At 63.6% G+C, this 111517-nt stretch carries 106 protein-coding genes and 1 tRNA gene (2 of these 107 only partly in view); 57 read left to right on the top strand and 50 right to left on the bottom strand.

The window, feature by feature from the left end; translation table 11 throughout:
• Both ftsZ and lpxC read left to right on the top strand, forming a co-directional pair.
• Positions 1-404, top strand: partial view of a cell division protein FtsZ gene (ftsZ, locus tag E8F20_RS22600; RefSeq protein ID WP_028628443.1) — the 3' portion only. Its footprint begins 784 nt before the window's first position; only the last 404 of its 1188 coding nucleotides appear in the window; its start codon lies off the left edge, out of view; it ends in the stop codon at positions 402-404.
• A 112-nt stretch (positions 405-516) separates the two neighbouring features.
• Positions 517-1428 (top strand): UDP-3-O-acyl-N-acetylglucosamine deacetylase, encoded by a 912-nt coding sequence (lpxC, locus tag E8F20_RS22605; RefSeq protein WP_028628442.1) that lies wholly within the window; start codon positions 517-519, stop codon positions 1426-1428.
• Between the two features lie 71 nt (positions 1429-1499).
• Here the strand turns inward: lpxC and E8F20_RS22610 are convergent, their stop codons facing one another.
• Complete coding sequence (locus E8F20_RS22610) at positions 1500-1961, bottom strand: DciA family protein (RefSeq protein WP_280285742.1); 462 nt, start codon at positions 1959-1961, stop codon at positions 1500-1502.
• Between the two features lie 283 nt (positions 1962-2244).
• On the opposite strand from E8F20_RS22610, the gene secA reads away from it, so the two are divergent.
• The 4 genes from secA to E8F20_RS22630 all read left to right on the top strand — a co-directional run bounded on the left by secA (position 2245) and on the right by E8F20_RS22630 (position 8078).
• Entirely contained in the window at positions 2245-4986 is a 2742-nt protein-coding gene (gene secA, locus E8F20_RS22615; protein WP_280285743.1) for a preprotein translocase subunit SecA, read from the top strand.
• 120 nt (positions 4987-5106) lie between these two features.
• Positions 5107-6324, top strand: a complete 1218-nt coding sequence (gene argJ / locus E8F20_RS22620; protein ID WP_280285744.1) for a bifunctional glutamate N-acetyltransferase/amino-acid acetyltransferase ArgJ — start codon at positions 5107-5109, stop codon at positions 6322-6324.
• A gap of 174 nt (positions 6325-6498) precedes the next feature.
• Positions 6499-7137: a glutathione S-transferase family protein gene (locus E8F20_RS22625; RefSeq protein WP_280285745.1), complete on the top strand. Its 639-nt coding sequence runs from the start codon at positions 6499-6501 to the stop codon at positions 7135-7137.
• Positions 7134-8078: a Nudix family hydrolase gene (locus E8F20_RS22630; protein ID WP_280285746.1), complete on the top strand. Its 945-nt coding sequence runs from the start codon at positions 7134-7136 to the stop codon at positions 8076-8078. The genes E8F20_RS22625 and E8F20_RS22630 overlap by 4 nt, the downstream gene beginning before the upstream one ends.
• Positions 8079-8185: 107 nt before the next feature.
• On the opposite strand, the gene E8F20_RS22635 is transcribed toward E8F20_RS22630, so the two are convergent.
• Genes E8F20_RS22635 through E8F20_RS22650 form a run of 4 tightly spaced genes read right to left on the bottom strand, consistent with a single transcriptional unit; the run spans position 8186 to position 12698 of the window.
• Entirely contained in the window at positions 8186-8761 is a 576-nt protein-coding gene (locus E8F20_RS22635; RefSeq protein ID WP_280285747.1) for a cob(I)yrinic acid a,c-diamide adenosyltransferase, read from the bottom strand.
• A 1-nt stretch (position 8762) separates the two neighbouring features.
• On the bottom strand, positions 8763-10781 hold the full coding sequence (locus tag E8F20_RS22640; protein WP_280285748.1) for a HAMP domain-containing sensor histidine kinase: 2019 nt from the start codon (positions 10779-10781) through the stop codon (positions 8763-8765).
• 46 nt (positions 10782-10827) lie between these two features.
• Positions 10828-11739, bottom strand: a complete 912-nt coding sequence (locus E8F20_RS22645) for a putative 2-dehydropantoate 2-reductase (protein ID WP_280285749.1) — start codon at positions 11737-11739, stop codon at positions 10828-10830.
• On the bottom strand, positions 11736-12698 hold the full coding sequence (locus tag E8F20_RS22650) for a response regulator (RefSeq protein ID WP_280285750.1): 963 nt from the start codon (positions 12696-12698) through the stop codon (positions 11736-11738). Before E8F20_RS22650 ends, E8F20_RS22645 begins: the two co-directional genes overlap by 4 nt.
• A 225-nt stretch (positions 12699-12923) precedes the next feature.
• Here E8F20_RS22650 and E8F20_RS22655 point away from each other — a divergent pair, with 225 nt between their 5' ends.
• A complete protein-coding gene (locus tag E8F20_RS22655; RefSeq protein WP_028628432.1) occupies positions 12924-13403 on the top strand; it encodes a YajQ family cyclic di-GMP-binding protein in 480 nt (159 codons plus the stop codon).
• A 116-nt stretch (positions 13404-13519) separates the two neighbouring features.
• The gene (locus tag E8F20_RS22660) at positions 13520-14347 is read left to right on the top strand and encodes a mechanosensitive ion channel domain-containing protein (protein ID WP_280285751.1); all 828 of its coding nucleotides are present in this window, start codon (positions 13520-13522) and stop codon (positions 14345-14347) included.
• 61 nt (positions 14348-14408) lie between these two features.
• On the opposite strand, the gene E8F20_RS22665 is transcribed toward E8F20_RS22660, so the two are convergent.
• Together E8F20_RS22665 and E8F20_RS22670 are read right to left on the bottom strand one after the other, a co-directional pair.
• Complete coding sequence (locus E8F20_RS22665) at positions 14409-16148, bottom strand: AmpG family muropeptide MFS transporter (RefSeq protein WP_028628430.1); 1740 nt, start codon at positions 16146-16148, stop codon at positions 14409-14411.
• Between the two features lie 87 nt (positions 16149-16235).
• Positions 16236-16622 (bottom strand): MGMT family protein, encoded by a 387-nt coding sequence (locus E8F20_RS22670; RefSeq protein WP_280285752.1) that lies wholly within the window; start codon positions 16620-16622, stop codon positions 16236-16238.
• On the opposite strand from E8F20_RS22670, the gene E8F20_RS22675 reads away from it, so the two are divergent.
• The 5 genes from E8F20_RS22675 (at position 16621) to E8F20_RS22695 (ending at position 21755) form a co-directional block, all read left to right on the top strand.
• Positions 16621-17619, top strand: a complete 999-nt coding sequence (locus tag E8F20_RS22675) for a DUF481 domain-containing protein (protein WP_280285753.1) — start codon at positions 16621-16623, stop codon at positions 17617-17619. The genes E8F20_RS22670 and E8F20_RS22675 overlap by 2 nt on opposite strands.
• Before the next feature lie 129 nt (positions 17620-17748).
• Positions 17749-18753: a DUF481 domain-containing protein gene (locus tag E8F20_RS22680; RefSeq protein ID WP_280285754.1), complete on the top strand. Its 1005-nt coding sequence runs from the start codon at positions 17749-17751 to the stop codon at positions 18751-18753.
• Between the two features lie 198 nt (positions 18754-18951).
• Positions 18952-19908 carry an ornithine cyclodeaminase family protein gene (locus E8F20_RS22685; RefSeq protein ID WP_280285755.1) on the top strand — a complete coding sequence of 319 codons (957 nt, stop codon included), beginning with the start codon at positions 18952-18954 and terminating at the stop codon, positions 19906-19908.
• Positions 19909-19918: 10 nt separating this feature from the next.
• Complete coding sequence (locus tag E8F20_RS22690) at positions 19919-21043, top strand: FAD-binding oxidoreductase (RefSeq protein WP_280285756.1); 1125 nt, start codon at positions 19919-19921, stop codon at positions 21041-21043.
• Between the two features lie 79 nt (positions 21044-21122).
• A complete protein-coding gene (locus E8F20_RS22695) occupies positions 21123-21755 on the top strand; it encodes a transcriptional regulator (RefSeq protein ID WP_280285757.1) in 633 nt (210 codons plus the stop codon).
• 64 nt (positions 21756-21819) lie between these two features.
• Here the strand turns inward: E8F20_RS22695 and E8F20_RS22700 are convergent, their stop codons facing one another.
• Positions 21820-22767, bottom strand: a complete 948-nt coding sequence (locus E8F20_RS22700; RefSeq protein ID WP_280285758.1) for a helix-turn-helix domain-containing protein — start codon at positions 22765-22767, stop codon at positions 21820-21822.
• A gap of 116 nt (positions 22768-22883) precedes the next feature.
• On the opposite strand from E8F20_RS22700, the gene E8F20_RS22705 reads away from it, so the two are divergent.
• The 3 genes from E8F20_RS22705 (at position 22884) to E8F20_RS22715 (ending at position 24726) form a co-directional block, all read left to right on the top strand.
• Positions 22884-23369, top strand: a complete 486-nt coding sequence (locus tag E8F20_RS22705; RefSeq protein WP_280285759.1) for a nuclear transport factor 2 family protein — start codon at positions 22884-22886, stop codon at positions 23367-23369.
• 48 nt (positions 23370-23417) lie between these two features.
• A complete protein-coding gene (locus E8F20_RS22710; protein ID WP_280285760.1) occupies positions 23418-23705 on the top strand; it encodes a GIY-YIG nuclease family protein in 288 nt (95 codons plus the stop codon).
• An 85-nt stretch (positions 23706-23790) separates the two neighbouring features.
• Complete coding sequence (locus E8F20_RS22715; protein ID WP_280285761.1) at positions 23791-24726, top strand: glutathione S-transferase family protein; 936 nt, start codon at positions 23791-23793, stop codon at positions 24724-24726.
• 53 nt (positions 24727-24779) lie between these two features.
• Here the strand turns inward: E8F20_RS22715 and yejK are convergent, their stop codons facing one another.
• Both yejK and E8F20_RS22725 read right to left on the bottom strand, forming a co-directional pair.
• Positions 24780-25787 carry a nucleoid-associated protein YejK gene (gene yejK / locus E8F20_RS22720; RefSeq protein WP_280285762.1) on the bottom strand — a complete coding sequence of 336 codons (1008 nt, stop codon included), beginning with the start codon at positions 25785-25787 and terminating at the stop codon, positions 24780-24782.
• Positions 25788-25849: 62 nt separating this feature from the next.
• Positions 25850-27184: a TAXI family TRAP transporter solute-binding subunit gene (locus E8F20_RS22725; protein WP_280285763.1), complete on the bottom strand. Its 1335-nt coding sequence runs from the start codon at positions 27182-27184 to the stop codon at positions 25850-25852.
• Between the two features lie 111 nt (positions 27185-27295).
• Here E8F20_RS22725 and sbcD point away from each other — a divergent pair, with 111 nt between their 5' ends.
• Both sbcD and E8F20_RS22735 read left to right on the top strand, forming a co-directional pair.
• Positions 27296-28516 (top strand): exonuclease subunit SbcD, encoded by a 1221-nt coding sequence (sbcD, locus tag E8F20_RS22730; protein ID WP_280285764.1) that lies wholly within the window; start codon positions 27296-27298, stop codon positions 28514-28516.
• The gene (locus tag E8F20_RS22735) at positions 28513-31938 is read left to right on the top strand and encodes an AAA family ATPase (RefSeq protein WP_280285765.1); all 3426 of its coding nucleotides are present in this window, start codon (positions 28513-28515) and stop codon (positions 31936-31938) included. The genes sbcD and E8F20_RS22735 overlap by 4 nt, the downstream gene beginning before the upstream one ends.
• A gap of 111 nt (positions 31939-32049) precedes the next feature.
• Here E8F20_RS22735 and rlmF read toward each other — a convergent pair whose 3' ends face one another.
• The 8 genes from rlmF to E8F20_RS22775 form a co-directional block, all read right to left on the bottom strand.
• Positions 32050-33042: a 23S rRNA (adenine(1618)-N(6))-methyltransferase RlmF gene (gene rlmF / locus E8F20_RS22740; RefSeq protein ID WP_280285766.1), complete on the bottom strand. Its 993-nt coding sequence runs from the start codon at positions 33040-33042 to the stop codon at positions 32050-32052.
• Positions 33043-33098: 56 nt separating this feature from the next.
• Positions 33099-33659, bottom strand: coding sequence for a VTT domain-containing protein (locus tag E8F20_RS22745; protein ID WP_280285767.1), 561 nt, complete (start codon positions 33657-33659; stop codon positions 33099-33101).
• Positions 33660-33695: 36 nt separating this feature from the next.
• A complete protein-coding gene (locus tag E8F20_RS22750) occupies positions 33696-35525 on the bottom strand; it encodes an SLC13 family permease (RefSeq protein ID WP_280285768.1) in 1830 nt (609 codons plus the stop codon).
• 41 nt (positions 35526-35566) lie between these two features.
• Positions 35567-35863, bottom strand: coding sequence for a winged helix-turn-helix domain-containing protein (locus tag E8F20_RS22755; protein WP_280285769.1), 297 nt, complete (start codon positions 35861-35863; stop codon positions 35567-35569).
• A 63-nt stretch (positions 35864-35926) separates the two neighbouring features.
• Entirely contained in the window at positions 35927-38776 is a 2850-nt protein-coding gene (locus E8F20_RS22760) for a valine--tRNA ligase (RefSeq protein ID WP_280285770.1), read from the bottom strand.
• 120 nt (positions 38777-38896) lie between these two features.
• Entirely contained in the window at positions 38897-39370 is a 474-nt protein-coding gene (locus E8F20_RS22765) for a DNA polymerase III subunit chi (protein ID WP_280285771.1), read from the bottom strand.
• Positions 39371-39380: 10 nt separating this feature from the next.
• Positions 39381-39797, bottom strand: a complete 417-nt coding sequence (locus E8F20_RS22770; protein WP_137821305.1) for a DNA polymerase III subunit chi — start codon at positions 39795-39797, stop codon at positions 39381-39383.
• A complete protein-coding gene (locus E8F20_RS22775; RefSeq protein WP_280285772.1) occupies positions 39794-41281 on the bottom strand; it encodes a leucyl aminopeptidase in 1488 nt (495 codons plus the stop codon). The genes E8F20_RS22770 and E8F20_RS22775 overlap by 4 nt, the downstream gene beginning before the upstream one ends.
• 142 nt (positions 41282-41423) lie before the next feature.
• Here E8F20_RS22775 and lptF point away from each other — a divergent pair, with 142 nt between their 5' ends.
• The gene (gene lptF, locus E8F20_RS22780; RefSeq protein ID WP_280285773.1) at positions 41424-42545 is read left to right on the top strand and encodes an LPS export ABC transporter permease LptF; all 1122 of its coding nucleotides are present in this window, start codon (positions 41424-41426) and stop codon (positions 42543-42545) included.
• Positions 42538-43599 carry an LPS export ABC transporter permease LptG gene (lptG, locus tag E8F20_RS22785; protein ID WP_280285774.1) on the top strand — a complete coding sequence of 354 codons (1062 nt, stop codon included), beginning with the start codon at positions 42538-42540 and terminating at the stop codon, positions 43597-43599. Before lptF ends, lptG begins: the two co-directional genes overlap by 8 nt.
• A 60-nt stretch (positions 43600-43659) precedes the next feature.
• Here lptG and E8F20_RS22790 read toward each other — a convergent pair whose 3' ends face one another.
• The gene (locus tag E8F20_RS22790) at positions 43660-44418 is read right to left on the bottom strand and encodes an SDR family oxidoreductase (protein WP_280285775.1); all 759 of its coding nucleotides are present in this window, start codon (positions 44416-44418) and stop codon (positions 43660-43662) included.
• A gap of 104 nt (positions 44419-44522) precedes the next feature.
• Between E8F20_RS22790 and E8F20_RS22795 the strand changes: the two genes are divergently transcribed.
• From E8F20_RS22795 to E8F20_RS22835, 9 genes are all read left to right on the top strand, one after another.
• On the top strand, positions 44523-45254 hold the full coding sequence (locus tag E8F20_RS22795; protein WP_280285776.1) for a HugZ family protein: 732 nt from the start codon (positions 44523-44525) through the stop codon (positions 45252-45254).
• Positions 45255-45320: 66 nt separating this feature from the next.
• Complete coding sequence (locus E8F20_RS22800) at positions 45321-45773, top strand: FxsA family protein (RefSeq protein WP_280285777.1); 453 nt, start codon at positions 45321-45323, stop codon at positions 45771-45773.
• Positions 45774-45968: 195 nt separating this feature from the next.
• On the top strand, positions 45969-46262 hold the full coding sequence (locus tag E8F20_RS22805) for a co-chaperone GroES (RefSeq protein WP_028628402.1): 294 nt from the start codon (positions 45969-45971) through the stop codon (positions 46260-46262).
• Positions 46263-46310: 48 nt separating this feature from the next.
• Positions 46311-47951, top strand: coding sequence for a chaperonin GroEL (groL, locus tag E8F20_RS22810; RefSeq protein WP_280285778.1), 1641 nt, complete (start codon positions 46311-46313; stop codon positions 47949-47951).
• Positions 47952-48144: 193 nt separating this feature from the next.
• Entirely contained in the window at positions 48145-48828 is a 684-nt protein-coding gene (locus E8F20_RS22815; protein ID WP_280285779.1) for a response regulator transcription factor, read from the top strand.
• Positions 48818-50107, top strand: a complete 1290-nt coding sequence (locus tag E8F20_RS22820) for a HAMP domain-containing sensor histidine kinase (RefSeq protein WP_280285780.1) — start codon at positions 48818-48820, stop codon at positions 50105-50107. Before E8F20_RS22815 ends, E8F20_RS22820 begins: the two co-directional genes overlap by 11 nt.
• Before the next feature lie 80 nt (positions 50108-50187).
• On the top strand, positions 50188-50883 hold the full coding sequence (locus tag E8F20_RS22825) for a class I SAM-dependent methyltransferase (protein ID WP_280285781.1): 696 nt from the start codon (positions 50188-50190) through the stop codon (positions 50881-50883).
• Positions 50873-51574: a lipopolysaccharide kinase InaA family protein gene (locus E8F20_RS22830; protein WP_280285782.1), complete on the top strand. Its 702-nt coding sequence runs from the start codon at positions 50873-50875 to the stop codon at positions 51572-51574. Before E8F20_RS22825 ends, E8F20_RS22830 begins: the two co-directional genes overlap by 11 nt.
• On the top strand, positions 51571-51795 hold the full coding sequence (locus E8F20_RS22835; RefSeq protein WP_280285783.1) for a hypothetical protein: 225 nt from the start codon (positions 51571-51573) through the stop codon (positions 51793-51795). Before E8F20_RS22830 ends, E8F20_RS22835 begins: the two co-directional genes overlap by 4 nt.
• 58 nt (positions 51796-51853) lie before the next feature.
• Here E8F20_RS22835 and E8F20_RS22840 read toward each other — a convergent pair whose 3' ends face one another.
• From E8F20_RS22840 to E8F20_RS22870, 7 genes are all read right to left on the bottom strand, one after another.
• Positions 51854-54907, bottom strand: coding sequence for a multidrug efflux RND transporter permease subunit (locus E8F20_RS22840; RefSeq protein WP_137821299.1), 3054 nt, complete (start codon positions 54905-54907; stop codon positions 51854-51856).
• A 26-nt stretch (positions 54908-54933) separates the two neighbouring features.
• Entirely contained in the window at positions 54934-56085 is a 1152-nt protein-coding gene (locus E8F20_RS22845) for an efflux RND transporter periplasmic adaptor subunit (protein WP_280285785.1), read from the bottom strand.
• A gap of 243 nt (positions 56086-56328) precedes the next feature.
• Complete coding sequence (locus E8F20_RS22850) at positions 56329-57960, bottom strand: methyl-accepting chemotaxis protein (protein WP_280285786.1); 1632 nt, start codon at positions 57958-57960, stop codon at positions 56329-56331.
• Positions 57961-58242: 282 nt separating this feature from the next.
• Positions 58243-59337 (bottom strand): DUF1513 domain-containing protein, encoded by a 1095-nt coding sequence (locus E8F20_RS22855; protein WP_280285787.1) that lies wholly within the window; start codon positions 59335-59337, stop codon positions 58243-58245.
• Position 59338: 1 nt separating this feature from the next.
• Entirely contained in the window at positions 59339-60403 is a 1065-nt protein-coding gene (locus E8F20_RS22860) for an imelysin family protein (protein WP_280285788.1), read from the bottom strand.
• Positions 60404-60413: 10 nt separating this feature from the next.
• Positions 60414-61841, bottom strand: coding sequence for a di-heme oxidoredictase family protein (locus E8F20_RS22865; RefSeq protein WP_280285789.1), 1428 nt, complete (start codon positions 61839-61841; stop codon positions 60414-60416).
• Positions 61842-62134: 293 nt separating this feature from the next.
• A complete protein-coding gene (locus E8F20_RS22870; protein ID WP_280285790.1) occupies positions 62135-63469 on the bottom strand; it encodes an imelysin family protein in 1335 nt (444 codons plus the stop codon).
• Positions 63470-63670: 201 nt separating this feature from the next.
• Here E8F20_RS22870 and E8F20_RS22875 point away from each other — a divergent pair, with 201 nt between their 5' ends.
• Positions 63671-64243: a LemA family protein gene (locus E8F20_RS22875; RefSeq protein ID WP_280285791.1), complete on the top strand. Its 573-nt coding sequence runs from the start codon at positions 63671-63673 to the stop codon at positions 64241-64243.
• Position 64244: 1 nt separating this feature from the next.
• Positions 64245-65150: a GIDE domain-containing protein gene (locus tag E8F20_RS22880; RefSeq protein ID WP_280285792.1), complete on the top strand. Its 906-nt coding sequence runs from the start codon at positions 64245-64247 to the stop codon at positions 65148-65150.
• Positions 65151-65255: 105 nt separating this feature from the next.
• Here E8F20_RS22880 and E8F20_RS22885 read toward each other — a convergent pair whose 3' ends face one another.
• The 4 genes from E8F20_RS22885 to E8F20_RS22900 form a co-directional block, all read right to left on the bottom strand.
• Positions 65256-67322, bottom strand: a complete 2067-nt coding sequence (locus tag E8F20_RS22885; protein WP_280285793.1) for a GGDEF domain-containing phosphodiesterase — start codon at positions 67320-67322, stop codon at positions 65256-65258.
• A gap of 287 nt (positions 67323-67609) precedes the next feature.
• Complete coding sequence (gene sodB, locus E8F20_RS22890) at positions 67610-68191, bottom strand: superoxide dismutase [Fe] (RefSeq protein WP_028628711.1); 582 nt, start codon at positions 68189-68191, stop codon at positions 67610-67612.
• Between the two features lie 205 nt (positions 68192-68396).
• Entirely contained in the window at positions 68397-68999 is a 603-nt protein-coding gene (locus E8F20_RS22895; RefSeq protein ID WP_028628710.1) for a LysE/ArgO family amino acid transporter, read from the bottom strand.
• Between the two features lie 5 nt (positions 69000-69004).
• Complete coding sequence (locus E8F20_RS22900) at positions 69005-69412, bottom strand: ACT domain-containing protein (protein WP_280285794.1); 408 nt, start codon at positions 69410-69412, stop codon at positions 69005-69007.
• Between the two features lie 100 nt (positions 69413-69512).
• Here E8F20_RS22900 and E8F20_RS22905 point away from each other — a divergent pair, with 100 nt between their 5' ends.
• Positions 69513-70409, top strand: coding sequence for a LysR family transcriptional regulator ArgP (locus E8F20_RS22905; RefSeq protein ID WP_280285795.1), 897 nt, complete (start codon positions 69513-69515; stop codon positions 70407-70409).
• 37 nt (positions 70410-70446) lie between these two features.
• Here the strand turns inward: E8F20_RS22905 and E8F20_RS22910 are convergent, their stop codons facing one another.
• A complete protein-coding gene (locus E8F20_RS22910; protein WP_280285796.1) occupies positions 70447-71505 on the bottom strand; it encodes a saccharopine dehydrogenase NADP-binding domain-containing protein in 1059 nt (352 codons plus the stop codon).
• Between the two features lie 176 nt (positions 71506-71681).
• On the opposite strand from E8F20_RS22910, the gene E8F20_RS22915 reads away from it, so the two are divergent.
• The gene (locus E8F20_RS22915) at positions 71682-72671 is read left to right on the top strand and encodes an NAD-dependent epimerase/dehydratase family protein (RefSeq protein WP_280285797.1); all 990 of its coding nucleotides are present in this window, start codon (positions 71682-71684) and stop codon (positions 72669-72671) included.
• Here E8F20_RS22915 and E8F20_RS22920 read toward each other — a convergent pair.
• On the bottom strand, positions 72668-72931 hold the full coding sequence (locus E8F20_RS22920) for a hypothetical protein (RefSeq protein ID WP_280285798.1): 264 nt from the start codon (positions 72929-72931) through the stop codon (positions 72668-72670). The two genes, E8F20_RS22915 and E8F20_RS22920, sit on opposite strands and share 4 nt — an antisense overlap.
• A 306-nt stretch (positions 72932-73237) precedes the next feature.
• Here E8F20_RS22920 and E8F20_RS22925 point away from each other — a divergent pair, with 306 nt between their 5' ends.
• On the top strand, positions 73238-74089 hold the full coding sequence (locus E8F20_RS22925) for an ATPase (protein WP_280285799.1): 852 nt from the start codon (positions 73238-73240) through the stop codon (positions 74087-74089).
• Positions 74090-74251: 162 nt separating this feature from the next.
• On the opposite strand, the gene E8F20_RS22930 is transcribed toward E8F20_RS22925, so the two are convergent.
• The 9 genes from E8F20_RS22930 to E8F20_RS22970 form a co-directional block, all read right to left on the bottom strand.
• Complete coding sequence (locus E8F20_RS22930) at positions 74252-75559, bottom strand: OprD family outer membrane porin (protein ID WP_280285800.1); 1308 nt, start codon at positions 75557-75559, stop codon at positions 74252-74254.
• A gap of 188 nt (positions 75560-75747) precedes the next feature.
• The gene (locus tag E8F20_RS22935; protein ID WP_028628702.1) at positions 75748-76527 is read right to left on the bottom strand and encodes an IclR family transcriptional regulator; all 780 of its coding nucleotides are present in this window, start codon (positions 76525-76527) and stop codon (positions 75748-75750) included.
• Between the two features lie 79 nt (positions 76528-76606).
• Positions 76607-78088 carry an amidase gene (locus E8F20_RS22940; protein ID WP_280285801.1) on the bottom strand — a complete coding sequence of 494 codons (1482 nt, stop codon included), beginning with the start codon at positions 78086-78088 and terminating at the stop codon, positions 76607-76609.
• Positions 78089-79414 (bottom strand): citrate-proton symporter, encoded by a 1326-nt coding sequence (locus tag E8F20_RS22945; RefSeq protein ID WP_280285802.1) that lies wholly within the window; start codon positions 79412-79414, stop codon positions 78089-78091.
• A 27-nt stretch (positions 79415-79441) separates the two neighbouring features.
• Positions 79442-80653: a M20 aminoacylase family protein gene (locus E8F20_RS22950; protein WP_280285804.1), complete on the bottom strand. Its 1212-nt coding sequence runs from the start codon at positions 80651-80653 to the stop codon at positions 79442-79444.
• Positions 80654-80907: 254 nt separating this feature from the next.
• The gene (locus E8F20_RS22955; protein WP_280285806.1) at positions 80908-81240 is read right to left on the bottom strand and encodes an amidase; all 333 of its coding nucleotides are present in this window, start codon (positions 81238-81240) and stop codon (positions 80908-80910) included.
• A complete protein-coding gene (locus E8F20_RS22960; protein WP_280285807.1) occupies positions 81237-82349 on the bottom strand; it encodes a serine hydrolase in 1113 nt (370 codons plus the stop codon). The genes E8F20_RS22955 and E8F20_RS22960 overlap by 4 nt, the downstream gene beginning before the upstream one ends.
• 108 nt (positions 82350-82457) lie before the next feature.
• On the bottom strand, positions 82458-83243 hold the full coding sequence (locus E8F20_RS22965) for an MBL fold metallo-hydrolase (protein ID WP_280285808.1): 786 nt from the start codon (positions 83241-83243) through the stop codon (positions 82458-82460).
• A gap of 131 nt (positions 83244-83374) precedes the next feature.
• The gene (locus E8F20_RS22970; protein ID WP_280285809.1) at positions 83375-84259 is read right to left on the bottom strand and encodes an acyl-CoA dehydrogenase family protein; all 885 of its coding nucleotides are present in this window, start codon (positions 84257-84259) and stop codon (positions 83375-83377) included.
• A gap of 137 nt (positions 84260-84396) precedes the next feature.
• Here E8F20_RS22970 and olsB point away from each other — a divergent pair, with 137 nt between their 5' ends.
• Both olsB and E8F20_RS22980 read left to right on the top strand, forming a co-directional pair.
• Positions 84397-85167, top strand: a complete 771-nt coding sequence (gene olsB / locus E8F20_RS22975) for an L-ornithine N(alpha)-acyltransferase (protein ID WP_028628694.1) — start codon at positions 84397-84399, stop codon at positions 85165-85167.
• A gap of 8 nt (positions 85168-85175) precedes the next feature.
• Positions 85176-85949 carry a lysophospholipid acyltransferase family protein gene (locus tag E8F20_RS22980; protein ID WP_280285810.1) on the top strand — a complete coding sequence of 258 codons (774 nt, stop codon included), beginning with the start codon at positions 85176-85178 and terminating at the stop codon, positions 85947-85949.
• Positions 85950-85956: 7 nt separating this feature from the next.
• Here the strand turns inward: E8F20_RS22980 and E8F20_RS22985 are convergent, their stop codons facing one another.
• Both E8F20_RS22985 and E8F20_RS22990 read right to left on the bottom strand, forming a co-directional pair.
• The gene (locus E8F20_RS22985) at positions 85957-86838 is read right to left on the bottom strand and encodes a universal stress protein (RefSeq protein ID WP_280285811.1); all 882 of its coding nucleotides are present in this window, start codon (positions 86836-86838) and stop codon (positions 85957-85959) included.
• Between the two features lie 68 nt (positions 86839-86906).
• Complete coding sequence (locus E8F20_RS22990; protein WP_280285812.1) at positions 86907-87488, bottom strand: ACP phosphodiesterase; 582 nt, start codon at positions 87486-87488, stop codon at positions 86907-86909.
• 123 nt (positions 87489-87611) lie between these two features.
• Between E8F20_RS22990 and E8F20_RS22995 the strand changes: the two genes are divergently transcribed.
• The 8 genes from E8F20_RS22995 to E8F20_RS23030 all read left to right on the top strand — a co-directional run bounded on the left by E8F20_RS22995 (position 87612) and on the right by E8F20_RS23030 (position 94027).
• Positions 87612-87923, top strand: a complete 312-nt coding sequence (locus tag E8F20_RS22995) for a helix-turn-helix transcriptional regulator (RefSeq protein ID WP_028628690.1) — start codon at positions 87612-87614, stop codon at positions 87921-87923.
• 44 nt (positions 87924-87967) lie between these two features.
• Positions 87968-89131 carry an MFS transporter gene (locus tag E8F20_RS23000; protein ID WP_280285813.1) on the top strand — a complete coding sequence of 388 codons (1164 nt, stop codon included), beginning with the start codon at positions 87968-87970 and terminating at the stop codon, positions 89129-89131.
• A 15-nt stretch (positions 89132-89146) separates the two neighbouring features.
• Positions 89147-90196, top strand: a complete 1050-nt coding sequence (locus E8F20_RS23005; protein ID WP_280285814.1) for an alkene reductase — start codon at positions 89147-89149, stop codon at positions 90194-90196.
• Between the two features lie 324 nt (positions 90197-90520).
• On the top strand, positions 90521-91102 hold the full coding sequence (locus tag E8F20_RS23010; protein WP_280285815.1) for a YceI family protein: 582 nt from the start codon (positions 90521-90523) through the stop codon (positions 91100-91102).
• A complete protein-coding gene (locus tag E8F20_RS23015) occupies positions 91099-92256 on the top strand; it encodes a phosphatidylserine/phosphatidylglycerophosphate/cardiolipin synthase family protein (protein ID WP_280285946.1) in 1158 nt (385 codons plus the stop codon). Before E8F20_RS23010 ends, E8F20_RS23015 begins: the two co-directional genes overlap by 4 nt.
• Before the next feature lie 90 nt (positions 92257-92346).
• Positions 92347-92958 carry a DUF2846 domain-containing protein gene (locus tag E8F20_RS23020; protein WP_280285816.1) on the top strand — a complete coding sequence of 204 codons (612 nt, stop codon included), beginning with the start codon at positions 92347-92349 and terminating at the stop codon, positions 92956-92958.
• A 110-nt stretch (positions 92959-93068) separates the two neighbouring features.
• Positions 93069-93650, top strand: a complete 582-nt coding sequence (locus E8F20_RS23025; RefSeq protein ID WP_280285817.1) for a DJ-1/PfpI family protein — start codon at positions 93069-93071, stop codon at positions 93648-93650.
• Between the two features lie 74 nt (positions 93651-93724).
• Positions 93725-94027 carry a ribbon-helix-helix domain-containing protein gene (locus tag E8F20_RS23030; RefSeq protein ID WP_280285818.1) on the top strand — a complete coding sequence of 101 codons (303 nt, stop codon included), beginning with the start codon at positions 93725-93727 and terminating at the stop codon, positions 94025-94027.
• Positions 94028-94031: 4 nt separating this feature from the next.
• On the opposite strand, the gene E8F20_RS23035 is transcribed toward E8F20_RS23030, so the two are convergent.
• On the bottom strand, positions 94032-94430 hold the full coding sequence (locus E8F20_RS23035; protein WP_280285819.1) for a nuclear transport factor 2 family protein: 399 nt from the start codon (positions 94428-94430) through the stop codon (positions 94032-94034).
• 113 nt (positions 94431-94543) lie between these two features.
• Here E8F20_RS23035 and E8F20_RS23040 point away from each other — a divergent pair, with 113 nt between their 5' ends.
• Both E8F20_RS23040 and E8F20_RS23045 read left to right on the top strand, forming a co-directional pair.
• Positions 94544-95134, top strand: a complete 591-nt coding sequence (locus E8F20_RS23040; protein ID WP_280285820.1) for a GNAT family N-acetyltransferase — start codon at positions 94544-94546, stop codon at positions 95132-95134.
• Positions 95131-96009: a carbon-nitrogen hydrolase family protein gene (locus E8F20_RS23045; RefSeq protein WP_280285821.1), complete on the top strand. Its 879-nt coding sequence runs from the start codon at positions 95131-95133 to the stop codon at positions 96007-96009. The genes E8F20_RS23040 and E8F20_RS23045 overlap by 4 nt, the downstream gene beginning before the upstream one ends.
• 152 nt (positions 96010-96161) lie before the next feature.
• On the opposite strand, the gene E8F20_RS23050 is transcribed toward E8F20_RS23045, so the two are convergent.
• Complete coding sequence (locus tag E8F20_RS23050) at positions 96162-97685, bottom strand: fumarate hydratase (RefSeq protein ID WP_028628679.1); 1524 nt, start codon at positions 97683-97685, stop codon at positions 96162-96164.
• A gap of 216 nt (positions 97686-97901) precedes the next feature.
• Between E8F20_RS23050 and E8F20_RS23055 the strand changes: the two genes are divergently transcribed.
• From E8F20_RS23055 to E8F20_RS23065, 3 genes are read left to right on the top strand one after another with little or no spacing between them, the layout of a single operon-like run.
• Positions 97902-99029 carry a GGDEF domain-containing protein gene (locus tag E8F20_RS23055; protein WP_280285822.1) on the top strand — a complete coding sequence of 376 codons (1128 nt, stop codon included), beginning with the start codon at positions 97902-97904 and terminating at the stop codon, positions 99027-99029.
• Positions 99022-99963: an iron-sulfur-binding ferredoxin reductase gene (locus E8F20_RS23060; protein ID WP_280285823.1), complete on the top strand. Its 942-nt coding sequence runs from the start codon at positions 99022-99024 to the stop codon at positions 99961-99963. The genes E8F20_RS23055 and E8F20_RS23060 overlap by 8 nt, the downstream gene beginning before the upstream one ends.
• A gap of 29 nt (positions 99964-99992) precedes the next feature.
• Positions 99993-100766 (top strand): enoyl-CoA hydratase, encoded by a 774-nt coding sequence (locus tag E8F20_RS23065; RefSeq protein ID WP_280285824.1) that lies wholly within the window; start codon positions 99993-99995, stop codon positions 100764-100766.
• Positions 100767-100917: 151 nt separating this feature from the next.
• Here the strand turns inward: E8F20_RS23065 and pyk are convergent, their stop codons facing one another.
• Both pyk and E8F20_RS23075 read right to left on the bottom strand, forming a co-directional pair.
• Positions 100918-102369 carry a pyruvate kinase gene (gene pyk / locus E8F20_RS23070; protein WP_028628675.1) on the bottom strand — a complete coding sequence of 484 codons (1452 nt, stop codon included), beginning with the start codon at positions 102367-102369 and terminating at the stop codon, positions 100918-100920.
• Between the two features lie 110 nt (positions 102370-102479).
• Entirely contained in the window at positions 102480-103283 is an 804-nt protein-coding gene (locus tag E8F20_RS23075) for a tetratricopeptide repeat protein (protein WP_280285825.1), read from the bottom strand.
• 169 nt (positions 103284-103452) lie between these two features.
• Here E8F20_RS23075 and E8F20_RS23080 point away from each other — a divergent pair, with 169 nt between their 5' ends.
• The 3 genes from E8F20_RS23080 (at position 103453) to E8F20_RS23090 (ending at position 104745) form a co-directional block, all read left to right on the top strand.
• Positions 103453-103818, top strand: a complete 366-nt coding sequence (locus E8F20_RS23080; RefSeq protein WP_280285826.1) for a tetratricopeptide repeat protein — start codon at positions 103453-103455, stop codon at positions 103816-103818.
• 84 nt (positions 103819-103902) lie between these two features.
• The gene (locus tag E8F20_RS23085; RefSeq protein WP_280285827.1) at positions 103903-104325 is read left to right on the top strand and encodes a DUF4124 domain-containing protein; all 423 of its coding nucleotides are present in this window, start codon (positions 103903-103905) and stop codon (positions 104323-104325) included.
• A gap of 60 nt (positions 104326-104385) precedes the next feature.
• Positions 104386-104745 carry a PilZ domain-containing protein gene (locus E8F20_RS23090; protein WP_028628671.1) on the top strand — a complete coding sequence of 120 codons (360 nt, stop codon included), beginning with the start codon at positions 104386-104388 and terminating at the stop codon, positions 104743-104745.
• A 100-nt stretch (positions 104746-104845) separates the two neighbouring features.
• Here E8F20_RS23090 and E8F20_RS23095 read toward each other — a convergent pair whose 3' ends face one another.
• From E8F20_RS23095 to E8F20_RS23105, 3 genes are all read right to left on the bottom strand, one after another.
• Entirely contained in the window at positions 104846-105340 is a 495-nt protein-coding gene (locus E8F20_RS23095; RefSeq protein ID WP_280285828.1) for an RDD family protein, read from the bottom strand.
• A gap of 105 nt (positions 105341-105445) precedes the next feature.
• The gene (locus E8F20_RS23100) at positions 105446-105658 is read right to left on the bottom strand and encodes a cold-shock protein (RefSeq protein WP_016491057.1); all 213 of its coding nucleotides are present in this window, start codon (positions 105656-105658) and stop codon (positions 105446-105448) included.
• A 301-nt stretch (positions 105659-105959) separates the two neighbouring features.
• Positions 105960-106045 (bottom strand) — tRNA-Leu (locus E8F20_RS23105).
• Between the two features lie 109 nt (positions 106046-106154).
• Between E8F20_RS23105 and queA the strand changes: the two genes are divergently transcribed.
• From queA to secF, 5 genes are all read left to right on the top strand, one after another.
• Positions 106155-107204 (top strand): tRNA preQ1(34) S-adenosylmethionine ribosyltransferase-isomerase QueA, encoded by a 1050-nt coding sequence (gene queA / locus E8F20_RS23110; protein WP_280285829.1) that lies wholly within the window; start codon positions 106155-106157, stop codon positions 107202-107204.
• A gap of 14 nt (positions 107205-107218) precedes the next feature.
• Positions 107219-108334, top strand: a complete 1116-nt coding sequence (gene tgt / locus E8F20_RS23115) for a tRNA guanosine(34) transglycosylase Tgt (RefSeq protein WP_280285947.1) — start codon at positions 107219-107221, stop codon at positions 108332-108334.
• Positions 108335-108391: 57 nt separating this feature from the next.
• Complete coding sequence (yajC, locus tag E8F20_RS23120; protein ID WP_028628667.1) at positions 108392-108733, top strand: preprotein translocase subunit YajC; 342 nt, start codon at positions 108392-108394, stop codon at positions 108731-108733.
• Positions 108734-108796: 63 nt separating this feature from the next.
• Entirely contained in the window at positions 108797-110659 is a 1863-nt protein-coding gene (gene secD, locus E8F20_RS23125; RefSeq protein ID WP_280285830.1) for a protein translocase subunit SecD, read from the top strand.
• Between the two features lie 8 nt (positions 110660-110667).
• A protein-coding gene (secF, locus tag E8F20_RS23130) for a protein translocase subunit SecF (protein ID WP_137821274.1) crosses the window boundary here: on the top strand, positions 110668-111517 show its 5' portion. The gene runs 65 nt beyond the window's last position; only the first 850 of its 915 coding nucleotides appear in the window; its start codon is at positions 110668-110670; its stop codon lies beyond the right edge, outside the window.

The following is a 111517-nucleotide window of genomic DNA, read 5'->3' on the forward strand; positions in this document are numbered from 1 at the left end:
TGGTGAACATCACCGCAGGTCCGGACCTGTCTCTGGGCGAGTACTCCGACGTGGGTAACATCATCGAACAGTTCGCTTCCGAGCACGCCACCGTCAAGGTGGGCACCGTGATCGATCCGGACATGCGCGACGAACTGCACGTAACTGTAGTGGCCACTGGCCTGGGCGCGCGCATCGAGAAGCCGGTCAAGGTAGTCGACAACACCGTGCAGGCAGCCACTGTGGCCACCGCCACTGTAGCCACCCGTCCGGAGCAGCCGTCTGTCAATTATCGCGACCTGGATCGCCCGACCGTGATGCGCAATCAGGCTCACGCCGGCGCGGCCACCGCGGCCAAGCTCAACACTCAGGATGACCTGGATTACCTGGACATCCCTGCGTTCCTGCGTCGCCAGGCTGATTGATGATTTGTATCAGGAGCATTAGGGTGATTGGTGTTCAGCAAAGGGCGGTTCTGCTATTATCGCCGCCCATTGTTGAAAACAGTTCGCAACTTGCGCACAAGCGGCCAATGCCATGATCAGACAACGCACTCTCAAGAACATTATCCGTGCCACTGGCGTGGGGCTGCATTCCGGGGAAAAGGTCTACCTGACCCTCAAGCCTGCGCCAGTCGACACCGGTATAGTGTTTCGCCGTACCGACCTCGACCCCGTAGTGGATATCCCTGCACGCGCCGAGAATGTCGGTGAGACCACCATGTCGACCACACTGATCAACGGTGAGGTCAAGGTGGACACCGTGGAGCACCTGCTTTCGGCCATGGCAGGCCTGGGCATCGACAACGCCTACGTCGAACTCTCCGCGTCGGAAGTGCCGATCATGGACGGCAGCGCTGGTCCCTTCGTCTTCCTGATTCAATCCGCCGGCCTGCAGGAGCAGGATGCGCCGAAGAAGTTCATCCGTATCCTGCGCGAAGTGACCGTGGAGGAGGGCGACAAGCGCGCCACCTTCGTGCCCTTCGACGGTTTCAAGGTGAGCTTCGAGATCGATTTCGATCACCCGGTATTCCGCAATCGTACCCAGAGTGCGAGCGTGGATTTTTCCAGCACCTCGTTCGTCAAGGAGGTCAGCCGCGCGCGGACCTTCGGCTTCATGCGCGACATCGAGTTCCTGCGTTCACAGAACCTGGCACTCGGCGGCAGCGTGGAGAACGCCATCGTGGTTGATGAGAACCAGGTGCTCAACGAAGACGGCCTGCGTTACGAGGACGAGTTCGTCAAGCACAAGATTCTCGATGCGATCGGTGACCTCTATCTGCTCGGCAACAGCCTGATCGGCGAATTCCGTGGCTTCAAGTCGGGCCACGCGCTGAACAACCGTTTGCTGCGCCAGCTCATCGAGCAGAAGGATGCCTGGGAAGTGGTGACCTTCGAGGATGCCAGGACTGCACCTATCTCCTACATGCGACCGGTAGCAGCCGTTTAAGCAATACCCTCTTTCCTGACTTCAAAGGCCACCCTCGGGTGGCCTTTTTTTGTTCGGGTTTCGCTCATTGCTCAGTCTTGTGCTTGTGGTTTGCCGTGGCGCGCCAGGCGCTCCAGTGCTTCTCGCAACCGAGGATCACTGACAGTGTCCGCCGTGGCTTGCAGGCTTTCCGCCGCTGTGGAAGACAGGCGGCCCTCGGTCACTGGCGGACTGTGCGGGGTGTAGCTCGGCTGGACCTTGAAGACGATCCGCTCCAGTCCGGCGAATGCGTCGAACCCCTTGAGCTGCCGCAGCAGGCGGGCCTGCTGATAGCGCAACCTTGTGGCCCAATGGCCATCGGTGACGACCAGCAGCAGCCGACCCTCGCGCCACGAGGCGACATGGCAGTGTTCGCGGGCGGCGGGTTGCAGCTGGCTGGCGAGAAGCTGCTGCAGCTGGTCGATACGCTGCGCCTCATTGAACAGCGCCTTCAATGGCTTCTCCTCGCGCAGAAGCGCGGCGGGGGAGCGGGCGGGCAAAGGACGAAACGCCATGGTGAGTGCTTGAATGAGGGCAGGGCAGCCCATATTAACAGAGGGTACCCGTCACCACGGTGCGCGCGCGTCGTTCGATTGCTCGGACGGTCGATTTGCTGGCGTGTTCGTGGCAAGGCGCCATGGCCGGGGGCTGTGGACGCCGTCCTACGGAGACCGGGAAGTGCTCCCGCTTTCCTCGACAAGGAATCCGGGTAGAATGCCCCCTTCGCAAGCAGCCATGGCGGCTGCGCGGGCGACTCCAGGCCGCCCTCCATCCTAATGTGTGGAAGAACCTCTCTATATGTTTGCGCCCTTGTTGAAGAAACTCTTTGGAAGCAAGAACGAACGCGAAGTGAAGCGCATGGCCAGGGCAGTGCAGGCTATCAACGCGTTCGAAGAGCAGATGGTGGCACTGTCCGATGAGCAGCTGCGTGCCAAGACCGAAGAGTTCAAGGCGCGCCTGGGTAAAGGCGAAAACCTCGACCAGTTGCTGCCCGAGGCCTTCGCCGTGGCGCGTGAGGCCGGTAAGCGCGTCATGGGCATGCGCCACTTCGACGTCCAGCTGATTGGCGGGATGACCCTGCACGAGGGCAAGATCGCCGAGATGCGTACCGGTGAGGGCAAGACCCTTGTAGGTACCTTGGCGGTCTACCTCAACGCGCTGTCCGGCAAGGGCGTGCATGTGGTTACCGTGAACGACTACCTGGCCCGTCGCGACGCCAACTGGATGCGTCCCCTGTATGAATTCCTCGGCCTGTCCGTTGGCATCGTCACGCCCTTCCAGCCGCCGGAGGAAAAGCGTGCCGCCTACGCTGCCGACATCACCTATGGCACCAACAACGAGTTTGGTTTCGACTACCTGCGCGACAACATGGCGTTCAGCCTGGACGACAAGTTCCAGCGCGAACTGAACTTTTCCGTGATCGACGAAGTGGACTCCATCCTCATCGACGAGGCGCGGACCCCGTTGATCATCTCCGGCCAGGCCGAAGACAGCTCCAAGCTCTACATCCAGATCAACAAGCTGATCCCGCGACTCAAGCAGCACATCGAAGAGGTGGAAGGCCAGGTCACTCAGGAAGGCCACTACTCGGTCGATGAGAAAACCCGCCAGGTCGAACTCAATGAGATGGGTCACCAGTTCATCGAGGAAATGCTCACCCAGGCCGGCTTGCTGGCTGAGGGCGAGAGCCTTTACTCGGCGCACAACCTCAGCTTGCTGACCCATGTTTATGCGGCGTTGCGTGCCCACACGCTCTTCCACCGCAACGTCGAATACATCGTGCAGAACGAACAGGTGCTGCTGATCGACGAGCACACCGGCCGTACCATGCCGGGCCGTCGTCTCTCCGAAGGCCTGCACCAGGCCATCGAGGCCAAGGAAAACCTGCCGATCCAGGCGGAGAGCCAGACCCTGGCTTCCACCACCTTCCAGAACTATTTCCGCCTCTACAAGAAGCTGTCCGGCATGACCGGTACCGCTGACACCGAAGCCTTCGAGTTCCGCCAGATCTACGGTCTGGACGTGGTGGTCATTCCCACCCACCGTCCCGTTGCCCGTAAGGACTTCAACGACCTGGTCTATCTGACCCAGGAAGAGAAGTTCTCCGCCATCATCACCGACATCAAGGAATGCCAGGCAAATGGCCGCCCGGTGTTGGTGGGTACTGCATCGATCGAGAGCTCGGAGTACGTCTCCCAGCTGTTGACCAAGGCTGGTATCGAGCACAAGGTGCTCAACGCCAAGTACCACGAGAAAGAAGCCGAGATCATTGCTCAGGCCGGACGCCCAGGCGCCGTGACCATTGCCACCAACATGGCCGGCCGTGGTACCGACATCCTCCTCGGCGGCAACTGGGAAGCCGAAGTGGCCGTTCTGGACGCTCCGACGGACGAGCAGATTGCACAGATCAAGGCCGAATGGCAGAAGCGTCACCAGCAAGTGATCGAGTCTGGCGGCCTGCACGTTGTCGCTTCCGAGCGTCACGAATCCCGCCGGATCGATAACCAGTTGCGTGGTCGTGCCGGTCGCCAGGGTGACCCGGGTTCCAGCCGCTTCTATCTGTCCCTGGAAGACAACCTGATGCGCATCTTCGCCTCTGACCGGGTGAAGAACTTCATGAAGGCGCTGGGCATGCAATCCGGTGAAGCCATCGAGCACCGCATGGTGACCAATGCCATCGAGAAGGCCCAGCGCAAGGTAGAAGGCCGCAACTTCGATATTCGTAAACAGCTTCTCGAATACGACGACGTGGCCAACGAGCAGCGCAAGGTGATTTACCACATGCGCAACACGCTGCTGGCCTCCGATGACATCGGCGACACCATCGCCGAGTTCCGCGAAGAAGTACTGAGCAGCACCGTCGATGCCCATATCCCGCCGCAGTCCATGCCGGAGCAGTGGGACATCGCTGGCCTGGAAGCAGCGCTGTACAGTGATTTTGGTCTGAAGTTGCCGATCCAGCAGTGGCTGGATGAAGACGACAAGCTGTACGAAGAGACCCTTCGCGAGAAGCTCATGGCGGAGCTCCTGGCTGCCTACAAGGAGAAGGAAGACCTCGCCGGCGCCGAAGCCCTGCGTGCTTTCGAGAAACAGATGCTGTTGCGTGTGCTGGACGACCTGTGGAAGGACCACCTGTCCACCATGGATCACCTGCGCCACGGTATCCACCTGCGTGGCTATGCCCAGAAGAACCCGAAGCAGGAGTACAAGCGCGAGTCCTTCACGCTGTTCCGGGACTTGCTGGACTCCATCAAGCGCGACACCATTCGTGTCCTCTCCCATGTCCAGGTGCGTCGCGAGGACCCGGCCGAAGAAGAGGCGCGCCTGCGCCGCGAGGCCGAGGAAATGGCTCGTCGCATGCAGTTCCAGCATGCCGCCGCACCTGGCCTGGAGGAGCCCGAGATGACCGAGGAGCAAGGTGACGTCGCCGTCGCTACTGCCGTCGCTCCGGTGCGGGCTGAGCAAAAGGTGGGCCGTAATGAGCCTTGCCCTTGCGGCTCCGGCAAGAAGTACAAGCACTGCCACGGTCAGATCAGCTAAGGCCTTGCCGTAGTAGTTCCCACGCCGCGACCGGCTCTGCCGCTCGCGGCGTTTTTCCTGATACCCCAGGCCGGCAGCACCGCCCGCAGTCGGCCGCCTGATGACAAAGGAGCGCTTCCCATGGCTGTTGGTCTTGGCCCTCTGCCTACCCTGCACCCGGTACCCGGTTTCGAACTCGGCATTGCCTCTGCTGGCATCAAGCGCCCTGGGCGCAAGGACGTAGTCGTGATGCGCTGCGCCGAAGGCTCTACCATCGCCGGCGTTACCACCACCAATGCCTTCTGCGCCGCCCCCGTGCTGATCACGCGCGAGCGCCTGGAAGGAGACGTGCGCTACTTGCTGACCAACACGGGCAACGCCAACGCCGGCACTGGCCCGGATGGACTGGCTCGCGCCCGCCGTGCCTGCGCCAAGCTGGCTGACCTGGCGGGTGTGGCTGAGGACGCCGTGCTGCCATTCTCCACGGGCGTGATCGGCGAGCCACTGCCGGTCGAAAAGATCGAAGCAGCCCTGGCGGCTGCCCTGGCTGACCTGAAGGTGGACAACTGGGCCCAGGCTGCCGAAGGGATCATGACCACCGACACCCAACCCAAGGGTGCTAGCCGTCAGTTCCAGCACGACGGGGTGACCATCACCATCACTGGTATCAGCAAGGGTGCCGGCATGATCCGTCCGAACATGGCCACCATGCTCGGCTACATCGCGACCGACGCCAAGGTCGCCCGTGACGTGCTGCACGCCTTGGTGCGCGATGCGGCGAACAAGTCTTTCAATCGCATCACCATCGACGGCGATACCTCTACCAACGACTGCTGCATGCTGATCGCCACCGGCCAGGCCGCCCTGCCGGAGATCACGGCGGCCAGCGGCGAGCTGTTCGCCAAGCTCAAACAAGCCGTGTTCGACGTATTCATGGAGATTGCCCAGGCCATCGTGCGTGACGGCGAAGGCGCCACCAAGTTCGTCACCGTGCAGGTCAACGGCGGCGGCAATCACCAGGAGTGCCTGGACGTGGCTTATGCAGTGGCCCATTCGCCGCTGATCAAGACTGCGCTGTTTGCATCCGATCCCAACTGGGGCCGCATCCTGGCTGCCGTGGGGTATGCCGGCGTGCCGAACCTGGACGTGAGCAAGATCGACGTGTTCCTTGGCGAGGTGTGCATCGCCAGCCAGGGCGGTCGTGCCGCCACCTATACCGAAGCACAAGGCGCGGCGGTGATGGCCCGCGAGGAAATCACCATCCGTATCGAGCTCGGTCGTGGTGATTGCAGCGAGACCATCTGGACCACCGACCTGTCCCACGAGTACGTGAAGATCAACGCCGAGTACCGTACCTAAGCTCCCATTCAGGATCGGCTGCGTTTCAGCGCAGAAGCTATTGAACCGGTTCCCTCGGGCTTGGCCTGGCATTCCCGATTTTCATCCCCCGATGAAAATCGGGAATTTGCCATGGGCACAGGCAGCTTCCATGATCCAGCGAAACCCTGAGGAACTGGAAGGAAGGAGCTAGGCATGTCCCTGACACTGGTAATAGGCAACAAGAACTACTCGTCCTGGTCGTTGCGCGCGTGGTTGGCCATGGAACTGACCGGCTCGCCCTACGATGAAGTGCGCGTCCCGCTCTACCAGGCAGATAGCCGCAAGCGCCTGCTGACCTACTCGCCCACCGCCAAGGTACCGGTGCTGCAGTCCGAAGATGGCACCATCTGGGATTCCCTGGCCATCGCCGAGTACCTCGCCGAGCGCTTCCCCGAGGCGCATCTCTGGCCCTTCGGCCAGGCGGCCCGTGCCATGGCCCGCGCGGTCTGTGCTGAGATGCACAGTGGTTTCGTCCCCTTGCGCAGCCACATGCCCATGGACATGAAGCGCAATCAGCCGTTGGCCGAGGTACCAGAAGTGGTCGCCGAGGACATTCGTCGCGTCTGCGCCATCTGGGCTGAATGCCGCTCGCGCTTCGGTCAGGACGGCCCCTACCTGTTCGGTCATGCCAGCATCGCCGACGCCTTTTACGCGCCGGTGGCCAGCCGCCTGCGCAGCTATGCCGTGGAGCTGCCGACCGAAGCCGCGGCCTATGTCGACACCATCTACCGGTGGCCTGCCTTCCAGCGCTGGTATCAGGCCGCCTTGCAGGAAACGGAGATCATCGAATGAAACGAGTGCATGTGGCGGCCGCTGTGATTCGCGGCGCCGATGGCCGGGTGCTGATCGCCAGGCGCCCGGACGACAAGCACCAGGGCGGTCTCTGGGAGTTCCCCGGAGGCAAGGTTGAGGAGGGCGAGGCTGTGCAGGCAGCGCTCTCCCGTGAGCTGGAGGAGGAACTGGGCATTCGCGTCAGTGCCTCCCGGCCACTGATCCAGGTTCACCACGACTACCCGGACAAACACGTGCTGCTGGATGTCTGGGAAGTCAGCGCCTTCTCCGGAGAACCCCACGGCGCTGAAGGCCAGCCCCTGGCGTGGGCCTCTCCCCGTGAGCTCGGGGATTTCGAGTTCCCGGCCGCCAACAAACCCATCGTGGCTGCTGCGCGTCTACCGGAGCGCTATCTCATTACCCCGGACGACATCGAGCCCCAGGTGCTGCTGGCTGGACTCCGGACTGCCCTGGCCGACGGTGTGCGCCTGGTCCAGCTGCGAGCCCCGAAGATGTTCGATGCCCAGTACCGCGACCTGGCCATCGATGTGCAGGGTCTTTGCGCCGGCAAGGCGCAGCTGATGCTCAAGGGCCCGCTGGAGTGGCTGGGCGACTTTCCCGCAGCCGGTTGGCACCTGACTGCCGAGCAGTTGCGCAAGTACGCGCCCAATGGCCGGCCGTTTCCCCGTGAGCGTTGGCTGGCGGCGTCCTGCCACAGCGTCGAAGAGTTGCAGTTGGCCGCGGCCATGGACGTGGATTTCGTCACCCTTTCGCCGGTCCAGGCGACCCAGACCCACCCCGACGCCCTGCCGCTGGGCTGGGAGCGCGCGGAAGAACTGCTGCGCAGCTTCAACCAGCCGGCCTTCCTGCTGGGGGGCGTTGGCGCTCGGGACCTGGAGCGCGCCTGGCAGATCGGCGCACAGGGCGTGGCGGGAATTCGGGCATTCTGGCCGGAATCGTAAGTTGGGCCGGACTCAGTGAAACCCGACCAGGGGATGGCTGACGCGTCGGGTTTCGCTTGGCTCAACGCCAAGCTTGGGTCGGTCTTCGACCGGCTTGGCTCTTGACGTCATGGCTTGCTGGCCGCCTGCCACAGCACTTCGTCCACCCCTTGCCGCCGGGCAATCTGGCGGGCAGCGACGAAGAGCAGGTCGGAAAGTCGGTTGAGGTAGGCCAGCAGCTCCTCGCGCAGTGGTTCTTCGCCGTTCAGGGTTTGCGTGCGGCGTTCGGCGCTGCGGGCGAAGCTGCGGCAGACATGGGCCTGGGCCACCAGGCGTGAGCCACCGGGGAGAATGAAGTTCTTCAGCGGCCCCAGCTCATCGTTCCAGTGGTCGATGGTGGCTTCCAGCCGTTCGATCTCTTGCTTGTGCAGAACTTGGTACTCCGGCATCGCCAGTTCGCCACCAAGGTCGAACAAGCGGTGCTGACAGGGCGCCAGTGCGTCAACTACCTCGCCCAGCCCAGGCCAGCGCTCCAGGCACTCGGCCAGCTCAGCCAGCAACAGGCCGAGCTGGCTGTTCAGGGTGTCCACTTCGCCAATGGCCTCGATCCGTGGGTGGTCCTTGGGGACGCGAAGACCTCCGGACAGGCCGGTTTCGCCCTTGTCGCCGGTGCGTGTGTAAATCTTGGAAAGGCGGTTGCCCATCTCAGGCTCCTGCGTCTGTGGCGCTGGAAGTGAGCGGCAGGCGCAGGGTGAAACAGGTGCCTTGACCGGGTTTGGACTGCACTTCCATCTGGCCTTTGTGATTGTTGGTAATGATGAAGTAGGAAACCGACAGCCCCAGCCCCGTGCCCTGGCCGACTTCCTTGGTGGTGAAGAAGGGCTCGAAGATGCGCTTGCGGACATTCTCGGGGATACCCATGCCGGTGTCTTCCACCTGGATTTCTGCCCAGGGCGGACTCAGGCGGGTGCGTAAGGTGATGCGGCCTTCCTCGTCGTCCTCGCGCAGGTGAATCGCCTGGGCGGCGTTCTTCAACAGGTTGAGCAACACCTGCTCCAACTCGTTGGCGGTGCCAGGCACCGGCCCCAGCTTCGGGTCGAATTCACGGACGATCCTGAGGCCTTTGAAGTCGAAGCCTTCGGTCAGGTCGAAGTCGTTGCTGGCGATTTCCAGCGCCTGGTCGATCAGCACGGGTAGCTGGCAGGGCGCCAGCTGGCGATTGCTGCGCCGGCTGAAGGCAAGCATGTGGGTCACGATCTTCGCCGCTCGGGCGCCGGCCTGATGGATGTCGTCCAGCAGCCTGGGGACCTCGCGGGCTTCCAGATACTGGTTGACGGATTCCAGACTGATGCCGTTGATGGCGGCCTGTTCCTGGTTGCGGTCGAGTTCCGGGGAAATGCGCCGGCGGATGTTCTGAACATTGTGCAGGATGGCGCCCAGGGGGTTGTTTATCTCGTGGGCCATGCCAGCGGCCAGGCCACCCACCGAGAGCATCTTTTCCGACTGCACCATCAGCTCTTCCATCGACAGGCGCTGAGTAATGTCGTCGATGCGGATCACCACGCCGCGCCCAGTGCCGCCCATCAGCGGGTAGAACGTCAGGGCGTAGTGGTGAACGTTCTCGTCTACCAGCCAGCTTACCCGTTCCACTTTTTCCACCTTGTGCTTCTCGGCGGTCAGGCGGATCTGAGGTAGGAACGGCTTGAGTGAAGGGAAGGCGAGGAATACGGGCTGGTTCAGTGCATCGTCCATGGGGGTGCCGGATAGGGCGCTGGCCTCCTGGTTCCACTGGGTGACGTAGAGCTGTTCGTCCAGGGCGATAAGCGCCGAAGGCATGGAGTCGATGATGCTGTTGAGGTAGTTCTGGAAACCGGTCAGCTTCTTCTCGATCTTGCTGCGCACCTGCACTTCCAGCTCCAGCTTGCGGTTGGAGTGGCGGGTTTCCTCGGCCAGTTCATGGGCCTGGTCGAAGGCGGCCTGGGCGTCGTCGCGGGCCCTTTTGAGTTGCTGTTCGCGGGCTTCGATACGGCTAAGCATGGTGTTGAAGGCGTCAGCCAGGCTGCCGATCTCGTCACGATTGCCACGCGGCGCGCGCAGGGCATAGTTCTCTTCGCGGGTTACTTGACGCGACAGTTCCTCCAGGCGGCGAATGGGGCGGGTGACCATCCGCCGGATCTGCCGTGCGACCAGCAGCCAGAGCAGTACGCTGCAGGCGAGGATCGCCAGGCTTGCGGTCAGGGTGCCGGTGTAAAACACGCCGGGCAATTCGCTGGAGGCCACCAGCAACAGGTGGCCGGGGGGCTTTCCGGGTATCGGCAGCTCTGCGAGGTGGCTGGTGCGGAACTCGCGCAGGCGCCACGTGGGAATGTCACTGGCCTTCAGCGGCAGGTCGAGTTGCGCACCGCGCTGGAGCTGGGCCAGCAGGCGGCCGTCACTGTCGTACAGGGCGGCAGCACGCAGTGGTGTGTAACCGTCCAGGCGCTGCAGCATCTGCTTGGCGTTCTCTTCCGAGGACAGCGCCTCGGGGCCGACGGCTGACGTGGCGAAGAGGCGGCCAAGGGTTTCCAGGCCTTGGGGCGCGACGCTTTCCTGGGAGATCCAATAGGCGGCGCTGATGAAGGCCAGATTGGCAATGAGCAGGACGGTGGCGAGCAGAACCAACAGGGCGGCGAGCAATTTGCGGCCGACCGACAAGTTATCGAGGCGCTGACGCAGGCTGGTCAAGGGGGCAAGTATCCGCGGCTGGGCTGAGGGGCAGGTTAGCGCGGGCTCAGGTGACGGGCAATCCGCGCTGCTGCAGATGGGTCTTGAGGCGGGTGTGCAGCCTGTCCAGGTGCGGCAGGCTCAGCCGGTGGCGAGTGGCGGTAGCGCAGGCGTGGCCGAGCAGGTAGCTGATTTCGGTGCGGCGGCCGTGGGCGACATCCTGGTACATGGAGGAGTAGTTGGCCGCGGTGGCCTGGATCACCCGCAGCACTTCTTCGTGCAGCCCATCAGCGGCATCCGGCTGGCCACAGCGTTGCAGCAACTCGGCCAACTCGACGCAGAGCACGCTGACCTCTGCGGGGTGCTCGAGCAGGCCGCCATTGCGGCAGTCGTACAGCACGGTCAGGGGGTTGATGGCGCAGTTCAGCGCCAGCTTGCGCCATAGACGCGAGAGGATGTCCGGCGTCCAGCCATAAGGGACACTGGCTTGTTCCAGTTCGTTCAGCCAGATGGGCGCGGCGGGTTGTAGCGGGTCACCGAGCCAGGTGAATCCATGGCCGGCGAATACTACGCGCCAGTCCCCGTCGCGAAAGGCGCCTTCTGTGCTGGAGGCAAGCACACAGCGCGTATGGGGCAGGCGCAGGGCAACGGCGTCCTGGCTGCCCAGGCCGTTCTGCAGCAGGATCAGTTCGGCGCCAGGAGACAAGTGGGGCAACAGGGGCTGGACCGCAGCCTCGGCGTCGTAGGCCTTGCAGGCTACGAGCAGGCGGCTGATGGGGCTGGCGGTGCTGGGCAGTTCCGCGGGAATGGCGTACTGCCGTGCCTGGTCCTGCTCCACCAGGGTCAGGCCGCCGGCTGCTTCGTATGCCCTGAGGCGGGCGCGATCGCGAAGGATCAGACGCACCGGCAATCCAGCTCGCGCCAGGCGGGTGGCCCAGAGGCTGCCCAGGCTACCGGCGCCCAGGATGTGCCAGGTCATGGCTGTGGCAGGCGCAGGGCGGTGACGCGACCGCTGGCGTGGGCCTCGGGCAGCATGGCGCTGGCCTTGTCCAGCAACTCCTCGACATCCAGCGGTAATGCCTTGGTGTCCAGACCGACCAGGGCGATGCCGGCCTTGAGGGTAATGAAGCCTTCGCTGGTCTTGAAGGCTTTCAGGTTCAGACCTTCATGCAGACGGCGGAAGCTGCTCGGCGAACACTCATGGAGGTCGTCGAGCAGGGTAATCAGACCGAAGTGGTTATCGTCCAGGCGGGTCAGCACATCCAGCGGGCGTACCAGTTGCTGCAGGCGGCGGGCGACACCGTGCAACAGCTCGTTGTAGAAGCTGTCGCCGTACTGCACGCGCAGCTTCGGCGCGTCCAGCAGGCCGATCAGCAGGTAGCACAGGGCGCCACCACGGGACTCCACCTGGCGCAGGCTGTCGGTCAATTTCTGCCGCAGGTAGCGCGGGTTGCCCAGTCCGGTGAGGGAGTCCACCAGGTTGCGCTGTTCCAGGCTGGCGATGTTCTGGGTGAGCAGGCGGTTTTCCTGCAGCAGGCGCTGAAGGGTGTTGCACAGGCGGTCGGCCGCGTAGATGCGCGGAACCAGTTGCTCGCTCATGGCCGCCTTGCTGACGAAGTCGTCCACCCCGCGGTCGAAGGCTTCGCCCAGGACGTTCTCACCTTCCTTGCCGGTAAGCAGGATGATGTAGCTGTAGTGGTCGGTCATCTCATCCAGCTGGCGCACGCGTGCGGTCAGTTCCAGACCGTCGATCTCGGGCATCAGCCAGTCGGCGAGGATAACGTTGGCGGGCTTGTCTTCCAGCAGTTTCAGCGCTTCGCTGGCGCTGCTGGCGAATCGCAGATCCTGGTAACCGGCCTGGCTCAGGGTGCGGCCGATCATGGCGCTGGAGAACTTGGCATCGTCCACCACCAGGATACTGAGATGAGGGTTGGGCATGTGGCAGGCTCGCAAGGAGGGTGGGATAGCAGGATGTGGCGTTATGATATCAAGCCTCATTCAGGTTGCCTTGTCGCCCCACCGTTCTGCCGGTTTCGGACTGCTGAGGGATGGCTTCCAGAAGGCGACGTGTCGCTCGGTTATAATGGATCCGCATTTTTTACCGTCAAGCCAGGCGCTTTCATATCCGTGATGCAGATCGCGCCGTCTATCTGGAGGAATCCCATGCCCTCGTTCGACGTGGTGTCCGAACTGGACAAGCACGAAGTCACCAACGCCGTCGACAACGCCATCAAGGAACTCGATCGCCGCTACGATCTGCGCGGCAAGGGTAGTTTCGAGTTCAAGGAACTGACCGTCACCCTGACGGCCGATGCCGATTTCCAACTGGAGCAGATGCTGGAAATCCTCAAGCTGGCGCTGGTCAAGCGCAAGATCGACGTCCAGTGCCTGGAGGTGAAGGACTCCTACGCCTCCGGCAAGGTCGTGAAGCAGGAAGCCGTGCTGCGCGAAGGTATCGACAAGGAATTGGCGAAAAAGATCGTTGCGCACATCAAGGAAAGCAAACTCAAGGTCCAGGCCGCCATCCAGGGCGAACAGGTGCGCGTCACCGGCAAGAAGCGCGATGATCTCCAGGAAGCCATCGCTGCCCTGCGCGCCAAGGAATTCGGCATGCCCCTGCAATTCAACAACTTCCGCGACTGAGCGGAACCTTCGCGACCGATCTGCGTCGCAAACCAAGAGTCGTTTGAACCTTCGCTGCCATGGCTTGTCCATGGCGGCCTGGTTTTGCATTACTGAAAAAGCGCAGGAGAATGCTCGTGGAGATGAACGTCGACCAGTTGGTCAAAGTATCCGAAGCCTGGTTACCCATAGCGCTGGAGTACAGCGGCAAGCTGACCCTGGCCCTCATCACCCTGTTACTGGGCTGGTGGCTGGTCAACCTGCTGACCGGCAAGGTTGGCAACATGATGCAGAACCGCCGGGTCGATCGCACTTTGCAAGGGTTCATCGGCAGCCTGGCCAACATCATCCTGAAGGTGCTGTTGCTGGTCAGCGTGGCCTCGATGATCGGCATTTCGACCACATCCTTCGTCGCCGCCATCGGTGCTGCGGGCCTTGCCATTGGCCTGGCCCTGCAGGGCAGCCTGGCGAACTTCGCCGGCGGCGTGCTGATCCTGCTGTTCCGTCCGTTCAAGGTCGGTGACTGGATCGAAGGGCAAGGCGTGGCCGGGACGGTGGACAGCATCCAGATCTTCCACACCACCCTGAAAACCGGTGATAACAAGGTGGTGATCGTGCCCAACGGCAGCCTGTCCAACGGCAACATCACCAACTTCTCGCGAGAAAAGACCCGCCGGGTGGATATCAACATCGGCATTGACTACGACTGCGACATCAAGCGTGCGCGCCAGGTGCTGCTGGATATCGCTCGTGATTCTCGCGTCCTCAGGCACCCCGAGCCGGTGGTATTCGTTACCGGGCTGGGCGAAAGCGCCATCAACGTCTCTCTGCGGGTCTGGGTCGCGACAGAAGACTACTGGGCCGTGAATTTCGATTTCATCGAACGTGCCAAGGAGAAAATGGACGAAGCGGGTATCAGCATTCCGTTCCCCCAGCGGGTCGTGAAGCTCGTGCAAAGCGCATGACCAGGACGCGCCCATGAAAAAGGCCGGCAATCTTGTCGGCCTTTTTCATGGCTCGCGCAAATCAGGGCTGTTCGGGGGAACCGGGCGTCGCGGAGGCATTGGAAGAACCGTTTTCCTTCGGCTGCTGGCGGTTGCGGCCCCATTGGATCGCGATCAGCACCAGGGTGGGTATACCCAGCAGGGCCGTGAGTAGGAAGAAGTTGTGGTAGCCGACGCTCTCCACCATCACCCCTGAGTAGCCGCCGATCAGGCGCGGCAACAGCAGCATGATGGAGCTGAGCAGTGCGTACTGGGTGGCCGAGAACTTCAGGTTGGTCAGGCTTGAGAGGTAGGCGACGAACGCCGAGGTGGCCAGCCCTGCGCTGAAGTTGTCGCAGGAGATGGTCAGGATCAGCATGTTCAGGTGCGCGCCCATATCGCTCAGGGCTACGAACATCAGGTTGGTGGCCGCCGAGCTGATGCCGCCGATGAAGAGGATCGGCAGGATGCCGAAACGCACGATGAGTAAACCGCCGGCGCCTGCGCCGAGCAGGGTCATGACCAGGCCGAACAGCTTGCTGACGCTGGCAATCTGCTCTTTGGTGAAGCCCTGGTCGATGTAGAAGACGTTGGCCATCACGCCCATGACGGTATCCGACATCCGGTAAGTGGCGATCAGGCCGAGCAGCAGCAATGCTTGCCAGCGGTAGCGCTGGACGAACTCGCTGATCGGCGTGAGCACTGGCGCCATCAGCAGGCGGCCGGCGGCGGAGAAGCAGGCCAGGGTGATCAGCAGGAACAGCGTGCCACGCGGCCAGGCGCCGGACGAGAACGCCTTCACCGCGGCAGCGATGGTCACCAGGATCACGATCAGCACGATGATCGACACCGCCTGGTGCACGAAGTCGAAGTTGGGCATCACCTTGCCTCGCGCTGCCACCAGCAATTGGCGGCGCTGCTGGCTGAGCAGTTCGCGCACCGGCAGGATCTGGCGCATGCCCCAGGGTGACAGGCAGGTGATCAGGAAGATTGCGTAGAGCGCCGCGCGCGGCCAGGCGCGATCGAGCAGGCCGGTGATCATCGCCGGCAGGGAGATCAGCATCACCAGCAGGATCAGCACCGATGACAGCTGGTGCTTGAGCTTGAAGCGCGAGGTCGTGCTCTGCGGCGGCAGGTCCACCGGCGGCTCGCGCATCCACAGGCTGGTGATCAGTCCGGGCAGCATCAGCAGGGCGAACAGCAGGTAGGTACCGGCCCAGGCGCCATACTCATAGACCTTGGCGGTGGAGCCGAACCACTCGGCGAAGTAGAGCGCGCCGGCGGTCGCCAGCAGCGCGGAGACGCGATAGCCGGTCATGTAGCTGGCGGCCAGGGCGGCCTGGCGGCTGTCTTCGGCGATTTCCAGGCGGTAGGCATCGATGGCGATGTCCTGGGTCGCCGAGGCGAAAGCCACCAAAACCGCCAAAGCGATCAGCCAGGTGAGGTTGGTCTGCGGATCGCACAGCGCCATACCCACCAGCCCCAGGCCCACAAGCGCCTGGGACAGCACCAGCCAGGAACGGCGGCGACCGAGGCGGCCCAACAGTGGCAGGCGCCATTGATCGAGCAGCGGCGACCAGATCCACTTGAAGGCGTAGGCCAGGCCAATCAGGCTGGCGAAGCCGATGGTTTCTCGGGATACGCCAGCTTCGCGAAGCCAGACAGAGAGGGTGGAGAACACCAGCATGTAAGGCAGGCCGGCGGCGAAGCCCAGCAGCAACAGCGAAAGGGTGGCCGGCGAGGCATAGGCGGCGATGGCGTCGCGCCAGGAACGATGGGGCATTAGCGGTGCAATCCGAAAAGCGTGGTGCTGGGCATTGGGTTGCTCATGGCATGCAGGAAAGAGGCGGGCAATAGGGCAGGGCGCACTCTAACCCTTGGGTGGCATGGGATGCCAGCCGTGCCGACGCATGTCCACCCGATCGTTCTGGATACTGACCCCTTCAGCCCGCAAACGTGCCCGTTGCTCGTTGCCGGACGGTGTTCCAATGGCCAGGCTGAAGCGTCCGCCGGCCCCCAGGACGCGGTGCCAGGGCAGCTGGGTGCCGGTGGGCAACTGGCTCAGGGTTCGCCCGACCCAGCGCGCGGCGCGGCCAAGCCCCGCGAGCTCGGCCAACTGGCCGTAAGTCACCACCTTGCCCTCCGGCACTTGCGCCAGGGTGAGGTAAAGCGCCTCGCGGCGGATGTCCACGCTTGCCGTTGGCAAGTCCGTCCATGCATGCTCTGGCGCCTCTTCCTTCTTCTGCTTACCGACCATGCTGCTCCGTAGCCTGAGTGCTCTGATTCTGTGTCTGGCCTGCTCGCCCCTTTGGGCGGACACCGTCTGGTTGAACAACGGTGATCGCCTGACAGGCGAAATTATCGTGCTGGATGGCGGCAAACTGGCATTGAAGACCCAATACGCCGGCCAGGTGCTGATCGACTGGAAGGATATCGACACCCTTCGTTCGGAGAAACCGCTGCTGATCAAGCGACAGGGGCTCGACAGCCAGCATAGCCGCAGCCTTGAAGCGGCGGGCAAGGGCATGGTGCTGTTGGTGAACGGCGAAAGCGAGAGGGTGCCTTTGGCCAGTATCCGCCAGATGGTGCCGCCGCGACCCGTTCTCAAGGACCGTGTCTGGGAGGGCAATCTCGACGCAAAGCTGGACATGGAACGCAACGAGGACAGCAAGGACGAGTGGAAGCTCAAGGGCGACACCCGCGTCGAGCACGGCCGCTGGCGTCATGTGCTGAGTGGCCAGTTCGAGAAGGAAACCAAGAACGGCGAGCGTACCGAGGACAACTGGGAAATCGAGTACGACCTCGACCGTTTCCTGACCCAGCACTGGTTCGTACGTGGCAGCTATGACCAGGACAACGACGACTTCCAGTTCTTCAATCGCCAGCGCGCCTACGGCGTTGGCCCCGGCTACCGCTTCTGGGACAACGAACTGGGCCGCTTCGACCTGATTGCCCAGCTCACGCGCTTCCAGCTGGAAAGCGACGCTGGCGATCTGGACTTCAATGCCTATTCATTCGAGTGGGACTTCAAGCGGCTGATCTGGGGGACTCGCTTCGAACTCTATTCCAAGGCCCAGCTCCAGGTGCCGCATATGGAGGAGATCGATTATGTGCTCGACAGCGAATTCGGCCTGCGCTATCGGCTCAATGACTGGGCGAGATTGTCGTTGCTCTACGAACTTGACCAGGTGAGGGGCCTGGGCGACACGTCGTCGGACCGGCACTACCTGATTGGCGTCGGCATCGGCTGGTAGGGCTCAAACCGGTCACGTCCATCGATTTTCTGGAACTCGGCGGGCGCAGGTCGGTCAGTCCTTGCTCTGCCGTCGGTCATAAGGATAATGCCCGGCTTTTTTTGAGACCCCGAGCAAAGAAGCCGCTTTATGTTGTCCAGAACCCTGCTTTGCGTGGCGCTCGCCGCCGCATCCTCCGCCGTTTTCGCTGACACCGTCTGGTTGAAGAACGGCGACCGTCTTACCGGCACCATTCGCGTCTTCGACGGCGGCAAGCTGGTCCTCGAAACCGACTACGGCGGCACTATCCCGTTGGACTGGAAGAAGGTCGCCACGCTGGAAAGCGACCGTGAGCTGCTGATCAAGCAAGGCGACATCGACGGCGAACGGGCCAAGTCCCTGCAGCGTGCCGATGAAGGCAAGGTCATCCTGGCCAACGGCGAAGCGCCCAAGGAAGTAGAGTTGGCCAGCATCGAGCAGATCATGAAGCCCAAGCCCCTGGTTGAGGACCTGACCTGGACGGGCAACGTCGATCTGTCCCTGGATTACAAACGTGCGGAGAAGGACACCGACGACTACGACGTCGACTTCAACACCAAGGCCCGCCACGGCCGCTGGCGGCACAACGCCTCCGGCGAGTACAACCGTGAGTTCACCGACGACGTGAAGACCACGGACAACTGGGAAACCGAGTACGCCCTCGATCGCTTCATCACCGAGAAGTTCTTCTGGCAGGGTCGTGGCGAATACAAGCGCGACAAGATCGAAGAACTCGAGCGCCAGCGCACCCTGGGTACCGGCCCCGGTTACCAGTTCTGGGACGACGAACTGGGCGCGTTCTCCCTGGCCGGCCTGGTCAACCGCAGCGACTATCAGTTCTCCAATGGCGAGAAGGAGGACTTCTACTCCCTGAGTACCAAGTGGGACTACAACCGCTACCTGGTGGGCAAGACGGTAGAGCTCTTCACCACCGGTGAAATCGGCCGCCCCCTGGACAATACCGCCGACTATTCCCTGGATGCCGAAGTGGGCCTGCGTTACAAGCTGACCGACTGGGCCTCACTCAACATGAAGGCGGAGAAGGACCAGGTCAGCGGCGCCGACGGTGAAATCGACGAAACCCGCTACACCGTCGGATTCGGTGTCGGCTGGTAAAGGCGGCTCCACCAGCACCTGCGGGAGCGAATTGGCTCGCGTGCAATTTCGCTCCCGCGCGGTGTCCTCTCTCCAGGCGCTGGATTGCTTACACGCACGCGCCATTCTCGTACATCCGGGTCGTCGTCCCCTTGCTGGTATAAACTTAAAAGTCCAATATGGACAAATTGTTTATGTCTACTTTTCGGGAGCGTCCCCATGTCCAGCACCCCGCCCCTCGTCCTCCAGCAAGCTGAAACGCGCCACCTGCTCCAGCAGGTGGATGTGCATCAGGCGATGCGCCACATGTTCCTCGACCTCGCCGCTGGTGAAGCCGTGCAGCCTGAGCAGCAACTGGTGGAGTTCCCCAATGCGACCGGCGACTTCATCAATTACCTGGGCGTGCTGGCCAAGGACGGGGTCTATGGGGTCAAGACCTCGCCCTACATCAAGAAGCCCGATGGTGCCCTGGTCACCGCCTGGACTTTGCTGATGTCCATGGACAGCGGCCAGCCCTTGCTGCTCTGCGATGCCGGCGAGCTGACCACCGCGCGCACCGCCGCGACCACAGCGGTGGCGGTCGAATCCCTCGCGCCTGAGCAGGCACGCCGGCTGGCGGTGATCGGCAGCGGCCCCGTGGCCCGCGCCCACCTGCACTATGTGAAGGGGCTGCGCGACTGGCAGCGCATCGCGGTCTTCTCGCCGTCCCTGGCGGAAGAAGCGGATACCCAGGCGCAATGGCGCGCCCAGGACTCGCGCGTGGAAATCAGTGCCAACCTGGAAGACGCCGTGGCCGACGCCGACGTGGTGATGCTCTGCACCTCGTCCGCCGGTCCGGTGCTGGATCCTCGCCGCCTGGCCAAGCCGGCTCTGGTCACCTCTATCAGCACCAATGCCCCGCGTGCCCATGAAGTGCCACCGGAAACCCTGGGCGAGATGGAGGTCTATTGCGACTACCGCGCCACCACTCCGGGTTCTGCCGGGGAGATGCTGCTGGCGGCCGAGCGTCACGGCTGGAGCCGCGAGGCCATCCGTGGCGACCTGCCGGAGCTGGTCAGTGGCAAGGCACCGCGTCCGGACTACCGCCGCCCGGTATTCTTCCGCTCCATTGGTCTGGGCCTGGAAGACATGGCTCTGGCCAACGCCCTCTATCGTCTGCAACGCCAAGGCCAGTGAGGTGAACCCGATGACCCAGGTTGACTACATCATCATCGGCGCCGGTATCGCCGGCGCCTCCACCGGTTTCTGGCTGTCGCGCCATGGTCGCGTGCTGGTGCTGGAGCGCGAGGAACATGCGGGCTATCACTCCACCGGCCGTTCCGCCGCGCTCTATACCGTCGCTTATGGCACGCCCCAGGTGCGAGCCCTGACGGCTGCCAGTCGAGCCTTCTTCGATGCACCGCCCGAGGGCTTCAGCGAACATCCACTGCTGACGCCGCGCGGCGAGATGGTGGTGGATTTCACCGGGGATGCCGAGGAGCTGCAGCGCCAGTTCGACAGCGCACTGGAAAATGTCCCCGACATGCAGATGCTGACAGCGGACCAGGCCTGTGCCTTGGTGCCCGTGCTGCGCCGCGACAAGGTGCAAGGCGCCATGCTTGACCCCAGCGCTGCCGATATCGACACGGACGCCCTGCATCAGGGCTACCTGCGTGGCATTCGTCGCAACGGGGGTGAGGTGCGGCACAGCTGTGAAGTGACCGGCGTTCGTCGTGATGGTGAGCAGTGGCTGGTAGAGACTTCCCTGGGCAGCGTCCAGGCGCCCGTCCTGGTCAACGCCGCTGGCGCCTGGTGCGACCAGCTCGCGCAACTTGCCGACGTTCCACCGCTGGGCTTGCAGCCCAAGCGCCGCGCCGCGTTCATCTTCTCTCCACCGGAAGGCGTGGATGCCCACAAGTGGCCAGCCCTGGTGAGCCTGGACGAGTCCTTCTACTTCAAGCCCGACGCCGGGATGCTGCTGGGCTCGCCGGCCAACGCCGACCCGGTGGACCCCCACGACGTGCAGCCGGAAGAGCTGGACATTGCCCTCGGCATCTACCAGATCGAGGAACACACCAGCATGACCATCCGCCGCCCCGCGCGGGTCTGGGCGGGCTTGCGTTCCTTCTTCCCCGATGGTGACCTGGTGTCCGGCTACGACCGGCACACGCCGGGCTTCTATTGGGTAGCAGGGCAGGGCGGTTACGGCATCCAGACCTCCGCCGCCATGGGCGAGGCCAGCGCCTGCCTGATCCTGCGCCAGCCACTGCCGGAGCACCTGACGCAATTCGGCCTGACCGAAGCCATGCTGTCGCCCGCGCGGCTGGGGTGACGACGCGGGCGCTTTGCGCCACACTCGCTGCGCCGGGCCCCGCGCCCGGCGCCGATCTTTCCGCTCCAGGAGCCGCTCCATGACCCCCCGCCCAGATCTTGTCCTGGATAACTACCGAGCTGTTGCCGACGCCATTGCCACGTTGTTCTTTCCCCATGCCGAGGTGGTGCTGCACGACCTGCGTACGCAGAAGATCGACTACATCGCCAACAACATCTCCAAGCGCTGCGTGGGTGACGATGCCGCTCTGGAGGACATGCTCAGCGAGGACGTGGACGAGCGGACCATAGGCCCCTACGAGAAGCTCAACTGGGACGGCCAGAAGATCCGCTCCGTGAGCACCGTGCTGCGCGACGCCCAAGGCGCGCCGGTCGCCGTGCTCTGCATCAACCTGAACATCTCCATGTTCGAGGCGGCCAAGGCGGCCCTCGACCTGTTCCTCTCCTCCAGCAAGCTCATCCCCCAGCCCGATGCGCTGTTTCGCGATGACTGGCAAGAGCGCATCAACACCTTCCTGCACAACTGGCTGCGCCAGCGCCAACTTGGCCTCAACCTGCTGACCCGCGAGCACAAGCGCGAGCTGGTCCTGGCCCTGCATGCCGAAGGTGCCTTCAAGGGCAAGAGCGCCGCCAACTACGTGGCCAATGTCCTCAACATGGGGCGCGCCACGGTCTACAAGCACCTCAAGGAATTGAAGGAAGAGTCGGTCTAGCCCAGTGCTTCCTGTAAGGGCGAGTTCATTCGCCAAGCGGGCCGACGGTCTGCCAGTCCGTGCGTCACACCCGCAGCCGCCGCCTGAAGGCCCCCGGCGTTTCCCCGCATAGCTGCTTGAACAACTTGGCGAAGGTCGCCCTGTCGGCGTAGCCCACCTGAGCCGCTACCTGTTCCAGGGAGCGCGCCGGGTTGCGCATGGCCGTCTGTGCAGCGCTGATGCGCAGGCGCTGCATGTAGGCACTCGGGGTGAGGCCCGTGGCGGCCTTGAAGCGCCGCAACAGGGTGCGGCTCGAGCAGTGGGCGCGTTGCGCCAGGGCGTCAAGATCAAGAGGCTCGGACAGGTTGCGTTGCAACCAGAGCAGCAAGGGGCCGATCTGTGGGTCGTCGCTGCCGGCGGTCGGCAGCAACGGGGCGAAACGTGATTGGCGTCCGCGTTCCCTATCGAACACCATGGCGCCGGCTACCCGTTGCGCGAGCCAGTCGCCTCCATGCCAACCGATCAGGTGCAGGCAGAGGTCCAGTCCGGCCTGGGCGCCGCCCGAACAGAACAGGTTGCCGTCTTCGGTCAGCAAAGCGTCCGGTTCCAGGCGCACCTGTGGATAACGTTTGCGGAACGCTGGCGCCAGTGCCCAGTGAGTCGTAGCGCGGCGGCCGTCGAGCCGTCCCGAAGCGGCCAGCAGAAAGGCGCTGCTGCAGAGGCTGGCGAGTTGCTGCGTATCTGGCCGCGCGGCCAGCCAGGGCAGCAGTTCGTGGTTGGCGGCCAGCGTCTTCTCCACCGCGGGGCCGGTGGCGGTCAGCAGCACCAGGTCAGCCGACTCCGCCAGGGCCAGGTCACCGTCAACCCGCACCTCGGCCATGCCGATATCCACAGGTCGGCCGTCGCGACTGAAACGCTGCACCTGGAATAGGGGTTCCCCAGCCAACTGGTTCGCCAGGCGAAAGGCATCATCGGCAGTGGCCAGGCTGGAGCAGACAGTCTGCGGGCAAACGAAAAGGGCGACGCGGATCATCGGGCGAGCTCGCGATGGGGTTGGCGATTATTGACACAAAGTTGGCGATGGCGCCAATCGCCGTCTGGCCCATCCGGGTCAATACTTCAATGCATATCCGCCTACCGGAGTTGCCCATGGCTCACCCCAATGCCGAACTCATCACCCGCTTCTATCAGGCCTTTCAGCAGCTCGACGCCGAGACCATGGCGGCCTGCTACAGCCCCGATGTGCACTTCAGCGATCCTGTGTTCACTGACCTGAACGGCCAGGAGGCCGCTGATATGTGGCGCATGCTCGCCAGCCGCGCCCAGCAGTTCAGCCTCACCTTCGACAGCGTCGAGGCCGACGACCTCAGCGGTCGTGCCAACTGGGTGGCCACTTACCTGTTCAGCCAGACCGGGCGCATGGTGGAGAACCGTATCCAGGCCCGCTTCCTTTTCTCCGATGGCAAGATCATCGAACACCACGACAACTTCGACCTCTGGCGCTGGGCTCGCCAGGCTCTGGGCGCCAAGGGGACGCTGCTGGGCTGGTTGCCGCCGGTACAGAACGCCATCCGCAAGCAGGCCGCGCGGGGGCTGGCTGCCTACCGTACGGGGGCGCTGAAGGACTTGTCTTGAGGTGGTATGGCATTGCCTAATGCGGCGGCCTTCCAACAGGACCCCGCAATGCCCGAACACGTCGAAGCCGTCCCTGCTGCCAAGCCCTGGTTCGTCTACCTGGTACGTGCCGAAAACGGCGCCCTTTACTGCGGCATCAGCGACGACCCGCAGCGGCGTTTCGCCCAGCATCAGAGCGGCAAAGGCGCGCGCTTCTTCCATTCCAGCCCCGCGCAGGCCCTGGTGTTCGTCGAGGCCTGCGCCGACAAGGGCGAAGCCCTGCGTCGCGAGCGCGCCATCAAGCAGTTGCGCAAGGCGGCCAAGGAGCGCCTGGTAACACTCCATCCAGCAGGCTGATGCCGTCCCATCAGGCGCAGGGCATGGGCCACCCCGGTTGCGCCGGGTAAGCTGCGTTATCCACAGACCTGACGCGGAGACCGTCATGCACGAGCTGATCCTGCACCACTACCCGACTTCACCCTTCGCCGAGAAGGCCCGTCTGATGCTGGGCTTCAAGCAGCTGTCCTGGCGTTCGGTGATGATCCCGCCGGTGATGCCCAAGCCTGACCTCACCGCCCTCACCGGTGGCTATCGCAAGACACCGGTCCTGCAAGTGGGTGCCGATATTTACTGCGACACCGCGCTGATTGCACGCCGTCTGGATGCGGAGAAGGCGACGCCGGCGTTCTTCCCGGAAGGGCAGGAGCTCATCGTTGCCAGCTTCGCGCAGTGGGTGGATTCGGTGGTGTTCCAGCACGCCGTTTCCCTGGTGTTCCAGCCAGAGTCGGCGGCGCTGCGCTTCGGCAAGCTGCCGCCCGAAGCGGTGAAGGCCTTCATGGCTGACCGTGCCGGACTGTTCAGTGGCGGCAGCCTGACGCGCCTTCCCCTTGAGCAGGCCAAGCACAACTGGCCGGCGATCATGGCCCGTGCCGAACAGCAGCTTTCCCGCAGCGAGGGCGACTACCTGTTTGGCGAACCGTCCATCGCCGACTTCTCCCTGGCGCACTGCCTGTGGTTCCTCAAGGGCACTCCGGTGACTGCCCCGCTGGTGGACGATTACCCGGAGGTGGCTGCCTGGTTGGGGCGCGTGCTGGGCTTCGGCCATGGATCTGCGGGCGAAATGCTGTCGAGCGAGGCTGTGGAAATCGCCCGTAACGCCGAACCGACGGCCCTCCCGGTTGAAGACTTCTTCGACCCCAACGGTTTCGCAGCCGGCCAGAAGGTACTGGTGGCCGCCACCGATTACGGCGTCGATCCGGTGGAAGGCGAGCTGATGTTCGTGGGCCGCGAGGAAATCATTCTGCGCCGCCGGGACGAACGCGCCGGTGTCGTGCATGTGCACTTCCCGCGCCTGGGGTTCCGCATCGAAGCCCGTTGAGCCGGGGCGAACCGCTTTTCTGTAGGGGCGGATGAGTTCGCCCCTACAGGGATTCAGTCCTTGCGCCGTTTCAGCTGATCTTTGAGCTGCGTCGGCAACTGCCGGATGATCAGCATGTCACGGCCTTCGTCGTACTCGATCTTCGAACCCAGCAAGTGCGCTTCGAAGCTGATCGACAGGCCTTCGGCGCGACCGGTGAAGCGCTGGAACTGGCTCAAGGTGCGCTTGTCCGGCGGGATTTCCGGGGACAGGCCATAGTCCTTGTTGCGGATGTGCTCGTAGAAGGCGCGCGGACGGTCTTCGTCGATCAGGCCGGAAAGCTCGTCCAGGGTGATCGGCTCGCCCATCTTTGCCTGCGTCGTGGCGTAGTCGACCAGGGTTTTGGTCTTCTCGCGGGCCTGCTCTTCTGCAAGGTCCTCGCTTTCCACGAAATCGCTGAAGGCCTTGAGCAGGGTGCGGGTTTCGCTCGGCGGGTCGACGCCTTCCTGGCAGCCGATGAAGTCGCGGAAGTAATCCGAGACCTTCTTGCCGTTCTTGCCCTTGATGAAGGAGATGTACTGCTTCGACTGCTGGTTGTTCTTCCACTCGGATATGTTGATGCGCGCAGCCAGGTGCAACTGGCCCAGGTCCAGGTGCTTGGCCGGTGCCACTTCCAGCGAGTCGGTCACCGCCACGCCTTCGCTGTGGTGCAACAGGGCGATGGCCAGGTAGTCGGTCATGCCTTGCTGGTAGTGGGCGAACAGCACATGGCCGCCGGTGGAGAGATTGGACTCTTCCATCAGCTTCTGCAGGTGCTCGACCGCCTGGCGGCTGAAGGCAGTGAAATCGCGCGTTCCTTCCTGGTACTCCTTCAGCCAGCCGCTGAAGGGGTAGGCACCGGATTCCTCGTGGAAGAAGCCCCACGCCTTGCCTTGCTTGGCGTTGTAGCTCTCGTTGAGATCGGCCAGGAGGTTTTCCATCGCCTGGGATTCGCCCAGTTCGCTATCCCGGGCATGCAGCACGGCGGCGCTGCCGTCGGGCTTCTTGTCGATGAAGTGAACGATGCAGTGGCGGATGGGCATGGATCTTCGCTCTCAGGGGCACGTCCGGCGCGAGGAAGCGCCGGCAGTAAAAGTGCGCCAGTTTACCCGACCTGATCCACGTCTGCCTGCCGACTCTGCACGGCCTGCAGCCGTGCGATCACGTAGCGCAGGTGCACATGCAGGTCGTAGAGCTCATTGGAGTAGGACAGCGGCACTTCCACCTTGGCCAGGCGCTGCTCCAGCGTTTCCAGGTGCTCGATTTCGGCGGCGAGCTGTTCCGGCGGGGTGCCGCTGTCCAGTTTGCGGTCGATCTCGCGCAGGTACTTGTACCAACGGTAGATACGTGCGCGGATGCGCCAGCGGTAGATGGGGCCTACGGCCTTGGTCAGCGGGATCATGATCACCAGCAGCGGGATCAGCAGGATGATGTAGCGGTCGGCCAGGGAAGCGATGCGGAACGGTAGGTAGCGCTGCAGGATCGGCAGACCCTTCTCGTAGTAGTAATCCGCCTCGCTCAGGCTGGAGAGGGTTTGCGGTTTGGCGCTGGGGTAGGTGCCGGGCGGGTCCAGCAGGGTGCCGTTCTTCATTACCTCGCGGGCGGCTTCGAGAATCAGCGGCGTGAGCGAGGGATGGAACTCGTCATTGGCCACGAGGGTGGCGACCGGCGCCAGGGTGCGCATATCCCGCGAAGGGCTGTTGCTGGCCAGGTTGAGCAGGCCTTCGCCTACTTCCAACCTGGTCAGGTAGGGCAGGCGCGCGCGATAGGCTGCACTGCGGCGCAGGCTCACCAGATCCAGCTCGGGACTGGCGGCCAGGCGCTGCACAACGGCGCTTTCCGCCGGGCCGAGGAAGAAACCGGCGTCCAGTTCGCCGCCCAGCAGGGCGCTGGCCGCCGGGCTGCCGCTGATGGACTGCCACTGCGACGGGTAGCCTTCCGGGCTGATCTGGTTGGCGGCGAGGAGCGCATCGCTGACCGAGCGGGTGCCGCTGTTCGGTGCGCCGATGGCCACCCGCAGCTGCAGCAGGTCGGCCATGCTGTCGATCTCCAGCCCCTTGCGTTTGAACAGCCAGAGCGGCTCCTGGTACATCACGCCGAGGCCATGCAGGTGTTCGCGTTCCTTCGCGCTCAGGGTTCGTTCCTGGCCACTCTGCACCAGGGCGATTTCCACCTCGCCGCTCCGCAGTTTGGCCAGGTTGTCCAGCGAGCCGGTGCTGCGCACCAGCTCCAGCTCGAAGCCCTGTTTGGCCAGTTCTTCCTTGAGCTTCTCGCCGAAAGCGTTGTAACCGCCCGCGGGGCTGCCCGTGGCCAGCCGCGCATGCATGGGTGGCGGCGGCGCGACGAAGTAGAAGAGGGCGCCCACCAGGGCCGCCATCACCGGGATCAGCCAGAGGTTGGCCAGGAGCATGATCTTGATGTCGCGAAGGATGCGGTGCATGGAAGTCCTTGTCTGCAGCGAATGCTGGGAAGGATAGCGGCTCTGCGGTTGCCAGGCCGCGAAGGAAATGACAGGGTGGCCGGCAGTTCCGTTCCGTCACAGTGATTCCCGATGCGCATCCTCCACACGTCCGACTGGCACCTGGGCCAGCACTTCATGGGCAAGACCCGGCAAGCCGAGCACCAGGCTTTTTGCCAGTGGCTGATCGAACAGGTGCGCGAGCGCCAGGTGGATGCCGTGCTGATCGCCGGGGATGTGTTCGACACCGGCGCGCCGCCCAGCTATGCCCGCGAACAGTACAACCAGTTCATCGTCGAACTGCGCGACGCTGGCGCTAGCCTGGTGGTGCTCGGCGGTAATCACGACTCGGTAGCCATGCTCAGCGAAAGCCGCACCCTGCTGGCGCAGTTGGGTACCCGGGTGGTGCCGGCCGCAGGCGTTGATCTCGATCAGCAACTGCTGGTGCTGAAACGCCGCTCCGGCGAACCAGGGGCGATTCTCTGTGCCATTCCCTTCATCCGTCCGCGCGACGTGCTGCAGAGTCAGGCCGGGCAGAGCGCGGCGGACAAGCAACTGTCGCTGCAGCAGGCGATCCAGGACCACTACCAGCAGCTCTTTTTCCTGGCCCAGCAGCGTCGTACCGAGCTGGGCGGCGGCCTGCCTATCATCGCCACCGGCCACCTGACCACCGTGGGCGCCAGCGCCAGCGAGTCGGTGCGGGAAATCTACGTCGGCTCCCTGGAAGCCTTCCCTACCAGCGCCTTCCCGGCGGTGGACTACATCGCCCTCGGACATATCCACAGGCCGCAGAAGGTCGGCGGCCTGGAGCACATCCGCTATTGCGGCTCGCCCATCCCGCTGGCCTTCGACGAGGCCTCCCAGCAGAAGGAGGTGCTGTTGGTGGAGATGGACAGCATCGGGCTGCACAAGGTCGAGGCCCTGCAGGTACCACGTTTCCAGGCCCTGCATTCCCTGCGTGGCTCCCTGGCGGAACTGCCTGCGCAGCTGGCCGAGGTGGCACGTGAAGGCTCCCCGGATCGGCCGGTCTGGGTGGAAGTATTGGTGAACACGGACGACTACCTCAACGACCTGCAGGCGCGTTTGCTTGCGCTCTGTGAAGGCTTGCCCGTGGAGGTGCTGCGCATCCGCCGCGAGCGCGGCACAGCCCTGTCCGGCCTGCAGCGAGAAGCGCGGGAAACCCTCGATGAGTTCAATCCGGAAGAGGTCTTCCACAAGCGCCTGGCGACTGAAGAACTGGACGACACCCTGCGCAGCAATCTGTTGGGAATGCACCGGGAGGTGATGGCCGATCTGCGGGAGGGACAGGCATGAAAATCCTCAGCCTGCGCTTGAAGAACCTCAACTCGCTGAAGGGCGAGTGGAAGATCGACTTCACCGGTGAACCCTTCGCCGGCAACGGCCTGTTCGCCATTACCGGCCCCACCGGCGCCGGCAAGACCACGCTGCTCGATGCCATCTGCCTGGCCCTTTACCACCGCACGCCGCGCATGGGCACGGTGTCGGCCAGCATCAATGAGCTGATGACCCGACACACCGCTGACTGTCTGGCCGAGGTGGAATTCGAGGTGAAGGGCGTGGCTTACCGCGCCTTCTGGAGCCAGCGCCGCGCTCGCGACAAGGCCGATGGCGGTCTGCAGCCGCCCAAAGTCGAGTTGGCGCGGGTGCAGGACGGGGACATCCTTACCGACAAGATCAACGACAAGCTCAAGCTGACCGAGAGCCTGACCGGTCTCGATTTCGAGCGTTTCACCAAATCCATGCTGCTGGCCCAGGGCGGTTTTGCCGCCTTTCTCGAAGCCAATGCCAACCAGCGTGCGGAGCTGCTTGAAGAGCTGACCGGCACTGAAATCTACGGGCGCATTTCCCAGCGGGTTTTCGAGCGGACCCGTGAGGTGAGGGCAGGGCTGGACCAGTTGCGCGCCCGTGCTGAGGGCGTGGAGCTACTGAGCGATGAGCGTCGCGCTGCTCTGCAGCAGGAGGCAGAAACCCTTGCGAACGAAGCGCAGCATTTGCAGGCCCACCAGGTGGATCTGCAACGTCAGCGACAGTGGCACGATGAACTGGACAAAGCACTGACCCGCCAACAGGCTGCCGAGCAGCAGGGTCGTGTCGCCCGGGCTGCATTGGAACAGGCTCAGCCACAACTGGCACGGCTGGCCGCCAGTGAACCGGCCAACCGGCTGTTGCCGTTACACCGTGACTGGCAGCGGGCCCAGCAGCACTTGAATCAGGGCGAAAGCGAGTTGCGAGTGACTCGCCATGAACTGCAGGCGCTGGCCGAACGCATCCTCGACCAGCTCTGGCAGGGGGCTCAATTCGGCGAACAATGGGTACAGGCGCGCCAGGGCGCGCTCGAGGCGCTCCAGGCTGAGCGTGAGTCCCTGGAGAAGCGACTGTCCGAGCAGCCCCAGCGAGCGCGTCTGGGCGAGCATCTGGGCGCCTGGCGGGCTGAGCTTGGCGCGCTGGGCAGACGCCAGGATGAATCGGCCGAGTTGCGTCGCGTACAGACCGAACTGAAGCATCAGGGTGGAGTGCTGGAGGCTCGCTTCGAGCAGGCTCGCACGGCCCTGGAGAATGCCCGCGTCGAACAAGGCCAGGCCCAGCAGGGAGAGGCTGAGGCGCAGGTGCAGCTCGATGGGCTTCTAGGCGGACAGGACGACGCGGCGCTGCGTGTGCAGTGGCAGCAATTGCTGGAGCGTGGGCGCCAGCTGGAACGTCTGGAGCAGTTGTCACAGCAGCGCAGGCAGCTGGCCGAGCGGCAGTCCCGTGCCCGCGAGCAGCTGCAGCCACTGCAGGAGGAGCAGAAAGCCCTTAGCGAACAGCGCGACGGCCTGCGCCGCCGCTTCGCCGAACTCAAGCAGCAGATCGTCGACAAGGAAAAGCTCCTCGAACAGGAGCAGCGTATCCAGCAACTGGAGGCCTATCGCGCAGCCTTGCAGCCAGGTGAAGCGTGCCCCTTGTGCGGTTCCCATGACCATCCGGCCATAGCCGAATACCAGGCACTCAATCTTTCCGCCACCCAACAGGGGCTGCAGGACTGCAAGGTGGCCCAGGACGAGGTGCGTCAGCAGGGGGAAAACCTGAGCAATCGCCTGGCCGCCCTGGAGGCGCAGATCGCCCAGCTCAATGAATCCCTGCAGGGGGGCGAAGCGGAGCAGCGCGAGTTCGTCGAGCGCTGGCGTGAGTTGTGCCAGTCCCTGGTGCTGCAACTGCCTGATCTGACAGCCCTGCAGGCGGAACTGCAACGCCATGCCGAGAGGCTACAGGCGCTGCAGGAACGCCTGGCACAGCTGGATCAGCTCAAGGCAGCCCTCGCTCGCGCCCGCGACCTGCGCCAGCAACGCGATACGACTTTGCAAGATTGCAGCAGCCAGCTCGCTTTGCTGGAGAAAGACCAGGCCGGCTTGCGCCAGCAGGAACAGGCCACCGCCCTGCGGCTGGAACAACTCGATTGCCAGCAGCAGCAGGCCCGCGAGCAGTTGGCCGCCAGCCTGGCGCCGTTGGGCTACAGCCTGCCGACGGCGGGAGAAACCTGGCTGGCCGAGCGCGAAGCCGAGTGGCAGCAGTGGCAGCAGGACCAGGCCGCCAGCCAGCGACTGGAGGGCCAACTGCGCGATCAGCAACACGCACTGGAGATCGCTCGCGATCAGGCCCGCCTGTGGCTGGGGCGCTGGCAGGCATCCGGGCACACCGGGCAAGCACCTCTGGCGTCGGTGGACGATCCCCAGAGCGCACTGGCGGCAGCGCAGACCGAGCTGGACGCAGCCCAGCAACGGCTCAATCAGCTCAAGGGTACGGAGCGAAGTCAGGACCAGCGGGTCCACGAGGCTCGTCACCAGTTGCATCTGCAGCTGGATGCCTGGCGCCAAGGGCTGGGTGCCAGCCCCTTCCCGGACGAGGCGGCCTTCCTCGCCGCCGTGCTGGACGACGCGGAACGCAGCGCCCTGCAGGAGCTGCAGCAGCGCCTGAGTCGTGAGTTGGGGGATGCCGAAGTCTTGCTGGCAGATGCCCGCATCCAGGCCGAACGCCTCCAGGCAGCACCCCAGAGCGAACTGGACCGGGAGCGGCTGGAAGGGGAATGGCAGGCGCTGGGCGAACGCATGCGTGAGTCGAGCCAGCGCCAGGGCGAAATCCGTGCCCAGCTCAGCGGTGACGAGCAGCGCCGGCAGAACCAGCAGGCGCTGTTCGCCGACATCGCCCATCAGGAAGCCGAGTACGATCTCTGGCAGCGTTTCAACAGCCTGGTGGGGTCAGCCGACGGTGCCAAGTACCGCAAGTTCGCCCAGGGCTTGACCCTGGATCACTTGGTGCATCTGGCCAACTTGCAGCTGCAGCGTCTCCATGGCCGCTACCAGTTGGCGCGTCGTCAGGGGGGCGAGCTGGAGCTTGAGGTGGTGGATACCTGGCAGGCCGATGTCGTCCGCGACTGCAAGACCCTGTCCGGTGGCGAGAGCTTCCTGGTCAGTCTGGCCCTGGCGTTGGCACTGTCCGACCTGGTCAGCCACAAGACCAGCATCGATTCGCTGTTCCTCGATGAAGGCTTCGGCACCCTGGATGGCGAGACCCTGGAGATTGCCCTCGACGCCCTGGATGCGCTGAATGCCAGCGGCAAGATGATCGGCGTGATCAGCCACGTCGAAGCGCTGAAGGAGCGCATCCCGGTGCAGCTGAAGGTGCACAAGGGCGTCGGCATGGGCTACAGCCGGCTGGATGCGCGTTTCGCGGTTGGCTAGTGGTGGCAGGGCAGACCTGCGGCCTGCGTTCGCGGGCAAGCTCGCTCCTCCGGCTCCGTAGCCAGGTGAAATCCGGGGGAGGGCGCCGTCAGTTCGCAGATTGCGCCCGATTCACCAGCGCGCCTTGCGCCAGGCCTCGCGCTGTGCGGCGTCGAGGAAGGTCCAGGCGACGAAGCGGCTCTGCTTCTGGCCTTGGGCCATTTCCACCACCTGCACCTCCACGGCGTCGCTGCGGCGCAGACGGGCTTCCATGCCGGGCAGGTTGCCTCCCTTGGAAACCAGGCTGCTGAACCAGAGCACCTGGTCCTTGAACTGCAGGCTCTCGTCCACCATCCGCTGCAGGAAGCCAACTTCGCCACCGTCGCACCAGAGTTCCGCGCCCTGACCGCCGAAGTTCAGCACCGGCAGCTTGCGCTTGGGGTCGAGCTTGCCGAGGTTCTTCCACTTGCGCTGACTGCCGCGCGTGGCTTCGTCCAGGGAACTGTGGAAGGGCGGGTTGCACAGGGCCAAGTCGAAGCGCTCGCCCGGCGCGATCAGGCCCTTGAAGATGTTGCGTGGCTCGGCCTGCTGGCGCAGGTCGATGGCGTCACCGAGTTGGTTGGACTCGATGATGGCCTGGGCCGAGCCCAGTGCCGTGCGGTCGATGTCGGTGCCGGTGAAGTGCCAGCCATACTCGCTGTGGCCGATCAGCGGGTAGATGCAGTTGGCGCCGATACCGATGTCCAGCGCCTGGATGCCTTTGCCGCGCGGGATCTGCCCGCCATTGCCAGCGGCCAGCAGGTCGGCGAGGCCGTGCAGGTAGTCGGCGCGGCCGGGTATGGGCGGGCAGAGGTAACCAGCGGGAATGTCCCAGTGACGAATGCCGTAGAACTGCCGCAGCAGGGCACGGTTGAACACCTTGACCGCCTCCGGGTCGGCAAAATCGATGCTTTCCTTGCCGTAGGGGTTGGTGATAACGAAACGCGCCAGTTCCGGGCTGACCTGGATCAGCTGGGGAAAGTCATAGCGGCCCTGGTGGCGGTTGCGCGGATGCAACTGACCCTTGGCAGGCGCTGCAGTCGACTTGGCAGTGGCGGGGCGGGGACGCTTTGGCGGTTGCGGCATGGTGGCGGTATCGGCGGAGGAAAACGAGGAATTTTCCCACAAGAGGACGCCTCACGTCAGGAAAGGTGAAGGGCGCGGCCCAGGTAATCGAAGAACAGGCAATAGAGGGCAATCGGCAGTGGCAGGCCGAGGAGCGTGCCGATGAGGTAGTGGCGGAAGCGCACGCCGCTGAGGCTGAGCGCGTAGTTGAGCGCCGGAACCGTCTGGAACAGCATTCGCAACAACGTGATAACAGCCACCGGGCGTTCGTCGAGGTGAGCGAAAATACGCTTCGCCAGCCGGTTGTCCATGTCGCGCAGGACGCTGCCGCCCAGCCAACGGATGAGCAGAAAGGTGAAACAGCAAGAGAAGGTCGCCGCCAGGTAAGTGGCCAGCCCGCCCCAGAGGCGCCCCAGGGCCAGCACGGCGGCGGCGAGGAAAATCCAGCCGGGAATCTGGATCAGGTTACCCAGTGCGAACAGCAACGCAAAGAGCACCAGGCCCCTGACTTTGTGGGCCAGCAGCGTGTCGTGCAGGTATTGCAGGCTCAGGTGCTCGCGCATTCCGCTGAACTGGAACGCTGCCAGCAATAACCCGAGGAAAAGGGCTACCAGCAGCAGGCGACGGTACTTGTGCATTGTCCCAGCCCTTGGGGGAGTTCCCATCATTGAAGCTCAGAGCGGGAACACCAGTGGCACCAGGAAGACGCTGACGATCATCACCAGCACGGTGAAGGGCACACCTACCCTCACGAAGTCACCGAACCGGTATTGGCCGGGACCCAGTACGAGGGTATTCACGGGCGAGGAGATGGGCGTCATGAAGGCAGCCGATGCCGCCAGGGCGACGATCATCGCGAAGGGGTAGGGTGACATCCCCAGTTGCTGGGCCGTGGCGATGGCCACCGGGGCCATGAGCACGGCCGTGGCGGTGTTGGAAATGAACAGGCCGATCAGTGCGGTGACGATGAACAGGCTGGCGAGCATGGCGTAGGGGCCGGCATTGCCCAGCAGCGCAACCAGCCCTTTCACTGCCAGGTCGATGCCGCCGGTCTGCTGCAGGGCCTGGGCGAAGGGCAACATGCCGACGATGAGGATCAGGGTCGGCCAGTGGATGGCGCGGTAGGCGCTGTCCAGGTCGATACAGCGGAAGGCGCCCATCAATAGGCAGCCGATCAGTGCGGCCATCACATTGGGTACCAGGCCGCTCACCATCAGGAAGATCATCACCGCCAGGCTAAGCAGGGCGTAGGGGGCCTTGCGTGCGGTGGGGGCTACTTCGTTCACCTCGGCGGGCAGGCTCAGCACCAGGAAGTCGCGGCTCTGGCCCTGCAACTGATGAATGCACTTCCACTCGCCGGCCACCAGCAGGGTGTCAGAGGCCTTTAGCTTCTCGTCTACCAGCACGCCTGCCAGCGCTTGGCCGTGGCGGCGCAGGCCCACCACGTTGAGTTGGTGACGCGATCGAAAGCCCAATTCCTGGATGGTCTTGCCCGGCAGTTTCGACTCCGGCGGTAGGGCCACTTCGGCCAGCCCCAACTGGTGGGCATGCAGGCTGTAGTAGGAAGCTTGCAGCGGCAGGGGTTCCAGGCCCAGCTCCTGATAGGCACCGAGCAGGCCGATGGCCGGACTGGCGAGGTCCACCAGCAGCACGTCGCCGGGCTCCAGCAGGGTATTGCCGGTGGCCATCAGTAGCAGGGTACGGAAGCGGCGCTGGCGCTCGACGGCGATCACATTGATGCCGTACTGCTTGCGCAGCTCCAGTTCGTTGAGGGCTTGGCGCGCCAGTGGCGAATCGGCGCGAACTTTCAGGCGACGTTCCCTTTCGTTGAGTTCGTAAGCCGTGGCCAGGTCTGCGAGGGTGAGGCGGGGCGCAGCGGCGGCTTCGTCGTTGCCTCTGGGCGTCAACCAATGACGCGTCAACAGCATGTAGACGATGCCCAGGGCCAGTACGGCCAGGCCGACTGGTGTGAGGCTGAAGAAGCCGAATCCGTCCAGGCCGGCTCGGCGCAGTTCGCTGTGCACCACCAGGTTGGGCGCGGTGGCCACCAGGGTGAGCATGCCGCTGATCAATCCGGCGAAGGCCAGCGGCATCATCAGTCGTGCCGGGGCGATCTTGAGCCGCGCGGCGACGCCCAGGGCGACCGGAATGAAGATGGCCACCACGCCTGTGGAGCTCATGACAGAGCCCAGGCCCGCAGCGGCCAGCATCAGCAGCACCAGCAGGCGCGTCTCGCTGCTGCCGGCCCGGGCCACCAGCCAGTCGCCCAGGCGGTAGGCGATGCCGGTGCGGACCAGGCCGTCACCGATGACGAAGAGGGCGGCGATCAGCACGACGCTGGGGTCGCTGAACCCGGCCAGGGTGTGCTGGATATCGAGGATGCCGGTCAGTGGCAGCACGACTATGACCAGCAAGGCGACCACGTCCATGCGCGGCTTGTTGAGGACGAACAGGGTGATGGCGGCCATGAGCAGGCCCAGCACCATCAGCAGATCGAGGTTCAATCGGTACTCCCGGAGGTTCCTTGGCGGGGAGCGGCAGTCTGTCAGGGGTAACCGAGGACGGCCTTGATTTGATGCAGGTTAGCGGCGATCCAGCGCTTGTCGATGGGGCCCCAGTTGCGGATCACGTAGTGTCCGGCGTTGTTGCGCTCGCCTTCGGCCTGTTCGAAGTGGCAGTCGATATCCAGTTCCGCCAGGGCCAGCAGGGTGTCCTGGGCGGTGCGGCGCGGCATGCCGGTGGCGTCCATGAGGGCCGGAATGCTGGTGGCGGTGCCGCTGTCGATCAGCCAGGCGACGTAAAGGCGGCGGTAGAAGCTGGACTTGGTTTTGCTGATTTCCATGGGCATGCCCTGCGTGGCGGACGGTGCAATGAACGAGGCCCGCAATAGCGGGCCTCGTCGGGGTTACAGGCTGGCGATTCGGCCGCGCTGTTCGGTCAGGTTGGCCAGGGCCTGTTCGGCCTCGGCCAACTTGGCACGTTCCTTCTCGATCACCTCGGCCGGGGCCTTGGCGACGAAGCCCTCGTTGCCCAGCTTGCCGCCGACACGCTTCACTTCGCCGTCCAGACGCTGGATTTCCTTGTCCAGACGGGCGAGTTCCGCGTCCTTGTCGATCAGGCCGGCCATGGGCACCAGCACCTGCATGTCGCCGACCAGGGCGGTCGCGGACATCGGTGCTTCTTCGCCGGCGGCCAGCACGCGGATGGTTTCCAGCTTGGCCAGCTTCTTCAGTAGTGGCTCATTTTCGGTCAGGCGACGACGGTCTTCATCGTTGGCGTTAGCCAGCAGCAGGTCGATGCGCTTGGCCATGGAGATGTTCATCTCGCCGCGGATCTGCCGAACGCCGAGCATCAGTGCCTTGACCCACTCGATGTCGCCTTCGGCTGCGGCGTCGATGCGCTCGTCCGCGGCAACCGGCCAGGGTTGCAGCATCAGGGTGTCGCCACTCTTGCCGGCCTGGCCCTTGATGCGCTGCCAGATCTCTTCGGTGATAAAGGGCATGAAGGGGTGCGCCAGGCGCAGGGCCACTTCCAGCACGCGGATCAGGGTGCGGCGGGTGCCGCGCTGGCGCTCGATGGGTGCGTTCTCGTCCCACAGCACCGGCTTGACCAGTTCCAGGTACCAGGCGCAGTACTGGTCCCAGATGAACTCGTAGAGTGTCTGGGCGGCCAGGTCGAAGCGGAAGGCATCGAGGTGTCGGGTCACTTCGGCTTCGGTACGTTGCAGGGCGGAGATGATCCAGCGGTCGACCGAGGACAGCTCGACCGGCTCGTCATTCACGCCGGTGTCCTGGCCATCGGTGTTCTCGATGACGAAGTTGGCGGCGTTCCACAGCTTGTTGCAGAAATTGCGGTAGCCCTCGACGCGGCCCATGTCGAACTTGACGTCACGGCCGGTGGAGGCCAGCGAGAGGAAGGTGAAGCGCAGGGCGTCGGTGCCGTAGCTGTTGATGCCTTCGGGGAACTCGGCCTTGGTCTGCTTGGCGATCTTCTCGGCCAGCTTGGGCTGCATCATGCCGCTGGTGCGTTTTTCCAACAGGGTGTCGAGGTCGATGCCGTCGACGATGTCCAGCGGGTCCAGGACGTTGCCCTTGGACTTGGACATCTTGTGGCCCTGGGAGTCGCGTACCAGGCCATGCACGTACACGGTCTTGAACGGAACCTGCGGGGTGCCGTCCTCGTTCTTCACCAGGTGCATGGTCAGCATGATCATCCGGGCAACCCAGAAGAAGATGATGTCGAAGCCGGTGACCAGCACATTGGTGGGGTGGAAGGTCTTGAGGAACTCGGTCTGTTCCGGCCAACCCAGGGTGGAGAAGGTCCACAGGCCCGAGCTGAACCAGGTGTCCAGTACGTCTTCGTCCTGACGCAGGGCGATGTCGCCCAGGTTGTGTTTGGCGCGAACCTCGGCCTCGTCGCGGCCGACGTAGACGTTGCCGGCCTCGTCGTACCAGGCCGGGATGCGGTGACCCCACCAGAGCTGGCGGCTGATGCACCAGTCCTGGATGTCGCGCATCCAGGAGAAGTACATGTTTTCGTACTGCTTGGGCACGAACTGGATGCGGCCATCTTCTACGGCGGCGATGGCAGGTTCCGCCAGCGGCTTGGTGGAGACGTACCACTGGTCGGTCAGCCAGGGTTCGATGACGGTGCCGGAGCGGTCGCCCTTGGGCACTTTCAGCGCGTGGTCTTCGATCTTTTCCAGCAAGCCGAGTTGCTCGAAGGCCTCGACGATACGCTTGCGTGCGTCGAAACGGTCAAGGCCGGCGTATTGCTCGGGCAGGCTGCCGTCGAGCTGGTCGTTGACGCTGCCGTCAAGGTTGAACACCTGGGCGGTGGCAAGTACCGCAGCGTCCTTGTCGAAGATGTTGATCAGCGGCAGGTTGTGGCGCTTGCCGACTTCATAGTCGTTGAAGTCGTGGGCCGGGGTGATCTTCACGCAGCCGGTGCCGAACTCGGGGTCGCAGTACTCGTCGGCGATGATCGGGATGCGGCGGCCCACCAGGGGCAGCTCGACGAACGTGCCGATCAGATTCTTGTAGCGCTCGTCTTCCGGGTGCACGGCAACGGCGCTGTCGCCCAGCATGGTTTCCGGACGGGTGGTGGCGACGATCAGGTAACCCTTGCCGTCGGCAGTCTTGTGACCGTCGGCCAGCGGGTAGCGCAGGTTCCAGAGGCTGCCCTTCTCGTCATGGTTTTCCACTTCGAGGTCGGAGATGGCGGTGTGGAACTTGGTGTCCCAGTTGACCAGGCGCTTGCCGCGGTAGATCAGGCCGTCTTCATGCAGGCGCACGAAGGCTTCCTTGACCGCTTCGGACAGGCCGTCATCCATGGTGAAGCGCTCGCGCGTCCAGTCCACGGAGGAGCCGAGGCGGCGGATCTGGCGGGTGATGGTGCCGCCGGACTGTTCTTTCCATTCCCAGACCTTGTCGAGGAACTTCTCGCGACCGAGGTCATGGCGGCTGACGCCCTGGGCGGCGAGCTGGCGCTCAACCACCATCTGGGTGGCGATGCCGGCATGGTCGGTGCCGGGCTGCCACAGGGTGTTGCGACCCTGCATGCGGCGGAAGCGGATCAGGGCGTCCATGATGGCGTTGTTGAAGCCATGACCCATGTGCAGGCTACCGGTCACGTTCGGCGGCGGGATCATGATGGTGTACGGGTCGCCGGAACCTTGCGGGGCGAAGTAGTTGTTCTTCTCCCAGGTCTGGTACCAGGAAGTTTCGATAGCGTGGGGCTGGTAGGTCTTGTCCATGGTTCGGCGGGGACCCTAGAGGCAACTGAACGGGAAAACCGGAGAGTATAGCGGCAACGGGCCGTCGAAAGAATTGGCGTGCGTCGTGGGTGGCGCCCGGTCGTTACCGGGCGCGGTGGATCACTGCCGGCGCGGGGGCAGCAGGCGTGCCAGGCGGGCTTCGAGGCGGCGTTTGAGCTCGGCCTCGATCTGCGGCACGAAATCGTCGATTACGTCCTGCAGGATCAGTTGCGCGGCGGCGCGCAGTTCGCTGTCCAGGCGCGCCAGTTCCGGGTTGCCCGCAGGCGTCATGCGCTGGCGGATGGCGTCGGCCATGGGCAGCGTAGGTACGGGCTCCGCTGCTGGGGCCGCCGCGGCTACGGGAAGCGGTGCGACGGTGGGCTCCTGGGCCGGGGGCTGCGCTGGAGCCGATGGCACCACGGGGGGCGGGGCGGACTCGACTATTTCTGACAGCAGCGGAATGCCGTCAGCGTCCAGCGTGTCCGTGAGCAAGGGCGGTTCAGCGCCACTGGGCTCGTCGCCGAGCAGGGCACGGATGGATTCGAGGTCGTCCAGCAGGTGTGCCGGCTTGGGGGGGAACTTGGGGGTGTCCATGGGAATACGGCTAGAGTTCAACTCGTTTCGGATCATAGCCCCGCTGCCGGTAGGTGCGGAAATTCTCCCGGCAGGCGGCAAGCAGGTCGGGTTCCTGATTGACGATCTCGATGACCCGACTGAAACGTTCGACGTGGGGGGAAATGGTCGCGGCGAGGTTGATCAGCAGGCCTTGCTGGACGGATGGTTCCTCGTCCAGGGCCAGGACTACCGGAGCGTTGGCATCGTCGTCGATGAGGCTATGGGGAATGAAGCTTTCGGCGCGAAAGCGCCAGAGCAGCGCGTCCAGTTCATCACGCTGGGCGGCATCAGTGCAGCGCAGCAGGACCGGCAACCCGTGTCGCCAACCCTTGGCGGCCAACTGGCAGGCCGCACGCAGGCGGTCTGCCGGATTGGCTGAAGAGAGCACGTAGAACTCTACTCTCACTTGATGCGATCCAGCAGGTACTGGGTGAGCAGGGGCACCGGACGGCCAGTGGCGCCTTTATCCTTGCCGCCGCTGACCCAGGCGGTGCCTGCGATATCCAGGTGCGCCCAGTGGTACTTCTTGGCAAAGCGCGACAGGAAGCAGCCGGCGGTGATGGTGCCGGCCTTCGGGCCGCCGATGTTGGCGATGTCGGCGAAGGGGCTGTCCAACTGCTCCTGGTACTCGTCGAACAGCGGCAGTTGCCAGGCACGGTCGTCGGCGAACTCGCCGGCCTTGAGGATCTGCTTGATCAGCCCATCGTTGTTACCCATCAGGCCCGAGGTGTTGCTGCCCAGGGCGACGATGCAGGCGCCGGTGAGGGTGGCGATGTCGATCACCGCTTGCGGATTGAAGCGCTCGGCGTAGGTCAGCGTGTCACACAGCACCAGACGGCCTTCGGCGTCCGTGTTGAGGATCTCGACGGTCTGGCCGCTCATGGTGGTGACGATATCGCCCGGGCGGGTCGCGCCGCCGCTGGGCATGTTCTCGGCGCAGGCCAGAAGGCCCACCAGGTTGATCGGCAGTTGCAGTTCCAGCACGGCGCGGAAGGTGCCGAGCACACTGGCTGCGCCGCACATGTCGTACTTCATCTCGTCCATGCCGGCGGCCGGTTTGATGCTGATGCCGCCGGTGTCGAAAGTGATGCCCTTGCCCACCAGAGCGAAGGGTTTGTCTTCCTTCTTGCCGCCCTGGTAGTTGAGCACGATCATCCGCGGCGGTTGCTCGCTGCCCTGGGCCACGGCGAGGAAGGCACCGGCGCCCAGCTCCTTGAGCTTTTTCTCGTCCAGCACATCGACCTTGAGGTTCTTGTGGGCCTTGGCCAGCGCTTTGGCTTCCTCGGCGATGAAGCTGGGGTGGCACAGGTTCGGCGGCAGGTTGCCGAGATCACGGGTGAAGGCCATGCCGTTGGCGATCGCCTGGGCGTGCAGGCTGCCACGCTCGACCTCGGCCTGTTCGGCCTTTTCCACCAGCAAGATGATTTTTTTCAGGGCCTTGGGGTCTGCTTTCTGGCTCTTGAAGCGGTCGAAGACGTAGCCGCCATCGGCGAGGGTTTCCACCATCAGGCGGGCCTTGCCATAGGCGTCGCGACCTTTCACGGCCAGCTCATCCAGGGCCAGGGTGGCGTCGCTGCCGCCCAGGCCTTTCAGCACGCCGTTCGCTGCAGCGATCATTTTGCGGAACTGGCGGTCAGAGAGCTCGCGCTCCTTGCCGCAGCCGACCAGCAGCACGCGCTCGGCCTTGAGGTTGGGGAGGCTGTGCAGGAGCAGGGTCTGGCCGACCTTGCCGGCCAGGTCGCCACGCTTGAGGAGGGTGGTGATGGCGCCGTCGGCAGCAGCGTCGATGGCTTTGGCTGCATCGCCCAGCTTGCGCCCTTCACCGACTGCGACGACCAGGGTGGCGGTTTTCAGAGTTTCCAGACGGGCGCTTTTGACGAGGAATTCCATGACATGTGTCCCCAAGACAAAGAGCCGGTATTAACGGATAATGCCGGCTATTTTTTCAGTGGCCCGTCTTTGCGGCGGGCTGGCCATAAAGCGGCTAGTTTGAGCGTAGCCGCCTGAGCCTGACAACCCTGGAGTGTCTGGTTTGATTGTCTTCCGTTATCTCTCCCGCGAGGTGCTGGTCACCCTGAGTGCGGTCAGTGCCGTGCTGCTGGTGATCATCATGAGCGGCCGCTTCATCAAGTATCTGGCACAGGCCGCGCAAGGGGCCCTGGACCCCGGCGTACTGTTCCTGATCATGGGTTTCCGGATTCCCGGCTTTCTTCAACTGATCCTGCCCCTGGGATTGTTCCTTGGCTTCCTGCTGGCCTATGGACGGCTCTATCTCGAAAGCGAAATGACTGTGCTCAGCGCCACCGGCATGAGCCAACAACGGTTGATGGTCTACAGCCTGGCGCCGGCACTGCTGGTGGCCCTGATTGTGGCCTGGCTGAGCCTTGGCCTGGCGCCTCAGGGCGTCGGCCAGGTGGCGCGAATTCTCAATGAGCAGGATGCCCTGACCGAACTCGATACCCTGGTCCCCGGGCGTTTCCAGGCGCTCAAGGGTGGGGGACGGGTGACCTATACCGAGACCCTGTCCTCCGATCGCGGCGAGTTGGGTGGTGTCTTCATCTCCGAGAAGCGGATATCGCGCCAGGACGGCAAGGACCGCGGTATCGGCGTGCTGGTGGCGGAGAAGGGCCACCAGGAGATCCAACCTGATGGCAGTCGTTACCTGATCCTCAAGAACGGCTACCGCTATGACGGCAACCCGGGCAAGGCGGATTACCGGATCATCCAGTACGAAACCTACGGTGTGTTGCTGCCCAAACCGGAAATCAGCTCCGAGATTGGCGAGCGTGAAGCGGTGCCTACGTCCCAGCTGATCGGTAGCAATGATCCTCGCTTCCAGGCGGAGCTGCAGTGGCGCCTATCGATTCCGCTGCTGGTGTTCGTGGTCACGCTGTTGGCGGTCCCCTTGTCCAAGGTCAATCCGCGCCAGGGGCGCTTCCTCAAGTTGCTTCCGGCGATCCTGCTGTATATGGCGTACCTGTCCCTGCTGATTGCTGCGCGCGGCCAGCTGGACAAGGGGCGAATTCCCATGGCCATCGGTCTTTGGTGGGTGCATGCACTGTTCATCGCGGTCGGCCTGTTGTTGTTGTACTGGGAGCCACTGCGACTGAAGTGGGCTGCTCGTCGTGATGCCCGAGAGGTGGCCCATGGTTAGGTTGGATCGTTACATCGGCACCAGTGTGTTCTTCGGCATCCTCGCAGTGCTGGGGGTCATCGTCAGTCTCGCGGCGTTGTTCGCCTTCATCGATGAGCTGGGTGACATTGGCGGTGACTACGATGTATTCGCCGCTGCCTGGTACGTCTTCCTCACCCTGCCGCGCCGGATCTACGACATGCTGCCAATGGCGGCGCTGATCGGCAGCCTGATTGGCCTGGGTTCACTGGCCAGTAGCAGCGAGCTGACGGTGATGCGTGCCGCGGGTGTCTCAATCGGTCGAATTGTCTGGGCGGTGATGAAGCCCATGCTGGTGCTGATGGTGGTGGGCGTATTGATTGGCGAGTACGCAGCCCCCTGGAGCGAGAACCTGGCCCAGGCCAATCGGTCCCTGGCGCAAGGTGGTGGTGACGCGCAGAGTTCAAAGCGCGGCCTCTGGCACCGTCAGGGCGAAGAGTTCGTCCACATCAACGCCGTGCAGCCCAATGGAGTGCTCTATGGCGTGACCCGCTACCGCTTTGATGGTGAGCGCCACATGCAGTCCGCAAGCTTTGCCAAGCGCGCACTGTTCCAGGGCGACTACTGGCAACTGGAAGATGTGTCCACTACCCATTTTCGTGGCGATCACACAGAGGTGGTCAATAACGTCACAGAACGCTGGGATGTGGAGCTCAAGCCGGAGCTGCTCGGCACCGTGGTGATGGAGCCTGAGGCACTGTCGATTTCCGGCCTGTGGCGCTACACCCACTATCTGGCGGAGCAGGGGCTTAACAACGGACGCTACTGGTTGGCGTTCTGGACCAAGGTGCTGCAACCCCTGGTCACCGCTGCACTGGTATTGATGGCGATTTCCTTCATTTTCGGCCCGCTGCGCTCCGTTACTCTCGGCCAGCGAGTGTTTACCGGCGTGGTGATTGGCTTCGTGGTTCGAATCAGCCAGGATCTGCTCGGACCGTCGAGCCTGGTGTTTGGCTTCTCGCCGCTATTCGCTGTGCTGGTGCCGGCGGGTATCTGCGCGCTGGCAGGCTTCTGGCTTCTACGGCGCGCGGGCTGACAGACCGCCGAAGCAAACAAAAAAGCCCCGCATCGCGGGGCTTTTTGTTGGAGCGGGGGCTTACAGGCGCAGACCGCCGTCCAGTTCCAGGACGCGACCGGTGTAGTAGTCGTTTTCCAGGATATAGGCCACCGAGTGGGCGATTTCCATCGGCTTGCCCAGGCGGCGGAGCGGAATGCCGGAGGTCATCTTCTCCAGGGCTTCCGGCTTCATGCTGGCCACCATGTCGGTCTCGATGAAGCCCGGTGCCACGCCAGCTACGCGGATGCCATAGCGGGCCAGTTCCTTCGCCCAGACCACGGTGTCGGCGGCGACGCCGGCCTTAGCCGCGGAGTAGTTGGCCTGGCCCATGTTTCCGGCGCGGGAAATGGACGAGATGTTGATGATCGCGCCTTCGTTGTCCAGCTCAATCATCTTGGCGGCGACTTCGCGGGTGCAGAGGAAGACACCGGTCAGGTTGACGTCGATGACCGACTGCCACTGGGCCAGGCTCATCTTGGTCATTTCGCCGTCCTTGACCTTGATGGTCAGGCCGTCGCGCAGGATGCCGGCATTATTCACCAGGCCGTTGATGGCGCCGAAGTCCTCGGCCACCTGGGCGACCATGTGGGTCACCTGCTCTTCGTTGGCCACGTTGCAGATATAGGCACGGGCATCACCACCAGCGGCCTTGCAGGCCGCCACGGCGTCATCCAGTTTTTCCTGGTTCAGGTCCACCAGGGCGAGCTTTGCGCCCTTGGCCGCCAGGTACTCACCCATGGCGCGGCCGAGGCCCTGGCAACCACCGGTAATGATGATGACCTTGTCTTTGAGTTGCATGAGAATCCCCTCGAATAACTGTCGCTTTGCCCCCGCTGGCGCCGTTAAACCGCTATTCTGGGCGCTCGTCCGTTTTCGACGGATTCTCTGCGAGGAGTCATAAGGTGAGCGTGAAAGCCGCAAAGCATGCACGAGAATTGCTGCTCAAGGAATACCGTGGGGTATTGTCCACCCATTCCAAGGCCATGCCGGGCTTCCCTTTCGGATCAGTGGTGCCTTACTGCCTGGACGCCGAAGGCCGGCCGTTGATCCTGATCAGCCGTATCGCCCAGCACACCCATAACCTGCAGAAGGACACCAAGTGTTCACTGCTGGTGGGCGAGCGCGGCGCCGACGATGTTCAGGCCGCGGGGCGTCTGACCCTGCTGGCCGAAGCGCGGCAGATTACCGACGCTGCCGAGACCGAGGCTGCTGCTACCCGCTACTACCGTTACTTCCCCCAGGCAGTGGACTACCACCGCACCCACGATTTCAACTTCTGGCGCCTGGAGCCGGTGCGCGCTCGCTTCATTGGTGGCTTTGGTGCCATCCACTGGGTGGACCATCTGGTGCTGGCCAACGCCTTCGCCGGGGAGGCTGAAATCGGCATGCTGGAGCACATGAACAGCGACCACGCCAACGCCATCACCCACTACGTGGAACTCGCCGGACTGCCGAAAGAGCCTCCGGCGGAGATGGTCGGGATCGATACGGAAGGATTCCACCTACGCATTGGTCAGACGCTTCACTGGCTGCCCTTCCCAACATCCTGTAACAACCCAGGTGCGGTCCGGCAGGCCTTGGTACAGCTGGCTCGCGCCGAAATCTGGCCGACCAGCGGAGAGGCGGTGGCTTGAATTGGGCGGGCGGCGGCTTCATTTAGCGGATTATCGGAAGCTGTTCTTCCGCCAAGGAAACTCGTGATGCGCGCTTTTCTCTTTCTGTTCCTGCTCTTTCCGTTGATCGAACTGGCTCTACTGATCCAGGTCGGCAGCGTGATCGGCGTCCTGCCCACTCTGCTGCTGGTGGTCGGCACCGCCGTGCTCGGTAGCGTGCTGCTGCGGGTGGCCGGCGTTGCAACTGCCTGGCGTGCCCGTGAACGTCTGGCCCGCGGCGAAGTGCCTGAGCAGGAAATGCTTGAGGGCCTGCTGATTGCCGTCGGCGGTGGCCTGCTGCTGTTGCCGGGTTTCATCAGCGACATCTTCGGCCTGCTCTGCCTGATTCCCTTCACTCGTCGCCTGTTCATCCGCAACCTGCGCCAGCGCGCCGCCGCCCAGGCCATGCGCCAGCGCGCCTTCGCCGATGACATGGCCGCGCGTAGCGGCCAGGTGCGTCCCAACGTTATCGAAGGCGAGTACGAGCGTCGCGACCAATAAAGTACATTTTTTTTGCGCGTCGCCCTTGAAATGCCTCCTGGCGCCCCTATGTATCCGTCACCGCAAGGTTCCTGCTGATCAGCAGGTCTGAATTCAGCGGCGCGCCTGTCGCGCTGCACCCGGCCCCGCCGGACATTACCAACCCACCGGTGCTCGCACCGGTCGAAGTAACAACACTATTGGGAGAGATCGACAATGAAGCTTCGTCCTCTGCATGACCGCGTCGTTATCCGTCGCAGCGAAGAAGAGACCAAAACCGCTGGCGGCATCGTGCTGCCGGGCTCGGCTGCCGAAAAGCCGAACCGTGGCGAAGTCGTCGCTGTCGGCACCGGCCGCCTGCTGGACAACGGCGAAGTGCGTCCGCTGGCCGTCAAGGTCGGTGACCAGGTTGTGTTTGGCCCTTATTCGGGCAGCAACACCATCAAGGTTGATGGCGAAGAACTCCTGGTGATGGGCGAGAGCGAAATCCTCGCCGTCGTCGAAGCCTGAGTCTCGCGAATCTCCGCCTACACACCAAAGAATTGAGGATCAATCAACATGGCTGCTAAAGAAGTCAAATTTGGCGATTCCGCCCGCAAGAAAATGCTGGTCGGCGTAAACGTACTGGCCGATGCCGTTAAAGCGACCCTCGGCCCGAAAGGCCGCAACGTTGTTCTGGACAAGTCCTTCGGCGCTCCGACCATCACCAAGGACGGCGTTTCCGTTGCCAAGGAAATCGAACTGAAAGACAAGTTCGAAAACATGGGCGCCCAACTGGTGAAAGACGTTGCCTCCAAGGCCAACGACGCAGCCGGTGACGGCACCACCACCGCTACCGTCCTGGCTCAGGCCATCGTCAACGAAGGCCTGAAGGCCGTCGCTGCCGGCATGAACCCGATGGACCTGAAGCGCGGCATCGACAAGGCCACCATCGCCATCGTTGCCCAGCTGAAAGAGCTGGCCAAGCCCTGCGCCGACACCAAGGCCATCGCCCAGGTAGGCACCATCTCCGCCAACTCCGACGAATCCATCGGCAACATCATTGCCGAAGCCATGGAGAAAGTTGGCAAGGAAGGCGTGATCACCGTTGAGGAAGGCTCGGGCCTGGAAAACGAACTGTCCGTTGTTGAAGGCATGCAGTTCGACCGCGGCTACCTGTCCCCCTACTTCATCAACAAGCCGGACACCATGGTCGCCGAGCTCGACGGCCCGCTGATCCTGCTGGTGGACAAGAAAATCTCCAACATCCGCGAAATGCTGCCGGTCCTGGAAGCAGTCGCCAAAGCTGGCCGCCCGCTGCTGATCGTCGCTGAAGACGTTGAAGGCGAAGCCCTGGCTACCCTGGTTGTGAACAACATGCGTGGCATCGTCAAAGTCGCAGCCGTCAAGGCTCCGGGCTTCGGCGACCGTCGCAAGGCCATGCTGCAGGACATCGCCATCCTGACCGGCGGCACCGTGATTTCCGAAGAAGTCGGCCTGTCCCTGGAAAGCGCCTCCCTGGAGCACCTGGGTAACGCCAAGCGCGTTGTGCTGAGCAAGGAAAACACCACCATCATCGACGGCGCTGGCGCCCAGGCTGACATCGAAGCCCGCGTTGCCCAGATCCGCAAGCAAGTCGAGGAAACCACCTCCGACTACGACAAGGAAAAACTGCAAGAGCGTCTGGCCAAGCTGGCCGGCGGTGTTGCCGTGATCAAGGTCGGTGCGGCTACCGAAGTCGAGATGAAAGAGAAGAAGGCCCGCGTTGAAGACGCCCTGCACGCTACCCGTGCTGCCGTCGAAGAAGGCGTGGTTCCTGGCGGTGGCGTTGCCCTGGTGCGCGCCCTGCAGGCCATCGAAGGGCTGAAAGGCGACAACGAAGACCAGAACGTCGGTATCGCCCTGCTGCGTCGTGCTGTCGAAGCTCCGCTGCGCCAGATCGTCGCCAACGCCGGTGACGAGCCGAGCGTGGTGGTTGACAAGGTCAAGCAAGGTTCCGGCAACTACGGCTTCAACGCCGCTACCGGCGTGTACGGCGACATGATCGAGATGGGCATCCTGGACCCGGCCAAGGTCACCCGTTCCGCTCTGCAAGCCGCTGCCTCCATCGGCGGCCTGATGGTCACCACCGAGGCCATGGTTGCCGAAGTGGCTGACGACAAAGGTGCCCCGGCCATGCCTGACATGGGCGGCATGGGCGGCATGGGCGGCATGATGTAAGCCACCCGGCCATCCGGTCTGAAGAAGCCCCGCCTAGTGCGGGGCTTTTTCTTGCGCCTGGAGTTGGGCGGACCAACAGGCCATGGGTATGATCCTCCGATACCGCATCGCCTGAGTATCCCGCAGGGCTTCCGCTCAACGGTGCTTCGGCCGGCAACTGGCCGTCAGCGGTTTGATGAATGGAGTTGAGCCGATGCGCATCCTGCTGGTCGAAGACAACAACGACATCCTGGCCAACATGGTCGATTTCCTCGAACTCAAGGGGTATAGCGTCGACTGCGCGCGAGACGGCCTTTCCGGCTTGCACCTGGCCAGCAGCGAGCACTATGACCTGGTCGTGCTGGACATCATGTTGCCGGGACTGGATGGCTACAGCCTGTGCCGCCGACTGCGCGAAGAAGCCCGGCGCGACACGCCAGTGATCATGCTCACCGCACGGGACTCCCTGGACGATCGCCTTCAGGGTTTCAAGGCCGGCGCGGATGACTACCTGCTCAAACCCTTCGCCCTTTCCGAACTGGCTGCCCGCATGGAGGCCGTGCTGCGTCGCTCTCTGGGGGGTGGCAAGCGTGCCCTGCAGGTTGCCGATCTCAGCTACGACCTGGACACCCTGGAGGTCAGTCGCGCGGGCAAGCCGCTCAAACTCCACCCCATCGGCCTCAAACTGCTCGCCGTGTTGATGCAGAAAAGCCCGCATCTGGTGCGCCGCGAAGTCCTGGAAGAAGCCCTCTGGGGCGATGACTGCCCCGACAGCGACAGCCTGCGCAGTCATATCCATCAGTTGCGCCAGGTGATCGACAAGCCTTTCGGCAAGCCGTTGCTGCATACCCTGCACGGGCTCGGCTACCGCCTGGCGGAGTCCGCTGATGGAGTTTAAGCACAGTCTGGCCCGGCGGATCCTCATCGCCTTCGTGCTGATGACCAGCCTGGTGGGGGGCACCTTCGCCGTGGGCATCATCGAAGTCGTGCACCTGATTGAAGAGCAGTTGATCTCCCGCGATCTGAACAATGAGCTCAACCGGGTGCTCACCGAAAGCCATGCCGCCGGACGACCACCAAGCCTGGACAGTGATACTCGTTTCTACAGCAACGATGGTCCCGCGCCGACTGCGGTACCTGAGAACCTGTCCAAGCTTGCGCCGGGCTTCCACGAAGTGTTCGAGGGGCGAAGTTCCTATCACGCGCTGGTCCGCGAGATCGACGGCCATCGCTACGTGATGCTGCAGGACCAGAGCGATTTCGAGGCTCGCGAACAGGTGCTCTACCGGGTGGTGATGGTCGGTTTCGTTCTCAGTGTGCTGCTGGCCCTGGTGCTGGGCTGGATACTTGCGCGCAAGGTGATCGAACCGGTGGTTCGACTGGCCGGCCAGGTTCGCCATCGTGACCAGTTGCTCGGAATGGCGCCACCGCTGGCTCCGGACTACGCCGCCGACGAGGTTGGACAATTGGCGCAGGCCTTCGATGACACCCTGGGCCGCCTGCATGAAGTACTCAATCGCGAGCGACTGTTCACCAGCGACGTCAGCCATGAACTGCGTACGCCGCTCATGGTGCTGGCCACCTCCTGTGAACTGCTGGCGGACAATTCCCACCTCGACCCGCGTGGTCGTGTCCAGGTGCAACGCATCGCTCGCGCCACCGAAGAAATGCACGACCTGGTGCACACCTTCCTGATGCTTGCCCGCGCACAGCGCGACGAAACCAACCTGGCCCCCCACGCGAGCTTGCGCAGCGTGGCCGACGACCTGGCGGGCCAATGGCGCGAGCACATCGAGAACAAGGGCCTCAGCTTCGAGTACCGGCCCGGTCCGCCCCAGGAGCAGCGCTACAATGCCTCCTTCCTGCGCTCGGTACTGGGCAACCTCCTGCGCAACGCCTTGCACTACACCGACAGCGGAAGCATCCGACTGGTGCTCGAAGAGAGCGGTTTCGTAGTGGAGGACAGCGGCGTGGGCATCCCGGAGGAGGACCGTGAATCCATGTTCCGACCCTTCGTCCGCGGCCCGGCGCGGCGTGGCGACGGTCTAGGGCTCGGACTTTCGCTGGTCCAGCGGATTTGCGAGAACCAGGGCTGGGCTGTCAGGTTGAGCGCAATGGAACCCACCGGTTGCCGTTTCCAGGTGGATCTCAAGGCGAGCGATCGGCCCGCCAATTGACGTTTTTTTCACCTGCGTTTGACCCGCCCTTGACGTCAGCGTGATTAGGTTAGGGACCATCTTCCCGCCGGAGGTGGTCCATGACCCGCCCGATCAATCTCGAGTTCTCCGATAAGTACGACCGCGAGCACGCCGAAGCCTACTTCCGCAAGCATCAGTCCGGCCTCTCGCGTCGCCTCTCCAACTGGCGCGACCAGCAATTGGCGCGGCGTGCCTTGGCCTTGGCTGATGAGCCAGGCCTGGTTCTCGACCTGCCCTGCGGTGCCGGACGCTTCTGGTCGCTGTTAGCGGAGAAACCCAATCGGGTCATCATCGGCGCCGACAATTCGGAAGAGATGTTGCGGGTGGCCAATGAGTTCCAGCCACCGGAACTGGTCAAGCGTGTGCGCATGATGCAGACCTCGGCCTTTGCCATTGATCTGCCGGCGAACGCCGTCGACAGCGTCTTCTGCATGCGTCTGCTGCACCACATCGGCGATTCAGCCGATCGGCTGGCGCTGTTGCGCGAATGCCACAGGGTGACCCGCGACAGCTTGATCCTGTCCCTCTGGGTCGATGGCAACTACAAGGCCTGGAAGCGCCGCCGTCTGGAAAGCCGTCGCCAGTCCCGGCGCGCGGAAACGGGTTACCAGAACCGCTTCGTATTGCCTGTGACCACCGCTGAGGCAGAGTTCCGCGAGGCCGGATTCGAGATCCAGGAGCATCTGGACTTCCTGCCGTTCTATGCGATGTGGCGGGTCTACGTGCTGCGCAAGGCGACGGCCCATGCCCACTGACTGGGCCGACATCGCGAAACCTACCGAGGACGAGCGCTTTTTACGCTTCTGGGTCATGCGCGGTGATTGGGTGGAAGCGCCCAACCGTCGCCGAGGGGGTGAGAGCGGTGTGCAGAGATTGCATCTGGCCGATGGCACGCAGCTGTACCTCAAGCGACAGGTCGGACATCTCTACCACAGTCTTCGCCACCCCTTTGGCCGACCGACCGTGCTGCGCGAGCGGGACGCCCTGCTCGCCATCCAGCGTTTGGGTGTGCGGGTTCCGCGATTGGTCTATGGCGGGGTTCGTTACCAGGCCGACAGCGGCTGGCAAGGGCTGCTGGTGACCGAGGCTCTGGACGGTTTCATCGAGTTCGAGCGCTGGTACGCGGCAACGAAAGGAGAAGGGGAAAGACACCTCGTACTGCAACAATTGGCAGCTACCCTTTGCCGCCTGCACCAAGGCCGGTGGCAGCACGGTTGCCTCTATGCCAAGCACGTCTTCGTGCGCCCGATGGGGGAAGGTGGATTGCCCGAAGTTGCCCTGCTGGACCTGGAAAAGGCCCGGCGCCGGCTGTCGAGCAAACGGGCAGCGCTGCGCGACCTGTGGCAGTTTAAGCGCCATTCGTCACTGGATGAGGCGGATTGGCAGATACTGATCTACGGTTATGAAGCAGCGTTTGGCAGCGCTATCAAGGGGTTGCGAACATGAAGTTAGAAGTCACGCGAGCTTTGTTCCTCGTCGGCGCCTTGGGGGTGGCCTCCCTGGCGGTGGCTGCCTGGCATGAACCTACGCCCTCAGTGGTTAGCGTCAACGGGCTGGGTTACTGCCCATTGCCGCCTAACGCGCGCCTGAAAGCGCAGGTGCAACCCGACGAGAGTCTACTGCTGTTCATGGTCGGCCTGTCGCAGGGACTGCGTAGTCAGGAGTGAGGCAGGATTCATGTAAAAACCCCGCGAAAGCGGGGTTTTTTGTTCATCGCCTCATGGCTCAGTGGCTGGTCGAAGGTTGGCCTTCCGGCTGCAGTTCTTTCTTCGCCAGCAGCGTGTAGACGCAAGGCAGGACGAAGAGCGTGAACAGCGTACCGATGGACATGCCGGTGGCGATGACCAGGCCGATGTCGAAGCGGCTGACCGCACCGGCGCCGGTGGCGAGGATCAGCGGCACCATGCCGAACACCATGGCGGCTGTAGTCATCAGTACCGGGCGCAGACGGATGGCGGCGGCTTCCTCCACCGCTTCACGGGCCGTCAGGCCTTTCTCGCGGCGCAACTGGTTGGCGAACTCCACAATCAGGATGCCGTGCTTGCTGATCAGGCCGATCAGGGTCACCAGGCCCACCTGGGTGTAGATGTTCATGCTGGACACGCCGAGGAACAGCGGGATCAGCGCACCGCAAATGGACAGCGGCACCGTCACCAGGATGACCAGCGGGTCGCGGAAGCTCTCGAACTGCGCGGCCAGCACCAGGAAGATGATCGCCAGAGCCAGTGCGAAGGTGACGTAGAGTGCGCTGCCTTCCTGCACGTATTGGCGCGATGCCCCGGCATAGTCGAAGCCGTAGCCACGCGGTGCTTCTTCGCGGGCGATCTGCGTCACGGTGTCGATGGCTTCGCCCATGCTCACCAGCGGGAAACCTTCGATGACTGCCGAGTTGAGCTGCTGGAACTGCTTCAGACGGGTCGGTCGGGCGCTGTCATGCACACTGATCAAGGTCGACAGGGGCACCATCGTGCCGCTTTCGCTCTTCACGTAGTAGTTGCTCAGCCAGCCCGGGTTGTCTCGATAGGCACGTTCCACCTGGGCGATCACCTTGTAGCTGCGGCCGTCGATGGTGAAGCGGTTGATCTCGCCTTCCCCCAGCAGGATGGCCAGGGTCGAGCCCAGGTCTTCCATGGACACGCCCATCTGAGCGGCCTTGGCGCGGTCGATGTCCACCACCACTTCCGGTTTGTCGAACGCCAGGTCGACGTTGAGGAAGGCGAATTTGCCCGACTCCATGGCGCGCGCCTTGATGCGTTCGGTCACCTGCAACAGCGACTCGTAGTCGTTGGGGGTGTTGATCACGAACTGGAACGGCAGACCTTCGCCGGTACCTGGCAGCGACGGCAGATTGAAACCGAAGATCTGCAGGCCGGGGATCTGGTTGAGCTTGGCCTGCACCTCGTGGAGCAGCTCCATCTGGGTGCGCTCGCGGTCATCCCAGGGTTTCAGCAGGAACCCGCCTATCCCCGACTGCACGCCATCGAAGCCGTTGATCTGGAACGACGAGTAGTACTCGGGGAACGCCTTGAAAATCTCGACGAACTTACCGGTGTAGGCATTGAGGTAGTCCAGGTTGGTCGGTTGTGGCGCCTTGGCCATGATGAAGACGATGCCCTGGTCTTCGTCGGGGGCCAGTTCGCTCTTGGTGAACTTCAGCAGTACCGGGATCAGGCACAGCACGATCACCGCGAACACTACCACCACCGGACGGGTGTTCAGGGTGCCGTGCAGGGCGCTCTGATAACGCCGCTTGAGACGGTCGAAAATCATGTCCAGCTTGTGCGCCAGGCCTGACGGGTTCTCATCGTGGCGCAACAACTTGGAGCACATCATCGGCGACAAGGTCAGGGCGACGATGCCGGAGATGATCACCGCACCGGCCAGGGTCAGGGCGAACTCTCGGAACAGCGCGCCGGTCAGGCCTTCGAGGAAGCCGATGGGCGCATACACTGCCGCCAGGGTGATGGTCATGGACACCACCGGCACGGCGATCTCGCGGGCACCCTCGATGGCGGCGTCGAACGGCGTCTTGCCCTCCTCGATGTGCCGGTGGATGTTCTCCACCACCACGATGGCGTCGTCCACCACCAGGCCGATGGCGAGCACCATGGCCAGCAGGGTCAGCAGGTTGATGGAGTAGCCCATCAACTGCATGAAGAAGAGCACGCCGATCATCGACAGCGGGATGGTGATCACTGGGATCAGCACCGAGCGGAACGCACCGAGGAACAGGAAGACGACCACGATCACGATCAGTACCGCTTCACCCAGGGTCTTCACCACTTCGTCGATCGAGGCCTGGATGAATCGGGTGGCGTCGTAGGCGATGGACACCTTGAGGTTTGGCGGCAGCTGGGACTCGAGCTCCGGCATGATGGCGCGCACGTGCTTGATCACGTCCAGCGGGTTGGCGCTGGGGGTGCCCTTGATGCCGATGTAGACCGAAGGAATACCGTCGAACGAGCTGATGGAGTCGTAGTTCTCCGCGCCCATCTCCACCCGTGCGATGTCACGTACCAGCACGCGGCTGTCACCCACCGTTTTCACCGGGATGGCGCCGAACGCTTCCGGTGACTTGAGGTCGGTGGTGGCGTTGATGCTGGTCACCACGTACTGGCCCTTCACCTCGCCTGCGGCGGAGAGGAAGTTGTACTTGCGCACGGCGTCGCTGACGTCGTTGGCAGTGATGCCGTAGGCCGCCATCCGCACAGGGTCCAGCCACAGGCGCATGGCGAAGACCTGGTTGCCGAGGATTTCCGCCTCGGCCATGCCGGGCAGGGTGGCCAGCTTGGGCTGGATCACCCGCGACAGGTAGTCGGTAATCTGCGGGTTGGACAGCTGATCGCTATAGAAGCTGATGTACATCAGCGCCGTCGAATCGGCTGCTTCCTTGGACAGCACCGGGTCTTCGGCGTCCTGGGGCAGCTGGTTCTTCACTTCGTTGGCCTTGGCCAACAGTTCGGTGAAGAGGCGGTCGGAGTTGGCGCCGATGCGTGCGTAGATCTGGATGACCGACATGTTCTGCTGGCTCGACGACGTCATGTAGTCGATACCTTCGGCACTGGCCAGGCTCTGCTGCAGCGGCTGGGTGATGTAGCCCTGGATGGTCTCGGCGTTGGCGCCCGGGTAGGCGGTGGTCACCGTGATCAGGGCGTTCTCCATCTGCGGGTACTGGCGGATCACCAGCTTGCTGAAGGCCTGGAAGCCCAGCAGCACGATCAGCAGGCTGACCACGGTCGCCAGTACCGGGCGACGGATGAAAGGATCTGTGAAAGCCATGTTCCGTTCCTTCGCGCGCGTGTGTGTCACTGGGCGCGGGCTTGATTTTCCGGTTTGGTGGCCAGCGTCTGGTCAGGGACAACGGCGACGTGGGAACCGTTGTCCAGCTTGAGCTGGCCGGAGGTCACCACCTGTTCGCCGGCCTCGAGGCCCTTGAGCACCACGACCTTGCCATCACGACGTTCGCCGGTTTCGACGAAGCGGCGCTCCACCACCAACTGAGGCTGGCCGTCCTGGCCTTTTTCGGGCTGGCCTTCGGCGTTCTTCTTCTCGCCGATCACGTACACCGAGTTGCCGTAGAGGGTGTAGGTGATGGCGCTTTCAGACACCACCACGCGCTCCTGGTCGCCCGGCAGCAGTACTTCCAGGTTGGCGAACATGCCCGGCAGCAGCTTGCCGTCGGGGTTCTGCAACATGGCGCGAACCTGCAGGTTGCGGGTGGTTTCCTCCACCTTGGGGTTGAGCGCGGCGATGTCGCCTTCGAAGGACTCGCCCGGGAAGGCGGCAACGCTGATGCGTACCTTCTGGCCGACCTTCAGCAGCGGGGCGGACTGTTCCGGCAGGAAGAAGTCGACGAATAGGGTGTTGAGGTCCTGCAGGGTGGCGATGGTGGTGCCGGAGGAGAGGAAGTCGCCCACGTCTACCTGGCGGATGCCGATGGTGCCGGAGAAAGGCGCGATGATGCGTTTCTTGTCCAGCAGGGCCTTGAGCTGGGCGACCTTGCCGGTGGCGGCCTGGAGTTCCGAGGAAAGGCGGTCGAACTCGCTCTTGGAGATATTCTGCCGGCTGACCAGGCTGCGGCCGCGTGCGAACTCGACGCGGGCCAGGGACAACTCGGCCTCGGCGGTAGCCAGGCTGGCGCGCTCCACGTCGCTGTCCATCTGGATCAGCGGTTGGCCCAGCTTGACCTTCTCGCCTGAGAGGAAGAGCACGTCCTGGACGGTGCCGCTGGCTTCAACAGTGAGATCGACGCCCTGGAAGGCCTTCAATGAGCCGATGGCGGGCAGGCGGCTTTGCCAGGGCTGTTCGACGGCGTTCTCAGCCGAGACGCTGATGGGGGGCTGAGGCGCAGAGAACTGCTGGACCTGCTGGTAGATCGAGAGGCCTTTGTAGGCGGCGAGGGCGAGGACCACGAGGGCAACCACGCCCAGCATGATGAGCATGCGGCGGAGCAACATATTCCGGTTCCTTGGCAGGGAAAAAGTGGCCTGGGAATAGGCGAGGCAAGCACCTTAGTACCAGACTTAGACCAAGTCAAAGACAAGAAATTGCAGAACATTGCTTTCGGGGAAATAGTCGATTTCGGGCAGAGATGATCGACGGAGATCGCGAAGTTTTACGACATTTCCTCGAGCGGAAACCTGGCAGATTCTGATCGGTGGGCCAAGTCCGGGGCGGCACCTCCTTGTGCCGTCTGTCGGTCAGGCGCGCAGGCGCGCGGTGAGTTGGTTGAGGTCGCCGGAAAGGCCGTGCAGGTGCTGGCTGGCGCCTTGGGTGCGCTGCACGTTTTCCTGGTTTGTGGTGGCGATGGCGGTGATCTCGGTGAGGTTGCGCGAAATGTCCTCGGCCACCGAGGTCTGCTCCTCCGCGGCGGTGGCGATCTGTCGGTTCATGTCACGGATGGCCTCCACTGCGTCAGTGATGCGTTGCAGCATCGCGCCGGCTTCGGTGACCTGGGCGACGCTCTCCTCACTGCGGTTCTGGCCGTTCTCGATGGCGCGCACGGCGTTGAGGGCGCCGGTCTGAACCGTATCGATTATCTGGTGGATCTCCGCAGTGGATTCGGCGGTGCGCTGGGCCAGGGTGCGTACTTCATCCGCAACCACCGCGAATCCACGGCCCTGGTCGCCGGCGCGGGCGGCTTCGATGGCGGCGTTGAGGGCCAGCAGGTTGGTCTGTTCGGCGATGCCGCGAATTACTTCCAGCACCTTGCCGATGCGGCCACTGTCGCTCTCCAGGCGGCGGATCACGTCGGCGGTGTTGGCGATTTCGCTGCGCATGCCGGTGATGCTGTGGATGGTCGCCTGCATGACCGAACCTCCCTGCTGCGCCGAATGGTCGGCCTGGTCCGCGGCACCGGCCGCTTCGGCGGCATGGCGTGCCACTTCCTGGGCGGTGGCGGACATCTCGTGCATGGCCGTGGCGACCTGATCGGTGCGCGAAAACTGCTCACGGGTGCCTTCGGCCATCAGGCTGGCGATGGCATTGAGCTCGCCGCTGGCGTTGTCCAGTTGCGTAGTGCTCTGCTTGAGGCGATTGAACGTGTCGGCGAGGAAGTCGCGCAGGGTGTTGGCGGCGACCGCCAGGCGCCCGAGTTCATCCTGGCGGCTGGCATCCACGCGCTGGCCGAAGTTGCCCTGGCTGAGTTGGGCGATGTGTTCGATCAGCGAGCTGATGGGGCCGATCAGGTTGCGGTTGATCAGCCAGAGGCTGAACAGTCCGATGCCCAGGCTCGACAGCAGCATCACCACGATGCCCAGGTTCACGGTGCTGTCGGCGCTGGCGCTGATGGCTTCGGATTGCTGGGTGCCGCGGGCATGCAATTCGGCCACCAGTGCGCTCATCTGTTCGCTGGCTGCGCGGTCGATTCCCTTGACCGCGTTGTCCCCGGCTATCGGGTCGGCGCCGGCGGCGATGAAGGCATCCCGGCCCTTGCGGTAGGCGATACCGAGGTTACGGTGTTCATTGCGCAGGCTCTCCACCTTGGCCTTCAAGGCGCTGTCTTCGAGGTCTTGGGCCTTCTCCAGCAACTTGCCCAACAGGGTCTGGACCTTGGCTTCCTGACCTTCGAACTGGCTCCAGTACTTGTTCAGGCTCTCCTGCTCCTTGCCGCGCAGGAGCACGTTCTTCCACTCCTGGACCTGCACCTTGAACTCGAGGTTGGCCTCATCCACCAGGCTTGAAGCCTCCAGCGTGCCGTCCACCAGTCCGCGATAGGACTGGATGCCGCCGGAGAGGAAGTGGATACACGACAGGGCGATCAGCAGGAGCAGCAGCAGGCTGCCGCCGAGCAGGGTGAGGATCTGGCCACGCAAGGAGCGTTGCAGAGACATGGTGTTGCGCCTCTCGGAGAAGGAAGGGGGATGTCGGCTCTCTACCAGACGAATGTTGCAGGACGTCGAGCGCGGCGTTGGCGCGGACGAGCCTGTCTCTGGCGAGCTCTCTATAGGTCGGCACCGGGAGGCGCCGCTGAAGGCCCTGAGTCGGGAATTTGTGGGGTACGAAAGTGCCAGGAAACCAGGAGTGCCGGGGCTTTCACGCGGGTCGCATGAAGGCGGGGCACTCCTTAGGAACGATCCTCGGTGAGCCCGGTGCAGAGATCCTGCACCGGGCTATCAGGCCAGGTGCAGATGGTTGTCCCAGAAGCTCGCTGGCAGTTGCAGCGGCGTGGCGATGAACTGATCGCCCCGGCAGTCGTACAGGCGGCAACGTCCCTGGCCGGAAGTGACGACGAAGCCGTCCTTCACCGTGCCGACACCGGCGCAGTCCGGCAGCGGTGCGTCCAGGCGAACGGCGCCGCTGTCCAGGTCCCAGATGAAGAAGCGGTTGCCACGCGGTGCGGTCAGGGCCACCAGGCGCAGCTCGTCATGAATGGCGACGCTGGCGGTGTACTGGACCATCGCCAGGCGCTGTTCGTCCTCCAGCGGGAAGGGCTGGAAGGGCTGGCCGGGGCGCTTGATGGCGAGCAGGTCGGCGCGGTCGGTGGCATCGCCCATGTACTGCTGGCCGGCGACGATGGTGCCGTCGGCGCCGATGGCCAGGTGACGGATGCTGTTCATCTGCTGCGGCAGGGTTTCCTTCGACAGCAGGCTACCGTCGCGGCGCATCAGCACCAGGCTCGGTTCCATGGCGTCGAGGTTCATCTCCACGCGGCTTTCGGCCTCGGTGCGGATGCCGCCATTGGCGACCACCAGGGTTTCGCCATCGGGCATCCAGGAAACCTGGTGTGGGCCAAGGCCGTGGGTGGACAGCTCGCCTTGATGGATCAGCCGGCCGTCCTGATAGCGGTATCGGCCAAGCATGCCGCGACCGGGGTCGGTGGTGTCGTTCTCGGTGGTGTAGAGCCATTCGCCGTCACGGTGCCAGACGCCGTGGCCGTAGAAGTGGCGGTCCTCGCGAGAGGCCAGCGTCTGCAGCAGGCGGCCGTCGCGCAGGTCCACCAGGTAGCTCTCGGTGCCCGGACGGCGGGCGACGAAGAGCGCCACGGGCTCGCTGGGGTGCTCGACGATGTCGTGGCAGCGCTGGGCGACGCGGGTGGCAAACACCTGGGAGCCGTCGAGGCGGTAGCCCACGGCGTAGTGATGACCATCGGCATCGTCGCGAGCGGAGAGCAGCAGGGGCGATTGCCCCTTGCGGCTGAGGGTCCAGCCGCCCAGACCGACGGCACCAAACAGCAGGCTGGCGAGAGTGAGGACCTGGCGGCGGAGCATGTCAGTCACCGTCGTTGGCGTTGAAACCGAGCTGCACGCCCAGGGCCTTGGCCAGTTCACCGGAGTGCAGGCGTTGCACGCGATCCAGGCTGTCGTAGAAGTCGTTGACCTGCTTCATGCCTTCTTCGCTGGCGAGCAGCACGCCCAGCGGTTGCTTGAGCGCATCGAGCTTGCCACGGGCTTCGACATAACCAGCGTCGATCTTCTCAGCCAAGGCCTTCTGATCGTCGCCCAGCAGGCTGCGAATGCCGTGCTTGTCGGTGCCCAGCCAGAGGGTTTCGGCGCTGGCCAGGGCGGCGGCGACGTTGGAGAGGGAGCTCTCGCTGCGCCACGCTTCGGCCTGCATCGGCTGGGGCAGGCCCTTGGTCTGGCGGCCCAACGGGGTGCCGAGCTTTTTCTTCAGGGTGTCGAGGGCGGTGACCTGGACTCGCAGCAGCTCGGAGATGGCTTCATGGGAGTCGGCGTAGCGCTGGTTGGGGAATTTGCTCAGTTGGTCGAGCATGCCGTCCTTGCTGTTCCAGCGCGCCAGGATGTCCTCGGCCAGGCTCTGCTGGCGCTCGCCGATGGCTTCCAGCAGCGGGCAGTAGCGTGCCTTCTGGGCGCTGTCGGCCATGTCCAGATGGCTGTCGAAGAGGATGTATTCATAGGCGGACAGGCCCTGGACCACCACGCTGGCCTTGGCCAGGGCTTCAGCATTGACCTGTGGCTGGGCCTTGACCAATTGCTCCACCTGGCGACCGACCAGGTTCTTCTTGTCCGGCCAGAACTGCACTTGCCAGGCGCGGTTGCCCTCGGCCAGCGGGCCGACCATCAGCGGCTGCAACTCGGCCCAGGCTTTCTGCGCGTTGCGGAAATCGGCACGGGCCTTGGCCAGGTCTTCCTTGCCGGAGCAGAAGGCCAGGGCGCTGGCGGCGAGCTGGCGGTCCGCTTCGACCCAGCGGCTGTAGGTCGGCAGGATCACGTCCTTGGCCAGGGCCGCGGCGGTCTGCGCCTGGGGATCCTGCGGGGCGCAGGCACCTAGGGCCATGGCCGCGAGGCTGGTGAACAGCAGTTTGGGACGGAACATGCGGGGCTCCTTATAGGGAATTCAGGAAGGCCAGCAGCGCGGCGCGCTGCTCGGCGTCGTAATTCAGGACCTCCTGCTTCGCCGGTTCAGCTTCACCACCGTGCCAGAGGATGGCTTCCAGCAGGTTGCGCGCGCGGCCATCGTGCAGGAACTGGGTGTGTCCGCTCACCGTTTCGGTCAAGCCGATGCCCCAGAGCGGTGGAGTGCGCCAATCGCGACCGCCGGCCTGGAACTCAGTGCGGCCATCGGCCAGCGCTTCGCCCATGTCGTGGAGCAGCAGGTCGCTGTAGGGGCGGATCAACTGGTTGGCCAGCTCGGGTTCGGCAGCATCGGCCGCCGTGGTGAAGCTGGGGGTATGGCATGCCTGGCAGCCGGCCTGGTGGAACAGGCCCTTGCCGTCCAGCACCTGCGCTGCGTCCACTCGGCGCCGGGCCGGAACGGCCAGGTTGCGGGTGTAGAAGAGTACGAGGGACAGGATGTTGTCGCTGACTTCCGGCTCGCCGCCGTTCACCGCTGCCTTGCAAGCGCTCTGCGTCGCGGTGCAATCGTCCTGGGGCAAGGGCGTGGTGGTCAGGCCCATGTCACCAGAGAAGGCATGAGTATTCTGTTGATTCAGACTGGGCTGTCCGGCCTTCCAGCCGAAGCGGCCGAGTACAGATTTGCCGGCGACGTCGTCCCACACCTGGTTGGCGCGGCCACGGATGCCGTCGCCGTCGTGATCTTCCGGGTCGGCATTGGCCAGGATCGCGGACTCGGGAATCGCCTCCAGCAGGCCCAGGCCGATCATGGGTGGGGCGACGCGAGCGGAGAACAGCGTGTCCGGGTGCATCGGGCCGTAGCCGAGACGGGATATTTCCAGTCGCGGTTTGCGCAACTCGACGCGGGTGCCGTCGGCAAAGGTCACCGGCACCGGCTCGTAGCTGACTCGCACCTTGCCCTCAGGCTCGACGCCGGGAATCGACACGTCCTGAAGTTGGCCGCCGTATACCGGCTCTGGCACCACGCCCAGTCGTTCGAGCTGCCGCGCATGTTCGGCCGAGGCATCGGCCGGGATCGATAGCCGTACCAGCATCGAGACTGCGTTGTTCGCGCCAGGCGCCGGTGGGTGACCGCGGCCGTCCTTCACATGGCAGTTCTGGCAGGCGTTGGTATTGAACAGCGGCCCCAAGCCATCGCGCGCCGTGGTGGTGGCGGGCGCAATCACCCAGGGGTTGCGGAAGAAACTGTTGCCGACACTGAAGTCCAGACGACGCATCGGTGTGAGGTTGGCCGACGGCATGGAAAAGGCGTTGTGGTCGAACTGGCGGACCGTCGCCGCGCCGCCGGAAAGGTGTTCGCCGGGCTCGGCCTGGGTGAATCGCGGCGCGTCGTCACAGGCACTGAGGCTGAATGCCAGCAGCAGGGGCGACAGGCGGCGAAAGGCCGGTGGAGCAAGCATTGGCGGGGTTCCGGTCGACGAGAAACAGGCCGGCAAGCTTATCAGGACTGTGGCTTCTGAATAAGAGGGATTTGCGTTTGCCTTACATTCTGGAGCGCCTTGTGATGCTCATTCTGTGGGGGCGATTTCAATCGCCAAGCAGGACAAAGTCCTACTGCGAAGGCCCGTATGGGGGCCACTGCGCCGTCCTTGGCGGGTAAGTTCGCCCCTACAAGGAAAACGCCCGGAACTGCAGGCAAAAAAAAGCGGATGCGGCACTGGGCCGCATCCGCTTCTGCTTACTGCTGCGTCGATCAGAACTGATGATCGGCGTTGTCCGGCTTCAGGTCGGTGATGCCGAGCTTGGAGGCGGCTTCTTCGATGGCGCCGGTCTGCTTGACCAGGGAAGCGATGGCATCGCGCACCAGTTGCTGGCCGGCGGTGTTGTCGGCGGCGATCAGTTGGTCGAAGTGCACGCCCTTGTTGGCGCTGTCCACCAGGGCTTGCAGCTTGCCTTCGGTGGCTTCCAGGTCGGCTTTCAGGGTGGTGTCGGTCTGGGCGTCGATCTTGGCGACCAAGGACGACAGGCTCGGACCGGTCAGGGTGGTGCCGTCGACCTTTTTGTACTCGCCCAGGTAGACGTTGCGGATGCCCTTGCCGTTGTAGAAGTGCGAGTTGTGGGTGTTGTCGCTGAAGCAGTCGTGCTCGTCTTCGGTGGAGTTGGCTTCCAGCGCGACCTTCATGCGCTCGCCCGCCAGCTCGCCAAGGGACAGGCTGCCCATGCCGAAGAGCATCTTGCGCAGGCCGGAGTCAGCCGGTTCGGCTTCCAGCTTGGCGCGGTAGTTGTCGGCAACGCCGGCTTTCCACTGGCCGACCATGTATTCCAGGTCGCTGACCAGCAGGTCGGTGGCGGCTTTGAGGTAAGCGCGACGGCGCTCGTTGTGGTCGCCAGTGGAACCTTCGCCGACCACATAGTCGGTGGCGGGACGGTTGCCGGCGCCTGGGCCGCTGCCGTTCAGGTCTTGGCCCCAGAGGAGGAACTCGATGGCATGGTAGCCGGTGGCGACGTTGGCTTCGGAGCCGCCCAGCTCGTTCAGGCTGGCCAGCTTCTCGCCGGTGATTTCAGTGACGTCGATCTTGTCTTCGCCGACCTGGATGGTGGTGTTGGCGACGATGTTGGCGCTGGCGCCGGGGTTGCCCAGGGCGTGCTGGTAATCGCCGGCTACGTAGTCGATCAGGCCTTCGTCCAGCGGCCAGGCATTCAGCTGACCTTCCCAGTCGTCCACCACCGGGTTGCCGAAGCGGAACACTTCGGTCTGCATGTAGGGAACACGTGCGGCCAGCCAGGCTTCGCGGGCGGCCTTCAGGGTGTCGGCGTCAGGCTTGGCGAGGAAGGCGTCAACGGCCTTCTGCAGGTTCACGCCGGTAACGTGGGCGTCGGTGAACACGGCCAGGGCGAGGTCGGCATAGTGGGCAACGACCTTCTTGGCCTCGGCCTCGTCGACCTTGGCCGTGGCAGCCGGGGCCGCGGCGGTGGCGGCCGGAGCAGCGGTTTGCGGTGCTGCAGCTTCTTTCTTGTCGTCACCGCAACCAGCGAGGGAGATGGCGACGGCGAGCAGGCTGGCGGTGGCCAGGGGCATACGAATCATGTGCGAGGTCCTTTGCTTCTAGGTGATGGCAATGTGTAGTTGCGCAAATGAAAACCGACACATAATGCGAAAGATTTTCATTTTTGGAAAGGCTGTTATCGGGCGTTTTGCAACAGCTGTGTCCAAGGTCTCCGCGTCTTGGGCCAAACACCCTTAGAATCGCCATAACCCTGATGACCCGCAGCTGAAGGAGAAGCCTGCATGAGTCTGACCAGCGTTGCCCTGATCGTGGTCCTGTTACTTGTCGCCGCCTATGCGGTGATCCTCTACAACGCGCTGGTGCGCCTCAAACATGGGGTGGGCAAGGCCTGGTCGAATATCGAGGTACTGCTCAAGCAGCGCCATGACGAGTTGCCCAAGCTGGTGGAAACCTGCAAGCAGTACATGCAGCACGAGCGCACCACACTCGAGCGGGTGATCTCGGCTCGCAATGCGGTAGCCAGTGCCCGCGAGAAGGGCGATATCGGTGCCCTCGGCCAGGCCGAGAGCGGCCTGCGCGCCGGCCTTGGACAGCTTTTTGCCTTGGCGGAGAACTACCCGCAGCTCAAGGCCAACGAAAGTTTTCAGTTCCTCCAGCAGCGCATCAGCGGCCTGGAGAATGGCATCGCCGACCGTCGCGAGCTGTACAACGAGGCGGTGAACCTGAACAACGTGCGCATCGAGCAGTTCCCGGACGTGATCATTGCCGGCCTGTTCGGCTTCAAGGCAGCTGAACTGCTGGAGTTCAGCGAAGCCGAGAAGGCCGACGTCGACCTCAAGAGCCTGTTCGGCTGATATGGCTGTGGATATCGCCGGTCTGACCATCAGCCTGGGCTTCAGCCTCGGTGCCTTTGCCGGCGGCGGTTGGTGGTGCCTGCGCCGCTTGGCCCAGGCGCGGCTGCTGCTGGATACCCCGACCTCGAAGATCCGCTCCGCCGCCCAGGGCTATGTGGAGTTGTACGGCCTGCTCCATTCCTGCGGCGAGGGCCAGTTGGTCGCGCCGCTGACGGGCAAGCCGTGCCTCTGGTGGCGCTATCGCATCGAGGAATACAGCGAGAGCGGCAAGAACAAGAGCTGGCGGGTGGTGGACAGTGGTGTCAGCGATGCCTGGCTGCGCCTGGTCGACTCCACGGGCGAATGCCTGATCGATCCGCGCGGTGCCGAAGTTCGCCCGTCGACCCGCGAGGTCTGGAAAGGCCATCAGCGTCATCCTCGTGGTGCCCTGGTTTCTGGCGGTCTGAGTGGCTGGCTGTCCGGCGGTGAGTACCGATACACCGAGGAACGCCTGCATGCCGACGAGCCGCTGTATGCCATTGGCGATTTCCGTACCAGCGGCGGTGGCCGCCAGGGGCTGGACCTGACCTCGGCCCAGGGTGCGGTGATCCGCGAGTGGAAAGGCGATTTCGCCGGCTTGCTGCAACGCTTCGACAGCAATGGCGATGGCCTGTTGGACGAAGCGGAGTGGTCGCGTGTGCGCCTGGCCGCCGGCCTCGAAGCCGAAGACCGCCATCGCCACACCAGCGCGGCGCCGGCCGTGAACCAGATGCGCCGGCCGCCGGAGTCACAGCCCTTCCTGCTGTCCAGTCACGGCGAGGATGTGCTCGCGCGGCAGTTCCGTTGGCAGGCACTGCTTGGCGCAGTGCTCTGCGTCGGCGGTGCGGTGGCGACCGTGTATCTGCTCAGGGTGACGGGGCTTTTGTAGGGTGGGCTTTAGCCCACCGATTAGGCTCAAGTTGACCAGGTGATATGAGGCGCGGCACGCAACGATGAGATTCGCTGCGCTCTACCGCATCCTACTGGACCGGTGTCAGAGCGTGGCGGGATTGGACGCAGCGTTGGTCAACCGTCGGGCCTGCTTGAGGTAGAGGGTAAGTTCGCGGGCGGGCAGGGGTTTGCTGTACAGGTAACCCTGACCCTCGTTGCAGCCCTGGGCAATGATGTAGGCCTCCTGCTCGGCTGTTTCCACGCCTTCGGCGATCACCTGCATGCCCAGGCTGCGGGCCAGCTGGATGATGGCGCGGACGATGGTGGCGTCGTCTTCGTCTTCCAGCACGTCCTGCACGAAACTCTTGTCGATCTTGATCTTGTCCAGCGGCAGGCTCTTCAGATAGCTCAGCGAGGAGTAGCCGGTCCCGAAGTCGTCGATCGCGATCAGCGCGCCGGAGCGACGCAGGCTCAGCAGGTGCTGGGCGGCGGTGGAGATGTCCTCCATCAGGCCGGTTTCGGTGACTTCCATTTCCAGGCTGCGTTGCGGCAGGCGGTAGACCTGCAGCAGGTTGTTCACCACACGCGGCAGCTCCGCGTGGTGCAGTTGCACGGTGGAGAGGTTGATGGCCATGCGCAGTTCGCTGAAACCCTGGTCATGCCATTCGCGAAGCTGGCGGCAGGCCTGGTCCAGCACCCATTCGCCGATGGGGATGATGGAACCGTTCTGCTCGGCCAATGGAATGAACAGGTCCGGCGGCACGAAGCCGTGCTGCGGGTGCTGCCAGCGAAGCAGGGCCTCGACGCCCACCACGCGATGGTCGCGATAATCCACCTGGGGTTGGTAGACCAGGTGCATCTCGCCACGGGTGAGGGCTTCACGCAGGTCCTTTTCCAGCTCGCGGCGGCGGCGCATCTCGCTGTCGACGCTGGCGATATAGAACTGGTAGCGATTGCGCGAGCGGCTCTTGGCCAGGGTCATGGTCTGTTCGGCTTTCTGCAACAGCTTCTCGGTGCTGTCGCCATCTTCAGGGAAGAGGGTGATGCCGATGGTGGCACGCAGGCGCACTTCCTGTTGCTCCAGGGAGAAGGCCACTTCGAGATCGTCGAGCACGCTCTGGGCCAGTTCGGCGGCCTCATAGGGTTGCTCGATGTCGGCCTGGACCAGGGCGAATTGGTCGCCCCCCAAGCGGGCCAGCGCGCCGAGGCGGCCGCTATGCCCCCGCAGGCGGTCGGCCAGGGCGATCAGCAGTTGGTCGCCGGTCTGGTAGCTGAACTGTTCATTCACGCCCTTGAAGTCATCCAGTCCCACACAAAGCACGGCCACACGGCGTTGCAGACGGCCGGCGTCCTGAAGGATCTGGTCCAGCTGCTGTTGCAGTTGCTGGCGGTTGGGCAGGCCGGTCAGGAAGTCGTATTGAGCCATGCGCAGCAGGCTGTTTTCGGCTTCGCGGCGCAGATGGGTATTGCGTTCGATGGAGGCCAGCAGGTCGTTGGCAGTGGTTATCCACAGGCCAAGTTCATTCTTCTCGTTGCCCTTGAGCATGGGCAGCTTGTGTTCGCTGGGGCGGTCGGGGTTGATGCCGGAAAGGTGCTCGATGATCTTCGACAGGGGCTTGGTCAGCAGCCAGTGGTACACGAGGTAGAGCACCAGGCCCATGGCCAGGGCGCGCAGCACGCCGGAAATGAAGATGATCACCGAGCTGGTGACGAAGTCTTCGCCGTAGGGGGCGGTGTCGAGCGTGATGCTGAGGTCGCCGTAGTACTCGCTGTAGGGGCTGCGGCCGACCAGTTGGGTGGTGAAAGTCTGTTCCTTGCCGAGTATGGGGTCAGTCAGCCAGCGGGTTGACAGCTCCATCAGCGGCCGGTCTTTCTCCGCCAGCATGGGCTCGTTGGGGTGGCCGATGGAGGCGTGGCGCACCGATTCGTGCTGGAACAGGCCTTCGATCACCTGCATGCCCATCTCGCGATCCAGGCTGTAGACGGCCTGGGTCGAGGGGTCGCGGAACATGCCGAGTATCCGGTTGGCGTCGTTGGAGACCGCCTGCCGCGTCTTGTAGACATCGAACACGATCTGCGCGCAACTCAAGACCACACCCACAACCAGTGCGGATAGCAGCACCACGCGCAACAGCTTCAGTGACAAGCTGTGTTTGAGATCCAGCTTCAAATGGAGATTCCTTGTTCGATGCCGCCAGGCGTCAGACGGGTGTGAGTATTGGCAAACAGGCTCTGGCCGTCAAAGGGCCAGTATGTGAATGCCACTATTCATTGCGTCGATCCACTCCAGCGACCGGCGCATTGGTCTCCCCCTCACCTTTATGTCGGTGCGAACCAGTCCGAGCTTGAGGGGTTGTCTGACAATTTTTCCCTTGTACCGCAACAAGACGACGAACGACGCCCAAATATGAAGAAACCCGGCGAATGGCCGGGTTTCTCTTACCGCTGGAACGGGTCTCAGGCAGCGTAGTTCTTGGCTACGAAGTCCCAGTTGACCAGGTTCCAGAAGGCCTCTACGTACTTCGGACGCAGGTTGCGGTAATCGATGTAGTAGGCGTGTTCCCAGACGTCACAGGTCAGCAGTGGGGTGTCGCCGCTGGTCAGCGGAACGCCGGCGCCGATGGTGCTGGCCAGGGCCAGGGAACCGTCAGCCTTCTTCACCAGCCAGGCCCAGCCGGAGCCGAAGGTGCCGATGGCGGTCTTGGTGAACTCTTCCTTGAACTTGTCGAAGGAACCGAAAGCGGCATTGATGGCGTCAGCCAGGGCGCCGGTGGGTTGGCCACCGCCGTTCGGAGTCAGGCAGTTCCAGTAGAAGGTGTGGTTCCAGATCTGGGCTGCGTTGTTGAAGATGCCGCCGGAAGAGGTCTTGATGATTTCTTCCAGACTCTTGCCTTCGAACTCGGTGCCCGGAACCAGGTTGTTCAGGTTCACCACATAGGCGTTGTGGTGCTTGCCGTGGTGGAATTCCAGGGTCTCGGCGGACAGGTGCGGCTCGAGGGCATTCTTCTCATAAGGCAGCGGCGGCAATTCGAAAGCCATGTCTATCTCCTTCATCAGGTCGGGATTTTTGCGCCAGGCGCGGGGCCGTTCACGGTCGGCCGAAATTGCGGCTGTGAGTTCGTACTCTTTTTTGCCGCGAAGTCCGGATCATAGCACCGGGCATAGGGCTTAACCACGCAGCAAGTGTGTGGTTAAACCTTCGCCAGCGGCTCTGGCAGGCCTATCCCGTCTGACCCTGTGTTGTTCAAATTCCGCTCACCAATTGTGCCGCCATGCCGAACATCATCAGCGCCACTGCCAGGTCCAGCAGGCGCCAGGTGGTCGGTCGCGCTAGCCAGGGGGCGAGCCAGGCGGCACCAAGGGCGAGGGCGAAGAACCACACCAGCGACGCACTCGCCGCACCCAGGGCGTAGGCGCCAGGGACCGTCTGCTGGGCGCCGAGGGAGCCGATCAGCAGCACGGTATCGAGGTAGACGTGTGGGTTGAGCAGGGTCACCGCCAGGGCCGCCAGCAACACCGCACGACGCGAGCGCGGCCCGGTTTCAGCGGATTGGTCGAGGATGCCGGGCTTCACTGCGCGACGCAGCGCCTGAACGCCGTACCAGAGCAGGAAGGCCACGCCACCCCAGCGGGCGATGGCCAGCAGCATCGGGTTCTGCGCCAGCAAGGTGGCCAGGCCGAAGACGCCGGCACTGACCAGCAGCGCATCGCACAGCACGCAGAGGGCGGCTACGGGCAGGTGGTGTTCGCGGCGCAGGCTCTGGGCGAGGACAAAGGCGTTCTGCGCGCCAATAGCAATGATCAGGCCCGCAGCCACGAGTATTCCGTTCAGATAGCTCTGCCACATGTTGCTCACTCCACTTGGGCGTTGGCCGCCAGGGCCCGCAAGGTTGAGAGGGCGCGTTCGGCGTCGGCGCTGGCGACGAACAGGTGGTCGTGGAAGTAGCCGGCCACCACGTTGCAACTGATGCCGGCCTGGGCCAGGGCACCGGCGAAGGCCGCAGTCAGGCCCACTGCGCTCAGGGATGAATGCACCTCGAGGGTGATCCAGGCCGCGCTGTAGTCGTAGGCCAGGCCCAGGCGATCGGCTTCGCTGCGTTCCAGGATCACGGTGAGTCCTTCGCGCTCGCGGAAGCTGCCCAGCGGCAGGCTGCCTTGCAGGCGGGCAGCGTCTTCGAGGGTGCAGAACACGTACTGGCCAGGGTTGAGTTGCGGCGACATGTTGCGGATCAGAATGGAGAGTGCGGTTTCGCCGGCCATGGTGCTTCCTTTGATACGACGGGTTGGGATGTGGCGAGTCTGGGGCGCGACGATGTATAAGGAAAACGAATCTTGCTGATCTCTCATTAGGAAAAATGATTTGTTCGACTACAAGTTGCTGTCCGCCCTGGCGGCCGTGGTAGAGCAGGGCGGTTTCGAGCGCGCGGCCCAGTTGCTCGGCCTGTCGCAGTCGGCGATTTCGCAGCGGATCAAGCTGCTGGAAGCACGGGTCGGCCAGCCGGTGCTGGTGCGCGCCACTCCACCGGCGCCGACCGAGGTGGGCACCCGTCTGCTCAACCATGTCCAGCAGGTGCGTCTGCTGGAGCGTGACTTGCAACGTCAGGTGCCGGCCCTGGAAGAGGGCGGCATGCCGGAGCGGCTGCGCATTGCCCTCAACGCGGACAGCCTGGCCACCTGGTGGGCCGCCGCGGTGGGGGACTTCTGTGCCGAGCAGCGGGTGCTGATGGAGTTGGTGGTGGAGGACCAGGAAGTGGGCTTGAAGCGCATGCGCGCCGGCGAAGTCGCGGCCTGTGTCTGCGCGGCGGAACGCCCGGTGGCTGGCGCCCGCAGTCTGCTCCTCGGCGCCATGCGTTATCGCGCCCTGGCCAGTCCGGCCTTCATCGAGCGGCATTTTCCCAAGGGGGTGACGCCTCAAGCACTTGCCCGCTCACCGGCCATCGTTTTCGGCCCGGATGACCTCCTGCAGCATCGCTACCTGGCGATGCTTGGCGTCGAGGGGGGGTTCGTCCATCACCTGTGCCCCTCGTCGGAAGGCTTCGTACGCCTGACCGAAGGCGGCCTCGGCTGGGGGCTGGTGCCTGAGCAGCAGGTTGGCGCACAGTTGGTGCGGGGTGAACTCCAGGAGCTGATCCCGGACCGCCCCATCGACGTACCGCTCTATTGGCATCACTGGCGCCACGGCGGTGAGTTGCTCGGCTTGCTCACCGACCACCTGGCCGCAGCTGCCCGCCACTGGCTGGTGCCTTTGGCACGCTGAGGCCAGCGCACCCGATGCCCATCGCGGTCACTGAACGTCAGTTGATGCGAATCGGCCCCGAGCCCGGCAGCTGTTCCACACAGCGCTCACCGAAAAGTCGTGAGGGGGTGAAGTAGCCGCCTTCGCCCTGGTAATCCAGCATCTGGCGCACCGCGTGCAGCACACCGTGTACTGTGACCTGGTAACCGTTGGCGGTTTCCAGGTGGGCGGTACGACGTTCTCCAGCGGCGTTTCGGACCTCACCCCAGACCCAGGTGGGCCTGTGTAGGCGGGTGGCCTCGTCCGGCCCCCTGACGTTGCGAGTTACCAGTCCCTTCAACGTGCGCTGTATCCAGTCGCCGGCCAGCAGACCGCGCAGCGGATCGCTCAGGCGCATGCCCAGCGCCAGCGCAGCGGGCGCCGGTAGATAAACCTCGATGTTGGGAATGCCGGTGGAATAGAAGGCCGTGGCCACATCGCCCCAGGGGATGGTCATGGCAGATTTCGTTCCGCGCCCGAAGTCGATCTCGCGGCGACGATGGCCCAGGGGCACCGGGCGCAGGCGGCCGTTCTCGCGTACTTGGCCGCCCAGGATCAGACCTTCGATGCTGGTCTTGGCGGTGCCGGGCGACAGTCCACTGTCGCTGTCGAAGCCCAGGGCCAGGTGAGTGGCATCCGGCAGAGCGGCCTTGAGGCAGGCGGCGACGCAGTCGGTGGGGATGACGTCGAACCCCACGCCGGGACAGATCACGGTGCCAGCCTTGTGCGCAGCCGCATCCTGGGCATGGGCGAAGGCGAACACGGTGATTTCGCCGGTGATATCCAGGTAATGGGTGCCGCTGGCGAGGCAGGCCTGGATCATCGGCGTGCTGGTGGCGGAGAAGGGGCCGGCGCAATGGGCGACCACGGAGACGCCTTCCAGGCGTTCTGCCGCGTGTTTGGGATCGCTCAGGTCGAAGACGCGAGTCGGCAGGCCGAGGCGACTGCCCAGGGCTTCCAGTCGGGCTGGGTCACGGCCGGCGAGGATCGGCACCATCCCTTGCCGCAGGGCTTCCTCGGCCACCAGTTGCCCGGTGTAGCCGTAGGCGCCATAGATCATCCAGGTATGCGTGCTCACTAAGCGGTTCCTCGGCGGTGGTGTCGCAGACAAAGGTAGCCCACGGCACCGACACGGGCGGGAACGATGGCAGGGGTTAGCGTTCAGAGTCGTTCTATTGGCTCGCGACGCCACACCTGGCCGGCACCAGGGCTGCTAGAGTCGCGGGCATCACAAGGTGTACCAAGGGGCCATTGATGAAAATTCTGGTAACGGGGGCGAGTGGGTTCATTGGAGGGCGTTTTGCGCGTTTCGCCCTGGAGCAGGGGCTCGACGTGCGGGTGAACGGCCGCCGTCCGGAAGGCGTGGAGCATCTGGTCAAGCGCGGTGCCGAGTTCGTCCAGGGCGATCTGTCCGACCCCGAACTGGTGTTGCGGCTCTGCCACGATGTGGAAGCCGTGGTGCATTGCGCTGGTGCCGTAGGGGTCTGGGGCAAGTACGAACACTTTCACCAGGCCAACGTCCAGGTCACCGAGAACGTGGTGGAAGCCTGCTTGAAACAGCAGGTGCGGCGCCTGGTGCACCTGTCTTCGCCCTCGGTCTACTTCGATGGCCGCTCCCACGTGGGCATCCGCGAAGAGCAGGTGCCCAAGCGCTTCTCCGATCACTACGGTGCCACTAAGTACCTCGCTGAACAGAAGATCTTCGCCGCCGAAGAGTTTGGCCTTGAGGTCATCGCTTTCCGGCCACGCTTCGTCACCGGTGCCGGGGATACCAGCATCTTCCCGCGACTGATTGCCATGCAGCGCAAGGGGCGTCTGAAGATCATCGGAAATGGCCTGAACAAGGTCGATTTCACCAGCATGCAGAACCTCAACGACGCCCTGTTCAGTGGCCTGTTGGCTACCGGACCAGCGCTGGGACAGGTCTACAACATCAGCAATGGCCAGCCGGTGCCGATCTGGGATGTGATCAACTATGTGTTCCGCAAGTTGGGCGTTCCCCAGGTGACTCGCCATGTTCCCTATGGCCTGGCCTACAGCGCCGCGTTGCTCAACGAATCGGTCTGCAAGGTGTTGCCCGGACGCCCGGAGCCTTCCCTCTACCGTTTGGCCGTGGCGGTGATGGCCAAGGATTTCTCCCTGGATATCAGCCGCGCACGGCAGTACCTGGAGTACGACCCGCAAGTGAGCATATGGACGGCACTGGATGAGTTCTGCGCCTGGTGGGGCGCACAACAACCCTAGCCGCGCAGTGGCCCGGCGTACTGGGTGTACTTGCGGATCAGTTCCTCTTCGCTGAGGATCGCCGGCTTCAGACGCACGCCGGTCAGGCTGCTGAGGTGCTCGCCCAGCTCGCGGGTCGTAGCGCGCTGCGAGTCGGCGCAGGCGTTGAGCATGGACAGGATGGCATCGGGCTGGCTGAGGCGAATATCCACAGCCTGTTCTTCACGAAGCTGGCGCCGCAGGGTCTGCATGCAATCCAGCACAGCCTTGGTCAGTTCCACTCCTTCTTCCCCCCATGGTCGAAGCGTGCTCCGTCCCTTCATCCTGAAGCGCGTGGAGCCTACTGGAGCCGTTGACTCCGTCGGGCGCTTTCCTGGCATCGCCCCGTGCCGGGGCTGGCAACTGGCTAGCAAGCCCCGTACCAAGCCGTAAACCCCGGAACTGCTGGACCTGCGCGCGGTCAATGGAGGGCCGCTGCCCCTGTGCGGTGCAACTCGCACCGCAGTGGCGCGACGCTGAAGTGCGCCGTGCGAACCGGTATACTTCCGGTCATTCGCGGTTCTGCGTTTCTCTCCAAAGGTCCCCCCATGCGTAATGACGCTCTCGACGAAGTGGATGATGTTCCCAGCCTGACCACCGACGCCCGTGATCGTGACGAGTTCGGCCATCACCCGGCGGCCGAGCCGGTGCATCGCAATAACACCATTGGCTATGCCACCGCTGCCCCCAAGGCCAAAGGCGCCAGCACCGGTCCACTCTGGGCTCTGGTGGTCGCCCTGGTAGTAGCCCTCGGCGGTCTGGGCTGGTGGAGCTTCCAGCAGATCAGCCTGATGGAGCAGCAACTGGTTGCCACCCAGGAAAGCTTTGCCCGCATCAGTGAAGAGGCAGCCGGCCGTATCCAGGACATTTCCGGCAAGGTGGTGGCCACTGAGTCCAGCGTCACCAGCGGCAGCGAATCGCTGAAGCTGCAGATCAAGCAACTGCAGGCCAAGGTGGTCGAGTTGTCCAAGCAGCAGCAATCCACCAATGCCCAATTGGGTAGCCAGGGCAAGCGCGTCGATCAGCTGTCGGCCGACGTCAAGTCCGCCCAGGGTGCTGTCACTCAGCTGGGGAGCCAGTTGGGCAGCAAGGTCGATGGCCTGGCCGCCGAGCAGAGCAAGCTGAAGGCCGCCCAGGGCGAGATCGCCCAGCTCGATAGCCGCCTGAAGGGGTTGGGCAGTGATGTCGAGGCGCTGAAGAAACAGGGCAACCCGAGCCAGGCGATCAAGAGTCTGGAGCAGGACCTGCTGGTGCTGCGCAGCGAGTTGGACAACCGTCCAGTCCCGTCACAAGGTGCCAGCACCGCCGAGTTCGATGCCTTCCGTGCGCAGATGACGCGGAACATCAGCACCCTGCAGAGCCAGGTGCAGAACCTGCAGCAGCAGATCAACATGCGCTGAGGCGGTTGATTCAACGAAAGCCCCCAGGCTGTAGCGGCCTGGGGGCTTTTTCATTGTGGCATCGACCCACGGTTGTATTCGCTGGTGGGCCGAAGCGCACCCAATTATGAAACTGGGGAGCGGATTTCGTCCGGCTACAGCCGTGGAACGCGGCCGGCGGTTTCAGAAGGTGAAGATGTAGTTCAGGTAAAACCGCTCGGCATTGTGGGTGATGATCCCTGCCGGGCCGCGCGAGGTCGTGGTGCGTTCGATACCGTCCGGCTGGCCCTTGGTGTGAAACTCGTTGTGCAGCCAGACCAGGCTCAAGCCCTTCAAGGTGCCCGTGAAGTTGTATTGCAGCAGGCTCTGGAATTCCCGACGGGAGAACCCATCGTAACCGGCTGCGTGATCGGAAAAGGCATAGTGGACATCCAGCCTGAGTTGCGGAATTCCGATTGCTGAAAAGTTTGTTCCGCCCACCAGTTTGAACATTTCCTCATCTTCCACGCCGAAGAAGTAAAACAACTTGGCGCTGCTGTTCCAGGCGCCGTGATCCTTGCTGAAGAACAAGCGGTCGAAGTCGTCGCCGCGAACTTTGTTGTAGGTCATGCCCGCGTAGTAGTTGGCTGACTTGTACTTGGCGCCGAGATCGATGTAGCGCGCGTCATGGGATGTTTCCGCTTCATAGAGTCCGGGTACGCCCTGGTAGTCGAACAGATCTCCGGCGTCCTGCTGCATGCCGTGGGTGGCGTAGAGGTCGACGAAGCTGCCGGCGCCCAGGTCGATACTGTGTTCCAACTTGAGAGAGGCAGCGCGCAGGTACTGATCGGACTCGGCATACTCAGCCAGTAGCCGGCTGCCGAAGGGGAACTGGTAGCCCAAGGCGAAGAGCTGCAGCCTGTCGATTTTCTCGCCGCGGAAGTTGCTCAGGTCGTCGCCCCAGCCATTCTCGTTGCGGGGGCTGAACTGCTTGATATGGCTGTAGCGCAGGTTCAGGCCGCCTATGCGGTAATCCGCATCGAGGCCTGTGGTGCCGGCGGGGAGGATGCGGGTGGCGTCGTCGAAGTACTGGGCGTAGCGGCGAACCTTCTTGCCTCCGCCCAGCACCAGCTCACCGGCGTCGCCTTTGAGGCGGCCACGCAGGTAGGCTTCGATGGGCTTGGCCAGGCCATGGGGCGATTGCACCGAGTCGTCGGGTTCCAGGTTACTGATGCTGTTGGCCTCGTCGCCGATGCGCAAGTCGTCTGCCAGGCCGTAGCTGTAGTCCACACCCAGTACCTCCTCATACCAGCCGGAGTTGAAGCTGAACTGTGCTCCCTGGACCCATTCATCGCGCGTGGGGCCGACACCTTCGCCATTGTTTTCCTTCCAGTAGAACTGGCTGTAGCGCAGTGAAGTGATGCTGTTATTGATAAAACCATCGGCACTTGCACTTCCTGCCAGCAAGAGCCCGGCAATCCCTGCCAGATACTCGCAGCGAACTTTGCACATCTCATCACCTTTATTCTTGTGTTATGACGAAAAGACCGATTTTCGGGTCGTGGTCTATTGTCGATTCACGCGAGTAAAGGGCAATTCAATTGGGTTCCGCGCTGTGGAATCACAACTTCAAGAGCGAATGGAAAGTTTCCGCCGGAGTTGCTGGCAGTAACTTTCCATCGAGCCGGGTGGGTGAGGTCTCAGTCGAGACTGTGCTGCAACTGGCTGACGGTACTGGCCAGTTTTCCGAGATGACGCTGTTGCACGCTCTCGACGCTGCCGGTATCCCGTGGCCAGTGCAAGGCGATGCTTCCCACCAGGCGGCCCTGGCTGAGTATTGGCAGCGCCACGGCGCGGATCAGGAAGGGCAGGCGTATCGAATATTCCCATGAGCCTTCGGTGCGCTCGCCAAAGCCCCGGTTGTGGGTCTGTTCGTGGGCCCGCAGCAGATCGTCACCGCTGATCCGATGATGTTGCGCCAGGCGCTGCACCTCGGAGCTGTCCAGCTCGCCAAGGCAAGCCCTGCCCATGGCCGAATGAAACAGGCTGGCGCGCAGCCCGATGACCAGGCGATTGCCCGGATATCGCTTGCGCAGCACCTCTGGGATGGAGCTTTCCATCACATGCAGTTCGTCGCCGTCGAAGTACGACAGGTCGGCCACCAGCCCGGTGCTCTCGCTGAGGTCCAGCAGCAGTGGCGCGGCCTGCTCGACGAGGAGCCGGCTGAACCGCTGGGTGGGATCGCCGAACAGACGTCGGGAGCACAGGCGATAGCGACGGTCGCACAGGCCCCGATAGAGCCAGCCTTGCTCCTGCAGGGTATGCAGCAAGCGCGAGACGGTCGCCTTGGGCAGTCCCGTGAGGTAGTGCAATTCTTCCAACCCCAGTTCCTGGTGTTCGCCCAATAGCTCGACTATCGCCAGCGCCCGCTCCACTGACCTGACCGTGCCGCCATCGTCTTTACCCTGTGTTTCCGCCACCTGCCGCGCCTCCCGGATGTGCGTTCCGAAAACGCTGCAAGATCGGGACCCGAAGGCGCCGGAGATGCCGCCCATTGGCTTAATCAGCCTCTTTGAGCAACGGCGGTGGGCAATTGCGCACCCAGTGGGTGAGCTGCTCATGGGCATGGGCCAGCTGCAACACCGCCAGGTCGGCCTGGGCCGGGCCCATGATCTGCAGGCCCATGGGCAGGCCGGCCGGGTTGAAACCAACCGGTACGCTCATGGCCGGAATGCCCGCCAGGGTGGCGCCGATCACCACTTCCATCCAGCGGTGGTACGTGTCCATCTCTCGGCCGGCGATGGCCTTGGGCCAGTGCAGCGTTGCATCGAAAGGAAACACCTGCGCACTAGGGAGCAGCAGGAAGTCGTAACGCTCGAAGAGCTTTTCCACCGCACGGTACCAGTCGCTGCGGACCAGGGAGGCCTGATAGACGTCCGCTGCGCTGAGGCTCAGGCCGCTTTCCACTTCCCAGATCGCTTCGGGTTTGAGCAGGGCGCGTTTGGTCGGGTCGGCATGGGCCTTGGCCAGGCTGCCGGCCACCAGCCACTGGCGGTGTACCAGCCAGCAGTTCCACAGGCGTTCCAGGTCGAACTCGGGCTGGCAGTCTTCGACTTGGCAACCGAGTTCGCGGAAATCCGCCAGGGCGCTTTCGCACAAGGCCAACAGGCCGGCTTCCATGGGCAGACGGCCGCACAGGTCGCCGAGCCAACCGATGCGTGCCCCAGTGAAGTCGCGCTGCAGCGGGCCGATCAGGTCCGCCGTGCTCGACAAGGCCAGCGGCGCGGCACGATGGGGGCCGGCCTGGGTGCGCAGCAACGCCGCCACATCGGCCACGCTACGGCCCATGGGACCTTCGGTGGCCAGTTGCTGGGCGAACAGTTCAGGTGTGGGGCCGAAGGGCACACGACCTTGCGACGGACGCAGGCCATAGACGTTGTTGAAGGCCGCCGGATTGCGCAGCGAGCCCATCATGTCGCTGCCGTCGGCCACCGGCAGCAGGCGCAGCGCCAGGGCCGCCGCTGCACCACCGCTGCTGCCGCCGGCGCAGAGACTGGGGGCGTAGGCATTGCCGGTCGTGCCGAAGACGCTGTTGTAGCTCTGCGAGCCGAGGCCGAATTCCGGGACGTTGCTCTTGCCGATGAAGATCGCGCCTGCCGCCCGTACTCGCTCGACGGCGATGGCGTCGTGTTGGGCAACCTGCCCGGCGAACAGCGGCGAGCCCATGCTGGTGGGTAAACCGGCACAGGCGGCGAGGTCTTTCACCGCCTGGGGCATGCCGTGCATCCAGCCCAGCCATTGGCCGCGGGCCAGTTGGCGGTCGCGTTCGTCGGCCTCGGCCAGCAGCTCCTCTGCCGGACGCAGCGAAACCAGTGCGTTGACCCTGGGATTGTAGCGGTCGATCTGCTCCAGGTAGGCCTGCATGACTTCACGGCAGGACAGTTGTCGCGAGCGAATGGCCTCCGACAATGGCAGGGCGTCCAGCGCGACGATTTCCTGCTGCAGCGTGGTGTGGGGGAGGTTGGTTTCGAAACGAGTCATTCACAGGCTCCGGGCAGTGGCGAGCAGGTCGCGGCGTTGGCGACGCTCCAGGGCGGCGGGGGCGCCTTCGCGCAGATAGCAGGTGGCGATGAGGCCGACGAATGAGGCGAAGAGCACGTAGTAGGCAGGAGCCACCGGCGTGCCGCCCACCTGGGTCAGCCAGGTGACAATGAACGGGGCGAAGCCGCCGAACAACATGACGGCAACGTTGTAGGCGAACGCCAGGCCGGTGGAGCGCACACGGGTGGGGAACTGCTCGGCCACGGCCGTGGGCGCCGGGCCATAGGACACGCCGATCATCGAGCAGAGCAATAGTTGCATCACCAACAGGCGTTCCAGGCTGGGGGCCTGGGCGACCCAGGAGAACAGCGGGTAGACCAGCAGGAAGAAGGCGAGGGTACCGCCGAACAGTACCGGGCGCCGGCCGATGCGGTCCGACAGGGCACCCGATAGGGGGATGATGATGGTCATCAGTGCCACGGCAAGCATCTGCACCATGAACACCTGGTCCAGCGGCAGGCCCAGTTGCTTGTGGGCGAAGGTGGGCATGTTCACCAGCACCACATAGAAGGCCACGGTACCGCTGATGGTGCCGCCCATGGTCGCCAGTACCGCGCGGCGATGTTCGCGCACTACTCGCAGCAGGCTAAAGGATTCGCCTTTGTGTTCTTCCTGGGCATCGATGAAGGCTTCGGTTTCCTCCATGTGGCGACGCATCCACAGCCCTACCGGGCCGATCAGCAGGCCGAGGATGAACGGAATCCGCCAACCCCAGCTGTCCAGCGCTTCGGGGGAAAGTGTGTGGGTCACCAGGGCGCCCATTCCGGCGCCGGCGAATACCGCCAGGCACTGGCCAAAGAGTTGCCAGGCGCCATAGAGGCCACGGCGGTTGGCAGGTGCGCTTTCCACCAGAAATGCGGTGGCGCTGGCGTACTCGCCGCCGGTGGCGAAGCCCTGGAGCATGCGTGCGATGACGATCAGCAGGGGGGCACCGATGCCAATCGCGGCGTAATCCGGGGCGAAGGCGATCAGGGCGATGGACAGGGTCATCAGCAGGATGATCAGCTGCATGGCTGCCTTGCGTCCCTTCCGGTCGGCATACATCCCCAGCAGCACGCCACCCACCGGGCGCATGAAGAAGCCGACGCCGAAGGTGGCCAGGGCCATCAGCAGCGAGGCGTATTCGCTGTCGGAGGGAAAGAACAGGCGGGCGATGATGCTGGACAGGAAGCCGTAGACGATGAAGTCGTACCACTCGAGCGCGTTGCCAATGACGGCGGCGGTCACCTGGCGGGCGCGCGAGGTTCCGCTTTGGGAAGCGTGCATGGGGAATCTCCGGTATCTGGTGTTGGGCTAGGCGGCAGTGGCAGAAGCCTGGGAAGGCGCGGCGGAGTCCTGGAACCAGGTTTCCGTCAGCGCGGCCCAGTACGCGGCGCCGCGCACCAGGATGTCGTCGTTGAAGTCGTATCCGGGGTTGTGAACCATCGGCCGTCCGGCACCGGTGCCGTTGCCGATGAAGAGGTAGCTGCCGGGGCAGCGCTGGAGCATCCAGGCGAAGTCTTCGCTGCCCATCACGGTGGGGGCTTCGAACACTTGGTCGGCGCCGGCGAGTTCCACGCCTATTTGCCGGGCGAAGGTGGTTTCCGCTGGACTGTTGATCAGCACCGGGTAGGCCGGACGGTGTTCGATGCTGGCGCGGCATCCGAGGCTTTCGGCCTGGCTGTGGATGATCCCTTTCACGCGTTCCAGCACCTGCTCGCGCACCTGGGCGTCGAGGGCCCGCAGGCTGAGGCGCAGCAGCGCCTGCTGTGGAATCACGTTGGCCGCTTCGCCGGCCTGCAGGGCACCGACCGTGACTACCGCGGCCTGCTGCGGATCGACGTTGCGGCCGACCACGGTCTGCAGCGCCATCACGGTGCTGGAGGCGGCTACCAGTGGGTCGACGGAGAGGTGCGGCATGGAACCGTGCCCACCAACGCCTTCGATAACCACTTCCAGCAGGTCCTGGGAGGCCATCAGCGGGCCTGCGTGGAAGCACAGGTGGCCGGCTTCCAGGCCCGGCATGTTGTGCATGCCGAACAGCGCCTCGCAGGGGAAGCGCTCGAGCAGGCCGTCTTCGAGCATGGCTTCGGCGCCACCCTGGCCTTCCTCGGCCGGCTGGAAGATCAGGTTGAGGGTGCCCTGGAAGTTGCGGGTCGCGGCCAGGTAGCGCGCCGCGCCCAGCAGCATGACGGTGTGCCCGTCGTGGCCGCAGGCGTGCATACGCCCCGCGTGACAGCTGCTGTAGGTCAGGCCGGTGTTCTCGACTATGGGCAGGGCGTCCATGTCGGCACGCAGGCCGAGGGTGCGGTTGGAGGCGCCATTGCGCAGCACGCCGACCACACCTGTGCGGCCGATGCCGCTGTGCACCTCGTAGCCCCACTCGGTCAGCAGGCGGGCCACCAGGGCAGCGGTGCGCTGCTCTTCGAAGCCGAGTTCAGGGTGGGCGTGGATGTCCTGGCGCAGCGCTTTCAAGTCGGCGTCTACGTCATCGAGCCAGGCCTGGATATGTGCGTAACGGGTCATTGTTCTTGTTCTCCTCGTTGGGGCGGCTACCGCCTTTCGCGGCTGGCTCTCAGCTAACCGCGAGGATGAATTGAGAACAATCGAAGGTGGTTCCACAGGGTGGAACAGGGGGAATCTGCGCGTACCTGGGTAGGTTGCGGCGGGTGGCGTTCCGCTGCAGCGAAGCGAAACCCAACGTTCTGGTCTGCAACGTTGGGTTTCGTTCCTCTGCCCAACCTATGGGATATCTCGCTTCTCCACGTCAGGGCGATAGCTCAACGTGTGCTGTTTGCCTCGGACATGAGTCGACAACCCTGGTGCGGGCTGACCCATGTGGCAGTGCTGCTGCGTCCGAGGCCGCTGGCGGTCACACGCTTGTGTTCGGCATCGTCGATAAATCCGCTGGTGGGTACGTACTGCTTCACATAGCCCTGGCAGTAGTCGGCGTCGTTGCCCATCACGTAGCGGCAGGAGCAGTACTCCTTGGCGGTGTAGGCGCTGATGATGTCGGGGAAGGCGGCCAGGTGTGCGCGGTTCTGCCAGGCCAGCGCGGCCAGCAGAATCAGCGCCAGGGTCAGCAGGCTGAGGATAGGGCGACGGGCAATCATGGTTGCACCTGTGTGGCGAAGGCGGCCAGTGCCAGCTTGAGGAAGTCGTTGTGGCGGTAGCTGCCGTCGCGGTCATCGGCGTAGCGCACGATCACCAGTTTCTGGCTGGGTAGCACGTAGAGCGCCTGGCCCCAGTGGCCGAGGGCGGCAAAGGTATCTTCCGGGGCATCGGGCCAGGGTTTGGCGGCGCCTTCGAGCTGGGCGTTGAGCCACCAGTGGCCGCCGGGCACGGCCTCTCCGGGCTTGTCCGGGTCCGGCCGGTAGTCGGCGAAGGGTTTGCGGTTGAAGGCGACCCAGTCCACCGGCAGCAATTGGCGCTCGCCCCAGCGGCCGCCGCGCTGCATCAACAAACCTACGCGGGCCAGATCGCGGGCGGTCAGGTAGCTGTAGGAGGAGCCGACGTAGGTGCCGGCGGCATCGGTTTCCCAGACTGCCGAGCGAATGCCCAGGGGCTCGAACAGCGCAGTCCAGGGGTACTCCGCGTAGGCCTGCTCGCCGACCATGCCGCGCAGCGCGGCGGAGAGTACGTTGGTGTCGCCGCTGGAGTAGCGGAAGCGCTTGCCGGGTACGGCATCCAGTGGGTGATCGGCGGTGAAGGCAGCCATGTCGTCACGGCCGCGAGTGTAGAGCATGGCCACCACCGAGGACTTCAGCGGTGCGTATTCGTAGTCCTCCTGCCAGGCGAGACCTGAGGCCCAGTGCAGCAGGTGGTCGATGTGGACATTGGGGTGGTTGGCGAAGGCCGGGTAGTAGCGCGCTACCGGTTCGTCCAGCTTGAAGCGGCCCTCGCCATAGGCGACCCCAAGGACGCTGGCCAGCAGGCTCTTGCTCACCGACCAGGTGAGGTGCGGAGTCTCGGCGCGGGTTGGGCCGGCATAGTGTTCGTAGATGAGTTCGCCGTCGCGGATGACGACCACGGCATCGCTGCGCACACCTGTGCGACCCTGATCGTCACGGTTGGGAAAGGCGTAGGTCTCGAAGGCCTGCACGGCGGCGCCGCTGGGTGCGTGGCCTTGCTGCCAGTCGGCGGTGGGCCAGGTTTCGGCCTGGGCCAGACTGGCGCAAAAACCGAGTGCCAGGCCCAGCTGGCGTACGAAGGGGACGGGCATCGAAGGGCCTCTTCTGGTTATGAAAAGGCGCAACCTAGCATGGGGTTCATGACGGCAAAAAGCGCCGAACGCGCCGACTAATGCGGCTACCCGGCGTGATAGGTCAGTTCAGCGGGGTAACCGGTATTCATCTGGCCCCATCAGGTCGATGCCGCACTCCAGGTTCTCGATCCAGTACAGAAAGGCGCTGATCATCTCGCGGCCGACAAAGGGCCGGCCATGCTGCGGCACGATCATCTCCACGTCCATGCCACGCACCATCTCGGCCCAGAGCCGGCAGATCTTGTTGCTGGCCATGTAACGGCGGTGGAAGCCTTCCATGTTCGGTACGTGGTTGATGAAGTCACGCACCGGCGTGGCGTCATCCACCAGGGAGGCGCCCATGTCGCCCGAGAAGAGGATGCGGCTGATTGGGTCGTAGAGCTGGAAGTTGCCCACCGAGTGGAGGAAGTGAGCCGGCACGGCTTTCAACTGGCAGCGACCGAGATTGATGGACTGGCCTCGGTCGGGCAGGGCGATGATGCGGTCGTAGGTGGAGATGCCGTGGCTGATGGCCAGGTAGTTGGCGGTCAGGTGGGGCAGGAAGCGCGCCCAGAGCTTGGAGCAGATTACCCGCGCACGGGTGTGCAGCAGCCACTTGTCCAGGGAGGCGATGATGTCCGGGTCTTGGTGGGAGGCGAAGATGTAGGTCAGGTCCTGCACCGGCATGTGCTTGGACAGTTCAAGCGACAGCGGGGTGTAGGTCAGGTCGCCGCCCGGGTCCAGCAGCAGGTATTGCTCGTGGTCGGTGATCAGGAACTGGTTGGACTGCACGCCGTCGCCGCTGACCAGATCGTCGAACATCAGGCATTGATGGGTGCCGTTATCGAACAGCACGATGGGGTCGCGACGCATGTAAACCTCGGTAGGAAAAGCGACGCGCAGATGTAAGGCATTTCTGAAGGTCGAGTCCTGACCTGGATCAAGACGCGATTGTGAGAGGCCGAATGAGGTGCGGGCGCGAATGAATGCGCGCCCACGGTTCTTCAGATGCCCAGGGTGGCGAGGGCCTTCTCCAGCCGTTTGGCTCGTGGCCCGCTGGCGATATCCAGTACGCCCTGGTCGCGCTGCCAAAGCGTGGCCCAGTCCGTAGGGCCGTTGGCGAAGGCGGCATCCAGCTCTGGTTTGAGTGCCTTGAACTCGACGAAGAGCGCGGCCAGCAGCAGGTGCATGGCCGGAGTCGTGGCGCAGTGTCGGGAGACTTCCGCGGCGCCTGTGAGCAAGCCCAGCAAACGCAGTTGCAGGGCTTGGGGCCAGGCACTGTCGCGGCCAATGCCGTAGAGCCAGGCGACCAGCGCGGCGAGGACGTGGAGATCCTCGATGCTGCGGAAGGGTTTCACGTAGGCATCCCAGCCATCGCCCGCCAGACGCTCGCAGTGGGCGGCTTCCAGGTGCAGGCGCGCATGGGGGATGTCAGGCATCAGCGGCAGCGGCTTGAGTTGTTCGACGCGCACACCGGGAGCACCGTTGCGCACCACCACCAGGGCCAGGCGGGGCGACTCGCCCTCGGCTTCTTCACGGGCCGCTACCAGCAGCCAGTCGGCGGCGTCGCCCGCGGTGACGAAATCCTTGCGGCCGCTGAGGCTGAGGCCGTTCAGGCGGGTCTGCATGTCCGCCGGGCGCACGCTGCGGTTCTCGGTCACGCACAAGGCACCCAGACTTAGCGGCGCCGAAGGCCAGAGCAGGCGCAGGGCGCCCTGGTAACCGGCGAGGAAGGCCAGCCCCGGGGTGGGGGCCAGCTTGCCGCCGAGCACCGCCAGTTCGAAGGGCGTGACCTCGCCCAGACAGTCCAGCAGGGTGCCGTACCAGTCATCAAGGCGTTGGTCGGACGGCAGGCGGGCAGAGGCTTCGAGCAGGCGTTGCCAGGGCATTGGAGAACTCCTTGGGGGCTGTCATACAAGCATCACGCGACCGTCATGGTGGTGACACCGGGTCTACCTAGCCTGAGCTTGCACAACAAGATCGTCCGGCTGCAACCGGGATCGAGCCGGCCTACGGAGGCTTATTCATGACCCAGATCGCCATGACCCGCGACAGTGTCGCACCCAACGGGAAAAGCCCTCGCCGCCTGCAGGCCGAGCGCCTGGAAGGCATCGCTGCGCTGCGTGAGGCACAGGCCCTGCGTTTTCGCGTGTTCAGCGCCGAGTTCGACGCCAAGCTGCAAGGTGCCGAGTTCGGTCTCGACATGGATGACTACGATCCGCACTGCGAGCACATCGGCGTACGCGATCTGGACAGCGGCGAGCTGGTCGCCACCACCCGGCTGCTCGATCACCAGGCCGCCCGCGACCTGGGCCGCTTCTACAGCGAAGAAGAATTCAGCCTCCATGGGCTCGGCGAATTACAGGGCCCAGTGCTGGAAATCGGCCGTACCTGCGTCGACCCGGCTTACCGCAATGGCGCGACCATCGCCGTGCTCTGGGGTGAACTGGCCGAGGTGCTGAACCAAGGCGGTTACCGCTACCTGATGGGCTGCGCCAGCATTCCGATGCAGGACGGCGGTATCCAGGCCCAGGCCATCATGCAGCGCCTGCGCGAGCGTTACCTGTGCACCGAATACCTGCGCGCCGAGCCGAAGAACCCGCTGCCCATTCTGGAGCTGCCGGGCAACGTGATCACCGAGATGCCGCCGCTGCTCAAGGCATACATGCGCCTAGGTGCGAAGGTCTGCGGCGAGCCGTGCTGGGACCCGGATTTCCAGGTCGCCGACGTGTTCATCCTGCTCAAGCGCGACGAACTCTGCCCGCGCTACGCCCGTCACTTCAAGGCCGCGGTCTGAGGCCAGGCATGCTGAAGTCCGTACGTTTCTACTCGCGTGTCGCCCGCCTGCTGGCGGTGATCGGTCTGGGCCTGGTGCTGGCCGCCTGGGTCAGTGTGCTGGAACGCCTGGGGCGGAGGCAGATGATGGCTACCCGGCAGCGCTTGACCCGCTGGTTCCTCGCTCGCCTGACCGGTGCGCTGCCGTTCCACGTCCGCGTCAGTGGTCGCGCGCCCGAGCGTCCGATGCTGTGGGTCAGCAACCATGTCTCCTGGACCGATATCCCGCTGATTGGCGCCGTGGCGCCGCTGTCCTTCCTGTCCAAGGCCGAGGTTCGCGCCTGGCCGGTGGCCGGCTGGCTGGCACACAAGGCCGGCACCCTGTTCATCCGTCGGGGTTCGGGGGATAGCGGCCTGGTTGGCCAGCAGCTCGCCCGTCACCTCGGCGATGGACGCCATCTGTTGATCTTCCCGGAAGGCACGACCACCGATGGCAGTCTGCTGAAGACGTTCCACAGTCGCTTGTTGACCAGCGCGGTGGAGATGGAAGTGCCGGTGCAGCCGGTTGCCATCCGCTATCTGCGTGACGGCCAGCGCGATGAGATCGCACCTTTCATCGGCGAGGACGATCTGCTTTCGCACCTGGTGCGCCTGCTGCGCAGCGACCGCGCCGAGGTGGAGATCCAGTTGCTCGACCCCATTCCCAGTGAGGGTCTGAGTCGCACGGCGGTCAGTCAAAAAGCGAAGAGCGCCGTGCAACGGGCGCTCTTCGGTGAGGAGGAAGACGAGGCCCTCGCCGCCTGAGTGGTGGTCAGGCCTTGTCCCTGTCCGGCCAGCGAATCGGCGGCACCGTGAGGATGTCGCAGTCCAGCTCGCGCATGGCGGCGTCGGCCACGCTGCCGATCAGGATGCGTTTCATCCCTGTCAGCCCACGCGTGCCCATCACCAGCAGGTCGATGGGTTCACGCTCAAGTACACGACGCAACGCCGTCATCGGCTGGCCTTCTTCGACCAGTCGCTGGTCGATGACGGAGCCCAGTTCTTCCTCGAGCAGAAACCTGTCCAGCGCGGCGGTGGCCCGGAGGCGTTCGTCGGCGGCGTAGTCGCCGGGAATCGCTCCGGCACCAGCACCAGCCGCCAGCATCACGGCGCCTCCCAGCGGGTCGAAGGCATACAGCGCCTTGGCGCCTGCCTTGGGGAGTAGGCCCAGTTCATGGGCGGCGCGCACGGCCTGAGCGGAGGCCGTGGAGCAATCCAGGGCGAGCAGCGGCATCAGGTAGTCGTCCTCGGCGGCCCTGTTCACCAGCAGGATCGGCACATGGCTGGTGCGCACCAGGCGTTCCAGGGTGGTGCCGACGAAGATGTCGCGCAGCGGATTCTTGCGGTGGCTTCCGACCACCAGCAGGTCGATGTCGGCCCAGCGGGTGCAGTCGGAAATGTGCTTGGCTGGGTCGCCCACTTCCACCCAGATTTCTGGGGCGCGACCGCCCAGTTCGGCGAAGAAGTCCAGTTGATCATTGAGGTAGCGGCGCACCTGCTCCACTTCCAGTTCGACACGCAGTTGCGGTTGGTCTTCGTCGACCACATGGAGGATGAACCAGGGGCACTCGAACTGTCGGGCCAGTCGGGCCGCACGCCGCAGGGCGCGGTCGGATCGGTTGGAAAGGTCGGTCGCCAGCATCAGCGCTTTCATCGGGCACCTCCTGAAATGGTTGCTTAGTCCATTCCACTGCAGGTGTAGGAAATTTCCCTTGATACAGGTCAATCGATGATCGGCTGGGTACCCGCGAACTGTTGCAGCAGAGGATAGAACTGACGGAAGTCATCGCTGAGGGGGCGGTACAGCGTTTCCAGTTCGGCCATGGCGCCGTCCAGTGCCTCCGGTCGCGAGATGCGCCGGGACATGCCGGCGATGACCCGTTCCAGGGTTTCGAACTCGCGGTAGCTACCCAGCCAGTCCTGGGCGGCCATGCGCGGCGCGATCAGGGCCAGGCGGCCAGGCAATTGCGGTTCGGCAACCAGTACCTGATAGACGTGGCGGGTGAAGGCATCCAGTGGCTCGGCGGCGAAGAGATTCCAGTCGCGAGCCAGGCAATGATCGAAGAACACGTCCAGCAGGATGCCGGCGAAACGCCGCCGCTCGCTGGGGAAACGCAGCTTGGCCTGGGTGATCAGCGGGTGGCTGTCGGTGAAGGCGTCGATGCGTCGGTGCAGGCGGATAGCCGCTTCGATCTCCGCCGGCCAGCGCCCGGCCAGCGGCCCTTTGACGAAGTCGCCGTAGAGGCTGCCAAGCAGTTGCGCAGGCTGTGAGCCGCCAAGGTGGAGGTGGGCGAGGTAGTTCATCGGCTGAGCTTAACCCGAGGACGGTTCTATCATGACGGTCGATGATGACTATCGTCACAAACGATCTGCGTATCGTTTTTGATCGATATAAAGTTCGTTCCATTCCGATATACGACCGCGGCCATGAACACCTCCATCGACCTCGACGAAATCATCAAGGCACTGGCTCACCCCGTGCGACGCGAGATGCTGCAGTGGCTCAAGGAGCCGGAGAAGTATTTCGACGAGCAGGAACACCAGCCCTTCGAGATCGGCGTCTGCGCCGGTAAGTTCGACCAGCGCTGCGGACTGTCCCAGTCCACCGTGTCGGCTCACCTGGCGACCTTGCAGCGCGCCGGACTGGTGACGAGCCGAAAACTGGGTCAATGGAATTTCTTCAAACGCAACGAAGCCGTCATCGCTGAATTTCTTCGCCAGATGAGCGACGAGCTGTAACTGCAGCACCTGCCAAAACCCGAAAACTTTCCAGGAGCAGGCCCATGCCTACTGCGCTTCTCGTCCTCGCTTTGTCCGCTTTTGCGATAGGCACAACCGAATTCGTCATCATGGGCCTGCTGCCCGAGGTGGCCGCCGACCTTGGCGTGACCATCCCCGGCGCCGGCTGGCTGGTCACCGGCTACGCCCTGGGCGTGGCCATCGGGGCGCCGTTCATGGCGCTGGTCACCGCGAAGCTGCCACGCAAGCGCGCTCTGCTGGTGCTGATGGGCGTGTTCATCATCGGCAACCTGCTCTGCGCCATCGCCGCCAACTACGGCCTGCTGATGCTGGCGCGAGTCGTCACTGCACTTTGCCATGGCGCCTTCTTTGGCATCGGTTCGGTGGTCGCCGCCAGCCTGGTGCCGGCCAATCGCAAGGCCTCTGCGGTGGCCCTGATGTTCACCGGCCTGACCCTCGCCAATGTGCTCGGCGTACCCCTGGGCACTGCCCTCGGCCAAGTCGCCGGCTGGCGCTCCACTTTCTGGGCCGTGACCCTGATCGGCGTTGTAGCGCTGATCGGTCTGTGGCGGGTGCTGCCGCGCCAGCATGACGAGGAAGCCACCGACATCCGTGCCGAATTCGCTGCCCTGCGTGGTGCCGGGCTGTGGCTGGCGCTGTCCACCACCGTGCTGTTCTCTGCCGCGGTGTTCTGCATCTTCACCTACGTAGCGCCGCTGCTTGGCGAGGTGACCGGCGTTTCGCCCCGTGGGGTGACCTGGAGCCTGCTGCTGATCGGCCTTGGCCTGACCCTGGGCAATGTGATCGGTGGCCGCCTGGCCGACTGGAAGCTGGCCCAGACCCTGATGGGCGTGTTCGTCGCCCTGGCCGTCGCTTCCAGTGCCCTGACCTGGACCAGCGCTGCGTTGATCCCCACGGAAATCACCCTGTTCCTCTGGGCCACGGCCGCCTTTGCCGCGGTGCCGGCCCTGCAGGTCAACGTCGTGAATTTCGGCAGTGCTGCGCCGAACCTGGTTTCCACCCTGAACATAGGCGCCTTCAACGTAGGCAATGCCCTCGGCGCCTGGGTCGGAGGCCTGGTCATCAGCCAGGGCTTCGGCCTCACCACCGTCCCCCTGGCCGCTGCCGTGCTGGCGATCCTTGCCCTGATAGCGACCCTGCTCACCTTCAGCAACCGTACCCCCGAGCTGCAAGCGGCTCTCGACTAACCCGAGGTAAACGACATGCCCACGCTCTTCGACCCGATCAAGATCGGCGACCTGGAACTTTCCAACCGCATCATCATGGCGCCGCTGACCCGCTGCCGCGCCGACGAGGGCCGGGTGCCCAACGCCCTGATGGCCGAGTACTACACACAGCGCGCATCTGCGGGGCTGATCATCAGCGAGGCCACCTCCGTAACGCCCCTGGGCGTCGGCTATCCGGATACCCCCGGCATCTGGTCCGACGAGCAGGTGAAGGGTTGGAGCAACATCACCAAGGCGGTACACGCCAACGGCGGCAAGATCGTCCTCCAGCTGTGGCATGTGGGTCGTATTTCCGACCCGAGCTTCCTGGGCGGCGAGGCCCCGGTGGCGCCCAGCGCCATCGCGGCCAAAGGTCATGTCAGCTTGCTGCGCCCGCTGCGTGACTATCCGGTGCCGCGCGCCCTGGAAACCGAAGAGATCGCCGAAATCGTCGAGGCCTACCGAGTCGGTGCGGAGAACGCCCAGGCCGCCGGTTTCGATGGTGTGGAAATCCACGCGGCCAACGGCTACCTGCTGGATCAGTTCCTTCAGGACGGCACCAACAAGCGCAGCGACCAGTACGGCGGCTCCATCGAGAACCGCGCGCGCCTGCTGCTGGAAGTCACTGATGCGGCGATCAACGTGTGGGGCGCCGGTCGCGTAGGCGTGCATCTGGCACCGCGTGCCGACTCCCACGACATGGGGGATTCCGACCTGGCCGCAACCTTCGGCTATGTCGCCCGTGAACTGGGCAAGCGTGGCGTCGCCTTCATCTGCGCCCGCGAGAAGGAGGGCGAAGACAGCCTGTCACCGCAACTGAAGGAAGCCTTCGGCGGCGTGTTCATCGCCAACGAGCGCTTCACCCGGGACAGCGCCAATGCCTGGCTGGAAAGTGGCAAGGCCGATGCCGTGGCCTTCGGCATCCCCTTCATCGCCAACCCCGACCTGCCTGAGCGCCTGCGTCTGGACGCTCCTCTGAACGAGCCGCGTCCGGAACTCTTCTACGCCAAGGGCCCGGTGGGCTACATCGACTACCCGCGCTTGTAACCGCGGACCATCGCGAGAGAAGCCCCGTGCCGCAAGGCCGGGGCTTTTTCATTTGCGGGCCGGAAAACGTCCTGTGGGAGCGGGCTCATTTGAACTTGGGACACCACGTCCTCAGGGCGAAATGCTCCCATTCGGAGGATAAAGCCGGCCTGCTAGCCAGTAGCCCGGATCGAGAGGGGAGTAATGGTCTGCATCCTCTGGTAGCTTTGCATCCATTGCCCGTCCGTCGGGATCGCCCCAGGGGGAACCCGGTGGCGATTCGTGTGACCAATGGAGTCCGGCCTGAGTCTCTGGGCCGTCAGCGACATGCCAAAGGAAGCCCGCATGCACAAATCACTACGCCCCCTCGTTGCCCTGCTCGCCGCCCTGGCGCTGCCCGCCCACGCGAGCTGGTACCTGGACAACGAGTCATCGCGGATATCCTTCATCTCCACCAAGGCCGGCAGCCTCTCCGAGGTGCACCGATTCCTCACCCTGCACGGCAAGATTGGCCAGGACGGCAAGGCCCGCCTGCGCATCGAACTCGAATCGGTCAGTACCGGAGTACCGCTGCGTGATCAGCGCCTTCGCGATCAGTTCTTCGAAATAGCCAAATTCCCCGAGGCCGAAGTCAGCGCCCAGCTGGACCTGCGTCCGATCACCGACCTGGCTCCCGGTGCGCAACTGGAACTGGGCCTGCCGCTCACCGTGAACATTCGCGACAAACAGCAGCATTACCGCGCGGAACTCCTGGCCACGCGCCTGGATGACCATCGTTTCCAGGTGGTTACCCTGGCGCCGCTGGTGCTGCAGGTGGAGGACTTCGGCCTGACCACGGCGCTGGATGAGCTGCGCAAAGTGGCCGGTTTGCCGGGAATCAGCCTGTCGGTACCGGTAGGGGCCGTGCTGATCTTCACGGAGCGCTGATGGGGCAGATCTTCCCCTGGAAGTCCGGCAACCGCTTCGAGCTGTTGATCGACGGCCCACAGTTTTTTCCGACCATGCTCACTGCCATCGCCCGCGCGGAGTACCAGGTCGCGCTGGAGCTCTACCTGGTGGAAGACGGCCAATGCAGCGAGGCACTGGTCGACGCCCTCTGCGTCGCGGCCGTGCGGGGTGTGCGCGTGCGTTGCCTGTTCGACGGCTTCGGCTGCCTGCGTCTGGGTGCGGCGCTGCGTGAGCGGCTGATCGACGCCGGGGTGCTGCTGCAGTTCTACAACCCTATCCGCTGGCGGCGTGGCTTCAGCAACCTGTACCGCGACCACCGCAAGATTCTGGTGGTGGACGATCGCCTGGCGTTTGTCGGCGGCACCGGCTCCACGGATGAGTTCTGGAGCCCAGCCCAGGAGACCAGCCGTTGGCACGAGGTGATGGTGGCCATCGAGGGGCCGCTGGTGGCGCACTGGCAACTGATCTTCGACTACCAGTGGCTGGCCAACCTCGGCCGCCGTCCCTGGAAACCGGAAGAGGCGCCGGGTCTCGCCCATCTGCCGCCTTATCCGGCGGTAGGCGAGGGCCTCGGACGTCTGGCCTACGCCGACGCCAGCCAGCATCGCGATATCGTCCAGTCGCTGACACGCAGCATTCGCACGGCGCGCAACCGCGTGTGGCTGGCGACACCTTATTTCCTCCCGAGCTGGAAGGTTCGTCGTGCGCTGATCAAGGCCGCGCGACGGGGTGTCGAAGTGCGTCTGCTGCTGACCAGCCGGCACACCGATCACCCACCGGTGCGCTTCGCGGGCCAGCGTTACTACCCGCGCCTGCTGCGTTCCGGCGTGCGGATATTCGAGTACCAGCAGCGCTTCCTACACCTGAAGATGGTGCTGGCGGATGACTGGGTCAGCGTTGGCTCCTGCAACTTCGACCACTGGAACCTGCGCTTCAATCTGGAAGCCAACCTCGAAGCGATCGACCCGAGCTTTACCGAGGCGGTGGCTATCTGCATGCGCCAGGATTTCTCCGATAGCCGCGAAATCACCATGGAGGACTGGCATGCGCGCCCGCTGATCAAGCGTTTGCGCCAGCGTCTCTGGGGATGGCTGGATCGACTGGTGGTGAACCTGCTCGACCGCCGCCGCTAGGAGCGCGAAGCCGGGGCCGCACTTTCGTCGGGTGTGCGCGGGTCAACGCCGGGCTAGGCTTGCTCCACGACAACAAGAGGGAGTGGCTGCATGGGCCGCCGATACCTGCCGATCCTGCTGCTTTGTGCTGTGCTGGGAGGCTGTTCCACGCCGGGTGCCTTCTTCGGCGCCACTGAAGGGCCGCCGTTCCAGGCCGGTGCGCCCAGTGACGGTGAGCACGCGCTGGTCTACCTCTACCGGCCGCAGAGCGAATGGGCGGACCAGGAGCTGGAGGCTCCAGGCATTTTCCTCAATAACGAGTTGATCGGCAGTCTGCCAAGCAACGGCTACCTGGTGCTGGAGTTCGACGCCGCCAGCTACAAGCTGGAGATGCGCCGACCGCTCTTTGGCAGCTACTGGACCTTGTTCGCAGACGGCCCGCTGGACTTCACCCTCATCACCTCTTTTGCCCTGGACGCCACGGCCGGGCGTACCTACTACCTGCGCTACGACGAGCTGGATCCGCCGCCGAAGAATAGCGAACAGCCCAACGCCAGCAATGGCCCCCTGCAACTGGTAGAGGCGTCCCTGGGCAGTCGGGAAATCACCACGACCCGCCAGGTGCAGCCGAGCGAACGCATCGCCGCCAGCGGTGATCGGGTCCGACCGCAGGAGGGATTCTGGCGCGGTGTTGGCCGGGCGCTGGATAAGATCGGCATCTGAGTTGTGCCTTCCGTCCCTGTAGTAGGGGCCTATTACCCGCAGCCGAAAGGCGCGGGGGATAATTGGCTACCCTTTGAAGTCTCAGGGCTTCCAATCCAGGAGGATGCGAAATGGCCGCGAAGAAGATTCTGATGCTGGTTGGCGACTACGCCGAAGACTACGAAACCATGGTGCCGTTCCAGGCCCTGCTGATGGTTGGCCACAGGGTGCATGCCGTCTGCCCGGGCAAGATTGCCGGGCAGACCGTGCGGACTGCCATCCATGACTTCGAAGGCGACCAGACCTACAGCGAGAAGCCTGGCCACAACTTCGCCCTCAATTTCGATTTCGCCAAGGTCAAGGCAGAAGACTACGACGCCCTGTTGATTCCCGGTGGCCGCGCGCCGGAATACCTGCGCCTGAATGCCTCGGTGCTGGAGTTGGTGAAGGCCTTCGACAAGGCTGGCAAGCCCATCGCTGCCGTTTGCCATGGTGCGCAACTGCTGGCAGCCGCCGGCGTGCTGGAAGGCCGCGAGTGCAGCGCCTACCCGGCGTGCGGCCCGGAAGTGCGGCTGGCTGGTGGTCAGTATGTGGATATCCCGGTGGACGCTGCCCATACCCAAGGCAACCTGGTGACCGCCCCGGCCTGGCCGGCCCATCCCGCCTGGCTGGCGGGGTTTCTCACGTTGCTCGGGACGAAGATCGAGCTATAAGGCGCGTAGGGTGGAAACCGCTTATCGTTTCCACCCTACGCCGATACGCCACACCACGAATCTGGAGGCGCGCCATGTGCGAGCTGTACGTCAAGGCTGATCCCATCCTCTACGAGTCCCGCTCGCGCTCGCTGCGCATCCGTGGCGTGGTGACCACCCTGCGCCTGGAGAACCAGTTCTGGGACATCCTGCGGGAGATCGCCGAAGTGGACGGCATGACCACCAACCAGCTCATCACCAAGCTCTATGACGAGGTGATGGAGTACCGCGGTGAGGTGGTCAACTTCGCGTCTTTCCTGCGGGTCAGTTGCACCCGCTACCTGGCTCAGCGCCGCGCTACGGTGCATGAGCTGCCGAAGGCGCGAGTGCAGGGCTGAGACCTCAAACCACCTGTTCGACCCAGTCGTTCAGGTTGTAATAGTTGGTCACGCGGGCGATTTTGCCGCAGTGGATGTGGAAGAAGGCGCCGGCTGGCAGCACGTAAGTCTGGCCCTTGGCCGGCGGCAGGCCCTCATCGTCGGACAGGTACTGGCCGTGCACCACGAACTCGGCGGCTGCGCGGCTGCCGTCAGCACTTTGCATTACCACGATGTCGGACAGGCGCTCCTTGTAGCAGCGGTTCATCTTCTCCATGAACGCGGCGAACGCCGTCTTGCCCTGCTGGCGTTCGCCCTGGTTGATGTCATGCACCACATCCTCGCTGAGCAGGGCGAGGAACGCCGGCATATCTCCGGCGTTGAAGGCGTTGTAATAGGCTTGCACCAATTCGGTAGCGGTCATGGTTGGGTTCCTGTCGCAATGGGGTCATTCGGTCCGTGCCCGGCATGATAGGTTCTCGACCCAGGCCCGGCTTAGCCAGGGGCGTCATCCACATCGCCAGAACGACCGCTCCCATGCACATCCGTATTCTCCAGGGCGCTGCCATCGCGCCCCATATCGAAGACCTCGCACGCCTTCGCCTGACGGTGTTCCGCGAGTTTCCCTATCTCTACGACGGCACGCTGGACTATGAGTCGCGCTACCTCTCGACTTATGCCGAATCACCGGAAAGCCTCTTTGTCCTGGCCCTGGATGGCGACCGGGTCGTGGGTGCTTCGACGGGCCTGCCTATGTCGGATGAAACCGACGAGTTCCAGCGGCCCTTCCGCGAGCAGGGTTGGGAACCGGAGCGCATTTTCTATTTCGGCGAGTCGGTGCTGCTTCCGGAGTACCGCGGTGCCGGCCTGGGCGTGCTCTTCTTCGCCGAGCGCGAAAGTTACGCACGGCGTTTGGGGCGGTTCGAGCATTGCGCCTTCTGCGCGGTGGAGCGCCCGCTCGATCATCCACGCCGTCCGATCGGCTACCAGCCGCTGAATGAATTCTGGGCGCGGCGTGGCTATCGCCATCACCCGGAACTACGCACCGCGTATCACTGGCGCGACCTGGACGAGGAAACCGAGTCCGCCAAGCCCATGTCTTTCTGGCTCAAGGAACTCAATCCATGATCAGGATCGCCGCCTGCCAGTACGCCATCGAGCTCCATGAAAGCTGGGGTGCGTACGCCACTCACCTGGAGAGCCTCTGCGCAGAGGCTGTCGAGGCCGGTGCAAAGTTGCTGGTGCTGCCTGAGTACGCAGGCCTGGTGCTGGCCGGCCAGTTGTCGCCGGCTGAGCGGAGTGACCTGCAGGCCTCTATCGCGGGTGTCCAGCCGTTGCTGCAGGACTGGCGTGCACTGTGCGCCGGCATCGCGGCCAAGCTCGGTGTTTACCTGCAGCCCGGCAGCCTGCCGGTGCGCGATGCCGATGGGTTGTACCGCAACCGCGCATGGCTGTTCGGTCCGGGGGGCGAACTGGGCTTCCAGGACAAGCTGATCATGACCCGCTTCGAGCGCGAACAGTGGGGAATTGCAGCGGGGCAGGGGCTCAAGGTGTTCGACACGGCACTGGGGCGGTTGGGCATCCTGATCTGCTACGACAACGAGTTCCCGATGCTGGCCCGGGCCCTGGCCGAAGGCGGCGTCGACCTGATCCTCGCCCCCAGTTGCACCGACACCGAGGCCGGCTACCACCGTGTGCGCATCGGCGCTCAGGCTCGCGCCCTGGAAAACCAGATCGCCGTGCTGCAAGCGCCTACCGTCGGCCTGGCGCCCTGGTCGCCGGCCCTGGACGAAAACATCGGTCGCGCCGGCCTTTATGTACCGCCGGACTACGGTATGCCGAGCAATGGCGTGATCGCCGAAAGCCCCGAGCTTTGCCCCGCGACCAGCCAGTGGCTGCTCTGCGACCTGGATCTGGATGAAGTGCGCCGGGTGCGCCAGGAAGGGCAGGTGTTCACGCGCCGGGATTGGCCTGAGCAGTTCGAGCAGACGACGCTTTTGTAGGATGGGTGGAGCTTGCGATACCCATCAGCCATGTCCCAGTAGACTCTATAGGTCTCGCTCCGCTCGCCCCATCCTACATAAGGCTCCAACGCGAAAGCGCAAGAACGAAAAAGCCCGGCACATGGCCGGGCTTTTCATGCAGCGATGAAGGCTTACTTGACTTCCACCGCCAGGTTCTCGGCGATCTTCTGTTGCCAGATCGCCGGGCCGGTGATGTGTACCGACTCGCCCTTGGTGTCGACGGCGACGGTAACCGGCATGTCCTTCACTTCGAACTCGTAGATGGCTTCCATACCCAGTTCGGCGAAGGCGAGGACCTTGGATTTCTTGATCGCCTGGGCCACCAGGTAGGCGGCGCCGCCGACGGCCATCAGGTAGACGGCCTTGTTGTCCCTGATCGCGTCAATGGCGATGGGGCCGCGCTCGGACTTGCCGATCATGCCCAGCAGGCCAGTGCTCTCGAGGATCTGGCGGGTGAACTTGTCCATGCGGGTCGCGGTGGTCGGGCCTGCCGGGCCAACCACTTCGTCGCCTACCGGATCGACCGGGCCGACGTAGTAGATGAAGCGACCTTTCAGGTCCACCGGCAGTTCTTCACCTTTGTTCAGCATGTCGACCATGCGCTTGTGCGCAGCGTCGCGGCCAGTCAGCATTTTGCCGTTGAGCAGGACGGTTTCGCCCGGCTTCCAGCTCTGCACTTCTTCCGGGGTCAGGGTGTCGAGGTCGACACGGCGGGCCGAGGGACCGGCTTCCCAGACGATTTCCGGATAGGCGTCCATCGGCGGCGCTTCCAGTTCGGCCGGGCCGGAGCCGTCGAGCACGAAGTGCGCGTGACGGGTGGCGGCGCAGTTGGGGATCATGCACACCGGCAGCGAGGCAGCGTGAGTCGGGTAGTCCATGATCTTCACGTCGAGCACGGTGGTCAGGCCGCCCAGACCCTGGGCACCGATGCCCAGCTGGTTGACCTTCTCGAACAGCTCGAGGCGCATTTCTTCGATCTTGTTCTGCGGGCCGCGGGCTTTCAGCTCATGGATGTCGATGGACTCCATCAGCACTTCCTTGGCCATTACCGCGGCTTTCTCGGCGGTACCGCCGATGCCGATGCCGAGCATGCCCGGCGGGCACCAGCCGGCGCCCATGGTCGGGACGGTCTTCAGGACCCAGTCGACGATGGAGTCGGACGGGTTGAGCATGGCCATCTTCGACTTGTTCTCGGAGCCGCCGCCCTTGGCCGCGACGTCCACTTCCACGGTGTTGCCCGGGACGATGGAGTAGTGGATGACTGCTGGAGTGTTGTCCTTGGTGTTCTTACGGGCGCCGGCCGGGTCAGCCAGGATGGAGGCGCGCAGGACGTTTTCGGGCAGGTTGTAGGCGCGGCGCACACCCTCGTTGATCATGTCGTCCACGCTCATGGTGGCGCCGTCCCAGCGCACGTCCATGCCGACGCGGACGAACACGGTGACGATACCGGTGTCCTGGCAGATCGGGCGATGGCCGGTGGCGCACATGCGGGAGTTGATCAGGATCTGCGCCATGGAGTCGCGCGCGGCGGGCGACTCTTCACGCAGATAGGCCTCGTGCATGGCCTGGATGAAATCCACGGGGTGGTAGTAGGAAATGAACTGCAGGGCGTCGGCGACACTCTGGATCAGATCATCTTGCTTGATCACGGTCATGGGTGCGCTCCTCTTGGAAGGGAACATCAGGGAAGCGCCGGACCACGACCCGGCGCGCTTGCAGGCTAAAAAGGCGCGGCAGTATAGCGCGTGGTGTCTGCCGGGCACAGTCGCCGGCAGTCGACCTTGGTCGGTTGTCGGACACTTCCTACGCACTAGGCATTTTGTGATCACAGGCGTACATTGAAGGCATGGTGCCATTACGGGAAGGAGCCCATGAGCCCATCCAGCCAGCGGATCAGCCATAGAGCCCTGCAGAGTCTGCTACTGAAGCGCTTTGGCATGGCTGTGGCCACCTACTCGATGGTCCTGCTGTTGTGCTGGGTCGCAATGATCGGTGGCCTGTTCCGGGTGTCGGCGAGCACTGCCCTGATTGGTTCTGGCCTCGTCGCCCTTTCCCAGCTCGTGCTGTTCTGGCTGTTCATCAGCGGGCACAACCTCCGATTTACCGACCCAAGCCTGACCGCGCCCCAGGTACTGCTCGCACTGGGCTGGACGACCTGGCTGATGTCCATGGTCGATGACGCGCGAGGCACGCTGCTGGCGGTCTACGTCCTGATCATGCTGTTCGGGGTGTTCCAGCTCAAACCCAGGGTATTCACCCGCTGCGCGGCGGTAGGGTTCTTCGCGTTCGCCGGCCTCAACCTGTTCGAAGCCTACTGGATGCAGCTGCCAGACCCGTCGCTGGCACTGCTGCAGGTCTGCGTACTCTTCGTGCTGATGGTTTGGCTGAGTCTATTCGCCAGCTATGTACAGGCGCTGCGCCAGCGAATGCGCCAACGCCGCTTCGCCCTCCAGGCGCACCAGGACACCCTGCGCGGCATGATGCGCCAGCTGGAAGACCTGGTGGCCACCGACGAATTGACCGGGCTGTTCAATCGCCGCCATTTCCTTCGCCTGGCCGGTCGCGAGCTGGACAACCTCGCGGCGAATCGCCAGCACGGCCTGGCGCTGATCGACCTCGACCATTTCAAGCGTATCAACGACGTCCACGGCCATGCCGCTGGCGACCGGGTACTGCAGACCTTTGCCGCAGTGGCGCGGGCCTGCCTGCGCGACGGCGATGTGCTGGCGCGCTACGGCGGCGAGGAATTCGTCCTGCTGCTGCCCAACTGCGATGCGGATCGCCTCACCGCCTGTTGCGAGCGACTGCGCCAGGCCTTCGAGCAGTCCGAGCCAGTGGGGGTGCAGGTGGATCGGCTGAGCCTGTCGGCCGGCATGACGTTGCTGACGGCCGGGGACGATCTGGATGATGCGCTGCAGCGCGCGGATCAGGCACTCTATCGGGCGAAGCGCGGCGGACGTAACCGTTGCGATGCCGCCTGGGAGGGCCAGGGTGCCTGAACTTGAAGTCGCCGGAAAACGTTGGACGGTTGCACCTGCCAGCAATCTGCTGGACGCGCTGAACGCTCGGGGCTGCCAAGTGCCCTATAGCTGCCGGGCTGGCAGCTGCCACGCGTGCCTGGTTCGTTGCCTGTCCGGTGAGCCGGCGGATGCGAAACCGGAAGCGCTGGACCGTTCTCAGCGCGCCGAGGGCTGGCGGCTCTCCTGTCAGTGCCTGGTGGTGCAGGATCTGGTGGTGGAGGTCTTCGATCCAGCCCGTGATGGCCTCGAGGCCGACGTCGTTGGCCTTGATTGGCTGACGCCCGATGTCCTGCGCTTGCGACTCGTGCCAAGGCGACCGTTGCGCTACAACGCCGGCCAGCACCTCCTGTTGTGGAACGACGAGGGGGTCGCCCGGCCTTATTCCCTGGCCAGCTTGCCAGGTACCGAGGAAGGCCTGGAATTTCACCTGGACTGCGGCAAGCCCGGTCTGTTCAGCGACCGGGCTCGGCGATTGGTACTGGGTGACAAACTGCGTCTTGGCGAACTTCACGGCGGTGCGCTGCATTATGACCCGGCCTGGGATGTCCGGCCGCTGCTGTTCCTTGCCTCGGGTACCGGATTGGCTCCACTTTGGGGCTTGCTGCGGGAGGCGCTGAGGCAGCATCACCAGGGACCGATCCGCCTCATTCACCTCGCCCATGATGCCCGCGGTCACTATCTGGCGGAGCCCCTGGCGGCGCTCGCTGCGACACACCCGGGTGTGGATGTTCGGCTGATCACGCCGGCCGAGCTGCCAGAGGTTTTGGCGCAATTCCGCCTTGTTTCGCGCCAGACCATCGCCTTACTCTGCGGCCACCCTGCCAGCGTCGAGGATTTCGCGCGCCGGCTATACCTGGCCGGCCTGCCCCGTAACCAATTGCTGGCCGATACCTTCCTGACCCGCGAAGCTTGAAGCGGGCACTAGAACATCGAGGACTTCCCATGAGCGAGCATATTCTGGTCGAGCGCGAGCAGGGCCTGCTGACGCTGCGCATGAACCGCCCAGACAAGAAAAACGCCCTGACCCGCGCCATGTATAGCCGCATGGCCGAGGTGCTGGACGAGGCGCGGGAGGATCGCGAGGTGCGTGCGGTACTGATCGCCGGTAGCGAAGAGTGCTTCACCAGCGGCAATGACATCGTCGACTTCCTCCAGGAGCCGCCAACCGGGATGGACAGCCCGGTGTTCCAGTTCATGCGCGCGCTCTTCGACTTCCCCAAACCGGTCGTGGCGGCCGTGAGCGGTCCGGCGGTGGGCATTGGCACCACCCTGCTGCTGCACTGCGATCTGGTCTACGTGAGTCGCGACGCCAAGCTGAAGATGCCCTTCGTCAACCTTGGCCTGTGCCCGGAATTCGGCTCCAGCCTGATCCTGCCGCGCCTGCTCGGTCATGCGAAGGCTGCGGAGTTGCTGCTGCTCGGTGAGGGCTTCACAGGTGAGCAGGCTGCCAACTGGGGCATAGCCAATGCCGCCCTGGCGAACGGTACCGAGGCCCTGGCCCGCGCTCACGAGGCTGCGCTGCGGTTCCTCGACCTGGCACCCTCGGCATTGGCCGTGAGCAAACGCTTGATGCAGGCCCCGGGCCGCGATGAGCTTCGCCGGGTGATCGCCGAGGAGGGCGAGTTGTTCAGCCAGCGCCTGCGTTCGCCGGAAGCAGTAGAGGCGCTGTCGGCCTTTACCCAGCGTCGCAAGCCGGATTTTTCAAAGTTCGTGTGATTGTGGGGGTGAATTCATTGGCCAAGGGCAGCTCTGCTGCCCCCTTCGGCCTTGTAGAGCAGGGTCTTGCGGCCTGAACAGCGAATGAATTCACTCCTATAAGACAGCAAAAAGCCGCCCCCGAAGGGCGGCTTTTTCGTTCCAGATCGGGTCAGACCAGCAGGTCGCCGACGTGGAGGATCTTCATGGTGTTGGTGCCGCCCTGGGTGGTGTAGCTGTCGCCCTTGGTCAGGATCACCCAGTCACCCTTGGTGACCACGCCACGTTGCAGCAGTTCGTCCACGGCCATCTGGCTGACCTTCTCCGGCGGCAGCGCGGCGGCGTCGAAGGGGATGGTTTCCACGCCACGGAACAGAGCCACGCGGGCTTGGGTTTCGCGGTGCGGGGAGTACGCGTAAATCGGTACCGAGGAACGGATGCGCGACATGATCAGCGGGGTGTAGCCACTTTCGGTCAGGCAGATGATGGCCTTGATACCGGGGAAGTGGTTGGCGGCGTACATGGACGCCAGGGCAATGCTTTCGTCGCAGCGCTCGAAGGTCTTGCCAATACGGTGGCTGGAGCGACGGGTGTCCGGGTGCTTCTCGGCGCCCTGGCAGATGCGCGCCATGGCCTGCACGGCTTCGAGCGGGTACTCGCCAGCGGCGCTTTCGGCCGACAGCATCACGGCGTCGGTGTAGTCGAGCACGGCGTTGGCTACGTCCGAGACTTCCGCGCGGGTCGGCATCGGGCTGTGGATCATCGACTCCATCATCTGAGTCGCAGTGATCACGGCTTTGTTATAGCGGCGGGCGTGCAGGATGATCTTCTTCTGGATACCCACCAGTTCGGCATCGCCGATTTCCACGCCGAGGTCACCACGGGCCACCATCACGGCGTCGCTGGCGCGGATCAAGCCGTCCAGGGCTTCATCGTCGGCGACTGCTTCGGCGCGTTCGATCTTGGCCACCAGCCAGGCTTTGCTTCCGGCTTCGTCGCGCAGGCGGCGGGCCAGTTCCATGTCGGCGGCGTCACGGGGGAAGGACACCGCCAGGTAGTCCAGTTCCATTTCCGCGGCCAGCTTGATGTCAGCCTTGTCCTTGGCGGTCAGGGCCGGAGCGGTCAGGCCGCCGCCGCGGCGGTTGATGCCCTTGTGATCGGACAGGGGGCCGCCGATGAGCACGCGGCACTGCAGCTCGTCGGCGCTGGTGGATTCGACGCGCATCACCACGCGGCCGTCGTCCAGCAGCAGTTCGTCGCCGACGCCGCAATCCTTGATCAGGTCCGGGTAGTCGATGCCCACCACGTCCTGGTTGCCGGCGTCACGCGGGTGGGTGACGGAGAAGCGGAAGTTGTCGCCTTCTTTCAGTTCGATGCGTTTGTTGGCGAACTTGGCGATGCGGATCTTCGGGCCTTGCAGGTCGCCGAGCAGCGCGACGAAGCGGCCGTGCTTGGCGGCCAGCTCGCGGACCAGGCGGGCGCGTGCCTTGTGTTCCTCGGGGCTGCCATGGGAGAAGTTCAGGCGGGCGACGTTCAACCCGGCGATGATCAGTTGCTCCAGGACCTCCGGGGAGTTGCTGGCCGGGCCGAGGGTGGCGACGATTTTGGTACGGCGGAAGGGCATGCGAAGACTCCATTTTTCAAGCAGAGCCCGAGGCTACTACGCTGGAAAACTGTAGTCATTGTTCGTTTTCACTACCCGCTGAATTGTTTCAGGTGGCCCGCCGGACGGCTTCAGGGATGGTCCTGGTTGAGGGCTTGATCAAGATGGCGCGAGGCCTTGCTGGCCAGGTCGCTGTCAGGGAACTGCACCAGCAGCCGACGGAAGTAGCCGATGGCCTTGTCACGGTTGGCGTGCGGGTTGTCCGGCGCCAAGTACATCAGGCCCAACTGGTAGAGCGCTTTCTGCTTGATGTCCGGTTGCACATGCGCGTCGGACAGGGCCAGCAGGTAGAGTTCCTCGGCTTCGGCAACACGATCCTTGAGCACGGCACGGCGTGACAGCAGGGTCATGTCCGGATCCAGTCCTGCTTTGTAGAGGTCGAGGTTAACGCTCGGCTGCCAGGTGGCGAGGAGTTCGCGCGAGGTCTTCTGCACAGGCTCCTTCGCTCGTTGGCGGATCACCAGAATGCGTGCTTCGGTGCGCTCGGCCGCGCGGCTGCTGGGAAATTCGTTGAGCACCCGTTCCAGGTAGGCCATTGCCTTGATGTCATCGCGCTGCTCGTTGAAGCGGCTCATGTAGATCAGGCCTATCTGGTAGAGGGTAATGGCGCGAACGTCGTCGCTGAACTTGTCGTCGCGATAACCGATCAGGTAAAGCTCTTCCGCCTCCGGGCTCTTGGCATCTCGAATGGCCATGGCGCTGTAAGTGAGCAGGTCGCCTTCTTCCTCCACGGCTGCGGCCATGCGCTTGCTCTTCATAGTCTTGTATTCCACCACTTCGTTGGTGGTGATCTGGGCGATGAAAAGCGGCGTGGTAGGTGAGCAGGCGCTCAGCAACACGCAGAGGGCGAGGAGGGCAGGGCGCTTGGAATGCATGGGGTGACCGGGGCCTTGGACGACCCACGCAGTCTAGCAGTGGCTGCTGGCCATCCGTGGCGCGCGCCCGCAAGTCCAATCGGAGGTTATGCTTCGTACTTCGTGATCGCCCGGCGGCCTGAAGAAGCGGCGCTTTCGGCCGATATCCCGGTGGACGGAGGAACTATCCATGCGAACTTTGTTAATCCTGACCCTGCTGGCCGCCACGGTTGGCTGCACCCGCTGGTCGCTCGACCATCACCTGAACAACGCCTACCGCTCGTACGAGAGGGGCAATTGCGAGGACGTGATGCTCGAACTGTCCAAGGCCGAGCGCAAGAGTCGCTCCCGCCAGTACCTGCAGCCGGAAATTTCCCTGCTGCGCGGCCAGTGCCTGGAACGCCAGAATCTGTTCGTCGATGCGGCGCAGACCTACCAGTTCATCATCGCGCGCTATCCCACCAGCGAGTACGCCTACCGGGCAAAGGCGCGTCTGGATACCTTGCAGCAACTTGGTCGACTGGGTAGCAGCGCGGCCAGCGCCGCGCCGCTCTGACCTGAAACCTGGCCGTCGGTCGTTGCTCGCTTGAGCGGCGATGGGGCACAACTAAGCTGAGCCACTATCCGAGGGAACCCTGGAATGCGTTACCTGCTGTGCTGCCTGTTACTGGTTCCGGTCGCTGCCAGTGCGGAAATCTACCGATGGACCGACGCCCAGGGGCAGGTTCATTTCAGCGAGACGCCACGGGAAGGTGCCAAGCCGGTTACGGTGAGGCCCCAGGTGGTGGAGCGCGACCAACTGACTCGCGAGCGCGAGGCACGTACGGCGAAGTTCTACGATGCGCGCCGCCAGGAGCAGGCGGCCGCGGCTGGCCGGGCCGCGGAGGCGCGGGTGCAGCAAGAGAAAAAGTGCAGCCAGCTGCGCGATCAGCAGGGTCAGCTAAGTAATGGCGGTCCCGTCTATCGACTCGACGAGCGCGGTGAGCGCCAGTACTACACTGATGAACAGATCGAGACCTTCCGTCGCAAACTGGCAGAGAGCGTGGCCAGCGACTGCTATTGATGGTTGGTCCGTTACGGCAATGCGTTCATACTGAAATGCCATCAATAGCGATTTGATATCATGCCTACCAAGCGCCATATCGAACGCCATCAGTTGCCTTACTACCTGAAGGTGTTCAATCGCATTACCGACAAGCCCATGGGCTACCTGGGCAATGTCTCCATGGACGGGCTGATGCTGATCAGTCAGCTGCCCATGTTGGTGGGTGCGCGCTTCGATATGCGACTGAAGATTCCTGGCAAGGACGGGCAGCTGCATTTCATTGATTTCTACGCCAACTGTCAGTGGTGCCATGAGGATGTAACGCCCGGACACTATGACTCCGGTTTCTCTCTGGTAGCCCCACCGTCAGAATACGCCGACCTCATCGATGCCCTGCGTTTCTATTTCAGCTTTCGCCCTTTGGCCGCCTCGGCCTGAATCTGTCTGAGCGAAGGTCTCTCGCCCGCATTCGGGATGGGCTTGTCTCGACACACGCAAGAACAAAGCTGGCATTTCGCCGGCTATGTTCTTGGAGTCGTCATTTCTTGTGTGTGCCCTTGGGAAGGCGGACCACCTGGGTCTCGGAGTAGATATCGTGCCAGGTGCGTTTTTCCTTGTCCCACAGGCTCCAGAAGAAGCCTAACCCCAGCGTCAGCCAGGAACCGATTGCGATCACGAAGCGAAGCAGCGCCTGCCACAGACTGATGGCTGAGCCGTCCTTGTTCTGCACGCGGAGACTCCAGACCTGCATGCCGAGGGTCTGACCAGTGTGGGTCCAGAACTTGGCGAAGAAGCCGAACAGGCTGAAGACGACAAGCGTAGCAAGCAGGGGGTCGCCAGAAAGCCCACCCGCCTCGGCCAGTTGCCTCATCTGGGCTTCTCCGTGAATCAGGATGCGTATTGATTGGTAGGCAAAACCTACAACCAGGATCAGTGCTACGCAGAGCAGGAAGTCGTAGAAGATCGCAGCGAAGCGGCGAGCCAGCCCGGCAGTGGGGAAATCGCCCTGGGGGCGCAGCTGATGTTTCGGCATTGCGAACTCTTGGCGTATTGAGGGCGCGCCATTCTAACAGCCGATCAGCGGGCACAAAAAAGCCCCTGATGTTTCCATCAGGGGCTTTTCGGCGAAAAGCTCAGATCAGTTAACGACCTGGACCTTGTCAGCCTGCATGCCTTTCTGGCCTTGAACGGCTTCGAAGGTTACCTTCTGGCCTTCTTTCAGGCTACGGAAGCCGGAGCCTTCGATAGCGCGGAAGTGAACGAACAGATCCGGGCCGCTTTCCGGGGTGATGAAACCAAAACCTTTCTCGTCGTTGAACCATTTGACGGTGCCGGTTTGACGATTCGACATATCTTTTTCCTTGAAACTGAAGTTGATGACAGCCTGCTGTTCACTCACGAGCCAGAAGGGCTGGAACTGGTTGCAAAGAGGTAAGAGAAGTCGAGCGGGATGTAGCGGATCTGGTGATCTACCGCATCAGGTCACGATTCAACAGCGACCCATGCAAACACAGTTGCCCAACTCTACGTAAGTTTTAAGGAATTGCCAATCCCCGTAAGTCCAATCTTTACAGGCGGTTGATCGGGCCTCGGACAAGCGGGAAATAGAGGGGATATAGAGAGGAAAGCCTGGAGAAGGCTTGAAGATATCGTGGTGCCCCGGGAGAGACTCGAACTCTCACTCTGTCGCCAGAAACGGATTTTGAATCCGCCGCGTCTACCATTCCGCCACCGAGGCACGATGGGCGCGCAGTATAGGGACGCGCTCGTAGGCGGTCAATCCGTCTCCGTGGTCAGGAACGGCCATTTCCTGTACTATTTGCGCCCCTGCGATACGACCCCCCACCATGCGCGTAGCCGATTTTCATTTCGAGCTCCCCGAAGCTCTGATTGCCCGTCATCCCCTGGCCGAACGCCGAGCCAGCCGCCTTCTCGTGCTGGACGGTGACACAGGCTCCCTTAGCCATCGCCGCTTTGCCGACCTGCTGGAATACCTGCGTCCCGGCGACCTGATGGTGTTCAACAACACTCGGGTGATTCCCGCACGACTGTTCGGCCAGAAGGCCTCCGGCGGCAAGCTGGAGATCCTCGTCGAGCGTGTGCTGGATAGCCACCGTGTGCTGGCACATGTGCGTTCAAGCAAATCGCCCAAGCCCGGCTCGACCCTGCTGGTCGACGGTGGCGGTGAAGCCGAGATGCTCGCCCGTCATGATGCGCTTTTCGAACTTCGGTTCGCCGAAGAAGTGCTGCCATTGTTGGAACGGGTCGGCCACATGCCGCTGCCGCCGTATATAGACAGGCCTGACGACGACGCGGATCGCGAACGCTATCAGACTGTTTATGCCCGGCATGCCGGTGCCGTTGCCGCGCCTACTGCCGGGTTGCACTTCGATCAAGCCCTGCTGGAGGCCATTGCCGCCAAAGGCGTGGATAGCGCATTCGTCACCCTGCATGTCGGGGCGGGCACTTTCCAGCCAGTGCGGGTGGAACGCATCGAAGACCATCACATGCATCACGAGTGGCTTGAGGTCGGTCAGGATGTGGTGGACGCAGTGGCGGCTTGCCGCGCCCGTGGTGGTCGGGTGATCGCCGTCGGCACTACCAGTGTGCGCTCCCTGGAGAGCGCCGCACGGGATGGCCAGCTCAAGGCCTTCAGCGGCGACACCGACATCTTTTTGTACCCGGGCCGTTCGTTTCATGTAGTCGATGCCCTGGTCACCAACTTCCATTTGCCCGAATCCACCCTGCTGATGTTGGTCTCGGCCTTCGCCGGCTACCCGGAAACCATGGCTGCCTATGGCGCCGCGGTGGAGGAGGGCTACCGATTCTTCAGTTACGGTGATGCGATGTTCATCACCCGCAATCCCGCCCCGCGCGGACCCGAGGATCAAGCATGACGCGCACCTGCCGGATGAACTTCGAGTTGCTGGCCACCGACGGCAAGGCCCGTCGCGGCCGCCTGACCTTCCCCCGGGGCGTCGTCGAGACACCTGCCTTCATGCCCGTAGGAACCTACGGCACCGTGAAGGGAATGTTGCCGCGCGATATCGAAGGAATCGGCGCGCAAATTATCCTGGGCAACACGTTCCATCTTTGGCTGCGGCCAGGCATGGAGGTCATCAAGCGACACGGTGACCTACACGATTTCATGCAATGGCAGGGGCCGATCCTCACTGACTCAGGCGGCTTCCAGGTGTTCAGTCTGGGTGCGATGCGCAAGATCAAGGAGGAGGGCGTGACCTTTGCCTCTCCGGTGGATGGCGCCAAAGTATTCATGGGGCCCGAAGAGTCCATGCAGGTGCAGCGTGACCTCGGCTCGGACATCGTGATGATCTTCGACGAGTGCACGCCCTATCCGGCAGACTTCGACACCGCAAAACGCTCCATGGAGTTGTCGTTGCGCTGGGCAAAACGCTCCAAAGTGGCCCACGGCGAGAGCACTGCAGCGCTGTTCGGCATCGTCCAGGGTGGCATGCACGAGGAGCTGCGCATGCGCTCCCTTGAGGGGCTCAGCGAGATCGGTTTCGACGGCCTGGCAATCGGCGGACTGTCGGTGGGCGAGCCAAAGGAAGAAATGATTCGTGTGCTGGACTATCTGCCCGGCCAAATGCCTGCGGACAAGCCGCGCTACCTGATGGGGGTCGGCAAGCCGGAAGACCTGGTGGAGGGCGTGCGACGCGGGGTGGATATGTTCGATTGCGTGATGCCGACCCGTAACGCGCGCAATGGCCACCTGTTCATCGACACCGGCGTGCTGAAAATTCGCAACTCAGTGCATAAGCATGATGAGTCCCCGCTGGACCCGACCTGCGACTGTTACACCTGCAAACACTTCTCCCGTGCCTATCTGCACCATCTGGACAAATGCGGCGAAATGCTCGGCAGCATGTTGAATACAATCCACAACTTGCGGCATTACCAGCGCCTGATGGCTGGTTTGCGTGAGGCTATCCAACAGGGTAAATTGGCCGCCTTTGTCGATGCCTTCTATGCCAAGCGCGGACTACCGACTCCGCCCCTGGACTGATAAAGCCGCAGATATCCAGAACGATTACTTTCCAAATTTCCGTAACAGGAGTGCTAAATGAGCTTTCTGATTCCCGCCGCCTATGCCGACGCCGCTGCACCGGCCGCCGCTGCAGGTCCCGCCGGTACTGGTTTCGAGTGGGTTTTCCTGATCGGCTTCCTGGTCATCTTCTACCTGATGATCTGGCGTCCCCAGGCCAAACGCGCCAAAGAGCACAAAAACCTCCTGGGCAGCCTGCAGAAGGGTGACGAAGTGGTCACCTCCGGCGGCATCGCCGGCAAGGTCACGAAGGTCACTGATGACTTCGTGGTCATCGAAGTCTCTGACAGCGTCGAGCTGAAGTTCCAGAAGGCGGCTATTGCGGCGACCCTGCCGAAGGGCACCCTGAAAGCCATCTAAAGGGTTAATGGATCAACACCGACGGGGCGCCAACTGGCGCCCCGCGTCATAACGGGCGGAGTCATGCTCAACAAGTACCCACTGTGGAAATATCTGCTGATCCTGGCGGTGCTGGCGATCGGCCTGGTTTATTCCGCACCCAATCTCTATCCGGACGACCCGGCGATCCAGATCAGCGGTACCAGTACCGCGCTGAAGATCCAGCAATCGGATCTGGACAAGGCGGCCGAGGCCCTCAAGCAATCCGGCATCGAACTCAAATCCGCCAGCGTCAGCGCGACTGGTGGTCTGCTGCGCCTGACCAAGCTGGGAGATCAGCTGCCCGCCAAGGACGTGGTGCGCAAGGCTCTTGGTGATGATTACGTAGTCGCCCTGAACCTGGCTCCGACCACGCCGGACTGGCTGCGCAAGCTCGGCGCTGCGCCGATGAAGCTGGGTTTGGACCTCTCCGGTGGCGTGCACTTCCTGTTGGAAGTGGACATGGAGAAAGCGGTCACTGCGCGTCTGAAAATATACGAAGGCGAAGTCCGCGCCCTGCTGCGCAAGGAGCGTGTCCGCTACCGCAGTCTGCCGGCCCAGGAAAATGGCTTCCAGCTTGGCTTCTCCGATCAGGAGTCCTTGGAAAAGGCCCGCTCGCTGATTCGCAAGAGCTTTACCGACTTCGATATGACCACCACTGAGCGTGGTGGTCAGCAGGTCCTGCAGCTGACCCTGACCCAGGCCAAGCTGGCAGAGATTCGTGAATACTCCATCAAGCAGAACCTGACCACCGTCCGCAATCGCGTTAACGAGCTGGGTGTGGCCGAACCGATCGTGCAGCGCCAGGGCGCCAACCGCATCGTCGTTGAGCTGCCGGGCGTACAAGACACCGCCGAAGCCAAGCGTATCCTCGGCAAGACCGCAAACCTTGAGTTCCGTTTGGCTGCTGAACCGACCGCCAGCAAGGCCTCCACCGAGCTCTTTGAGTTCCGTGAGCCAGGTCGTCCGCCCGTACCGCTGGAGCGGAGCTTGATTATCACTGGGGACCAGGTTACCGACGCCCAGGCCAGTTATGACGAGAACGGTCGCCCTCAGGTGAACATCCGTCTTGACGGTCACGGCGGCGATTTGATGAGTCGTGCCACCCGCAACAACGTGGGGCGCAGCATGGCGGTGATCTTCATCGAACAGCGTCCGGTTACTCGTTACGTGACCCAGGACGTCGATGGCGTCCAGAAGGAAGTAGCGGTACAGAGCTTCAAGGAAGAGAAAAAGATCATCAGCCTGGCGACCATTCAGTCGCCGCTGGGTAGCCAGTTCCGTATCACTGGCCTGGACGGCCAGGGCGAGTCGTCCGAGCTGGCCCTGCTGCTGCGCGCAGGTGGTCTGGCCGCGCCGATGTACTTCGCTGAAGAGCGCACCATTGGCCCGAGCCTGGGTGCCGAGAACATTGTCAAAGGCATCGAGTCCACTGAGTGGGCAATGGTCTTCGTATCGTTGTTCATCATGGCTATCTACCGCTTCTTCGGGTTGCTGGCCACCATCGCCCTGGCATTCAACCTGGTGCTGCTGGTTGGGCTGATGTCGGTGATCGGTGCAACCCTGACCTTGCCGGGTATTGCCGGTATCGTGCTGACCCTGGGTATGGCGGTGGATGCCAACGTGCTGATCTATTCGCGGATTCGCGAGGAGCTCGCGAACGGACTTTCGGTGCAGCGCGCGATCCATGAAGGCTTCGATCGCGCCTACTCGGCGATCATCGACAGTAACCTCACCACCCTGCTGGTGGGCGGCATCCTGTTCGCCCTCGGCACCGGTCCGATCAAGGGCTTTGCCGTGACCATGTCGCTGGGGATCATCACCTCGATGTTCACCGCCATCATGTTCACCCGCGGCCTGGTCAACCTGATCTTCGGTGGCCGCAACTTCAAGAAACTGTGGATTTGAGGCCTGTCATGATCAAGTCAACCATTCGTTTCATGGCGATACGTAACGTTGCGTTCGCCATCACTGTGATCATCAGCCTGATCGGTATTGGCAGCCTGTTCGCCAAGGGCCTGAACTTCGGCTTGGACTTCACCGGCGGTACGCTGATCGAGTTGTCCTATGAGCAACCGGCGAATCTCGAACTGATCAAGCGAGAGCTTGGTGAGGCGGGCTTCGAGGATGCGGTGGTGCAGAGTTTCGGCGCGTCCACGGACGTGCTGGTGCGCCTGGCGGGTGATGATCCGCAACTTGGTAACAAGATTGCCGACGCCCTGCGCAAGGTGGATGCCGAGAGCAAGTTCGAGCTGAAGCGTGTGGAGTTCGTCGGGCCCCAAGTGGGTGAAGAGCTGCGTGACCAGGGTGGCCTGGCCATGCTTCTGGCGCTGGGCGGCATCCTGCTGTACCTGGCCTTCCGCTTCCAATGGAAGTTTGGTGTGGGCGCGGTGGCCTCGTTGGTCCACGACGTGATCGTTACTTTGGGGATCCTGGCATTCTTCCAGGTACCTTTTGACCTCACCGTGCTGGCCGCGGTTCTGGCGATGATCGGCTACTCGCTGAACGACACCATCATCATCTTCGACCGTATCCGCGAAAACTTCCGCGTGCTGCGCCGGGCTGACCTGATTGAGAACATCGACGTGTCCTGCACCCAGACGCTGCTGCGGACAATCGCCACTTCGATGTCCACTGCTCTGGCGCTGTTCGCCCTGCTGATCTTCGGCGGCGATAGCTTGCATGGTTTTGCGCTGTCGCTGCTGGTTGGTGTTGTGGTGGGTACCTACTCCTCCATCTACATCAGTGCTCCAGTGTTGATCTGGC

The sequence above is a fragment of the Pseudomonas sp. BN415 genome, from assembly GCF_029871195.1.
GTDB classification, from domain to species: Bacteria; Pseudomonadota; Gammaproteobacteria; order Pseudomonadales; family Pseudomonadaceae; genus Metapseudomonas; species Metapseudomonas resinovorans.

What these genes read in the sequence shown, in the direction of transcription:
- lpxC (WP_028628442.1), top strand. Translation starts at nt 517, where the DNA reads ATGATCAGACAACGCACTCTCAAGAACATTATCCGTGCCACTGGCGTG.
- E8F20_RS22610 (WP_280285742.1), bottom strand. Translation starts at nt 1,961, where the DNA reads ATGGCGTTTCGTCCTTTGCCCGCCCGCTCCCCCGCCGCGCTTCTGCGC.
- secA (WP_280285743.1), top strand. Translation starts at nt 2,245, where the DNA reads ATGTTTGCGCCCTTGTTGAAGAAACTCTTTGGAAGCAAGAACGAACGC.
- argJ (WP_280285744.1), top strand. Translation starts at nt 5,107, where the DNA reads ATGGCTGTTGGTCTTGGCCCTCTGCCTACCCTGCACCCGGTACCCGGT.
- E8F20_RS22625 (WP_280285745.1), top strand. Translation starts at nt 6,499, where the DNA reads ATGTCCCTGACACTGGTAATAGGCAACAAGAACTACTCGTCCTGGTCG.
- E8F20_RS22630 (WP_280285746.1), top strand. Translation starts at nt 7,134, where the DNA reads ATGAAACGAGTGCATGTGGCGGCCGCTGTGATTCGCGGCGCCGATGGC.
- E8F20_RS22635 (WP_280285747.1), bottom strand. Translation starts at nt 8,761, where the DNA reads ATGGGCAACCGCCTTTCCAAGATTTACACACGCACCGGCGACAAGGGC.
- E8F20_RS22645 (WP_280285749.1), bottom strand. Translation starts at nt 11,739, where the DNA reads ATGACCTGGCACATCCTGGGCGCCGGTAGCCTGGGCAGCCTCTGGGCC.
- E8F20_RS22650 (WP_280285750.1), bottom strand. Translation starts at nt 12,698, where the DNA reads ATGCCCAACCCTCATCTCAGTATCCTGGTGGTGGACGATGCCAAGTTC.
- E8F20_RS22655 (WP_028628432.1), top strand. Translation starts at nt 12,924, where the DNA reads ATGCCCTCGTTCGACGTGGTGTCCGAACTGGACAAGCACGAAGTCACC.
- E8F20_RS22665 (WP_028628430.1), bottom strand. Translation starts at nt 16,148, where the DNA reads ATGCCCCATCGTTCCTGGCGCGACGCCATCGCCGCCTATGCCTCGCCG.
- E8F20_RS22675 (WP_280285753.1), top strand. Translation starts at nt 16,621, where the DNA reads ATGCTGCTCCGTAGCCTGAGTGCTCTGATTCTGTGTCTGGCCTGCTCG.
- E8F20_RS22670 (WP_280285752.1), bottom strand. Translation starts at nt 16,622, where the DNA reads ATGGTCGGTAAGCAGAAGAAGGAAGAGGCGCCAGAGCATGCATGGACG.
- E8F20_RS22680 (WP_280285754.1), top strand. Translation starts at nt 17,749, where the DNA reads ATGTTGTCCAGAACCCTGCTTTGCGTGGCGCTCGCCGCCGCATCCTCC.
- E8F20_RS22685 (WP_280285755.1), top strand. Translation starts at nt 18,952, where the DNA reads ATGTCCAGCACCCCGCCCCTCGTCCTCCAGCAAGCTGAAACGCGCCAC.
- E8F20_RS22690 (WP_280285756.1), top strand. Translation starts at nt 19,919, where the DNA reads ATGACCCAGGTTGACTACATCATCATCGGCGCCGGTATCGCCGGCGCC.
- E8F20_RS22695 (WP_280285757.1), top strand. Translation starts at nt 21,123, where the DNA reads ATGACCCCCCGCCCAGATCTTGTCCTGGATAACTACCGAGCTGTTGCC.
- E8F20_RS22700 (WP_280285758.1), bottom strand. Translation starts at nt 22,767, where the DNA reads ATGATCCGCGTCGCCCTTTTCGTTTGCCCGCAGACTGTCTGCTCCAGC.
- E8F20_RS22705 (WP_280285759.1), top strand. Translation starts at nt 22,884, where the DNA reads ATGGCTCACCCCAATGCCGAACTCATCACCCGCTTCTATCAGGCCTTT.
- E8F20_RS22710 (WP_280285760.1), top strand. Translation starts at nt 23,418, where the DNA reads ATGCCCGAACACGTCGAAGCCGTCCCTGCTGCCAAGCCCTGGTTCGTC.
- E8F20_RS22715 (WP_280285761.1), top strand. Translation starts at nt 23,791, where the DNA reads ATGCACGAGCTGATCCTGCACCACTACCCGACTTCACCCTTCGCCGAG.
- yejK (WP_280285762.1), bottom strand. Translation starts at nt 25,787, where the DNA reads ATGCCCATCCGCCACTGCATCGTTCACTTCATCGACAAGAAGCCCGAC.
- E8F20_RS22725 (WP_280285763.1), bottom strand. Translation starts at nt 27,184, where the DNA reads ATGCACCGCATCCTTCGCGACATCAAGATCATGCTCCTGGCCAACCTC.
- sbcD (WP_280285764.1), top strand. Translation starts at nt 27,296, where the DNA reads ATGCGCATCCTCCACACGTCCGACTGGCACCTGGGCCAGCACTTCATG.
- E8F20_RS22735 (WP_280285765.1), top strand. Translation starts at nt 28,513, where the DNA reads ATGAAAATCCTCAGCCTGCGCTTGAAGAACCTCAACTCGCTGAAGGGC.
- rlmF (WP_280285766.1), bottom strand. Translation starts at nt 33,042, where the DNA reads ATGCCGCAACCGCCAAAGCGTCCCCGCCCCGCCACTGCCAAGTCGACT.
- E8F20_RS22745 (WP_280285767.1), bottom strand. Translation starts at nt 33,659, where the DNA reads ATGCACAAGTACCGTCGCCTGCTGCTGGTAGCCCTTTTCCTCGGGTTA.
- E8F20_RS22755 (WP_280285769.1), bottom strand. Translation starts at nt 35,863, where the DNA reads ATGGAAATCAGCAAAACCAAGTCCAGCTTCTACCGCCGCCTTTACGTC.
- E8F20_RS22760 (WP_280285770.1), bottom strand. Translation starts at nt 38,776, where the DNA reads ATGGACAAGACCTACCAGCCCCACGCTATCGAAACTTCCTGGTACCAG.
- E8F20_RS22765 (WP_280285771.1), bottom strand. Translation starts at nt 39,370, where the DNA reads ATGGACACCCCCAAGTTCCCCCCCAAGCCGGCACACCTGCTGGACGAC.
- E8F20_RS22775 (WP_280285772.1), bottom strand. Translation starts at nt 41,281, where the DNA reads ATGGAATTCCTCGTCAAAAGCGCCCGTCTGGAAACTCTGAAAACCGCC.
- lptG (WP_280285774.1), top strand. Translation starts at nt 42,538, where the DNA reads ATGGTTAGGTTGGATCGTTACATCGGCACCAGTGTGTTCTTCGGCATC.
- E8F20_RS22790 (WP_280285775.1), bottom strand. Translation starts at nt 44,418, where the DNA reads ATGCAACTCAAAGACAAGGTCATCATCATTACCGGTGGTTGCCAGGGC.
- E8F20_RS22800 (WP_280285777.1), top strand. Translation starts at nt 45,321, where the DNA reads ATGCGCGCTTTTCTCTTTCTGTTCCTGCTCTTTCCGTTGATCGAACTG.
- E8F20_RS22805 (WP_028628402.1), top strand. Translation starts at nt 45,969, where the DNA reads ATGAAGCTTCGTCCTCTGCATGACCGCGTCGTTATCCGTCGCAGCGAA.
- groL (WP_280285778.1), top strand. Translation starts at nt 46,311, where the DNA reads ATGGCTGCTAAAGAAGTCAAATTTGGCGATTCCGCCCGCAAGAAAATG.
- E8F20_RS22815 (WP_280285779.1), top strand. Translation starts at nt 48,145, where the DNA reads ATGCGCATCCTGCTGGTCGAAGACAACAACGACATCCTGGCCAACATG.
- E8F20_RS22820 (WP_280285780.1), top strand. Translation starts at nt 48,818, where the DNA reads ATGGAGTTTAAGCACAGTCTGGCCCGGCGGATCCTCATCGCCTTCGTG.
- E8F20_RS22825 (WP_280285781.1), top strand. Translation starts at nt 50,188, where the DNA reads ATGACCCGCCCGATCAATCTCGAGTTCTCCGATAAGTACGACCGCGAG.
- E8F20_RS22830 (WP_280285782.1), top strand. Translation starts at nt 50,873, where the DNA reads ATGCCCACTGACTGGGCCGACATCGCGAAACCTACCGAGGACGAGCGC.
- E8F20_RS22835 (WP_280285783.1), top strand. Translation starts at nt 51,571, where the DNA reads ATGAAGTTAGAAGTCACGCGAGCTTTGTTCCTCGTCGGCGCCTTGGGG.
- E8F20_RS22840 (WP_137821299.1), bottom strand. Translation starts at nt 54,907, where the DNA reads ATGGCTTTCACAGATCCTTTCATCCGTCGCCCGGTACTGGCGACCGTG.
- E8F20_RS22845 (WP_280285785.1), bottom strand. Translation starts at nt 56,085, where the DNA reads ATGTTGCTCCGCCGCATGCTCATCATGCTGGGCGTGGTTGCCCTCGTG.
- E8F20_RS22850 (WP_280285786.1), bottom strand. Translation starts at nt 57,960, where the DNA reads ATGTCTCTGCAACGCTCCTTGCGTGGCCAGATCCTCACCCTGCTCGGC.
- E8F20_RS22855 (WP_280285787.1), bottom strand. Translation starts at nt 59,337, where the DNA reads ATGCTCCGCCGCCAGGTCCTCACTCTCGCCAGCCTGCTGTTTGGTGCC.
- E8F20_RS22860 (WP_280285788.1), bottom strand. Translation starts at nt 60,403, where the DNA reads ATGTTCCGTCCCAAACTGCTGTTCACCAGCCTCGCGGCCATGGCCCTA.
- E8F20_RS22865 (WP_280285789.1), bottom strand. Translation starts at nt 61,841, where the DNA reads ATGCTTGCTCCACCGGCCTTTCGCCGCCTGTCGCCCCTGCTGCTGGCA.
- E8F20_RS22870 (WP_280285790.1), bottom strand. Translation starts at nt 63,469, where the DNA reads ATGATTCGTATGCCCCTGGCCACCGCCAGCCTGCTCGCCGTCGCCATC.
- E8F20_RS22875 (WP_280285791.1), top strand. Translation starts at nt 63,671, where the DNA reads ATGAGTCTGACCAGCGTTGCCCTGATCGTGGTCCTGTTACTTGTCGCC.
- E8F20_RS22880 (WP_280285792.1), top strand. Translation starts at nt 64,245, where the DNA reads ATGGCTGTGGATATCGCCGGTCTGACCATCAGCCTGGGCTTCAGCCTC.
- sodB (WP_028628711.1), bottom strand. Translation starts at nt 68,191, where the DNA reads ATGGCTTTCGAATTGCCGCCGCTGCCTTATGAGAAGAATGCCCTCGAG.
- E8F20_RS22895 (WP_028628710.1), bottom strand. Translation starts at nt 68,999, where the DNA reads ATGTGGCAGAGCTATCTGAACGGAATACTCGTGGCTGCGGGCCTGATC.
- E8F20_RS22900 (WP_280285794.1), bottom strand. Translation starts at nt 69,412, where the DNA reads ATGGCCGGCGAAACCGCACTCTCCATTCTGATCCGCAACATGTCGCCG.
- E8F20_RS22915 (WP_280285797.1), top strand. Translation starts at nt 71,682, where the DNA reads ATGAAAATTCTGGTAACGGGGGCGAGTGGGTTCATTGGAGGGCGTTTT.
- E8F20_RS22925 (WP_280285799.1), top strand. Translation starts at nt 73,238, where the DNA reads ATGCGTAATGACGCTCTCGACGAAGTGGATGATGTTCCCAGCCTGACC.
- E8F20_RS22930 (WP_280285800.1), bottom strand. Translation starts at nt 75,559, where the DNA reads ATGTGCAAAGTTCGCTGCGAGTATCTGGCAGGGATTGCCGGGCTCTTG.
- E8F20_RS22940 (WP_280285801.1), bottom strand. Translation starts at nt 78,088, where the DNA reads ATGACTCGTTTCGAAACCAACCTCCCCCACACCACGCTGCAGCAGGAA.
- E8F20_RS22945 (WP_280285802.1), bottom strand. Translation starts at nt 79,414, where the DNA reads ATGCACGCTTCCCAAAGCGGAACCTCGCGCGCCCGCCAGGTGACCGCC.
- E8F20_RS22950 (WP_280285804.1), bottom strand. Translation starts at nt 80,653, where the DNA reads ATGACCCGTTACGCACATATCCAGGCCTGGCTCGATGACGTAGACGCC.
- E8F20_RS22955 (WP_280285806.1), bottom strand. Translation starts at nt 81,240, where the DNA reads ATGATTGCCCGTCGCCCTATCCTCAGCCTGCTGACCCTGGCGCTGATT.
- E8F20_RS22960 (WP_280285807.1), bottom strand. Translation starts at nt 82,349, where the DNA reads ATGCCCGTCCCCTTCGTACGCCAGCTGGGCCTGGCACTCGGTTTTTGC.
- E8F20_RS22965 (WP_280285808.1), bottom strand. Translation starts at nt 83,243, where the DNA reads ATGCGTCGCGACCCCATCGTGCTGTTCGATAACGGCACCCATCAATGC.
- E8F20_RS22970 (WP_280285809.1), bottom strand. Translation starts at nt 84,259, where the DNA reads ATGCCCTGGCAACGCCTGCTCGAAGCCTCTGCCCGCCTGCCGTCCGAC.
- olsB (WP_028628694.1), top strand. Translation starts at nt 84,397, where the DNA reads ATGACCCAGATCGCCATGACCCGCGACAGTGTCGCACCCAACGGGAAA.
- E8F20_RS22980 (WP_280285810.1), top strand. Translation starts at nt 85,176, where the DNA reads ATGCTGAAGTCCGTACGTTTCTACTCGCGTGTCGCCCGCCTGCTGGCG.
- E8F20_RS22985 (WP_280285811.1), bottom strand. Translation starts at nt 86,838, where the DNA reads ATGAAAGCGCTGATGCTGGCGACCGACCTTTCCAACCGATCCGACCGC.
- E8F20_RS22990 (WP_280285812.1), bottom strand. Translation starts at nt 87,488, where the DNA reads ATGAACTACCTCGCCCACCTCCACCTTGGCGGCTCACAGCCTGCGCAA.
- E8F20_RS22995 (WP_028628690.1), top strand. Translation starts at nt 87,612, where the DNA reads ATGAACACCTCCATCGACCTCGACGAAATCATCAAGGCACTGGCTCAC.
- E8F20_RS23000 (WP_280285813.1), top strand. Translation starts at nt 87,968, where the DNA reads ATGCCTACTGCGCTTCTCGTCCTCGCTTTGTCCGCTTTTGCGATAGGC.
- E8F20_RS23005 (WP_280285814.1), top strand. Translation starts at nt 89,147, where the DNA reads ATGCCCACGCTCTTCGACCCGATCAAGATCGGCGACCTGGAACTTTCC.
- E8F20_RS23010 (WP_280285815.1), top strand. Translation starts at nt 90,521, where the DNA reads ATGCACAAATCACTACGCCCCCTCGTTGCCCTGCTCGCCGCCCTGGCG.
- E8F20_RS23020 (WP_280285816.1), top strand. Translation starts at nt 92,347, where the DNA reads ATGGGCCGCCGATACCTGCCGATCCTGCTGCTTTGTGCTGTGCTGGGA.
- E8F20_RS23025 (WP_280285817.1), top strand. Translation starts at nt 93,069, where the DNA reads ATGGCCGCGAAGAAGATTCTGATGCTGGTTGGCGACTACGCCGAAGAC.
- E8F20_RS23030 (WP_280285818.1), top strand. Translation starts at nt 93,725, where the DNA reads ATGTGCGAGCTGTACGTCAAGGCTGATCCCATCCTCTACGAGTCCCGC.
- E8F20_RS23035 (WP_280285819.1), bottom strand. Translation starts at nt 94,430, where the DNA reads ATGACCGCTACCGAATTGGTGCAAGCCTATTACAACGCCTTCAACGCC.
- E8F20_RS23040 (WP_280285820.1), top strand. Translation starts at nt 94,544, where the DNA reads ATGCACATCCGTATTCTCCAGGGCGCTGCCATCGCGCCCCATATCGAA.
- E8F20_RS23045 (WP_280285821.1), top strand. Translation starts at nt 95,131, where the DNA reads ATGATCAGGATCGCCGCCTGCCAGTACGCCATCGAGCTCCATGAAAGC.
- E8F20_RS23050 (WP_028628679.1), bottom strand. Translation starts at nt 97,685, where the DNA reads ATGACCGTGATCAAGCAAGATGATCTGATCCAGAGTGTCGCCGACGCC.
- E8F20_RS23055 (WP_280285822.1), top strand. Translation starts at nt 97,902, where the DNA reads ATGAGCCCATCCAGCCAGCGGATCAGCCATAGAGCCCTGCAGAGTCTG.
- E8F20_RS23065 (WP_280285824.1), top strand. Translation starts at nt 99,993, where the DNA reads ATGAGCGAGCATATTCTGGTCGAGCGCGAGCAGGGCCTGCTGACGCTG.
- pyk (WP_028628675.1), bottom strand. Translation starts at nt 102,369, where the DNA reads ATGCCCTTCCGCCGTACCAAAATCGTCGCCACCCTCGGCCCGGCCAGC.
- E8F20_RS23075 (WP_280285825.1), bottom strand. Translation starts at nt 103,283, where the DNA reads ATGCATTCCAAGCGCCCTGCCCTCCTCGCCCTCTGCGTGTTGCTGAGC.
- E8F20_RS23080 (WP_280285826.1), top strand. Translation starts at nt 103,453, where the DNA reads ATGCGAACTTTGTTAATCCTGACCCTGCTGGCCGCCACGGTTGGCTGC.
- E8F20_RS23085 (WP_280285827.1), top strand. Translation starts at nt 103,903, where the DNA reads ATGCGTTACCTGCTGTGCTGCCTGTTACTGGTTCCGGTCGCTGCCAGT.
- E8F20_RS23090 (WP_028628671.1), top strand. Translation starts at nt 104,386, where the DNA reads ATGCCTACCAAGCGCCATATCGAACGCCATCAGTTGCCTTACTACCTG.
- E8F20_RS23095 (WP_280285828.1), bottom strand. Translation starts at nt 105,340, where the DNA reads ATGCCGAAACATCAGCTGCGCCCCCAGGGCGATTTCCCCACTGCCGGG.
- E8F20_RS23100 (WP_016491057.1), bottom strand. Translation starts at nt 105,658, where the DNA reads ATGTCGAATCGTCAAACCGGCACCGTCAAATGGTTCAACGACGAGAAA.
- queA (WP_280285829.1), top strand. Translation starts at nt 106,155, where the DNA reads ATGCGCGTAGCCGATTTTCATTTCGAGCTCCCCGAAGCTCTGATTGCC.
- tgt (WP_280285947.1), top strand. Translation starts at nt 107,219, where the DNA reads ATGAACTTCGAGTTGCTGGCCACCGACGGCAAGGCCCGTCGCGGCCGC.
- yajC (WP_028628667.1), top strand. Translation starts at nt 108,392, where the DNA reads ATGAGCTTTCTGATTCCCGCCGCCTATGCCGACGCCGCTGCACCGGCC.
- secD (WP_280285830.1), top strand. Translation starts at nt 108,797, where the DNA reads ATGCTCAACAAGTACCCACTGTGGAAATATCTGCTGATCCTGGCGGTG.